The organism is uncultured Metabacillus sp., from assembly GCF_947503125.1.
Classification (GTDB): domain Bacteria; phylum Bacillota; class Bacilli; order Bacillales; family Bacillaceae; genus Metabacillus.
In genome coordinates, this window is record NZ_CANNCR010000005.1 from 114,635 (window position 1) to 198,002 (window position 83,368).

General features: G+C 37.8%; 85 protein-coding genes, 1 other RNA gene and 1 other annotated feature (1 of these 87 only partly in view). Of the genes, 10 read left to right on the plus strand and 76 right to left on the minus strand.

Features of this window, described 5'->3' with window-relative positions; all coding sequences use genetic code 11:
• The 19 genes from yqfC to gpr form a co-directional block, all read right to left on the minus strand.
• Positions 1 to 109 carry the start of a sporulation protein YqfC gene (gene yqfC, locus Q1B07_RS06050; RefSeq protein ID WP_299087793.1) on the minus strand. Its footprint begins 179 nt before the window's first position, so the window shows 109 of its 288 coding nt (coding positions 1-109); the start codon lies at positions 107 to 109; its stop codon lies off the left edge, out of view.
• Between the two features lie 71 nt (positions 110 to 180).
• A complete protein-coding gene (locus Q1B07_RS06055; protein WP_299087790.1) occupies positions 181 to 651 on the minus strand; it encodes a hypothetical protein in 471 nt (156 codons plus the stop codon).
• Positions 652 to 721: 70 nt separating this feature from the next.
• Positions 722 to 1,714 carry a flotillin-like protein FloA gene (gene floA, locus Q1B07_RS06060; RefSeq protein ID WP_299087787.1) on the minus strand — a complete coding sequence of 331 codons (993 nt, stop codon included), beginning with the start codon at positions 1,712 to 1,714 and terminating at the stop codon, positions 722 to 724.
• A gap of 72 nt (positions 1,715 to 1,786) precedes the next feature.
• Positions 1,787 to 3,106, minus strand: coding sequence for a nodulation protein NfeD (locus Q1B07_RS06065; protein WP_299087784.1), 1,320 nt, complete (start codon positions 3,104 to 3,106; stop codon positions 1,787 to 1,789).
• Between the two features lie 249 nt (positions 3,107 to 3,355).
• Entirely contained in the window at positions 3,356 to 3,802 is a 447-nt protein-coding gene (locus Q1B07_RS06070; RefSeq protein ID WP_299087781.1) for a GatB/YqeY domain-containing protein, read from the minus strand.
• 14 nt (positions 3,803 to 3,816) lie between these two features.
• Positions 3,817 to 3,990 (minus strand): 30S ribosomal protein S21, encoded by a 174-nt coding sequence (gene rpsU / locus Q1B07_RS06075; RefSeq protein WP_010678174.1) that lies wholly within the window; start codon positions 3,988 to 3,990, stop codon positions 3,817 to 3,819.
• Positions 3,991 to 4,220: 230 nt separating this feature from the next.
• Positions 4,221 to 4,892, minus strand: a complete 672-nt coding sequence (gene deoC, locus Q1B07_RS06080; RefSeq protein ID WP_299088077.1) for a deoxyribose-phosphate aldolase — start codon at positions 4,890 to 4,892, stop codon at positions 4,221 to 4,223.
• Positions 4,893 to 5,268: 376 nt separating this feature from the next.
• Positions 5,269 to 6,630 (minus strand): tRNA (N(6)-L-threonylcarbamoyladenosine(37)-C(2))-methylthiotransferase MtaB, encoded by a 1,362-nt coding sequence (gene mtaB, locus Q1B07_RS06085; RefSeq protein ID WP_299087771.1) that lies wholly within the window; start codon positions 6,628 to 6,630, stop codon positions 5,269 to 5,271.
• Between the two features lie 6 nt (positions 6,631 to 6,636).
• Positions 6,637 to 7,392 (minus strand): 16S rRNA (uracil(1498)-N(3))-methyltransferase, encoded by a 756-nt coding sequence (locus Q1B07_RS06090; protein WP_299087769.1) that lies wholly within the window; start codon positions 7,390 to 7,392, stop codon positions 6,637 to 6,639.
• 62 nt (positions 7,393 to 7,454) lie between these two features.
• Positions 7,455 to 8,393 (minus strand): 50S ribosomal protein L11 methyltransferase, encoded by a 939-nt coding sequence (gene prmA / locus Q1B07_RS06095; RefSeq protein WP_299087766.1) that lies wholly within the window; start codon positions 8,391 to 8,393, stop codon positions 7,455 to 7,457.
• A 52-nt stretch (positions 8,394 to 8,445) separates the two neighbouring features.
• Positions 8,446 to 9,567 (minus strand): molecular chaperone DnaJ, encoded by a 1,122-nt coding sequence (gene dnaJ, locus Q1B07_RS06100; protein ID WP_299087763.1) that lies wholly within the window; start codon positions 9,565 to 9,567, stop codon positions 8,446 to 8,448.
• A gap of 217 nt (positions 9,568 to 9,784) precedes the next feature.
• Positions 9,785 to 11,617 (minus strand): molecular chaperone DnaK, encoded by a 1,833-nt coding sequence (gene dnaK / locus Q1B07_RS06105; RefSeq protein WP_299087760.1) that lies wholly within the window; start codon positions 11,615 to 11,617, stop codon positions 9,785 to 9,787.
• Between the two features lie 38 nt (positions 11,618 to 11,655).
• Complete coding sequence (gene grpE, locus Q1B07_RS06110; protein WP_299087757.1) at positions 11,656 to 12,243, minus strand: nucleotide exchange factor GrpE; 588 nt, start codon at positions 12,241 to 12,243, stop codon at positions 11,656 to 11,658.
• Positions 12,244 to 12,364: 121 nt separating this feature from the next.
• Positions 12,365 to 13,396 carry a heat-inducible transcriptional repressor HrcA gene (hrcA, locus tag Q1B07_RS06115; RefSeq protein WP_299087754.1) on the minus strand — a complete coding sequence of 344 codons (1,032 nt, stop codon included), beginning with the start codon at positions 13,394 to 13,396 and terminating at the stop codon, positions 12,365 to 12,367.
• Positions 13,397 to 13,530: 134 nt separating this feature from the next.
• Positions 13,531 to 14,667: a radical SAM family heme chaperone HemW gene (gene hemW / locus Q1B07_RS06120; protein ID WP_299088075.1), complete on the minus strand. Its 1,137-nt coding sequence runs from the start codon at positions 14,665 to 14,667 to the stop codon at positions 13,531 to 13,533.
• A gap of 111 nt (positions 14,668 to 14,778) precedes the next feature.
• Positions 14,779 to 16,602, minus strand: coding sequence for a translation elongation factor 4 (gene lepA, locus Q1B07_RS06125; RefSeq protein ID WP_299087751.1), 1,824 nt, complete (start codon positions 16,600 to 16,602; stop codon positions 14,779 to 14,781).
• Between the two features lie 159 nt (positions 16,603 to 16,761).
• Positions 16,762 to 17,112, minus strand: coding sequence for a YqxA family protein (locus Q1B07_RS06130; RefSeq protein WP_299087748.1), 351 nt, complete (start codon positions 17,110 to 17,112; stop codon positions 16,762 to 16,764).
• Positions 17,113 to 17,133: 21 nt separating this feature from the next.
• Positions 17,134 to 18,336, minus strand: coding sequence for a stage II sporulation protein P (locus Q1B07_RS06135; protein WP_299087745.1), 1,203 nt, complete (start codon positions 18,334 to 18,336; stop codon positions 17,134 to 17,136).
• A gap of 99 nt (positions 18,337 to 18,435) precedes the next feature.
• Positions 18,436 to 19,554 (minus strand): GPR endopeptidase, encoded by a 1,119-nt coding sequence (gene gpr / locus Q1B07_RS06140; RefSeq protein WP_299087742.1) that lies wholly within the window; start codon positions 19,552 to 19,554, stop codon positions 18,436 to 18,438.
• A 267-nt stretch (positions 19,555 to 19,821) separates the two neighbouring features.
• Between gpr and rpsT the strand changes: the two genes are divergently transcribed.
• A complete protein-coding gene (rpsT, locus tag Q1B07_RS06145) occupies positions 19,822 to 20,088 on the plus strand; it encodes a 30S ribosomal protein S20 (RefSeq protein WP_299087740.1) in 267 nt (88 codons plus the stop codon).
• A gap of 30 nt (positions 20,089 to 20,118) precedes the next feature.
• Here the strand turns inward: rpsT and holA are convergent, their stop codons facing one another.
• On the minus strand, positions 20,119 to 21,141 hold the full coding sequence (gene holA / locus Q1B07_RS06150) for a DNA polymerase III subunit delta (protein WP_299087737.1): 1,023 nt from the start codon (positions 21,139 to 21,141) through the stop codon (positions 20,119 to 20,121).
• Positions 21,142 to 21,496: 355 nt separating this feature from the next.
• On the opposite strand from holA, the gene Q1B07_RS06155 reads away from it, so the two are divergent.
• On the plus strand, positions 21,497 to 21,631 hold the full coding sequence (locus Q1B07_RS06155) for a YqzM family protein (RefSeq protein ID WP_046590599.1): 135 nt from the start codon (positions 21,497 to 21,499) through the stop codon (positions 21,629 to 21,631).
• A 55-nt stretch (positions 21,632 to 21,686) separates the two neighbouring features.
• Here the strand turns inward: Q1B07_RS06155 and Q1B07_RS06160 are convergent, their stop codons facing one another.
• From Q1B07_RS06160 to Q1B07_RS06170, 3 genes are all read right to left on the minus strand, one after another.
• Entirely contained in the window at positions 21,687 to 24,005 is a 2,319-nt protein-coding gene (locus tag Q1B07_RS06160) for a DNA internalization-related competence protein ComEC/Rec2 (protein WP_299087728.1), read from the minus strand.
• A 229-nt stretch (positions 24,006 to 24,234) separates the two neighbouring features.
• Positions 24,235 to 24,795 (minus strand): ComE operon protein 2, encoded by a 561-nt coding sequence (locus Q1B07_RS06165; protein ID WP_299087725.1) that lies wholly within the window; start codon positions 24,793 to 24,795, stop codon positions 24,235 to 24,237.
• 95 nt (positions 24,796 to 24,890) lie between these two features.
• Positions 24,891 to 25,517, minus strand: a complete 627-nt coding sequence (locus Q1B07_RS06170; protein ID WP_299087722.1) for a helix-hairpin-helix domain-containing protein — start codon at positions 25,515 to 25,517, stop codon at positions 24,891 to 24,893.
• Between the two features lie 87 nt (positions 25,518 to 25,604).
• On the opposite strand from Q1B07_RS06170, the gene comER reads away from it, so the two are divergent.
• Positions 25,605 to 26,438, plus strand: coding sequence for a late competence protein ComER (gene comER / locus Q1B07_RS06175; protein ID WP_299087719.1), 834 nt, complete (start codon positions 25,605 to 25,607; stop codon positions 26,436 to 26,438).
• Between the two features lie 148 nt (positions 26,439 to 26,586).
• Here comER and Q1B07_RS06180 read toward each other — a convergent pair whose 3' ends face one another.
• Genes Q1B07_RS06180 through Q1B07_RS06215 form a run of 8 tightly spaced genes read right to left on the minus strand, consistent with a single transcriptional unit; the run spans position 26,587 to position 31,642 of the window.
• Entirely contained in the window at positions 26,587 to 27,336 is a 750-nt protein-coding gene (locus tag Q1B07_RS06180; RefSeq protein WP_299087716.1) for a class I SAM-dependent methyltransferase, read from the minus strand.
• Complete coding sequence (rsfS, locus tag Q1B07_RS06185) at positions 27,333 to 27,689, minus strand: ribosome silencing factor (protein ID WP_299087713.1); 357 nt, start codon at positions 27,687 to 27,689, stop codon at positions 27,333 to 27,335. Before rsfS ends, Q1B07_RS06180 begins: the two co-directional genes overlap by 4 nt.
• Positions 27,689 to 28,261, minus strand: a complete 573-nt coding sequence (gene yqeK, locus Q1B07_RS06190) for a bis(5'-nucleosyl)-tetraphosphatase (symmetrical) YqeK (protein WP_299087710.1) — start codon at positions 28,259 to 28,261, stop codon at positions 27,689 to 27,691. Before yqeK ends, rsfS begins: the two co-directional genes overlap by 1 nt.
• On the minus strand, positions 28,251 to 28,823 hold the full coding sequence (locus Q1B07_RS06195; RefSeq protein ID WP_299087708.1) for a nicotinate-nucleotide adenylyltransferase: 573 nt from the start codon (positions 28,821 to 28,823) through the stop codon (positions 28,251 to 28,253). Before Q1B07_RS06195 ends, yqeK begins: the two co-directional genes overlap by 11 nt.
• A gap of 20 nt (positions 28,824 to 28,843) precedes the next feature.
• Positions 28,844 to 29,137, minus strand: coding sequence for a ribosome assembly RNA-binding protein YhbY (gene yhbY, locus Q1B07_RS06200; protein ID WP_299087706.1), 294 nt, complete (start codon positions 29,135 to 29,137; stop codon positions 28,844 to 28,846).
• On the minus strand, positions 29,131 to 29,973 hold the full coding sequence (aroE, locus tag Q1B07_RS06205; protein ID WP_299087703.1) for a shikimate dehydrogenase: 843 nt from the start codon (positions 29,971 to 29,973) through the stop codon (positions 29,131 to 29,133). Before aroE ends, yhbY begins: the two co-directional genes overlap by 7 nt.
• A gap of 18 nt (positions 29,974 to 29,991) precedes the next feature.
• Positions 29,992 to 31,098, minus strand: coding sequence for a ribosome biogenesis GTPase YqeH (yqeH, locus tag Q1B07_RS06210; protein ID WP_299087701.1), 1,107 nt, complete (start codon positions 31,096 to 31,098; stop codon positions 29,992 to 29,994).
• Positions 31,099 to 31,102: 4 nt separating this feature from the next.
• Positions 31,103 to 31,642, minus strand: a complete 540-nt coding sequence (locus Q1B07_RS06215; RefSeq protein WP_299087699.1) for a YqeG family HAD IIIA-type phosphatase — start codon at positions 31,640 to 31,642, stop codon at positions 31,103 to 31,105.
• 351 nt (positions 31,643 to 31,993) lie between these two features.
• On the opposite strand from Q1B07_RS06215, the gene Q1B07_RS06220 reads away from it, so the two are divergent.
• Positions 31,994 to 32,134 carry a sporulation histidine kinase inhibitor Sda gene (locus tag Q1B07_RS06220; protein WP_046590574.1) on the plus strand — a complete coding sequence of 47 codons (141 nt, stop codon included), beginning with the start codon at positions 31,994 to 31,996 and terminating at the stop codon, positions 32,132 to 32,134.
• A 203-nt stretch (positions 32,135 to 32,337) separates the two neighbouring features.
• Here Q1B07_RS06220 and Q1B07_RS06225 read toward each other — a convergent pair whose 3' ends face one another.
• Positions 32,338 to 32,493 (minus strand): hypothetical protein, encoded by a 156-nt coding sequence (locus Q1B07_RS06225; protein WP_299087698.1) that lies wholly within the window; start codon positions 32,491 to 32,493, stop codon positions 32,338 to 32,340.
• Between the two features lie 219 nt (positions 32,494 to 32,712).
• Here Q1B07_RS06225 and sigK point away from each other — a divergent pair, with 219 nt between their 5' ends.
• Complete coding sequence (gene sigK, locus Q1B07_RS06230) at positions 32,713 to 33,435, plus strand: RNA polymerase sporulation sigma factor SigK (protein ID WP_046590572.1); 723 nt, start codon at positions 32,713 to 32,715, stop codon at positions 33,433 to 33,435.
• Between the two features lie 182 nt (positions 33,436 to 33,617).
• Here sigK and Q1B07_RS06235 read toward each other — a convergent pair whose 3' ends face one another.
• From Q1B07_RS06235 to mtnN, 3 genes are all read right to left on the minus strand, one after another.
• Positions 33,618 to 33,761, minus strand: a complete 144-nt coding sequence (locus Q1B07_RS06235; protein ID WP_299087693.1) for a YrzI family small protein — start codon at positions 33,759 to 33,761, stop codon at positions 33,618 to 33,620.
• Positions 33,762 to 34,287: 526 nt separating this feature from the next.
• Positions 34,288 to 34,518 carry a YrhC family protein gene (locus Q1B07_RS06240; RefSeq protein ID WP_299087691.1) on the minus strand — a complete coding sequence of 77 codons (231 nt, stop codon included), beginning with the start codon at positions 34,516 to 34,518 and terminating at the stop codon, positions 34,288 to 34,290.
• A gap of 136 nt (positions 34,519 to 34,654) precedes the next feature.
• Entirely contained in the window at positions 34,655 to 35,347 is a 693-nt protein-coding gene (gene mtnN, locus Q1B07_RS06245) for a 5'-methylthioadenosine/S-adenosylhomocysteine nucleosidase (RefSeq protein ID WP_299087688.1), read from the minus strand.
• A gap of 225 nt (positions 35,348 to 35,572) precedes the next feature.
• Here mtnN and Q1B07_RS06250 point away from each other — a divergent pair, with 225 nt between their 5' ends.
• A complete protein-coding gene (locus Q1B07_RS06250; protein ID WP_299087685.1) occupies positions 35,573 to 35,779 on the plus strand; it encodes a YrzA family protein in 207 nt (68 codons plus the stop codon).
• Between the two features lie 55 nt (positions 35,780 to 35,834).
• Here Q1B07_RS06250 and Q1B07_RS06255 read toward each other — a convergent pair whose 3' ends face one another.
• The 21 genes from Q1B07_RS06255 to Q1B07_RS06355 all read right to left on the minus strand — a co-directional run bounded on the left by Q1B07_RS06255 (position 35,835) and on the right by Q1B07_RS06355 (position 57,042).
• Positions 35,835 to 36,521: a DUF1510 family protein gene (locus Q1B07_RS06255; protein WP_299087683.1), complete on the minus strand. Its 687-nt coding sequence runs from the start codon at positions 36,519 to 36,521 to the stop codon at positions 35,835 to 35,837.
• 187 nt (positions 36,522 to 36,708) lie between these two features.
• On the minus strand, positions 36,709 to 38,457 hold the full coding sequence (locus tag Q1B07_RS06260) for a penicillin-binding protein 2 (protein ID WP_299087681.1): 1,749 nt from the start codon (positions 38,455 to 38,457) through the stop codon (positions 36,709 to 36,711).
• A 314-nt stretch (positions 38,458 to 38,771) separates the two neighbouring features.
• Positions 38,772 to 39,245, minus strand: a complete 474-nt coding sequence (gene greA / locus Q1B07_RS06265) for a transcription elongation factor GreA (protein ID WP_046590556.1) — start codon at positions 39,243 to 39,245, stop codon at positions 38,772 to 38,774.
• A 326-nt stretch (positions 39,246 to 39,571) separates the two neighbouring features.
• On the minus strand, positions 39,572 to 40,207 hold the full coding sequence (gene udk / locus Q1B07_RS06270; RefSeq protein ID WP_299087673.1) for a uridine kinase: 636 nt from the start codon (positions 40,205 to 40,207) through the stop codon (positions 39,572 to 39,574).
• A 4-nt stretch (positions 40,208 to 40,211) separates the two neighbouring features.
• On the minus strand, positions 40,212 to 41,480 hold the full coding sequence (locus Q1B07_RS06275) for a U32 family peptidase (protein WP_299087670.1): 1,269 nt from the start codon (positions 41,478 to 41,480) through the stop codon (positions 40,212 to 40,214).
• Positions 41,481 to 41,523: 43 nt separating this feature from the next.
• Positions 41,524 to 42,453 carry a peptidase U32 family protein gene (locus Q1B07_RS06280; RefSeq protein WP_299087668.1) on the minus strand — a complete coding sequence of 310 codons (930 nt, stop codon included), beginning with the start codon at positions 42,451 to 42,453 and terminating at the stop codon, positions 41,524 to 41,526.
• Between the two features lie 10 nt (positions 42,454 to 42,463).
• A complete protein-coding gene (locus Q1B07_RS06285) occupies positions 42,464 to 43,108 on the minus strand; it encodes an O-methyltransferase (RefSeq protein WP_299087666.1) in 645 nt (214 codons plus the stop codon).
• A gap of 207 nt (positions 43,109 to 43,315) precedes the next feature.
• Positions 43,316 to 44,446: an endolytic transglycosylase MltG gene (gene mltG / locus Q1B07_RS06290; protein ID WP_299087664.1), complete on the minus strand. Its 1,131-nt coding sequence runs from the start codon at positions 44,444 to 44,446 to the stop codon at positions 43,316 to 43,318.
• 274 nt (positions 44,447 to 44,720) lie between these two features.
• Entirely contained in the window at positions 44,721 to 45,017 is a 297-nt protein-coding gene (locus tag Q1B07_RS06295) for a DUF1292 domain-containing protein (protein ID WP_299087662.1), read from the minus strand.
• Positions 45,018 to 45,037: 20 nt separating this feature from the next.
• A complete protein-coding gene (gene ruvX / locus Q1B07_RS06300; protein WP_299087660.1) occupies positions 45,038 to 45,454 on the minus strand; it encodes a Holliday junction resolvase RuvX in 417 nt (138 codons plus the stop codon).
• Positions 45,455 to 45,555: 101 nt separating this feature from the next.
• Positions 45,556 to 45,816 (minus strand): IreB family regulatory phosphoprotein, encoded by a 261-nt coding sequence (locus tag Q1B07_RS06305; protein ID WP_299087658.1) that lies wholly within the window; start codon positions 45,814 to 45,816, stop codon positions 45,556 to 45,558.
• A gap of 77 nt (positions 45,817 to 45,893) precedes the next feature.
• Entirely contained in the window at positions 45,894 to 48,533 is a 2,640-nt protein-coding gene (gene alaS / locus Q1B07_RS06310) for an alanine--tRNA ligase (RefSeq protein WP_299087655.1), read from the minus strand.
• A 532-nt stretch (positions 48,534 to 49,065) separates the two neighbouring features.
• Positions 49,066 to 50,127: an AI-2E family transporter gene (locus tag Q1B07_RS06315; RefSeq protein ID WP_299087652.1), complete on the minus strand. Its 1,062-nt coding sequence runs from the start codon at positions 50,125 to 50,127 to the stop codon at positions 49,066 to 49,068.
• A gap of 108 nt (positions 50,128 to 50,235) precedes the next feature.
• Positions 50,236 to 50,367 carry a YrzQ family protein gene (locus Q1B07_RS06320; RefSeq protein ID WP_299087650.1) on the minus strand — a complete coding sequence of 44 codons (132 nt, stop codon included), beginning with the start codon at positions 50,365 to 50,367 and terminating at the stop codon, positions 50,236 to 50,238.
• Between the two features lie 14 nt (positions 50,368 to 50,381).
• Positions 50,382 to 50,573 (minus strand): hypothetical protein, encoded by a 192-nt coding sequence (locus Q1B07_RS06325; RefSeq protein ID WP_299087648.1) that lies wholly within the window; start codon positions 50,571 to 50,573, stop codon positions 50,382 to 50,384.
• A 16-nt stretch (positions 50,574 to 50,589) separates the two neighbouring features.
• Complete coding sequence (locus Q1B07_RS06330; protein ID WP_299087646.1) at positions 50,590 to 51,069, minus strand: PRC-barrel domain-containing protein; 480 nt, start codon at positions 51,067 to 51,069, stop codon at positions 50,590 to 50,592.
• 38 nt (positions 51,070 to 51,107) lie between these two features.
• A complete protein-coding gene (locus Q1B07_RS06335) occupies positions 51,108 to 53,468 on the minus strand; it encodes an ATP-dependent RecD-like DNA helicase (protein WP_299087644.1) in 2,361 nt (786 codons plus the stop codon).
• 33 nt (positions 53,469 to 53,501) lie between these two features.
• Positions 53,502 to 54,158, minus strand: a complete 657-nt coding sequence (locus Q1B07_RS06340) for a tetratricopeptide repeat protein (protein WP_299087642.1) — start codon at positions 54,156 to 54,158, stop codon at positions 53,502 to 53,504.
• A gap of 100 nt (positions 54,159 to 54,258) precedes the next feature.
• Positions 54,259 to 55,371, minus strand: coding sequence for a tRNA 2-thiouridine(34) synthase MnmA (gene mnmA, locus Q1B07_RS06345; protein ID WP_299087640.1), 1,113 nt, complete (start codon positions 55,369 to 55,371; stop codon positions 54,259 to 54,261).
• Between the two features lie 20 nt (positions 55,372 to 55,391).
• Positions 55,392 to 56,531, minus strand: a complete 1,140-nt coding sequence (locus Q1B07_RS06350; protein ID WP_299087638.1) for a cysteine desulfurase family protein — start codon at positions 56,529 to 56,531, stop codon at positions 55,392 to 55,394.
• A gap of 94 nt (positions 56,532 to 56,625) precedes the next feature.
• Entirely contained in the window at positions 56,626 to 57,042 is a 417-nt protein-coding gene (locus tag Q1B07_RS06355; RefSeq protein ID WP_299087636.1) for an Rrf2 family transcriptional regulator, read from the minus strand.
• Between the two features lie 361 nt (positions 57,043 to 57,403).
• Between Q1B07_RS06355 and Q1B07_RS06360 the strand changes: the two genes are divergently transcribed.
• Positions 57,404 to 58,654, plus strand: a complete 1,251-nt coding sequence (locus Q1B07_RS06360) for a replication-associated recombination protein A (RefSeq protein WP_299088073.1) — start codon at positions 57,404 to 57,406, stop codon at positions 58,652 to 58,654.
• A 126-nt stretch (positions 58,655 to 58,780) separates the two neighbouring features.
• Here Q1B07_RS06360 and Q1B07_RS06365 read toward each other — a convergent pair whose 3' ends face one another.
• From Q1B07_RS06365 to Q1B07_RS06385, 5 genes are all read right to left on the minus strand, one after another.
• Positions 58,781 to 59,551, minus strand: coding sequence for a tRNA threonylcarbamoyladenosine dehydratase (locus Q1B07_RS06365; RefSeq protein ID WP_299087634.1), 771 nt, complete (start codon positions 59,549 to 59,551; stop codon positions 58,781 to 58,783).
• A 204-nt stretch (positions 59,552 to 59,755) separates the two neighbouring features.
• Positions 59,756 to 59,945: non-coding RNA, 6S RNA (gene ssrS, locus Q1B07_RS06370), on the minus strand.
• 73 nt (positions 59,946 to 60,018) lie between these two features.
• Positions 60,019 to 61,785 (minus strand): aspartate--tRNA ligase, encoded by a 1,767-nt coding sequence (aspS, locus tag Q1B07_RS06375; protein WP_299832220.1) that lies wholly within the window; start codon positions 61,783 to 61,785, stop codon positions 60,019 to 60,021.
• 23 nt (positions 61,786 to 61,808) lie between these two features.
• On the minus strand, positions 61,809 to 63,074 hold the full coding sequence (gene hisS, locus Q1B07_RS06380) for a histidine--tRNA ligase (protein ID WP_299087630.1): 1,266 nt from the start codon (positions 63,072 to 63,074) through the stop codon (positions 61,809 to 61,811).
• 108 nt (positions 63,075 to 63,182) lie between these two features.
• Positions 63,183 to 63,414: a binding site (T-box leader), on the minus strand.
• A gap of 54 nt (positions 63,415 to 63,468) precedes the next feature.
• Positions 63,469 to 63,645, minus strand: coding sequence for a hypothetical protein (locus Q1B07_RS06385; RefSeq protein WP_299832246.1), 177 nt, complete (start codon positions 63,643 to 63,645; stop codon positions 63,469 to 63,471).
• A 157-nt stretch (positions 63,646 to 63,802) separates the two neighbouring features.
• On the opposite strand from Q1B07_RS06385, the gene Q1B07_RS06390 reads away from it, so the two are divergent.
• Positions 63,803 to 65,104 carry an N-acetylmuramoyl-L-alanine amidase gene (locus tag Q1B07_RS06390; protein WP_299087626.1) on the plus strand — a complete coding sequence of 434 codons (1,302 nt, stop codon included), beginning with the start codon at positions 63,803 to 63,805 and terminating at the stop codon, positions 65,102 to 65,104.
• A gap of 126 nt (positions 65,105 to 65,230) precedes the next feature.
• On the opposite strand, the gene dtd is transcribed toward Q1B07_RS06390, so the two are convergent.
• The 8 genes from dtd to Q1B07_RS06430 all read right to left on the minus strand — a co-directional run bounded on the left by dtd (position 65,231) and on the right by Q1B07_RS06430 (position 75,199).
• Positions 65,231 to 65,671: a D-aminoacyl-tRNA deacylase gene (gene dtd, locus Q1B07_RS06395; protein ID WP_299087625.1), complete on the minus strand. Its 441-nt coding sequence runs from the start codon at positions 65,669 to 65,671 to the stop codon at positions 65,231 to 65,233.
• A 13-nt stretch (positions 65,672 to 65,684) separates the two neighbouring features.
• Entirely contained in the window at positions 65,685 to 67,895 is a 2,211-nt protein-coding gene (locus Q1B07_RS06400) for a bifunctional (p)ppGpp synthetase/guanosine-3',5'-bis(diphosphate) 3'-pyrophosphohydrolase (RefSeq protein ID WP_299087622.1), read from the minus strand.
• A 357-nt stretch (positions 67,896 to 68,252) separates the two neighbouring features.
• A complete protein-coding gene (locus Q1B07_RS06405; protein ID WP_299087618.1) occupies positions 68,253 to 68,765 on the minus strand; it encodes an adenine phosphoribosyltransferase in 513 nt (170 codons plus the stop codon).
• A gap of 16 nt (positions 68,766 to 68,781) precedes the next feature.
• A complete protein-coding gene (gene recJ / locus Q1B07_RS06410) occupies positions 68,782 to 71,139 on the minus strand; it encodes a single-stranded-DNA-specific exonuclease RecJ (protein WP_299087616.1) in 2,358 nt (785 codons plus the stop codon).
• A gap of 100 nt (positions 71,140 to 71,239) precedes the next feature.
• Entirely contained in the window at positions 71,240 to 71,578 is a 339-nt protein-coding gene (locus tag Q1B07_RS06415; RefSeq protein WP_299087615.1) for a lipopolysaccharide assembly LapA domain-containing protein, read from the minus strand.
• 17 nt (positions 71,579 to 71,595) lie between these two features.
• Positions 71,596 to 72,489 carry a cation diffusion facilitator family transporter gene (locus Q1B07_RS06420; protein ID WP_299087613.1) on the minus strand — a complete coding sequence of 298 codons (894 nt, stop codon included), beginning with the start codon at positions 72,487 to 72,489 and terminating at the stop codon, positions 71,596 to 71,598.
• Positions 72,490 to 72,614: 125 nt separating this feature from the next.
• Positions 72,615 to 74,858 carry a protein translocase subunit SecDF gene (gene secDF, locus Q1B07_RS06425; RefSeq protein WP_299087611.1) on the minus strand — a complete coding sequence of 748 codons (2,244 nt, stop codon included), beginning with the start codon at positions 74,856 to 74,858 and terminating at the stop codon, positions 72,615 to 72,617.
• A gap of 47 nt (positions 74,859 to 74,905) precedes the next feature.
• On the minus strand, positions 74,906 to 75,199 hold the full coding sequence (locus Q1B07_RS06430; RefSeq protein ID WP_299087609.1) for a post-transcriptional regulator: 294 nt from the start codon (positions 75,197 to 75,199) through the stop codon (positions 74,906 to 74,908).
• 168 nt (positions 75,200 to 75,367) lie between these two features.
• Between Q1B07_RS06430 and spoVB the strand changes: the two genes are divergently transcribed.
• Positions 75,368 to 76,939 (plus strand): stage V sporulation protein B, encoded by a 1,572-nt coding sequence (gene spoVB, locus Q1B07_RS06435; RefSeq protein ID WP_299087607.1) that lies wholly within the window; start codon positions 75,368 to 75,370, stop codon positions 76,937 to 76,939.
• A gap of 262 nt (positions 76,940 to 77,201) precedes the next feature.
• Here spoVB and Q1B07_RS06440 read toward each other — a convergent pair whose 3' ends face one another.
• The gene (locus Q1B07_RS06440) at positions 77,202 to 77,858 is read right to left on the minus strand and encodes a DUF421 domain-containing protein (RefSeq protein WP_299087605.1); all 657 of its coding nucleotides are present in this window, start codon (positions 77,856 to 77,858) and stop codon (positions 77,202 to 77,204) included.
• A 219-nt stretch (positions 77,859 to 78,077) separates the two neighbouring features.
• On the opposite strand from Q1B07_RS06440, the gene Q1B07_RS06445 reads away from it, so the two are divergent.
• Complete coding sequence (locus Q1B07_RS06445) at positions 78,078 to 78,464, plus strand: TIGR04086 family membrane protein (RefSeq protein WP_299088072.1); 387 nt, start codon at positions 78,078 to 78,080, stop codon at positions 78,462 to 78,464.
• 115 nt (positions 78,465 to 78,579) lie between these two features.
• On the opposite strand, the gene yajC is transcribed toward Q1B07_RS06445, so the two are convergent.
• The 6 genes from yajC to ruvA all read right to left on the minus strand — a co-directional run bounded on the left by yajC (position 78,580) and on the right by ruvA (position 83,097).
• Positions 78,580 to 78,840, minus strand: a complete 261-nt coding sequence (yajC, locus tag Q1B07_RS06450; RefSeq protein WP_299087603.1) for a preprotein translocase subunit YajC — start codon at positions 78,838 to 78,840, stop codon at positions 78,580 to 78,582.
• A 25-nt stretch (positions 78,841 to 78,865) separates the two neighbouring features.
• A complete protein-coding gene (gene tgt, locus Q1B07_RS06455) occupies positions 78,866 to 80,011 on the minus strand; it encodes a tRNA guanosine(34) transglycosylase Tgt (protein ID WP_299832231.1) in 1,146 nt (381 codons plus the stop codon).
• Between the two features lie 209 nt (positions 80,012 to 80,220).
• Complete coding sequence (gene queA, locus Q1B07_RS06460) at positions 80,221 to 81,249, minus strand: tRNA preQ1(34) S-adenosylmethionine ribosyltransferase-isomerase QueA (RefSeq protein ID WP_299087599.1); 1,029 nt, start codon at positions 81,247 to 81,249, stop codon at positions 80,221 to 80,223.
• A gap of 31 nt (positions 81,250 to 81,280) precedes the next feature.
• On the minus strand, positions 81,281 to 81,481 hold the full coding sequence (locus Q1B07_RS06465; protein ID WP_299087597.1) for a DUF2905 domain-containing protein: 201 nt from the start codon (positions 81,479 to 81,481) through the stop codon (positions 81,281 to 81,283).
• The gene (gene ruvB, locus Q1B07_RS06470; RefSeq protein WP_299087595.1) at positions 81,474 to 82,478 is read right to left on the minus strand and encodes a Holliday junction branch migration DNA helicase RuvB; all 1,005 of its coding nucleotides are present in this window, start codon (positions 82,476 to 82,478) and stop codon (positions 81,474 to 81,476) included. The genes Q1B07_RS06465 and ruvB overlap by 8 nt, the downstream gene beginning before the upstream one ends.
• 10 nt (positions 82,479 to 82,488) lie before the next feature.
• Positions 82,489 to 83,097: a Holliday junction branch migration protein RuvA gene (gene ruvA, locus Q1B07_RS06475; RefSeq protein WP_299087593.1), complete on the minus strand. Its 609-nt coding sequence runs from the start codon at positions 83,095 to 83,097 to the stop codon at positions 82,489 to 82,491.
• Between the last annotated feature and the right edge of the window lie 271 nt (positions 83,098 to 83,368).

The window sequence follows — 83,368 nt, forward strand, 5'->3', positions numbered from 1 at the left end:
GAAGCTGTCCAACCATCGTAATTCTAGGAAGATCCATCATGACATCCGGCGGTAGTTCAATTGTATTTGTAATCCATTTTGTTAGCTGCTGACGCCACTTTTTTGCCATAAAAAAAGACCCCCTTTCATCTCATATGTATGAGAGAAAGCGGGTTCTTATAACACGATTATTGCTAGAAGTTATGAATGTCTTCTATTTCGAGTGTAATGTGGGTTTTGAGATCTTGGCGGACCTAAAATTTCGCTCCAAATAATCCCTTGAACCGCCTTTTGTTTATCAATACTAAGGCGGTTTTGGTTAATTGTTCTTTTTCCTTTCGGAAGCGGTACCTGACGATTAACCTTCTTATGTTGTTTTTTTACTTGGTTATCATTTAAAGCGTGTGCAGGTTGCAGATTTTTCATTTTTTCATATGCCTGCTGTACGGTTTCGACAACCTGAGTAGCCTCTTTACGGTGCTTTTGCTCAATCGTCGTTTTTACGGGCTTAGGATATGGTCTTGAGTTTTTTCTTTCGTTTGGTTGATTCACCCGCTTTTTAGGTTGTTCATTAGGTGCTTCGTCTTTCTTGGATGTGAAAATTTTTGTGAACACCCAAGCAAGGATCCCCCAAACGATTGGATTTGTAATGATTTCTGTAAGCAGCTCCATAAGTTGCTCCCTCCTTTACATGAGGAATGGGATATGTGTCAAGTTTAAGAATTAAATAGGTTTAACTTAATTAGTATTGGTCATTATCACTATTGTCTTGATTAATTTTTCCGATTGAATCTCTCATATCTGTGTCTGCGGAGATGTTTTTAATATTCATATAATCCATTACACCGATGTTGCCAGAGCGCAGTGCTTCAGCCATAGCAAGAGGTACCTTTGCCTCTGCTTCCACAACCTTAGCCTTCATCTCCTGGACGCGAGCAAGCATTTCTTGTTCTTGAGCAACAGCCATCGCTCTTCTTTCTTCCGCTTTAGCCTGTGCAATTTTCTTGTCTGCTTCTGCTTGTTCTGTTTGTAATTCGGCACCAATGTTTTTACCGATATCTACATCTGCAATATCAATCGAAAGGATTTCAAAGGCCGTACCTGAATCCAGTCCTTTCCCTAAAACGGTTTGTGATATTAGATCCGGATTTTCCAGCACTTTTTTATGGTTATCAGATGAACCGATCGTACTTACAATCCCTTCCCCAACACGAGCAATAATCGTATCTTCACCGGCACCCCCGACTAAGCGTTCAATATTTGCACGCACAGTAATTCTTGCTTTTGCCTTCACTTCAATCCCATCCATCGCAACACCGGCGATAAACGGCGTTTCAATTACTTTAGGGTTAACGCTCATTTGAACGGCTTCTAACACGTCACGACCTGCGAGGTCAATTGCCGCACATCGTTCAAAGGTTAATTCAATATTCGCTCTTTCTGCTGCAATTAAAGCATTAACAACACGGTCTACATTTCCTCCAGCTAAATAGTGGCTTTCTAGCTGATTTGTCGTGACACTTAGTCCTGCTTTGTGAGCTTTAATTAACGGGTTTACAACCCTGCTTGGAATAACGCGTCGTAATCTCATTCCAATCAAAGTAAAAATGCTTATTCTTACACCTGCTGCTAGTGCAGAAATCCATAAAGCTATTGGTACAAATGTAAAAAAAATGCCTAAAAAGATTAAACCTAAAATGACAAGTCCAATGATCAGTATCGCTGATGCTTCCATTGTTTTTCCTCCTCATATTTCATATTAATGTAATAAGTATCGTCTTATTACATGCTAAGATTAACAATATTCTCAGTTCAGTTCTCTTACAACAATTCTTGACCCTTCCACTTTGACAACTTTTACACGCTGTCCTTTTGCTATATAACTACCCTCTGTTACAACATCTATACGTTCTTCGGCAATCACAGCTGTTCCTGAAGGTCTTAACGTTGTCATAGCAACTCCTTCTAGTCCTAATAAGTCAGTCCGCGATTTATTTGATACATAACCGCTTTCGGTATTTGTTGAGTCACGCAAGATTAATTTTTTAAATAGATTCATACGTTTTCCAAACACCTTTACTAATAAAATGGATGCTGTAATGGAAACAGCAAGAGCAATTCCTAATGAAATCGTCATATTGACAACATTACCTGAAGCAATATATAAGCTTGCGATGATGCTGCCAATACCCAAGACACCAAGTATGGCACCCGGTACAAACAGTTCTGCGATGAGAAATATAATACCTAATAAAAACAAAATAACGGATTCCATTCCTGCTAATCCCGCCACTAAGTGACCATAGAAAAATAGAAATAATGATGTTAGTCCTGCAAACCCAGCAAGACCGAAGCCTGGTGAATAAAGTTCAACAACTAATCCTAAGCTTCCAATTGATAACAGAATAGGGACAACAACCGGATGTGTAATAAATCGTGCAACTTTTTCAGCAAAGCTCTCTTTTGCTTTAATGATCTCAGCATTTGAAAGATTTAGTTGGTTTAATAAGTCTTGGCGGTCTTTTGCAGTCCCTTCTGAATAGCCAACCTCCAAAGCACTCTTTGACTCAAGAGTCAGCAAATCCCCTTTTCCAGCACCATATTCAGAGATATCAACTTCCTTATCTGCCATAGCTAACGCATATTTCGGATCACGTCCGTTTCGTTCTGCTGCTTCCTTTAATTCTGACAGCCAAAGTGATTGTGCCTTATCGTCTGCCGCATTCCCATCGCCGGTTATAATAGCGGCAGATCCCATCTGACTTCCTGGAGCCATATAGATTTTGTCAGCATTCAACGCTATATATGCCCCAGCAGAAATGGCTCTTCTGTTAATGTATGCTGTAATTGGAATTTCACTTGACCGCAGTGTATCCGCAATTTCCATTGCACCGTCAACAGCTCCGCCTAATGTATTAATTTCTAAGATGATATGATCGACTTCTTGAGCATTAGCTTCTGAGATCGTTCGCTTAATATATTGAGCGAGACCCTTCTCAACTGTTTCTTCAAGAGGAATAACATATACCTTTTGATGTGAATCAGCTCGAAGCTCCTGACTAAAACCTGTCAATAAGGCTAAAATAAAAGCAAAAGCGATCATAAGCTGAAAAAAGCGCATTTTCATCGTCTAAACCCTCCTCTCAAGTGAGCCCTACTTTTAATACGATTTCGCTTTCAATTAGTTTCATTGTTTCTTAATAAATTTTATGTACGCTTTAAGTTTTCATTAAAATAAAGACTATTTTTTAAAAGCTTTTTTCTAAAATAGGTGAGCTGAGTAATACAAATTTACTTCAAGCTTAAAGAACAACTGGTTTGCGAAAACATCCAAATATTAAAAGACACCTTGCATAGTAAGGTGTCTTAATATCATTTATGATAGTTGTTGTTGAACAAGCTTGTTTACAAGACTGCCGTCTGCTTTTCCTTTAACCTTGGGCATGAGTGCTCCCATTACTTTCCCCATATCTGCTTTAGATGAAGCATTGACCTCTGAAATGGTTTGTTTCACAATTTCAAAGACCTCTTCTTCAGAAAGCTGTTCAGGCATATAATTGACCAAAACGTCAATTTCAGCTTGTGTTTTTTCAACTAAATCCAAACGATTAGCATTTTTAAATTCCTGGAGGGAGTCTTTACGTTGCTTTAATTCGCGAGAAAGAACCGTCAATTCTTCTTCTTCAGACAATTCGCTATTGCCAAGCTTAATGGCTTCATTTTGCAAAGCAGCCTTCACCATTCGAATGACAGCTAATTTGTCTTTTTCTTTATTTTTCATCGCTTGTTTCATATCTTGATTAAATTGCTCAAGAAGACTCATCAGTACACCCTCTTTTAGTATTTGCGCTTTCTAGCTGCTTCAGACTTTTTCTTACGCTTTACGCTAGGTTTTTCATAGAATTCGCGCTTTCTAGCTTCTTGTATTGTACCACTTTTTGATACAGTACGTTTGAAACGACGAAGAGCATCTTCAAGCGACTCGTTTTTACGAACGACCGTTTTTGACATTCTCTTTCCCTCCCTCCGAATACAACCAATCGACATCTTTAAATAAAACATGTCTATAGTATGACTAAACATGTACTTTGCAATTATAATATAACGAATAATGCAGGTCAACTCATATCATAAAAAGTCCGTTTATAAAATATTCTTTGAATGATTTGATTATTTTATGCTAGCTTTAAATGACTGATTGTATATTCGTTCTATTATAGAAAAAAATGCGCTCACAAAAATTAATAATCAGAATTCGATGTTTCACCTTTTACAATTGCTACTCCTGAGCTTGCTCCAATACGAGTTGCACCGGCATTTATTAATGCTTCTGCACCTTTAGTATCACGGACTCCGCCAGATGCTTTAACACCAATATTAGGACCAACTGTCTTTCTCATTAATTCAATATCTTCTACAGTTGCTCCGCCTGTTGAAAACCCGGTTGAGGTTTTTACAAAGTCTGCTCCAGCTTTTACAGAAAGCTCACATGCTCTTACCTTTTCTTCTTCTGTTAGAAGACTGGTTTCGATAATTACCTTTGTCAATGCTTTCCCTTTTGCAGCTTCAACCACTGCTTTTATATCTCGTTCAACAAGTACATCATTATTATCTTTAAGGGCACCAATATTAATTACCATATCAACCTCAGTTGCTCCCTTTTCAATCGCATCCCTTGTTTCGAACGCTTTTGTTTCAGGTGTGTTAGCACCTAAAGGAAAACCAATTACCGTACATACTTTTACATCTGATCCTGCTAATAGCTGTGCAGCGGTTTCTATCCAGGTTGGATTTACACATACAGATGCAAATTTATATTCTTTGGCCTCATGACAAAGCTTTTCAATTATTTCCTTTGTAGTATCCGCTTTTAAAGCTGTGTGATCGATCATTTTTGCTATATTCGACAAGATCCATCGCTCCTTTATGTATATAGTTGTCCGACCTCTTACATCTTATCATTATTGAGAAATAAAAACGAGTACAAATTTAATTTGTACGAATTAAGACAATTTACACTACAAAGATGTAAGAAAAGCGCATGGCGCTAAGCATTCGACGACAAGCATAAGGCGAATCGGAATAGAAGGAGTTCTTTACCTTCAATTTCGATTTGACTAGACCCTAGAGGCAGTTAAAAACGCGACGTCCTTATCTCTTAACTGCACTTGCACGTCCTGTGCTTCGCCGATGGCGCCAGGAGCTAGACACCAAAACTAAGTACAAAAAAGTTATACTTTCCTAAAGATCAAAAAAAGGATTGACAAATGTCAACCCTTTCTAAGTGTATTAAGAAGAAAGACGAATCTTTTCTTCTGTTTGGATTGGCTCGTCAATTACCCTTACAAATTGTCCTTCGTTGTAAGGATAGCCGGCCTTTATTATTTTTACTTTTACAATCTTACCGACCATTTCTTCCGAAGCAGGGAAAACGACCTTTAAGTAATTATCAGTATAGCCTACATATAAGCCTTCGTTATCCGTTTCTTTAAATGGTTCCTCTGGAATGACTTCCAATACCTCATTTTCAAACTGTGAGGCATATTCTTTTGCTAATTGGTCAGATAATTCAATGAGGCGATGGACACGTTCATTTTTAATGTCCTCATCAACTTGGTTATCCATTCGAGCAGCAGGTGTGCCAGTCCGTTGCGAATACGGGAAAACGTGCAGTTCTGAAAACGAATACTTTTTAATAAAGTTAAAAGTTTCCATAAATTCTTCTTCAGTTTCTCCCGGGAATCCAACAATAACATCTGACGTAATCGCTAAACCAGGTAAAGCTTCTTTTAAACGATCTAGTCTTTCAGCAAAGAATTCCATCGTATATTTTCGACGCATACGTTTTAATACTGTATCTGAACCGGATTGGATCGGAATGTGCAGATGGCGAACAACCTTCTTTGATTTTTTCAAAACCTCAATAACTTCATCAGAAATTTGGCTTGCTTCAATCGATGAGATACGAATGCGTTTTAAGCCTTCTACTTGTTCTTCCAAGTCGCTTAAAAGCATCGCAAGGTTATAATCCTTTAAATCCTCACCGTATCCGCCTGTATGAATACCTGTTAAAACAATTTCCTTATAGCCAGCATTTACAAGCTGCTGTGCTTGGGCAACAACCTCTTTTGGATCACGTGATCGCATTAAGCCTCGCGCCCATGGGATAATACAAAACGTACAGAAATTATTACAGCCTTCTTGAATTTTTAATGAAGCTCGTGTGCGATCGGTAAATGAAGGTACATCAAGCTCTTCATATACGCGGGTTTTCATAATATTTCGCACACCATTAATTGGTTGTCTTTCTTTTTTAAATTGCTCAATATAGTCCAGCATCTTCACTCGATCTTGTGTTCCAACAACAATATCTACACCAGGTATCGCCATAATTTCTGCCGGAGAGGTTTGAGCATAGCAGCCTGTCACACAAATAACAGCATCAGGGTTTTTACGAATTGCACGGCGAATAACCTGACGGCTTTTTTTATCCCCTGTATTCGTTACTGTACATGTATTGATAACATAAACATCTGCGATTTGTTCGTACTCTGTACGTTCATAGCCAGCCTCTTTAAATAATTGCCAAATGGCTTCTGTTTCATAATGATTTACTTTACAACCTAATGTATGAAAGGCAACTGTAGCCATCATTCATCACCTCGATAATTCGAAATAATACGAAACAGCTGATAATACATATAAAGGTGCTGTTTCTGTTCTTAAAATTCTTGGACCAAAGCTGCAAGTAAGAAAACCTTCTCCTTCGAGCTTTGCCACCTCTTGCTCCGTTAATCCACCTTCAGGGCCAAAAACGACAAATAACGACCCGCCCTCTGTTAATTTTGTGAAAGCCTTAGCGAGGTTTTTTTTCTCACCTTGCTTAGCCGATTCCTCATAGGCAACAATCTTAACATCGTAATCTGCAGCATGCTTTAATAAATCTGCGAACTGACAAGGTTCAAATACAGATGGAACTTTATTGCGATATGATTGCTCAGCTGCTTCTTTAGCAATTTTTCTCCAACGATCAAGCTTTTTTCCGACCTTCTTAGGTTCGAGTTTAACGATTGAACGAGCAGCATTAAAAGGGATAAAGGAAGCAGCACCTAATTCGGTTCCCTTTTGAATAATCCATTCGAGTTTATCCCCTTTAGGCAGCCCGCTCGCTATGACGACCTCTATCGGAAGCTCATGGTTTACCGTCATCCATTCTAGTATAAAACAGTTTACTTGGTCATTGGTAATTTCAGCAATTTCACAAAGCACTTCAAACCCATCCTTTGTACAGCAAACAAGCCGACTACCTTCTTGCATGCGCAATACACGGGAAATATGATGGACATCATCACCGGTAATGTAGATAGTTGATTCAAGATTAGCTTTTACTTCTTCGATAAAATACCGTTGCATAGCAGCCACCCCTATTATTGTTTGACACTTTGTAAAAACAGGGGTCTGCTGCCCCTAATACTTCAATGCTTCCTTGCAATAAACGCAATCCAATCTTCCATAGCCATTGTTTCTTCTATTATAAAACCAGCTTTTTGAAGTGCATCCTTCACTTCTTGCTTTTTATTTTGAATGATACCTGATGTAATGAATGTTCCGCCTTGGTTCAAGACATCATAGGCCTTATCAATAAATCGAACAATAATTTCCGCCAATATATTTGATACAATGAGGTCTGTTGGACCTTCAATTCCATCCAATAGATTGTTTTGCGAAACAGAAACAACATTTTGCACTTTGTTTAGCTTACAATTGATTCGCGCACTTTCTACTGCCACATGATCTAAATCAAGGGCATGAATTTCTTTAGCTCCAAGCAAAGCAGCTGCAATTGATAATACCCCTGATCCTGTACCAACATCGACCACGCGATCACCTTCTTGAACCGTCCGTTCTAACGCCTGGATACAAAGGACAGTTGTTGGATGTGTACCAGTCCCAAATGCCATCCCTGGATCAAGCTCAATAATTAATTCATCTGAACTGACAGGCTCATAAATCTCCCATGTTGGAACAATCGTAAACTTTTCAGAGATTTTCACTGGATGATAATATTTTTTCCAAGCTGTTGCCCATTCTTCTTCATTTACTTCACTAATCGTGATCTGGTTTTTCCCGAGATCAATATCATATACAAGCAAATTGTTGATAGCTGCTTTTATCCCGTCAACTGTTTCACCAAGAAAACTATTGATTGGTAAATACGCTTTTACAACAACCCCTTCTTCAGGGTAATCTGTCGGATCTAGTTGGTAGATTTCTCCTAAAGCTGTACTTCTTTCCTTAACAAAATCAGCAATATCCTCAATAACTACTCCGCTTGCTCCAGCCTCATGCAGGATATTTGAAATGGGTTCAACCGCTTCTTGTGTTGTATGAATACTAAATTCTGACCACTTCATATCTACCAACTCCAATCCTTCTAACTATATCTTTACTTAATAAATTTTTTATTTAATCCCCTTTGAACGCTCGCTTTACCTTATCAAAAAAGCTTTCTTCATGTTCATCGGGCTTTGCCCCGCTAATTTCCGCGAATTCACGTAATAATTCCTTTTGTTTTTCAGTTAAGTTTGTTGGGGTTAATACGCGTAAGATGACGTATTGGTCACCTTGGCCATAACCTCTAACATTTGGAACCCCTTTTCCAGTCAAGCGGAATTTTTTACCTGTTTGTGTTCCTGCTGGAACCTTTAGCTTTATTTTGCCATGAAGTGTTGGAATCTCGATCTCGTCTCCAAGCGCTGCCTGAGCAAATGTTAAAGGCATTTCACAATAGATGTCATCGCCATCTCTTTCAAAAAATTCATGTTCTGTTACATGGAAAACGACATATAAATCACCAGGAGGTCCTCCATTAACTCCTGGTTCACCCTGTCCTGAAACACGCAATTGCTGACCATCGTCAACACCTGCAGGAATTTTCACTTGAATCTTTTTGCGTTTCTTTACCTTACCAGTTCCGCGGCATGTTCCACATTTATGCTTAATCATTTTACCTGTTCCTTCACAATGATGGCATACACGACGGTTAACGATTCTGCCAAATGGAGTATTTTGCTCCACATTTAATTGGCCGCTGCCGCCACAATGTGTACAAGTTTCAGGCTTTGTCCCTTTTTGTGCACCAGAACCATTACATGTTTCACATGTTTCATCTCTTGGGATCTCAATCGTTGTTTCTTTCCCGAAAACAGCTTCTTCAAAGTCTAATGTCATTGTGTACTGCAGGTCAGCACCTTGTCTTGGTGCATTCGGATCACGTCTTCTTGTTCCTCCGCCAAAGATTGAACTAAAAATATCCTCAAAGCCAAAGCCATCCCCACCGAAGCCAGCACCACCGCCAAAGCCTTGATTTGGATCTGTATGACCAAACTGATCATAGTGTGCTTTCTTTTGATCATCACTTAAGGTTTCATAGGCTTCTTTGATTTCTTTAAATTTATCTGCTGCGTCTGCTTCTTTATTAATATCAGGATGGTATTGCTTCGAAAGCTTACGATAAGCTTTTTTTATCTCATCTTTGGTCGCGTTCTTACTTAACCCAAGGACTTCATAGTAATCACGCTTGCTCATAATTTCTCACTCCCGATTTTCTCACATAAAGTAAATTGTATCACTCAAAAGAGAGGAAAAGCAACAAATAGTTCTCCAGTTTGTTGCTGTATCATATGCTTTTTACTATCATGATGAATGATTATGTGATTAAAGTAGATGGTTGAAGTTTAGCCTTTTACCCCAAAAAAAGTCAAAGTCAAGACAAGCCTGACTTTGACTTTTCACCAAAGGGGGATTATTTATCGTCGTCTTTCACTTCTTCAAATTCAGCATCTACAACGTCATCTGCAGCTTTGCCACTAGCAGCTTCTCCGCCTTGCTGAGCCTGAGCTTGCTTTGCAGCCTCTTCGTAAAGTTTGACAGAAAGCTCTTGAACGATGTTTTGAAGTGCGTCTTTTTTCGCTTTGATTTCTTCTAAATCGTTTTTCTCAATCGCAGCCTTTAAAGCGTCTTTTGCTTCGTTTGCTTTCGTTACCTCTGCCTCATCAACTTTACCTTCTAGATCTTTTAATGTTTTTTCAGTTGTGAACACTAATTGATCTGCTTCATTGCGAAGCTCAACTTCTTCTTTACGTTTTTTATCAGCATCCGCATTTTCTTCTGCTTCTCTTACCATACGTTCAATTTCTTCATCTGATAAGCCTGTAGAAGATTTAATCGTAATAGCTTGCTCTTTATTTGTACCAAGATCTTTTGCACGAACATTTACGATACCGTTTTTGTCGATATCAAAAGATACTTCAATTTGAGGTACACCTCGTGGTGCTGGCGGAATGTCTGTTAATTGGAAACGACCTAATGTTTTATTATCAGCCGCCATTGGACGTTCACCTTGCAGCACGTGAATATCTACTGCTGTTTGATTATCAGCTGCAGTTGAGAACACTTGTGACTTACTTGTTGGAATCGTTGTATTACGATCAATTAGCTTTGTGAATACACCGCCCATTGTTTCGATACCTAATGAAAGCGGAGTTACGTCAAGTAGTACAACATCTTTAACATCGCCAGTGATAACGCCACCTTGAATGGACGCACCTAGAGCAACAACCTCATCAGGATTAACTCCTTTATGCGGTTCTTTGCCTAGAGCTTTTTTAATCGCTTCTTGCACAGCAGGAATACGAGTTGAACCACCAACAAGAATCACTTTGTCAATCTCACTTGCAGAAAGGCCAGCATCGCTTAATGCTTGGCGAACAGGTCCCATTGTTCTTTCTACTAAATCAGCTGATAGCTCATCAAATTTAGCACGTGTTAAGCTTACTTCTAAGTGAAGCGGACCCGCTTCTCCAGCTGTGATAAATGGAAGTGAAATTTGTGTTGATGTTACACCTGAAAGATCTTTTTTCGCTTTTTCAGCTGCATCTTTTAAGCGTTGTAACGCCATTTTATCTTTAGACAGATCAATGCCGTTATCTTTTTTGAATTCAGCAACTAAATAATCAATGATGACTTGGTCGAAGTCATCTCCACCCAAACGGTTGTCACCGGCAGTTGAGCGAACTTCAAATACACCGTCTCCAAGCTCAAGAACAGATACATCAAATGTACCGCCGCCGAGGTCATAAACTAGGATCGTTTGATCTTCATCCGTTTTGTCTAAACCATATGCTAATGCAGCAGCAGTTGGTTCATTGATGATACGCTCTACTTCAAGACCTGCAATCTTACCAGCATCTTTTGTTGCTTGACGCTCAGCATCATTAAAATAAGCTGGCACAGTAATAACTGCTTTTGTAACGGGCTCGCCTAAATATTCTTCAGCATAAGATTTTAAGTGTTGAAGGATAATCGCTGAAATCTCCTGTGGAGTATAGCTTTTACCTTCAATTTCAACCTTATGGTCAGTACCCATATGACGTTTAATAGAAATGATTGTATTTGGGTTTGTGATCGCTTGACGCTTTGCAACCTCACCAACTTGTCGTTCACCGTTTTTGAAGGCTACTACAGAAGGAGTCGTACGGTTTCCTTCTGGATTTGGGATCACTTTCGGTTCTCCGCCTTCTAAAACTGCTACACATGAGTTTGTTGTACCTAAGTCGATACCGATAATTTTACTCATTAACTATAACCTCCTGTTAATTATGTAAGAATTGAAAGTTATTGATTTACTTTTACCATTGCAGGGCGAATAACTCGATCCTTCAATTTATAGCCCTTTTGTAGCTCTTCAACAACCGTATTGGATTCATACTTTTCATCCTCTACCTGCATAACAGCCTGGTGAATATGAGGATCAAATTGTTCACCAACAGCATTGATCGCTTCAACGCCTTCATTTTTTAACGCTTGAACTAATTGGTTATAGACCATGTTAATACCTTGTAGCAATGATTTTGTTTGATCATTATCTGCTTCTATTTGTAACGCTCTTTCAAAATTATCAAGAGCAGGTATAATTTCAGATACTAAGCTTTGTGCACGATATTTTTGGGCTGCCTCCAAATCTAAGCGGCTTCGTCTTTTGTAGTTTTCAAAGTCTGCTTGAGAGCGAAGCAATTTGTTTTCAGCTTCATCTAGCTTTGCTTGAAGTTCGGCGATTTTTTGCTCATATTCATCACTTGCTTCAGTACGATCTTCAACGATGACATCGTCAGCTTCAACAACCTTAACATCTGCGTCAGCATTTTCACTTTGTACAGTATCTACTGTTTCCTCTTGTTCTGCAACGTTTTTTTCGTTTGACACACTGTTTCACCTCCTTAATAGGAATATTGTAAAGATTAAAGAATGATAGATGTCAGTATTTATAAACATGGGAATCGGATGGAATTAATCTAATTCCATCCCATTTTCAATATAACCAAGCTTAAGAACCATAATACAAATTAGTCAGTGTTTTGGACAAATCACGGGTCATTCTGTTCACTAAACTAACAACACGTGAATATTCCATTCTTGTCGGTCCTAAAACAGCAATTGTTCCTAGCTGTTTTTCACCAAATGAATAGGTAGCCGTAATCAAGCTGCAATTCTCCATTGCTATATTATCATTTTCTTTACCAATTTTAATAGTAATTCCTGAATGATTTGTTTGTAATAACCCATATAATTCTTTTTCTTGCTCAATCATTGTTAGTAATGATTTAATTCTTCCGACATCAGCAAATTCTGGTTGGCTTAGCATATTTGTTTTCCCACCGAAGTAAATCTTTTCATTTTCATTTAGCTTCAACGTTCCTGCCATTACCTTCAACAGCATTTCATAATTTTGAATATGTTTCTTAAGAACGGTCGCAACTTCCTTGAATATTTTATCCTGCAGATCTACCAGCGGAACACCTGCTAGCCTCTCATTAAGGATATTCACCATTTTTTCAATATCGCTCGGGTCAATAGACTCTGGGAACGTGATGGTTCGATTTTCTACATGACCTGTGTTTGTCACGATAATCGCAACAGCTGCTTCATCATTTATCGGTACAATTTGAATTCTCTTCAAGCGATTTTCAGTCACTTTCGGACCAAGAACAATTGAAGTGTAATTTGTTAATTCAGATAAAATTTGTGCAGATTTTTGAACAACCTTTTCTAGTTCAAAGATCTTTTCAGCGTATATTGATTTTATTTGGCCAACTTCTGTCTTTGTCAAACGCTGTGGTGACAGAAGATGGTCTACATAATAACGATATCCCTTTTCAGATGGAACACGCCCTGATGAACTGTGTGTTTTTTCAATAAATCCAAGGTCCTCTAAGTCAGCCATATCATTCCTAATCGTAGCTGAGCTAAACGTAATTTCACTTTTTTTCGCTAATGATCTCGAACCAACTGGCTGAGCAGAATGAATAAAATCATCAATAATTACTTGTAGAATCAACAATTGGCGATCTGTAAGCAACTATTATCACCTCTGTTAGCACTCTAGGAATGCGAGTGCTAAATATATATAAAAAGGTATCAAAACCAAAATAAATTGTCAATTAATAAATCATACTAAAATTTAGGAATCTACGCTTCCTTACTGATGAAAATTTAAGAAAGGCCGATAAATTCCTGAAACACCTCATTGCCAAGAAGTTTCCCTTTATGAGTTAGTCTTATCCCATTTTCATCATTTATGATTAAATCTAGATCTACAAGTTTGTCAATTGGACTGGAAAATATGTGATCAACTTGAACACCAAACTTTTTATAAAACTTCTCCTTGCTTATCCCAGTTGTTTTGCGGAGACCGAGGAACATTTCTTCCTCCATTGCTTCTTCTTTGCTTATAGTGATTTGAATATGGAATGCTTCGCCCTTTTGCTTGATTCGCTCGATATATTTTTTGATCGGACCAATATTTGAGGTCCGTACACCATTCATATACCCATGGGCTCCTGCTCCAAAGCCAAAATAATAATCGTTATTCCAATAAGTAAGATTATGTTGGCTCTCATAGCCTGCTTTCGCATAGTTACTTATCTCATATTGATTGAATCCGTGTTTTTCCATTTGCTCCATTGCCAGCTCATACATTTGCGCTTCTTCATCTTGTTGCGGCAAGGTTAATTTGCCTTTCTGCATTAAATTATAAAACACTGTTTTTGGTTCAACAATTAATGAATATGCTGAAAAATGTTTTACATTTAAAGAAAAAGCTGTTTCTAATGATTCTTTAAAATCATCTATTGTTTGGCCTGGCAATCCGTACATAAGGTCAATACTCATATTATCAAAACCGATTTGCTCGGCCAGCTCGATTGTTCGAAATACATCTTCTTTGCGGTGGACCCGTCCAATCCGATGCAAAAGCTTATCATTGAAGCTTTGCACACCGATACTTAATCGATTCACACCAGCGTTTTTTAATACCTTTAGCTTTTCTGATGTCAGCTCCCCTGGATTTGCTTCAACTGCAAATTCTACAGGTTCATTTACAGAGATTAGATTGAATCTGATTCCCTCCATTAATCGATTAAGCTGACTAGTTGATAAGGCAGTTGGTGTCCCTCCGCCAATAAAGATCGTTTTTAATTGGTGTTCGTTTTTTTGTGCAGCATGATGTATTTCTTTTATAAGCATTTCAATGTATTCGTCAACAGGCTGCTGCTTAAAAAACACTTTATTAAAATCACAGTAATGACAAATATGATGGCAAAACGGGATATGAATATATGCTGATTGAATCATAAGTTCACCCTCTAATTAAGAAGCCGCAGCATAGCTGCGGCAATGTTTAATAATTGTTTAATGAATGGTAAGTTCAGTATATCATTCTATATGGAAAGGAAAAAAATATTAGCTTTCATCCATTCGTAATACAGCCATGAACGCTTCCTGCGGCACCTCTACAGAGCCAACCTGCTTCATTCGTTTCTTGCCTTCTTTTTGTTTTTCTAATAGCTTACGTTTACGGGAAATATCTCCGCCATAACATTTCGCGAGTACGTTTTTACGCATGGCTTTAATGGTTGATCTTGCAACGATTTTTTGACCAATTGCCGCTTGAATCGGCACTTCGAACTGTTGACGAGGGATCAGTTCTTTTAATTTTTCAACAATTACCTTACCACGGTCATAGGCAGAATCGCGATGTACAATAAAGGAAAGAGCATCGATTTTCTCCCCATTTAAAAGGATATCCATTTTCACTAATGTCGATGTTTTATACCCAATTAATTCATAATCAAAGGAGGCATAGCCTTTTGTATTCGACTTAAGCTGATCAAAGAAATCATAAACAATTTCGGATAATGGGATTTCATAATTAATGCTTACCCGAGTTTCGTCCAAATATTGCATATCAATGAAAATACCGCGTTTTTTCTGACAAAGCTCCATGACAGCACCTACATAGTCATTCGGGACCATAATAGCTGCTTTTACATAAGGCTCTTCAATATGATCAATCTTTTGTGGATCAGGCATATTTGAAGGATTATCAACTTTTAGTGACTCCCCATCTGTTAAATACACTTCATAAATTACACTAGGCGCGGTTGTAATGAGATCAATTTTAAATTCACGCTCAATCCGTTCTTGAATGATTTCCATATGCAATAATCCTAAAAACCCGCAACGAAAACCAAAACCAAGAGCTTGTGAGGTTTCAGGCTCAAATTGCAAGGATGAATCATTTAACTCAAGCTTCTCTAATGCTTCTCGTAAATCATTATATTTCGCCGTATCGATCGGATAAAGACCGCAGAAGACCATTGGGTTCAATTTTCTGTAACCAGGAAGAGGTTCTGTTGCACCATTTTTCGCATCAGTAATCGTATCACCAACACGAGTGTCCCCTACGTTTTTGATAGAAGCTGTTAGGAAACCAACATCTCCCACATTTAATTCCTTGAGTTGAACAGGCTTCGGATTGAATATCCCTACCTCTGTTACTTCAAATTCTTTACCTGTCGCCATCATTTTAATCTTTTGACCAACCTTAACCGTTCCTTCCACAACACGGATGTATGCAACAACACCGCGGTAAGCATCATATAAGGAGTCAAATATTAGTGCTTTTAATGGTCCTTCTGGATCACCTTCAGGAGCAGGGACTTTTTCTACTACTTGCTCAAGAATCTCTTCAATCCCGATCCCGGCTTTAGCTGAGGCTAAAACGGCTTCAGAAGCATCAAGGCCGATTACTTCTTCGATTTCATTACGAACCCGCTCTGGATCAGCACTTGGCAGATCAATTTTATTGATAACAGGTAAGATTTCTAAATCATTATCAAGTGCCAAATAAACATTTGCTAGTGTTTGTGCTTCAATTCCTTGGGCGGCATCAACAACTAAAACCGCCCCCTCACAAGCTGCAAGGCTTCGGGAAACTTCATAGGTAAAGTCAACATGTCCTGGAGTATCGATTAAATGAAACGTGTATTCCTCTCCGTCTTTTGCTTTGTATTTTAATTGAACTGCATTAAGCTTAATGGTAATTCCGCGTTCCCTTTCTAAATCCATTGAATCTAATAATTGATCTTTCATTTCTCGCTGTGTTAGGGCAGACGTTTTTTCTAAAATCCGGTCTGCTAACGTTGATTTACCGTGGTCAATATGTGCAATAATCGAGAAGTTCCTAATTCTCGATTGTCTTTTTAACTTTTCTTCTCTATTCATAATATGTTTTCACTCCTACATAGCTTACAAGTACACTATTCTTCATTATATCAATTGATAATTTAACATTCAATAATAGAAAAGCGGATAAAAAAATACTGACAGAATCATTTTATCAACTCTACAAAAGAGTAAGATAATGAATCTGTCAGCATATGATCATTTTAAAAGATTGTTCATCCATTCAGCAAAGCTATCGACAAGAGCAGATACCCCGTTACTTACGACTGCTGCAAATTGTTTTCCGATTTGAGAGAAGAAGTTGAATGCTTCAATTTTTTCCAGCTGTTCCTGTTTTTCCTGCAGGTCCTGACCGGTTACCTTATTTCCAAGAATCGATGCTTCAATATCGCCTTTTTGTTCATTATTGATTTGAAAGGCACTCTGGAGCTCAGGATCATCATAACCTCTCATTTTTATCATTCCTTGGTTTGCTTGCTGCATTCCGATTAGAACTCCGAATAAAAGGACTGAGCATAGAACAAAACATTTAAACATGAATTTTACCATCTTGCTTCCCTCACAATTAGATTACTTTTCTTGTGCTTCTGTCGTTCCATCTACTTTTTCAGCTTGCCAATAATATTCGCTGAATACGTCAGCTATTGCGTTAGCCGTATTTTTTAGTTCTGTTAAATTATTATCGACACCGCCAAATTCAATTAACATCGCGTTATTTGATAAGTCTTGATTATATACGCCGTTGTAGCCTTTTCCGCCTTGTTCAAAAATCCCGCGACTTAAGCCAGGATATTTCTTTTGTAATAACGCATGAAGATCTGTTGCAAGCTTTTCATTTTTTTCAACGGTAGGGTTTTCCCCACCAATGATAAAAGCAACTTTTGCATATGATTTATTATTAATATTAATTGTGGTGACTTCTTTTCTTTGTGTATCACGATGTATATCGATAATGTAATCCAGATTTCGATTGTTTGCCATCGCACTCTCCACAAGCGGACGTGAAGCAGAATAGGATTTCGAATAATTCCAGCCTTTTTGCTTAAGATTTTCTTGGACACTTGCCTGTTCTATTTGGCTGCCAATACCATTATCCTGTAGTGCTTTTCCGAGCAATTCGCTGACAATAGTTATATTTGCTTTCGAATGAAATGCCCGATTCATATCTGTTTCCCCATCTAATAGTGGTAAATATGATTCGGTATTATGGGTGTTATAAATATAAACTACTTTTTTATCACCAGTTGTTAAAGTTGGCGGAGCTTTTGAATCATCATTTTCATCGTTATTCACCACATCATTTTTGTTAATAGATGCTTCCCGCTCCTGCTCTAATACCTCTGTTGGCGGCGGTGATTCGTAAGGCATATTCGTATAGTTTGTCCCATCACCTGCAACAACAATTTCACTATCATAAAGTGAAAAACCAGGTAATTCCCGCCCTAGCAGACTTCTTGGATCATCCGGGTTAATGCTTGTCAATACTTTAAACATAATTGAAGACAGCTTTATAGGTTCCGCTTCCTGAGGTAAGGCAGAAATAAAAAATCGATTCTCCGCTCCTAATAATTGCAAAAACGCCTCACTATCAATATTTTTCGTCAAATCATTGATTGATGACGAAGTCAACCGATATTCCGGTTTAAGTGACGTTAACACACCTGAAAGTAAAAATGTCATCAGTAGAATAATGAAGCTTATGACGATTCCTTTTTTTATGCTTGTCCCATCAAACGTAACGATCATATTACGACTAGTTCGATTTCGCTTCATTTATATGAATCCTCCTTATACTTGTCTATTAATTTGTATGAGCAAGTATAAGGAAGTAGAACTTTTGCAAGAAGGTTAAGAGATAAACATGATTATTTACTAGTGTGTATAAGCACCAGAATTTCCTTGATCCACCTGTTGATGCAGAGCAGTGTTTAAACCGCTCGCAATCACATTTGCCATATCATCTATAAACATATCCACTTCTTTTGGGGTAACCATTAGGTTATGGCCAAGCGGTGCTAAAACCTCGTGAATGAGCTTGCGTTTTTCTTCATCCTCTAGTCCGCCGACAATTCCTAAAAATTGTTTCCGGTGTTCTTCTTCAGGCATGTCTTCATCAGTCAAAACCCGTTTCTCGCCAAAATTCATTCCAGCTGGAATTAAAGACCTTGAAGGTTTGTCCCCTTCTTTTAATTCCCTGCCAAAATGCTTTAAAATAAAATCAATTGTATCGCTCGTAATCGAAACAGCATCAACGACTGTTGGAATGCCTATCGCGATAACAGGAATACCAAACGTTTCTTGGCTCAGAGCCTTTCTTTTATTCCCAACACCAGAGCCTGGATGAATTCCTGTATCAGAAATTTGAATGGTTGTATTTACTCGTTCAATCGATCTGGCAGCTAATGCATCAATTGCAATAACAAAGTCTGGCTTTGATTGTTCGATCACTCCCGAAATAATGTCACTCGTTTCAATACCTGTCAGCCCCATGACACCAGGTGCAATTGCACTAACCGGGCGGAATCCCTCTTCTACATTTTCTGGTTGAAGTTTAAATAGATGTCTCGTAATTAATAGATTTTCAACTGTTAGCGGGCCTAATGCATCTGGTGTTACATTCCAATTGCCCAATCCTACAACTAAACAGCTTGCATCCTTAGGAATGTTCAAGTCAGACAAAAATTGGCTAAAATGCTTTGCGAAAGCTTCGACAACCTTTTCTTGCAGCTCTGAATCTTTTTGACGAATACCTTCCATTTGCATGGTTAAATACTTTCCAGGCTTTTTGCCAACTGCTTTCGACCCTTCTTCTTTAATTTCTAAAAATGAGAGATTAATCCCATCTTCTTCCCATTCTTTAATAATGACGCCTGCAATATTGCTAGAATCAACAGCTGTTTGTCTTCCTGTTTGTTCGAGCGCCATCGCTCTTGCTTCAACTGCTAAATCTGTACGTACGGAATATTGACTTAAGTCTAATGGCTTTTCCATTAAAATACCTCCCAAATCGTTCCTATCCTCTATGTTTGCCATTTATAGATGGAAACATTCTTTAAGATTTATAAAAAGAAGGGAGATGCTTTTTAAGCAAGAATTAGTCCAGACTAAAAAATAATTATAGGATTTTGCAGGTTTCAATGTATTTTCCTTTACATTAGTATTGCAATAATCTCAGCCGTTTGATAGAATATCTTTTGTTCATGTAAAGGATATATCGAGTTAAATAGATCTCGATTTACTTCTTAGGAGGTGAAAGATATGCCAAACATTAAATCTGCAATTAAACGCGTAAAAACAAGCAATGAGCGTAACGCACACAACGCAACGATTAAGTCTGCAATGCGTACTGCTATTAAAAAAGTAGATGCTTTCGTTTTAAACAATGATGTTGAAAATGCAAAAGCTGCACTTACTGAAGCTAACAAACGAATTGATAAAGCTGCACAAAGCGGTTTAGTTCACAAGAACGCTGCTGCACGTTATAAATCTCGTTTAGCGAAAAGTGTTAACGGATTATCTGCGTAATGAAAAAACGATCCCTATTCGGATCGTTTTTTATTTTGTCTTAAATAATTTTAGTAAAAACAACTCTAATACTAGCTGTTTATCCTTTCTCCCTGTTTTCATTTCAAAATCTGCCTCAGCCAGTTCCATTAAAATATGAGCTAATTCCTCTGCCTTAAATAATCGTGCTTGCTGCTGAGCTAATTTCACACGAAATGGATGGACTTTAACAATTGTAGATATTTGCTGCTGTCCGTAACCAGTATTTACCAGCTCCTTCACTTGTAAAATCAGCCTAAATTGATTTACTAGCAAGGATAGTATTTTAAGCGGTTCCTCATTATTTTTCAACAAATCATAAAAAATCTGTAAAGCCTCTTTACTTCTTCGATGAATGACATGATCGATTAAATCAAATATATTTTGTTCCAAAGACCTAGAGACGAGACGCTTAACGATTTCAGGTGTGATTGAACCGGCTTCCCCAACATATGTACTGAGCTTAATTAATTCTTGATGCATGATCATTAAATCTCCAGCCGTTAATATCATAAGCTCATTTAATGCTTCTTGTGATAGATCAACACCTTCTTTTTCAGCTATCCCTAAGGTCCATTTTATTGATTCTTGCTCTGATAAAGGCTTCATTTCAATGAGAAGAGATTGTTTTTTCAACTGCTTCGTTATTTTTTTACGTTCATCAAGTTTTTCATAAGGTGCTTGAATAATGAGTATGGTATATGGTGCTGGTGATTGTAAATATTTTTCAAGGTGATCAATTCGCTGTTCTATTTTTTCCTTTTTCTTTTCACTTGTTAAAAAGCCTGGATTCTTCATGATGACTACCCGCTTTTCCCCCATAAACGGAAGTGTTTCAGCATCTTCAATCGCCAAATCGATTGCCGTTTCCTCCAAATCATAAACAGAGATATTAAAGTCTTTTTCCTCTTCCAATAATGCAGCATTGACGATTAACTGTACAGTTTCTTGCATAAGAAATGCTTCTTTTCCTATTAGTAAGTAAATCGGTTGTAATTTTCCTTTTTTAATATCATTCCACACATCAAAAATCATGTTAATTGTTCTCCATTCGTTCATTTCACTTCATTTAATCGTAAAATGAAAACAGCGGTTTGGCAAGTGAGAATACTTAAATTAAGCAGGGGCCTTTTAAATGGGAAAAGGGAACTAAACGGTATAACCATTCAGCTCCCAGCATCTATATGAACGTTTCGTTTCAGGACCTAGGAACCTGATTCGAAACGATGCAGCGATTTGATTTTTAGTTTAGCCAATGACAGATTGAATATTTGATGTCATTTCTAGCAAAGCTGGTAATAACAGCCTTGATTGTAAAAAACAATAGCATCATGATGTAGATTTTTTTATGGTAATCGCTTATACTAAGTATGATATAGGAGGGGTAACAGTGAACGAATTTGAAAAGAGTGTACAAAGCAAGCGTAATGATGCAGTAGATTCAGGAGTTGGATTCGTTGCTTCATTTGGGTTTTTCGCGGTAATTTTCATTATTGCAACTGTTATTAAATTAGTAAGCGCATAATTAATCGGTAAATACTTACATAGAGACTGCTGCTAAAAGCAGTCTCTTTTTCGTTTTATTCTTTTACTTTATCGTATGGAGGATGTGTGGAAAAGGTTCCAGTCTTTCCTTTAAAATTATATAAAATGGCTCCATCCAAGTCTGTTCGCAACAAAGGAATTCCGCGACTGGATAGTTTATCGACTACTTCTGAATGGGGGTGCTGGTACCTGTTATTATATCCTGCTGAGACTAGAGCAATCGAAGGCAAAATTGAATCCAGAAAAGAATCTGATGTCGAACCTTTACTACCATGATGACCTACTTTTAAGACATCTGCCCGTAATCCCGGGAACTTACTGATCATTTTCTCTTCACTTCCCATTTCTGCATCACCTGTGAAAAGCCAGCTTAATCCTCCCAACTCTGTCCATAACACTAATGAATCATCATTTTTACTAGCAGTTAGAGTAATCGGTGCAACAACATAAAAAGAAAAATCATGAAACAATATCGTATCCCCCGCCTTCACAGCTTTTATTTCCGTCCTTTTGTTTTCCGCTGTCTCAATTACCTTTTGCTCTAATTCTTCTCTTACGAAGCCTTTAGGTATAATTAGTTCTTCTACCTTTATTCCTTCCATTATAGGTATTGCCTCACCGATATGATCAGTATCACCGTGTGTTAAAAACAAGGCATCAACCTTTGTTATTCCGATTGATTTTAAATACGGGATTGTTACATCCTCGGCAATTGTAAATGAATCACTTGTTTCTTCCCATTTTTCTTTAGGAAATGTTATTCTTCCACCAGTGTCGATTAAAAAGGTTCCTTTCTTAAAAGGGAGATGAATAAAAATCGAATCCCCCTGTCCGACATCAATCATGATGACCTTTCCATATGGATTAAGATAGGGCAGGCCAACTTGTATCAAGAGGACAAGCGCTAAAAATAATGCCGGTCTAAGTAACAGCTTTATACGTTTGTATATTTCAAACTGATAAACGAGATAGAAAATCGCAACAACAAGTGCACAGGTAATCGGAAGGGCCGGCCTCCCTGTTACAAAGGTTGAGATTGATAGGGAGGATGCAAATAAAACAATTTTATGAGTAACAAGAAGCATTTCACTAAAAATCTGGATAATATGTACACCAATTAGAGGAAAGATAGCGGCCATGGATGTTGCCAGGATCGAGAGAGGTAAAATAATGAACGAATAAAGCGGAACAAACAACATATTCATCGGTAAGCTAATGAGCGAAATTTCATAAAAATGATGTAGTAAAATTGGCATCGAACATAGCTGGGCAATAGCAGAAACAACTGTTAATTTTGCGAGAACATTATTAAAATGTTCAACAATTCCTAAAGAAAGAAGTAATCCGAAGCTTACAGCATATGATAACTGAAATCCTGCCTGAAACAAATAATATGGATTGATGATAAGGAGAACCAAATATGTGAAGCTTATTACATCTAATGAGGAAATTTGTTTTTTACATAGCTTAATTAGCAGGTAAAGTACCACCATAAACGAAGCTCTTACAACAGAGGGCGATGCACCAGTAAGAATCATATAAACTGGCAGCAGGACAATTAGCACCGCTTTCGCCTTTTCATGTGTCATTCCACAATAAAGTAAGAAGTAATAAATGGCACCTGCCAATAAAGCAATATGTGACCCTGAAATGGCAAGTAAATGGACAATTCCAAGCTCTTGGTAAGCTTTGTCCAAATCTGAATCAATTAACCGTCGATCACCAAATATCAAGGCTTGAACTATTCCGACAGACTCAGATGGAAAATGCGCTTCAATAAAAGCCAAACCATCTTTCCTTAGGTTTAACAAAGTGTAGTACCAATTTGATTTTTCTGCTTTACACTTACCTATTTCCTCCACCTGGTATTGCCAGTGAATATGATGATCATGCAGATATTGATGATAGTTAAAAGCATTTGGCATCGTTGGCAATTTTGGCCTTTTCAATTCCCCAGAAAAAGAGCATATCATTCCTGGATTTATCTGATTAAGAGCTTGTTTTTCCTTAAAAGATTGAATCGTATAGGTAAAAACAAGTTTTTCGCCATGTCTTGTTTTAACATAGCCTCTATACTGATTTCCATCACTGTATGGAATGGAAGAAATAATCCCTTCTCCCGAATATCGACCTTCTGTTAATCCGGTTTTATTATGATGTTCTGTGAAATAAAAAACAAAAATGAAGCAGAGGACTGTTAATAGAGAAAGGAAAAAGAGGAAATGCTGTCTTCTGTAATAGAGATAAAAGAGATAAAAAATGGTAGCAGCGATAGCTGCAGGATGAAATTGAAAACGGCAAATTATTAGAGACAAACTTGCTGATACAGCTAAAAAATACAGCCTGCCTTGCAAAAATTAAACACCTGCCTTGGGTAGTTTACAGGAGACTGTAAGGCAGCCTCCTTAAATATTAAAAAAAGCGCAAGGCGCCTGCCTATCGGCGACAAGCATAAGGCGAACAGGAATAGAAGGTGTACTTTACCTTCAATTCCTGTTTGACTTATGACCTCGAGCCGATGGCGCCTGGAGCTAGATTCAGAAACGCAAGCTATGTTAAGAAAATATATAAATTCTGATATTATTAAGAAAATAGAAAATTGGCTTTCTTGTAGAGAGCTTGCAACTCACTTTCGTCTATTTCCGATTTTGCAAGCTTGTCTAATAAGCTTGTAATAAATTCACGTTTTTCATCATCTTTTTCATTCAATAATGACTTTTCAAGTACGACTTGCTCAACCTTAACATTCGCTTGCTTAAAAAGGTCAATTGCATATGGATGATTTTTATAGTCGACAGCATAATACACCGTCTTGATCCCGGCTTGAATAAGTGCCTTACAGCATTGCAGACATGGAAAGTGTGTCACATAAATTTCTGCTCCATCAGTCGGCACGCCAAATTTTGCACATTGAAGCAAGGCATTCATTTCTGCATGAATCGTTCTTACACAATGATTATCGATCACGTAGCACCCTTCGTCAGAACAATGAACACCACCTGCAATTGAACCATTATATCCCCCGGCAATAATTCGCTTATCACGAACAATTGTTGCCCCAACTGCTAATCTTGTACAAGTACTCCTTAAAGCCAACAGATGGCTTTGTGACATAAAATATTGATCCCACGAAATACGACTCATCAAAAACTCCTCCACTCGACATTTTTCTCCCTTAAGTGTATCTAGAACACTGAATGGTCGTCAATTTATTATTTTTGGATTTTCTGAATTATTCACTACTTGACTGTAATCTCCTCCTTTAGCTTTTCAAAAGACTTCTCGCCGATGCCCGAAACATTAAGGAGATCCTCAGGCGCCGTAAATAGGCCATTTTCTTCACGATAAGTGATAATTGCTTCTGCCTTTGCCGGTCCAATGCCTGTCAGTGTTTGGAGCTCTTCACTTGTTGCCAAATTAATATTGACCTTATCATTGATATCGCTCGAATTGATTGGGGCTGTTAATTGATTTTCCTTCACTTCTCCTTTTTTAGGGACATATAGTACCATTCCATCCTCCAAAGGTGCGGCAAGATTTACCGCTAGCTCATCAGCTTCCTTAATCATTCCCCCAGCTTTATCGATTAGATGATGGACTCTCGTACCAGTCGGTAATTCATAAACTCCTGGATGCTTTATCGCTCCTTTTACATCCACTACAACAACAGTTGGCTCTTTTATCTTTTCGGTTGGATCTGATTTTGTTGTCTCTTCCTCCGCTATTGTAAGAGGGTCTATCTCACCTTGATTATTCGTTTCTATGACTGAAGATGAATCTTGTATAAACAGATAATAAAAAACAGTCATCCCGAATATAATGGAAACCACAATTATCCAATTTTTATATTTCTGAAGATAACGCATAATCTTCACTCCTTTTTACTATTCATAATTACCTGGTTAATAACATATTGTGTATGAGAAATATGCATTCTAAGGAGGGGATATACTTTGAATGTAGGTTTTATTGGAACAGGAAATATGGGTAGAATTTTAATAGAATCTTTTATTGAGTCAGGTGCAACCAGACCCTCATTCATTTATATGACTAATCGAACGAAAGCTAAGGCTGTAGACATAAAAAATGATTATCCTGAAACAACTGTAATGGATTCGGCAGAAGAGGTGGCAAAATGCTCGGAAATCCTTTTTATTTGTGTTAAGCCATTAGATATTCACCCCCTTTTAAAAAGCCTTAATCATGTTTTATCGCCTAATCAATGTATCGTTTCTATTACAAGCCCAATAAGTGTTGAACAGCTGGAGTCACTTGTACAGTGCCAAGTTGTTAGGGCAATACCAAGCATTACCAATCGTGCTTTTGCCGGAGTATCGCTGCTTACCTATGGAAACTCGTGCCATAAAGTCATGAGGAAAAAAATCGAAAAACTGTTTAAACGTATCTCTACTCCTATACAAATTGAGGATGATATAACAAGAGTTTCATCAGATATTGTCAGCTGTGGGCCAGCATTTTTCAGCTATTTACTGCAAAAATTTGTGGATGGAGCGGTTGCTGAAACAGCCATTACAAAGGAGCAAGCTGTACAACTTGCAAGTGAAATGATCATTGGCATGGGGAAATTACTTGAGACAAAGCTATATACATTGCCGACATTACAAGAAAAGGTTTGTGTGAAGGGAGGAGTGACAGGACTAGGGATCAAGGTACTTGAAGAAGAAATAGGCGATATGTTTGAAAAGGTCTACCATGTTACACATGAGAAGTATTACGAAGATATCGAAGAAGTATCTGTTCAATTTAATAAAATCCCGCCTAAATAATTCGACAGCAGTGTATGATCATCCTGCAAAAATAAACATTTTTTTGAATGTATCCCTCCACTTTTTACATCTTTTACTTTTTAACAGACGGTTTCTCGTCTGTTTTTTTATATTTAATTTAAAGAAGGTGATCTATAAAAGTTCACCTTCAATCTTTTTTTCTTGCAATAAAAAAGATCCGTTCACTTGTTGAGGTTGGAGGGTTTTCAAAATCAAAATCGCCGCAAACCTTTACGACTTCAAAAGAGGCATTCTCGAGCCAAGAAATATAGGTTTCAATTGGATAGGTGCGTTGATAATGTAACTCATCAAAGCGCTCGTACCATTCATTGCGCTTTACAAAAAAAGTCATATCATGTTCCACACTGTTTGGTTCTTCTGAAGCATATGAACTCCAAATAAAGCTAATGTCCTCGTCTTGATCTGCAAATGTTGCACCAGCAAAAATATGATGAATTTTATATAGAGAATGAACATCAAATAAAAGTAAACCTCTGCTTCCAAGCAACTGAAAAACAGCTCGAAATGTTGCCTTGATATCATCCTCAGTTTCTAAGTAATTAAGTGAATCACAACAAATAGTAACGACATCAAATTTTTCCTCGAACCCTGCAAGCTCTCTCATATCTTGTTGTAGAAAAAAAACATTTACATTATTTTGAGCGAGTTTTGCCTGAGCTACTGAAAGCATATCCTCGCTTAGATCAACACCTGTTACGTTAAGCTGTTGTTTCGCCAAGCGAATGGCAATTTCACCCGTGCCGCAACCTACATCGATCAACCTTTTAGCATCAGAATTGTATACCGAAATGGCCTTGTTAATAAAAGCTGCCCATTCATCGTAAGGAGCGTCCTTCATTAGCTGATCATATATATAAGCAAAGCCTTGATAGATCATTGATTTAACTCGCTTGTTAAATCTTCTGCAGGCGCGTCTCCCCATAAACGTTCAAGATTATAATAACTTCTTTCATCTTTATGGAATACGTGTACAACAACATCACCGAGGTCAATCAATATCCAACGAGCTTCCTCAAAACCTTCAAGACGTCTTACTTGAATATCCATTTCTAACGCTTTTTCTTTTATTTCCCTTGCAATCGCTTGAACTTGCTTGTCAGAATTACCATGACAAATAAGAAAAAAGTCTGAGATTAAGGAAATGCCTTTCATATTAAGTGCAATAATATCCTCAGCTCGTTTGCTATCTGCAGCTTTTGCCACTATTGTTAAAATGTCTCTTCCGTTCATTAATTAGATCTTCCTCCTTTAAGCACTAATGAATTATAGGTTTGAATTGTGTCAGGATAAATCGCTTGATTTTTCTTTAATAAAAACATGATTGTATTTTGTAGTGATTGTAGTAAAGCTTGATCAAGATTTGATTTTGCCAGAGCTCTTACTTCGTCAACTCCTGGAAAATGCCTTCCAGGTTCAATATAATCTGCCACATAAATGATTTTTTCCAATAACGTCATATCCGGGCGGCCCGATGTATGATATTTTATTGCACTCAACACTTCTTGGTCAGTTATCCCTACTTCTTTCTCTACCAGAAATGCTCCAACAGGTGCATGCCAGAGCTCACTATTATGTACTAATAATTGCTGTGGCATCCTCTGTTCAATGATGATTTGCTTCAATTCTTCTTTCGGACGAAATTTAGCATAATCATGAAAAATCGCTGCTATTTCTGCTTTTTTAACATCTGCACCATATTGATGTGACAATTGAATAGCGGTTTCCATAACTCCTAATGTATGATTGTAGCGATGTTCTGTAATTTGTTCTGCAACAATCTTTAATGCAGCTTCACGTTCCATATAAACGATTCTCCTCTATATATCTTTTCACATCATCAGGTAAAAGATAAGCGGTATTTTCTCCAGTTTTTATCCGTTCACGCAACATTGTTGAGGACACATCAAATTGCGGAATTTCAACCTCTTTCACCGGATAGTCGGTACTCGTTGTATAGCCCGGGCGTTTGACCCCAACAAACGTCACAAGCTTAACAACCTCTTCAATCTTATACCAGTGTGGTAAATACTCGATCATATCTGCACCGATTATAAAATAAAAGGAATAGGCAGGATATTGTTCAGATAAAAGACAAAGCGTATCATATGTATAAGAAGGTCCTTCTCGCTCTAGTTCAATCGTATCAATCTTAAATTGATCATTTGATGTTAGCGCCAATTTCAGCATATTGACTCTGTGCTTGCTATTTGTAAATTGCTCTGTTTGCTTATGGGGAGGTATTTGATTGGGTATAAACCATATTTCAGCTAATTGCAATGCATGTAATACCTCACTCGCAATTAATAAATGGCCAAAATGAGGCGGATCAAATGTACCTCCTAATAGCCCGATTTTTTTTGACATTTCATCCCCCTCCCAACCTATTAATTAGGTAAACGAAGCTGCTTATTTTCCTTAGATTCTTTGTATAAGACAATGGTATTGCCAATAACTTGAACAAGCTCTGCACCTGTTCCTTTTACTAATGAATTGGCAACAGAATCTTTATCCTCTTCACAATTTTGCAATACAGATACCTTCAAAAGTTCACGAGCTTCTAATGCATCTGAAATTTGCTTAATCATATTCTCGTTTACCCCGCCTTTTCCAACTTGAAAAATGGGATTCAAATGATGTGCTTCACTTCGTAAAAAACGTTTTTGTTTGCCTGTTAACATGATGTTCCTCCCAGCTTGTCATATACAATTGCAGTCATTCTTTCAATTGATGGTTCTATACCTGTCCATAGTGTGAAGGCAAGTGCTGCCTGATGAACAAACATACCGACACCATTATGTATTGTTAAACCTTGTTCTTCCGCTTCTTGAAGCAAAGATGTTTTGATTGGATTATACACGATATCACTGACAACGGCTGTCCTTTTGGCATGTTTGACAGATAGCGGTTTTTGTTCAACGTTTGGATGCATTCCAACAGCAGTTGTATGAATAATTACATCATAGTTTTCTAATTGTTGTTCTGCTTGTTCCAAGGATAATGCTTTACTCGTATGTCCAAAAGGGCATTCGTTAATTAATTTTTCTGCCTTTGATACAGTTCGGTTGCAAAGATCAATCTCACTGCATCCTTGATGTACTAAAGTAAAATAAATGCCTCTTGCTGCACCGCCTGCACCAATAATTAAGATTTTTTGCTCCTGAATTGGTTTTTGTAAAATCTTTGTTAGAGATCGTACATACCCATTTCCATCTGTATTGTGACCGATTAGCCGTCCCTCTAGATTGATTACCGTGTTAACGGCACCTGCAATCTTTGCGGTTTCATCAAGCTCATCTAAATACGGAATGATCGAAATTTTATGCGGGATTGTTACATTAAACCCTTTTACCCCCAATATCTTAAGAGCTTGAACGGATTCCTTGAGCCTCTCTGGCTCTACATGAAAGGCATGATAATAGCCATTGAGATGTTTTTCCTTAAAGGCATCATTATGGATGTCAGGTGACATCGAATGTTTAATTGGACATCCAATTACGCCATATAAGTTCCCCATATTTTTTCCTCTCCTTGATTAAATTAACGATTTTCTTAGTGATACATTCACACCTTGAGGAGCATAAGCAATGACCTTTTTCCCTGGATTATTGATCGTTACCCAGCCTAAGCCTGAAAAAACAACATCTGTTTTGCCTTCTTTTATCATAAATTCATGTGGCACAAGCTTAGGAAATGATTCAACCTCTTCCTTTCTTGGCGGTGTTAAAAGCTCCCCGACATGCTTTTCATATAAAGCATCAGCGTTTTCTCTTTTTGTCCGGTGGATCTTTAATTCATTTGGGATATAGCAAACGAAAGATTCTCTTCCGCCTGAAACATAATCCATTCGTGCAAGTCCGCCAAAGTATAATGTTTGCCCCTCATTTAATTGAAATACCTTGGGCTTTATTTCTTTCTTAGGACTTAACAGCTTCAAATCCTGCTTATCGACAAAATGAGCCATTTGATGATGATTTATAATTCCAGGAGTATCATAAAGTGCAGCCCCATTTTCAAGCGGGATTTCAATTAGATCCAAGGTTGTTCCTGGATAATGTGATGTTGTGATCACATCGTTGACACCTGCAACCTCTTTTATTAGGCGATTAATAAATGTTGATTTCCCAACATTTGTTACACCAACGACATACACATCTTGTCCATTACGATATAAATCAATTAGCTCGGCAGCTTCTCTAATACCATGACCTCTCGCAGAGCTAACTAAGCAAACATCTATTGGTTTCAAGCCTAATTCCTTCGCTTCTCGTTTCATCCAATTGATCAGCTTCTGATGCTTAACTGATTTCGGCAGAATATCGCTTTTATTTCCTATAAGCAAGATTGGGTTGCCTCCGACAAATCGTTGAATGCCCTGCAGCCAGCTTCCATTAAAATCAAAAATATCTACGATTTTAACAATTAATCCCTTAGATTCTCCTATACCATGGAGGATTTTTAGAAAATCATCATCTGTTAATGAAACATCCTGTATTTCATTATAATTTTTTAAGCGAAAGCAGCGTTGGCAAATGATATCGTCCTTAGCAAGAGCACTTTCCGGTGCATAGCCCAGTTTGTTAGGATCCTCTGTTTGTATGATTACTCCGCACCCTATACATGAAAATTGCTGTTCTGACACGTTTCTATTCCTCCCATTGAATCATCCCTTTTCGCTTTAAGTTAGCCATAATTTTCCGCTCAATTTTACGATTGAACCTTGTAAAGAAACCATCTGTTGATGCTACCGGAACGACTAATATCGTCTGAAATCCGTTGCGATTGCCACCAAGAACATCTGTTAATAACTGATCACCTATTACAACTACTTCTTCTTTTTTCAAATTCATTATTTTCACTGCTTTTAAAAAAGCTTTCCCCATCGGCTTTCTTGCCTTATGAATAAATTTAATATTAAGAGGCTCTGAAAATGCCTTTACCCGTTTTTCATTATTATTGGAAACAATTGTAATATCAATTCCATGCTCTTTTACTTCTTTAAACCACTCTTGCAATTGGGGAGTTGCATTAGGTCGATCCCATTCGACAAGAGTATTATCTAAATCAGTAATGATCCCTTTAATTCCACTTTCTTTTAATTTTTGCGGTGAAATATGAAATACGCTTTTCACATAGTCACCTGGTAAGAATAATCGTAGCATGAGTTTAAACACCTCATTATTCATTTTTTTGCCAACTTACATCATAACCAATTTAGCGCATACTTTCAAAAGAAACTTATAGTTTATGAGAAAAAGCTTACTAATATTATAAAAACTTTTCGACAAATTCCGATCTTCTACAACACTTGTGGATAATATTATACACAATATACCCTCTGTGATACCTTACTTTTCACCTTTTATAAACAACATACCCACAGTTTATCCACTAACATCTGTGGATAAGAGAACGGTTGTTCTATTTTTTTATTCATGTTAGATTTAAATCAATAACAAAATATAACAGATTATGTAATTCCCTATTAGAAATAAGCAAGGTTAGGAGGTGTAGTGCCAATCAATTGGCCATCATGCATGCGTAAACTTTCTGACGAATTGTTAATTGAATCCTATTTTAAAGCAACTGAAATGAAACTACATGATGATTTTATCGAACTAATTGCAAATGAAATAAAACGCCGTTCCTTAGGACATGTTTTAAAAGCTTCTTCATAAACATTTCACGCCGTTTAACGGCTCTTTTTTTTATCCTTAAAACTCTATAGACAGATTTAGTATTTCCGTAAATGTCCTTATGTATCATGTAATTAGTGAAGTAATTATAACATTTGTTTGCATTTACAACTATTATAAAATATGTAGTGGTCTAATAAGAAGTGAATGGTCTATTCATGTTTGCTTAGACCATTCACTTTGTTCTAACAAAAATGATTATAATAATAGTAGCCTCCGCCAATAACCAGCAATAATATTAACAAGACAACGATAAACGCATACCAGTAGCCATAACCGATACCTGTAAATGTCGGATAATATGGATACGGCCCGGGACCATAACGATCATAACAATACATTAATCTCTCCCCACCTTCCTTTTCAACCTGACTACTATATAACTATGTACATTCCCCCATCCAGGTTTAGGCTATTTTCCTAACGATGTCCATTTTTTTAACCGCAAATATTAAATCGTTTTATATCTTCTTTCAATGTACATGCACGAACTACCTGCCACGAACATAAACATGACTTATAGGCATTTGCCTACATAACGTATTAGTGGAGGTGGAGGTATGACAGGGCTCATAACAGCACTAGGTTTTTTCGTAAAAGAATTAGTGTTCTTAGTATCTTATGTAAAAAATAATGCCTTCCCACAGCCTTTGTCTGCAACAGACGAGAAGAAATATTTGCGACTCATGGCAGAGGGTGATGAGTATGCAAGAAATCTTCTAATCGAACACAACTTACGGCTTGTTGCTCATATCGTAAAAAAATTTGAAAACACTGGGGAAGACTCGGAAGATCTCATCTCAATTGGAACAATCGGATTAATTAAAGCGATTGAAAGCTATTCACAAGGGAAAGGGACAAAATTAGCCACTTATGCGGCTCGTTGTATTGAAAATGAAATACTCATGCATTTACGCGCTTTAAAAAAGACAAAGAAAGATGTTTCCTTACACGATCCAATTGGTCAAGATAAAGAGGGAAATGAAATTAGCTTGATAGACGTATTAAAATCTGAAAACGAAGATGTCATCGACACAATCCAACTGAATATGGAACTTGAAAAAGTTAAGGAATATATTGATATATTAGATGGAAGAGAAAAAGAAGTTATTATCGGAAGGTTTGGCTTGGATTTAAAAAAAGAAAAGACACAGCGTGAAATCGCAAAGGAATTAGGTATATCAAGGAGCTATGTTTCCAGAATTGAAAAACGTGCTCTTATGAAAATGTTCCATGAGTTCTATCGAGCAGAAAAAGAAAAAAGAAACCGCAAAAAAGAATAATGACAAAAGAGAAGAGCAAAATTTACCTCTTCTCTTTTTTATTTACCAATGTGCGTTAAAAACGGCCTTTGAATGATTTCTAGCTTGCTCTAAGCTAGGTGGAATCCTTCTCTACAGTTAAATGTACAAGCAATTTGATTTTCAACATAGTCATCGCCTCCAATTATTATTGTTCCTTTAATTTACATGTGAAACTCGTCGAACACTTTTACTCTTGAATGTTCCATTCTTTGTTTCACTTCTTGATTTGTTTCCATTTCTTCTTTTGAACGTTTTCTTTTTGACACTGAAAAAGTTAGGGTAATAAAAAATAGATTGATTGTCATGTGTATCACCTCCTTTAAAGCAATTCGCACCTCATTGATGTTTATTCAGGCTGCCAAGCTTAAAAGGTTTAACTCCCCTTTTTAATAAAGGATAGTTGTTCATTATACGTACTAAGAGGTGCTTTGCATAAAAAAACGCCACAGGGCAGCCTGTGACGTTAACGTTATACATATAGAACGCCACATGCAGTTCTAATTGACCCATGGCGCAATTTTATTAATCAGTCTTCATTTCCGCATAACGAAAAGGAGGATACACCAATATGGTCGAATAGATGGTTTAATTTTAAGTCTTGCTTTGCAGTTTTTAATGGTGAACATTTCATCATCTTCTTCGACCTCCTTAATTTTAATTTGCTATTCCTTGGTAATTATATCCATGATTTCCAATTCTGTAAATAGTTTTTCTCCTCATTCTTGTATTGTTTTTATTTTCAGATAATTGAATGCGCTTTCTCGGTCTGCTACTAAAAGTATAAGGACAAAAAAAACGCCCTTTAGTAGGCGTTTATCATTGATTCTTATGTTACTCTTCTAGCTTATCCAATTGTTTTTTATATTTTAAGGAAGCTTTGAAGCAAACAAAGGCTCCTAGTATAAATAAAACCGTTGTAATCATTAGCACAATATCATATATTTCTGGTTTGCCTTGATCGGGCAAGACAACGCCGATATAAAGAAAGACACTCACAGCTAACAGAATAAACGCATACTGCTTAAAATCAACCATTAGCGACTGAATTTCTTTTTTATTCATATTATCTCCCACCTATTTGAAGTGTTATAGTAACCACGATAACATAGTCTAACAAACTATTAACCAAGTAAATTTCTCCAAATAGGCGAAACAAAAAAGGAATCGATTCATAACCGACCCCTTCGATTTGATAAGCTTATACTGCTTCAACGATTTTTAATACTAAATCTGCTGAATGTTTTGCAGCTTGTTCTAAAAATTGCTCAAAGGAAATATTGGATTCTTTTCCAGCAATATCAGATAAAGCTCTTATCACAACAAATGGAACATTAAATTGGTGACAAACCTGAGCAATAGCAGCTGCTTCCATTTCCCCTGCATGTAGGTCGTTAAACTTGCTTCGGATAAATTCTACTTTTACAGGATCATTTAAGAACGAATCTCCTGTAACAATTAATCCTTTTGCCACTTGGATGTTTGAGATCTCTTCGGCTTTTTTGACAGCCATTTCAACAAGCTTTTCATCTGGTATGTAAGCTGCAGGCAAACCTGGAACTTGTCCATATTCATAACCGAATGCTGTAACATCCACATCATTATGACGAACTTCTGTAGAAATGACAATATCACCTACATTTAGAGACGGGTGAAATCCACCGGCAGATCCTGTGTTGATAACATAATCAGGCTTATAGCGATCTAAAAGCAACGTTGTACTCATGGCAGCATTCACTTTTCCAATACCTGATTTTAATAATACAACCTCAATCCCTTTATAGGTTCCTTTTGTAAATTCGCTTCCCGCAATATCTGCTTGCTCACGATTTTCCAGTTTCTCTCTTAGGATTGTTACTTCCTCTTCCATTGCACCAATTATTGCAATTTTCATTGTTTCATTCCCTTTCCATTATGGTTCAGCTTTTCGACAACTTAGGGTTTCCTTTTAAATCGTATCTTTCCATTTTTCCCTGCATCGTCATCCTCATTAGAAGTTTACCTATTTCACCGATTATTCGCAAGACCACTATTTTTATTTCGTTTTTTAGATTGTTCTTCACGATCATATTTTGTTACTATTTTATCATGATGATTAAGTAATGAAGAGGTGTAAATAATGAGTTTCCAACTTGATCTTATTAAAGACAAAATTGAATTTTTCGAAGCACCATCCATTAAAGAGCTTGAGAAAAAAATAAACGAGCAAATCACCCATAACAATGCCATCTTATTAACTGTTCATTCTGTTTCCCATCAAATGCATGTTACAGAAGAAGGAAATAGATTTTATAGTGCTGTTGTACATTTTAAAGCGCAAACGTGAGAACAAATAGCGCGGGAACATCTATATCGAAAAAGCAGCGGCAATGCCGCTGCTTTTAGTTCAACTTTTCAATTTTCGTTGGCTTCCATCCTTTGTTTTCAACAAATGTGATATACACTTTATATTTCGCAGACTTATCCTTTGGTGAGATCGTACCGACAGCGTCATTTGGTCCCCCATTGTTTCCAAGGAACCAAATAATCATCTCTGATTCGGGAATCCCTGTTGCATAGCTAAGTGCCTTTGTCATTTCAGCCCAATCTTGTGAATCCTTATCATAATTAGCAGAATGCGGCCCAGATTGAGACGTTCCTACCGGCTCCCATCCCGGGTTTTCAATTGTTTCCACTACACCTGAGCCAGGCTCTCCTTGTGTAATAGTTGCCTGTTCAAATGGATCCTCTGGTGTAGTTTCTTCAGCAGAAGGATCTGATGATTCTTCTGCATTTTCCTCATCTTCGGTTTTTTTATCTTTTTCATCAGCTGATTGTTCGCTTTTTTCCTGTTCTTTCTCTTTATCTGCAGTTGCTTCTTCGTTACTGTTTTCTTGGTTTGCTAATTTAATGTCAGGCGGTTCGTTATATTTTGCAGTTTTTTCAGCACCACTTCCGCCAAAGATGAGCTGAGATCCAATTACAAGAATAAGAACTGCAACGATTCCTATTAATGTATTCAAGACGATGTTCGTTTTTCTACGCTTATCTCTTTTTTCATAACGAGAGTTTACATGATTATAACTCAATGTCCTACACTCCTTTGTCCCTCATACCTTCTGTCTTATTCTAGCACTAGAATGCCATTCTATCTAGTTGTTTTATCGATTTGTTAATCTTTTATAACAGTTTGTTAATAATAAAAAAATATCCCAAACTTTACTTGACTATCGTCTTATTCCTACCCATTTATGTTCTCCTAAGATCACCTGCCATTTAGTCCATCTTTGCTAATTCATTTACTATATCGTAAAATGCAGCATTTGTTCCGGCTTTAGAACTGGTCGTGTCCATCTCTACAACAACGAGAGCATACTTCGGATTACTTGATGGAAAATAGCCTGCAAACCATTTGTTATAAAGTGTTTCACCCTTTTCATTCTTCTTACCTGTCTGAGCCGTTCCTGATTTACCTGATACCTCAAATGGCGAAGTTTGAAACCTTCTTCCTGTTCCTTCCGGGTCAGTTACGACTAAACGGAGCAACTCTTGCAGCTTAGAAGCAGTTAATGGTGATATCTTTTCCCCTTCTAAAGAATTAGACGTAAAAGAATACATATTGGTTCCATTTTTATATAATATATTTTCTACGATTTTCACCTGATCTTTTTGACCGCCTCGTGCTATTGTCGCCATCATATTAGCAACCCCCAGCGGTGTAACTTTTACATCCTTCTGACCTATCGCGGTTTGAGCGATCGCTCGCTCAACATTTTTATCCTTTTCATCGACCCAAACATGTCCTGCCTTTTCATCAGGGAACTGTTTGAAATTTTGATAATGAAACACGGTACCACTCCAACCAACGGGTCCAAGCAATCCTAGTTTCTCAGCCATATTCTCAATAACCATAGGATCTTTTTCCATTAGCTCCTCCGCTAGAGTCGTAAACGTGTAATTGCAGCTTTTGGCAAAGCTCCTTGCAAAGGTCAGCATTCCATCATCCTGTTCACCATCAAGCTCCCCATATAAATTTAGGTTGCAATTAAACTCTCTTGTGGCATCATCTAAACCATATTCAATTGTTGCGGCAGAAATGACAGTTTTGAATACTGAACCAGGAAAAATCGGCTGAAGCATATGATTGATCAGGGTATTGCTCTTTGAGCGGTTAAGATCAGGCTTGCTCACCATTGCTAATACTTCATTTGACTTCACATCAAGTAAAACAAGTCCACCGTTTTCAATCTTTTGTTTGGTTAATACATCTTCAGCCATTGCCTGTATATTCTTATCTAATGTCGTCTTTACCGTAACAGGATAAAAAGGATTCGAGTCTGCAATGTATTTTACATTGATTCCAAAGAGTGGATGTCCATCTCCGTCAACATGATATAAGAGCTTTGTTACTTCATCAGGCAAAAGAAATTCATCATATGCCTCTTCGAGACCTGTTAGCCCAATTTTGGTTTTATAAGATAAATCCTTGCGATCAGGATATTTTTTTCTCAAAGCCTCTGCATTTTCACCTGTAATTCCTAAAATATGTTTTCCAATCGTTTCTTCCATTGGTGATTGCTTGTAAATTCCAAAAACGCCTGGAATCTTTAAATCGTTTATTTTATCTAGCTCTGCGCTTGATAAGGATAATCCATCCTTACTTGAAAGAACAAGCGGTTCTTTTGCATCGCGTAAACGTTTTTCCAGCTCATTGCTTGACATATTCACGACCTCTGCAAGCTTATCTGCAGGCCATGTAATATCGTTTAAAAAAGGAAACAAAACAAGGGAAGGTTCAGCGTGATTACGTAATGAATCCCCATTACGATCTACGAAGCGACCTCGTCCATCATCAATAACTACCTCTTGAGTCCGTTGATTCACACTTTCTTGGATCAGATTTACCCCTTTTTTAGAAAATGATTCTGTATGAATTAATTGAAGATCAGCTAATCGAAAAAGAATGAGAAAGAGGGAAAAGAGGAAAAAAGTTCCAACTAAAAGAAATCTTTTTTTTAAGTTCATGGAAACCTCCTACCGTTAAAAATGGGATAAAGAACAAAAGCACAAGCGCCTTGCTCAGCCTAGGGCAAATAAGACGAATTGGAATAGAAGACGTTCTTTGCCTTCAATTCTAAATTGGCTAGACCCTAGAGGGGCTAGGCGCTGGCAGTCAAAAACGCAGCATCCTGCTGCACTGACTGCACTTGCACATTCTGCGCTTCGGAGCTGGCTGTCAAAGCGCTTATCCACAGTTCAAGAATTTTAAAATTTCCTAAGCAGTAAAAAAAACACCTCGTCATCAGTTTCGACGAGGTGTTTCCTATATAAACCTGTTTTTAGCTAATTTTCACAATTTTCACTAGCATTTCTCCACCAGGAGTTTGCACGGTAACTTCTTCCCCTACTTTACGGCCAAGCAAGCTTTTGGCAATTGGAGAGTCGTTTGAAATCTTCCCTTCAAATGGATCTGCTTCAGCACTTCCTACAATTGTATAGGTTTCTTCATCACCATCTGGAAGTTCTGTAAATGTAACCGTTCTTCCTAATGATACTGAGCTTGTATCTGCTTCACCTTCAATAATTTTTGCATTGCGAATCATATTTTCAATTGTCGTAATACGACCTTCAACAAATGCTTGCTCTTCTTTAGCTGAATCGTACTCAGAGTTCTCTGAGAGATCGCCGAAGCTGCGGGCAATTTTTATTCTTTCAACCACTTCTTTACGTTTAACCGTTTTCAAATATTCAAGCTCCTGCTCGAGCTTTTCTTTTCCTTCCTTTGTCATAGGAAAAACTTTTTCTTGTGCCATGTTTGTTCCACTCCTTCTAGTAGACTGTTCCCCGTCGTTTTTTTCAATTTTGTCGCGTTGTACTTTTTCTTGATAAGAGATTACTTTATAAGTATGTATACATGAAGCTTATTGCCTCATATCGAAAAATGTATGCATAATAAAACATACTCTTATTCTCATTTGTGACCATTGATAAGAAATGCGTTGATTTGCTTAAGGTTCAAGCAGATTGTATGAAAAAAGCAAGGGCAATAGTTTGCCCTTAGCTTTGACTTTAGACATGCCCTAAGAAATTTAATCTTATACATAATATGATCACAGTACTCTTTATCTATGCTATGTTATTACAAAATCGCATTTAGTTCAAGAATTGTTTGAATTTTTGTCACCATTAAATCAATGGCAACGTGATTTTGGCCGCCCTCGGGTATAATGATATCTGCATAACGTTTTGTCGGTTCAATAAATTGATTATGCATTGGTCTAACAACAGAAATGTATTGATCAATAACAGAATCAATGGAACGGCCGCGTTCTTTAATGTCCCTTTGGATACGCCTGATGATCCTGATATCTGCATCAGTATCAACAAATAGTTTAATATCCATTAGATCACGTAGACGCTCATCTTCTAAAATTAAAATACCTTCTAAAATTATAACATCTTTCGGCTCAACAACAATAACATCTTCAGATCTTGTATGCAATTTGTAATCATATACCGGTTTTTCGATTGATTGGTGATTGAGCAATGCTTTTAAATGGTCGATCAACAAATCATTATCAAATGCCAAAGGATGATCATAATTTGTATTTAGTCTTTGCTCAAAGGGTAAATGAATTTGATCTTTATAATAAAAATCTTGCTCAAGCATTAAGATTGAATGCCCTTTAAAGTGTTCGTAAATTGATTTTGTTACACTTGTCTTACCTGAACCAGAGCCTCCGGCCACTCCGATTACAACGGGTCTCTTCCCCATTTACTTAGAACCCCTTTCGCATCATGTTGTTACTAAAAACTGGTTTTCCCACTTTAAATTTAACGATTTGGAGCGGGTGGCGGGCTGCATCGAGCTCATTTCCTTTTTCATCCCATATCTTTTCAATTGTTTGAGTGAAGTTATTAATTTCAGGACCAAAGAATTCAACTGTATCACCAGGCTGAAAATAGTTTCGTTGCTGCAAGGTTACGATTTGTGTTTTCTCGTTATAGTCTAATACAAGGCCTGCAAAATCATAAGGAGTTTTTTTAGAATGGCTGCCGAACATTTGCTGCTTATACCCTGGAACACCTTCAAAAAACGCAGAAGCTGTTTCACGGTTCGCACACTTGTCCAATTCCTTTAACCATTCAGGGTCAATCTTAAAATTGTCAGGATCAGCACAATAAGCATCAATCACTTTACGATACACACTTACAACTGTCGCGATATAATGAATGGATTTCATTCTGCCTTCGATCTTCAAGCTATCGATCCCAAGCTCAATCATTTTTGGGATGGATTCAATTAAATTCAAATCCTTTGGACTCATAGCAAATGGCGCATCTTTTTCGTCAAAAAGGGCAACCTCTTCGTTATTCTCAAGCTTAAATAAATCATAGTCCCAGCGGCATGATTGACAGCAGCCGCCACGATTTGAATCCCGTGCTGTCATATGGTTACTTAATGTACACCGTCCCGAATAAGCAATACACATCGCACCATGAATAAAGGCTTCAATTTCGATATCGACTTTTTCCTTCATTTCCTTTATCTCTTCAGCACTTGTTTCACGTGCTAAAACGACGCGTTCGAGGCCCTCTTCCTTCCAAAATTGCACTGCTTTCCAGTTTGAAAGTGATTGCTGTGTACTTAAATGCACCTCAAGCTTTGGAGCAACACGTCTGCATGTTTCAATGATTAAAGGGTCTGCCACAATGATACCTGTTACTCCAGCATCCTGGATTCCCATTAAATACTCCTCAAGTCCGTCCATATTTTCATTATGTGCGAAAATATTCGTTGTCACATAAATTTTCGCTCCGTATTGATTGGCAAATTTCACCCCTTCTGCCATTTCTTCTAGTGAAAAGTTGTCGGCATTGGAACGGAGGCCATATTCTTGTCCACCAATAAAAACAGCATCTGCTCCATAATGAACGGCTATTTTTAACTTTTCCAAATTCCCAGCCGGAGCTAACAACTCAGGTTTTTTCGTAATAACACGCTTTCCGTCAATAAGCTGTGAGATTTTATCAATTACTGCAGTCATGATTTTCACTCCTTCTTTCAAGACTTATGTTAATCTTTTTTCTTTAATAAACAGTTTCTTTAAAGAAAAAGCCTGTATCTAATGGACGGTTTTTCGCTTGCAGTCCTTCAATTTCTTCTAATAAATTATCTTTGATTTTTTCATATTCTTCACTGTTAGAAGTGTAAAGATCGATTGCTTTACGGTATCTTTTTGTAACCTCAAGGATATATTCTGATGTTTGAAGTACCCCATCAATTTTAAAGGAGTCGATTCCAGCATCAATCATTTCTCCAAGTTCATCAATAATGCACATATCATTTGGACTCATAATATGTGTTCCATTTACATCTTCAAATATTGGGTACTTATTATCCCTTTCAGGGTCATATAAAAACATCATGTCATTTTCATTGCGATTTTCTACTTTTAATGCTTTCCCTTGGTATTCAAAATAGTTTCCAAGTAATTTCCGTTTGGATTGGAACATGCATGTCATACCATGGACCTGAACTTCAATTTCTACTTCAGCATGTTCCTTTATTTCAACAATAGCCTCCATGCTTAACTCACGAGCAAGTACAGCACGCTTTGCACCTTTTCGTCCCCAGTAATTGCACGTATACCAGTTTGTAGCCGTTGTTTCTGTATTCCAATGGAGCTTAAGGTCTGGAGCAATTTCTCTAGCTGACATCAGTACAGCAGGATCCCCAAACACCACTGCATCTGCCTTTGCCTCTTTAAGAAACGTCAGATAGTCCCCTAATTCATCAACCATTTCATTATGAAAGATTGCATTCATTGCCACATACACTTTCTTTTGATGCTGATGCGCAATGGCAATTATCTCCCTTACTTGGTCCCTGGAAAATTCTCCGGCAAGACGGAGACCGAATTTTTGCTCACCAATTATAAAAGCATCAGCACCTGCTTCAATGAGAGGCACTATGTCCTCTATTTTTTTTGGTGTAACTAATAATTCAGGTTTTTGCATCTTCAACACCTCATTTTCGTTTTGTTACTGCAATCCCGTCGCCAACAGGAATAATTGTCGTTTCATAAGAATCTAATGTATACAGCCATTGATTAAACTCATCAAGCTTTCTTACAAGGGTTCTTTGTCTTCTTGTAGTTAACTCTGACCGATCGCGAGCAACTGTACCTTTAAACAGGACATTGTCTGTATAAATAACCCCATTTTCAGAAAGCATCGGTTCATAGATTTGAAAGAATTTTGCATACTTTGCTTTTGTTGCATCAATAAAAAGGGCATCAAATGGTGCAAACTTCTTTATGTTCTCTGATGCATTCAGAGCATCACCATATACGGTGTGAATTCGCTTATCTAAGCCCATCTTTTTAATATGTTGATTTGCTTGGTGAAAACGCTCTTCATCAAGCTCTATTGTGATAATTTCGGTATTTGGCAATTTAAGTGCCATTCGAATTGCGGAATAACCAATTGCTGTACCAATCTCTAAAATTTTTTTTGGCTGCTGCATAGAGAGAAGGAGCAGTAATACTTCAATACCTGTTTTCTCCATGATCGGTACACCATTTTGTTTAGCGAAATTCTCCATTTGCTCAACATATTGAGGCCGATCAGGTATCAAATTTTCAAGATATTCGAGCACTTCCTCGTTTACCATCATTGTCCTCCTGCATTTCGAATACTATAAACTACATATATACCTAAAAATAAGAGCCCCAAAAGGAACTCTTAGTAACTAAATAATAAAAGTAACAAATCTCGTAACAACTCGATATATTTTACCACAATAAGAAAGGGAATGCGAATAATTATTCACGTTCCCTTTTTTAATAGGCACAGTTAAATTTGCCTGTTGATTTCCACTCTAGTTGTTCGCATTGGTAATATGTTTATTTTTTTCTTTATTATGTTCTTCAAGTGTTTTCGTAAAAATGACGTCCCCTTCTTTTGTAGCTAAGAAATAGAGGAAATCAGTCTCTTCAGGAGATAAAGCAGCTGTAAACGATACCTCACCCGCATTGGCAATTGGGCCTGGAGGTAAACCTTTGTTTCGATACGTATTATAAGGAGATTCCACTTCAAGATCCTTATATAATACGCGATCCTTGTGTTCGCCTAAAGCATATAATACAGTTGGATCTGTTTGAAGAGGCATATTCTGTTCAATTCGATTATAAAAGACACTTGATATCTTTTCACGATCCGCCTTTTCCGTTGCTTCTTCCTCAATTAACGATGCCATGGTGACAAAACGATGAACACTCATCTTTTTCTCTTGCAGCTGTGGAATGTATTTAGCGACAACTTGACTCATTTTCTTAATCATCGGCTCCACTATTTCTTCAATTGTCGGTTCCTTATAATAAGGATAGGTTGCCGGATACAAATAGCCTTCAAGGGCGTATTTAACGTTTTTTCCAAAAATATCATCAGTAAGTAAGTCTGGATATTTTGCTCTCATTGACTCAATAAATGTTTTATCTGTTAGTTTTTCTAGTACTTCTTGTTCTGAAAATGCTGTATTATTGGCAATAATGGAAGCAATCTCTGTTAATTGTCTTCCTTCAGGTATGGTAATTTTAAAGGCAACTTCATTCATTAGCTTCCCTTGCTTTAAGCTTTCGATGATTTCTTCAAATGTCATGGCCTTTGTAAATTTATAATTACCAGCTTGGAAGCCTGATTCGTTCTTAAATTTAATATAATATTTAAAAACACGGGCATCTTTAATAATCTCTTTTTCTTCTAAAATGTTCGAAATGGTCGATACTGATGAGCCAATCGGTACAGTGACATTAATTTTGCTTTGATCACTTGGATCAACAGGTTGTAAAGAAGATTTAATATATAGATATCCGCCTCCGATAATACCTGAGAACGCAATAATTAAAATGATAAAAACTGTTAGAACAACTTTTCTAACAACTTTTGCTTCATTTTGTTTTTCTAGAAGCTTTTTTCGGAATAAATCCTTTTTCGAATCTCCTTCTGACATTCATATCCTCCTCTCATCCCAATATTATACTACAATGTTCTATTTGTTTCGGCAATTATTTCAGAAAAGTATGGAATTAGCATGAAAATCGCGGGAATATTAATGGAATCATTTGAAGGTTTATTATTCTCTTTAAGAGGAGGGGAAATACCATAGATATAAAAAACTAAGGGTCTGACCCTCAAACGTAATATATTGAAATAAAATTCAATATATTTATGTTTATTGAAGGGGTCTGACCCTTTTGCTAAATCATTTTTTTAAATCATAAAGCTTATGTTTGTTCTTCTTCATCAAGGAATGTGTTTAACATTTCTTCGATTAAATCCCATTCTTCATCTGTTTCAATTGGCTCAAGTTCTCCGTCTTCCCCATTAGCGTGAGGGTTAAAGCTTGATGCATGAATTTCGATTTCTTCACTGTCGTCTTCATCAGCACCTACTGGGTAATATAGTACATATGATTTATTAAATTCTTCTGATTCAAAAGTAAATAGTACTTCACAAAGTTGTTCGTTTCCATCTTCATCTATAACGGTAATTTGTTTTTCGCCATGTTCCATGTGATTCACCTCATTATTTTATTTAAACCTTAATTTAAACTATCTAAATACCCTTGCAAAATCATGACGGCAGCCATCTTATCAATCACTTGTTTCCGTTTTTTCCGGCTGACATCAGCTGAAATCAGCATTCGTTCTGCAGCCATCGTTGTTAAACGTTCATCCCAGAGAATGACAGGAACATTAAACTTCTTTTTTAAGATCTCTGCAAATCTCTGGCTTGCTTCTGCTCTTGGTCCAATGGTTCCATTCATGTTTTTCGGCATGCCGAGAACTATTTTCTCAACACGATGCTCTTCCATAATTTCAGAAAGCCTGCTCATGTTATAGTCTCGGCTTTCTTCATTTATTTTAATCGTTTCAATTCCTTGGGCCGTCCAGCCCAGCTCATCACTGACAGCTACCCCAAGGGTTTTAGAGCCTAAGTCCAATCCTAATATTTTCATATAGTCCCTCTCAATTTTTTTTGAAGGAAAAGGGATGGGGCAAGCATAATTGTTAGGCTGCCGATTCCATCCCAATCATTTCTTACATTGCTAATGCGATATCATGCTCGTTTTTGTAAGTAAGATTTTACTAACTCCTCAATCAATTCATCACGTTCAAGCTTGCGAATTAAGTTTCTTGCGTCACGATGACGTGGAATATAGGCAGGGTCACCTGAAAGCAAATAACCAACGATTTGATTAATTGGGTTGTAGCCTTTTTCTTGCAATGCATCGTAAACGGTGTAAAGAACTTCATTCACATTTGTTTCAACCGATTCATCAGAGAAATTAAATTTCATTGTTTTATCAAATGAACTCACGATTCGCACCTCTTTCTCAGATCCTTGACAAAATCTGTTTGTCCAATCTTACCTACATTTTACACTACTTTTCTTAATTATAAAACGGATTCAACCCATTCCTCGACATATTTTAGTGCCGATGTCAAGTTTTCAGGGCTTTTAGCACCAGCTTGTGCCATATCTGGACGACCGCCGCCTTTTCCTCCGCAGCGTTCTGCAACTTCCTTAATTAATTTCCCAGCATGATAGCCTTTTTCGACTAAATCCTTTGTTACCCCTGCTACAAGGTTTACTTTTCCTGCTTCTGCAGCTCCGAGAACAACAATAGCTGATCCGAGTTTACTTTTCAAGTCATCCATCATGCCTCGAAGACTATTCATATCTTTCGCATTAACTTGTGCCGCAAGCACCTTCACACCATTTACATTGATTGTCTGATCCACAATACTGCTTGCTTCAAGATTGCCTAGCTTAGCTGTTAAAGATTCGTTTTCACGTTGAAGTGTACGATAATCATGTAATAAACTATCTATTCTTGTCACTAAATCCTTAGGATTTGCTTTTAAAATCGCTGCAGCTTCTTGAAGCTTTTCCAGCTGTTCATTAATTAATTGGTAGGCTGCTTGTCCTGTAACAGCTTCTATACGTCTTGTTCCAGCACCAATACCTGTTTCAGTTACAATTTTAAATAGGCCGATTGATGCGGTATTGTCGACATGACAGCCACCACAAAGCTCCAGGCTGTAATCTCCTACTTGTACGACACGGACAATTTCTCCGTATTTTTCACCGAAAAGTGCCATAGCTCCCATTTCCTTGGCTTCATTTAGGGATTTATAATCGATAGTTACATCAATACTTTTCCAAATTTGTTCATTTACCGCTTGTTCAATGTGCGATAATTCATCCCCGCTTACCTGTCCGAAGTGGGAGAAGTCAAAGCGAAGACGATCTGCTGTTACTAAAGATCCAGCTTGATTTACATGGGATCCTAATACATCTTTTAATGCTTGATGTAATAAATGTGTAGCCGTATGATTTTTCACAACGGCATTGCGATTGTTTTCAGAAACTGTAGCTGTCACAGCATCCCCTGGCTGCAGGCTGCCGCTTTCGATGACAACATGATGAAGATTTTGTCCATTAGGTGCCTTTTGAACGTCCTTTATTTTAACGCGGACTTTTTCACTTGTCAGAAAGCCTTCATCGGCAATTTGTCCGCCGCTCTCTGCATAGAATGGAGTTTTATCCAGAATAAGCTGGACCTCGTCACCTTCATGAGCTTCTTTAATCAATTCTCCATCTTTCACCATCACGATGACAGAAGCTGCTTCTACTGTTAATTGGTTATAACCAACAAACTCACTTTCAGCCTTAATATCTCCTAGCACACCGCCCTGAACTTGCATGGAGTCTACCTTTTGCATAGCAGAACGTGCACGATCACGCTGTCTTTCCATTTCTTGTTCAAACCCATTATGATCGACCTTCATGCCTTCCTCTTCTGCATATTCCTCCGTTAATTCAACCGGGAAGCCATATGTATCATATAAACGGAAGACATCCTCGCCTGGTATAATGTCGCTGCCATTCGTTTTTTGAGCTTTGATAACCTCACTAAGGATCGCTAAGCCCTCATTCAATGTTTCGTGGAAGCGCTCTTCTTCATTTTTAATGACTTTTTGAATAAATTCTGTTTTTGCTTTCACTTCCGGATAAAAATCAACCATGATTTCCGCTACAACAGGAACAAGCTCATACATGAACGGGCGGTGTATGTTAATTTGCTTCGCATAGCGAACCGCTCTTCTTAAAAGGCGGCGCAGCACATAGCCTCTTCCTTCATTTGAAGGAAGTGCTCCGTCACTGATAGCGAAGCTTACCGTCCTAACATGATCAGCGATCACCTTAAAGGCAACATCTTTTTCTTTATTTTGATGATAAGCTTCATTTGAAATTTCTTCCGTTGCCCGGATTATTGGTAAGAATAAATCGGTATCAAAATTCGTTTCAACATTTTGAATGACTGAAACCATTCGTTCAAGCCCCATGCCTGTATCAATGTTTTTCTTAGGAAGCGGTGTATATGTACCATCAGGATTATGATTAAATTGTGAAAACACTAGATTCCAAACCTCTAAATAACGCTCGTTTTCACCGCCTGGATATAGTTCCGGGTCTTTAGGATCGTTGCCATATTCCTCACCACGATCATAAAAAATTTCTGTATTAGGTCCGCTTGGCCCTTCCCCTATATCCCAAAAGTTTCCTTCCAAGCGGATAATACGCTCCTCAGGAATACCAATTTTATTTGTCCAAATTTCAAATGCTTCTTGATCCTCAGGATGAATCGTAACAGACAATCTTTCTGGATCAAAACCAATCCATTTTTCGCTTGTTAAAAATTCCCATGCCCATTTAATTGCTTCAACCTTAAAATAATCGCCAATGGAAAAATTACCAAGCATTTCAAAGAACGTATGATGTCTAGCGGTTTTCCCAACATTTTCAATATCATTGGTACGAATCGATTTTTGTGCATTACAAATTCTTGGATTTGCAGGTATCACACGTCCATCAAAATATTTTTTTAATGTTGCAACACCACTATTGATCCATAAAAGAGTTGGATCCTCATGTGGAACTAATGATGCACTAGGTTCAACAGCATGTCCTTTCTCTTTGAAAAAATCTAAAAACATTTGACGCACTTCAGATGATTTCAGGTTTTTCATTGGAATCCTCCTTAAAATAACTAGTTTTTGGCTTTTGAATAATGCTTTACTGCCATGAAATAAGGCAGATATATTAGTAAAAATCAAAAAACCCTCAGCCTCTGTGTAAAGAATCACTCTTTCCACAGGGACGAGAGTTAACTCGCGGTACCACCCTGATTATGGACATTGAAATGCGTAAGGCGCTAATCTTTCGGCGACAAGCATAAGTCAACCCGTCTGGAAGGTTGTTTTTTAACCTTCTGGACGGATTGGCTTATGACCTCGAGCCGATGGCGCCTGAAGCTGGACACGAAGCTAACTACAAAAAACTTATCCTTCGTATCATAAGCAATAGTCCATCTCTTCATTGAACCGTAACGTGGTTTTAACGGCAGGTTTTTCTGCACTTAGGATTAGCTTCTGTTGTCCTTACTTTAGAATTTCTTACAGCCAAGGAAATTCCTCTCTAAAAAGCGGTTCCAACATACTTCGTTCCATCAATGTTTTAGCAATATTCTATCGTGAATTATAGACAAGGTGCTTGTAAATGTCAATGCTGCCTTCTAAGTTGTACAATATGAACAAGGATGACACGTAAAATAACAACAATTGGTACGGCTAGCATTAAGCCAATAACTCCTGCAATTTCTCCTCCCGCTAGTAATGCAAGCATAATAATAATCGGGTGCATATGAAGAGTTTTCCCCACAATAAATGGCCCTAGAATATTTCCTTCCAAAAACTGAAGTGAAAGAATAATGGCAATAACAAATAACACCGTTTCCGTTGACATGGTCGCAGCAATAATTAAGGCTGGAACCGCGCCAATGACTGGTCCGAAATATGGGATAATATTTGTTATTCCAATTAAAAGTCCTAAGATTAGCGGGTATCTTACCTTAAAAAACCATAATAGCAAAAAAGCTAAGCTGCCAATAATAAAGCAGACAAATAATTGGCCTCTAATATAACTTCCTAATGAATGGTCTATTTCTTTTAGAAATTGGATTGCTTCCTTTCTCCATTTTCGCGGCGTTAAATACCATGCCGCTTTTTTAACCTGCTCATAGTCTTTTAGCATATAAAATACGAGAAATGGAATAATCGCAAGTAAAAGGAGATAGTCAAAAATACCTTTTAGACTATTTATAATGTTTTCAATCATAGATGCCAGCCATTCTTCTGTTTCCTGAAACATTAAATCGATACGATCGTGAATTCCATCGGGCCAGCTATTTGTTTGCACATGAATGGAATCAATCCAATTTTTATAGGTTGTTGAAAACTGCGGGAAATTTTCTGAAAGGTCCCTAAGCTGAGTAACTAAAACTGGAATTCCCCGATAGAAACCATATCCGATTATTCCAAAAAATAAAAAATAAATGACAAGAATGGAAATGGATCTAGGAACACCTGTCTTGTGAAGTTTCTCAATGACGGGATGAAGCAAATATGTAATAAATCCGCTTATTAAAAACGGGATAAAGATTGCTTTAAACATGAGAAAAAAGGGATCCCACAGGTTATGAAGCTGAAAAAACACATAAATTGTAAGGAGCCCCAACAATAAAATAGTAATACGCACTAACCATTTTATTTGACGGTCTCTCATTCCTTCACCTTCCCTCTCTTTCATATTGTGGAAGGATGTTAGAAAATTATTCATGAGAAGGGATTCTCTGTCCAAAATAATAAAGGAGCTGGCAAGCAGCTCCTATCCTTAAAACATTTTCATAACACGCTTACGCATTTTTCTCATCGTACGATTAGATGTCATATTAGTATTTCGTGCAACATAATATGCTGCAGCACCAAGTCCTAATGAAACTAGTGAGGTTACGGTACGATTCAAGACCTATCTCCCCTTTACATGCTTATTGATCGTTCATCCTCAGAAAATAAATCATCAAGTGAGCTTAACGTTCCATCCTCTTCAACTTGATGAGTTAATATTTTTCCCTTTGAAACAGAAAGTTCAATAAAGCAGTTCCGGCAATAATATTGATTTACACCGATCTTCCCAAGGTCTTTACTTTTACAATTCGGACATGAAAACAAATGGGCACACCTCTTCTTACATTAAAAAATCGATGACGATAGCATCTTTACTGATCGTAAGTGGTTCACTTGAAGCCTTGATCACTTTTTTTCCCTCAGTAATGTCAGCAAAAAATCCATCCGTCAATTCGTATGCCTCAATTGTGCCCATTTTTTCGGAAAAATATACGTCCTCTAATAAACCAAGTCGCTCCCCTTCTTTTGTCAGCACTGATTTATAGCGAAGATCGTCATAGGTATTGTATGTGTAATTCGTTTTCATATCTTGAATCGAAAGCAGCTTGTTTTCACTCTCAACCATTACGCCATTTTCTCCAAGCGCATCGATTGACTGAATTGGAACAAAGCGGTCACGATTGAACAACCCTTTTCCTTCCATTATTAGTCCGATAATAAAGCCTTTGGGTGACAAGCATAAATCTGTCACATGACCTAATAGGTTTGCGCTACTATTACTATAAACTGGAAGCCCTTTTAGCTTTGAAAATGTCCGCAAAGAAATCTCCACCTTTCCGAACATTTTTAGATTGTGCCCTATTCCATAAAGTCATACGGTGTAACGTTTTCCATTCCGATATTTGCATCTTCAATTGGAAATGGAAGCTCTTTTTGTAATTCATCTAGTTCATTAGAACCATTTAACTTAAGCTTGAGCGTTGTTTGTCTTTCTGAGCTGTCATTATTAGAAACACTCCACTGTAACGCTTCTCTCTCCCCGCATAACACTAACGAGCGTTTGCTTCTTGTTATCGCTGTATAAATTAAGTTACGTCTAAGCATACGATAATAGCCCTTTACAATCGGCAACACAACAATCGGAAATTCACTTCCCTGAGATTTATGGATTGAGCAGCAAAATGCGTGGGTAAACTGGTTAAAGTCTTGTTTTGTATACGTTACCTCATTGCCATCGAAGGATATGACCACCATGTCTTCTTTTTCGGTATTTTCCTTTGCGTAAAAAATTGCTACGATTTCACCGATATCTCCGTTGAAAACATTGCTTTCCGGTTGGTTGACAAGCTGAAGAACTTTATCGCCCGTCCGATAAACAATATCACCAAATTTCATTTCTCTTTTTCCAGGTGTCTTAGGGTTAAAAAGCTCCTGAAGCAATTTGTTTAATTGATCAATCCCAGCTGGTCCTTTATACATAGGTGCTAATATTTGAATATCCTTTGATGTATATCCTTTTTTAATTGCACTTTTAATAACCTTTTCAACAACCTCTTTCATTTGTGACTGAGAACATTGGATAAAAGAACGGTCTGAAGTTGGCGCTGTAATATTTTGCGGCAATCTCCCCTGTTTGATATCGTGTGCAAGCTCAATGATGGAGGAACCTTCTGCTTGCCGGTAAATATCAGTTAGTCGTACAGTCGGAATTTGCTGGGATGCTAACAAATCCCGAAGCACTTGCCCGGGACCAACAGATGGAAGCTGATCTTCATCCCCTACCATGATCACCTGGATCTGTTTCGGAAGTGCTTTAAATAATTGATTGGCAATCCAGATATCAACCATTGACACCTCGTCGACAATGAGCAGCTTCCCAGCGACCGGATTTTCTTCATCATGTTCAAAGCCATCAGCGCCATTCCACTTTAATAAGCGGTGAATCGTTACAGCGGGCATGCCAGTCGCTTCACTCATCCGCTTTGCAGCACGTCCAGTCGGAGCTACGAGCAAGATTGGAAATGGTTCATCTTTTTTGTAATCGGTTGGATCAAGTGAGCAGCCATGCAAATCCGCATATAACTCGACAATCCCTTTAATAACAGTCGTTTTCCCGGTTCCTGGGCCTCCTGTTAATAGCAGCATTGGCGACATTAATGCCTTTTGTATCGCATCCTTTTGCGTCGGGGCGTATTGAACATTCATTCTTTCCTCAAGCTTTCCTAGTGAGAGCAAAAATTCAGACTCAGGAAAAAGCTCATCATATTCAGTTTGTCCCAGCACTTCTTTAATATTTTTGACCAACCCTTGTTCCGCAAAATAAAGACTTGGCAAGTATACTCTTCCATCTTCTACAATCAGTTTTTTCATCCCAGCTAGTGCCTCAATCTCAGAGACAATATCTAATTCTAAAATCGTTTCTTGCTTTGAATGATTTAGGAGCTCCATTGTTTTTTCCATGAGCTGCTCTACTGTTAGATAAACATGCCCGTCCTGAAGGGATAAGTATTCGACCAGATACAGGCATGCCGCTTTGATTCGTTCAGGGTTTTTTCCTGATATACCCAACTGTTTTCCAAGTTCATCTGCTCGTATAAAACCGATTCCTTCCACATCATGAACCAACTGATATGGATTTTCCTGAATGATGGACAATGTTTCATCTTGATAGGCTTGATAGATTTTCATCGCTAGCTGCGGGCCAAAACCAAATTGATTCAGGGCAATCATAATTTGCTCAAGGCCTTGATGTAAAACTAATGCTTCAACAAGCTGCTTCGCTTTTTCTTTATTAATTTTAGGAATATCATCTAAAATCGAAGGGTTTTGCAGGATTTTAGAGATCGCTGACTCTCCTAATTTTTCAACAATCGCTTCGGCTGTCTTTTTGCCGATCCCTTTAAAGAGATCACTTGATAAATATTGAATGATTCCTTCCTTTGTTTGTGGAATCTCCTTTCGGAAGTGCTCTGTCTGAAATTGCAGGCCGAACTTTGGGTGATTTGTAAAAGAACCAAAAAAAGTATATGTATCATCTTCATGCAGGAGAGGAAAGTAACCTGTTACGGTTATCTCTTTATCTTCGATCTTTTCACTTGTTTCATGAACTCTAACCTTTAACACAGAATATAAGTTTTGCTCATTGTGAAAAATAACAACCTTCACAAGCCCTTTTACATAACGTTCTTTTTCACCGAATAAATCAGCACTTTCCTGCATGAATTTGTTCTCCCTTCTACCTAAAATGCAGCTTTATTCTTTATTTTCAATCATAATTTTTAGTGCATGTCCAGCTAGTAAGTGATCTGGCTGGAGATTTAAAGCTTTTTCCAGCATGTCAATTGCTTTTTCCGTATTCTCTTTAAAGGCATATGCGACTCCTAAATTATAATAAGCGTCGGCATGTTCCTTATCAAGTTCAACAACTTGCTGAAATTGCTCCATTGCTTCTTCTACTAAATCAAGCTGTGCCAGGCATAAGCCGTATTGGAATCTTGCATCGCTATCATTGTCATTCAATTCAACAGCACGCTGAAAAAAAGGAAGCGCTAAGCGGTTTTGACCTATATTTAGCAAGCACATTCCAAGCATGAAATGTACATCGCCTTGATCCAATCCCATTTTCAGTGCCTTTTCATACATATTTTTCGCTTCATGGTAATTTTCTTGATTAAAATAAACATTTCCTGCACCATAATAAGCAGTTGCAGCCTCTTGATCTATTTCAATTGCCTTTTCATAAAATTTCAATGCTTTTTCAAGCTCATTTACGGCTGAAAGCAAATTTCCAAAATTAATGTAGCTTATTGGATCATTTGGATTCGCTTCAATTGCGTCAGAGAAAATTGTCGCAGCTTCCTCGAACTTACCTTGCTGCATGGCTTCGATTCCCCGTTGGTTTGCATCCATTGTCATTCCTTCTTTCTGCAAAAGCCTAAAATATTTTACAATGAAAAGGGGATGACTTAGAGAAATATAGTCAACCCCCATTTTCAATATTAGCGTATCCTTATCCAAGGTACCATAGCTTTTCACCATTTTTAAACACATCGTCGATTGTTCCGCCGCCAAGACATACTTCACCATCATAAAAAACGACAGCTTGACCAGGGGTAACTGCACGTATTGGTTGTTTAAACGTTACCTTTGCAGTCGTTTCATCCAGCATTTTAACTGTCACTTCATTGTCTGCTTGACGATAACGGAATTTTGCGGTACAGCTCAATTCATTAACAGGTTTGTCCGACATCCAATTTACATTTGTTGCGATAATGGAATCGGAATATAAAAGCTCATTATGGAAGCCTTGATCAACGTATAAAACATTTTTTTCTAAATCCTTGCCAATTGCAAACCACGGTTCACCGCTGCCCCCGATTCCCAGGCCATGCCGTTGGCCGATTGTATAATACATCAATCCATCGTGCTTACCTTTTACTTCACCATCTAAAGTTTGCATAATACCAGGTTGTGCTGGTAAATAGCCGCTCAAAAATTCTTTAAAGTTCCGTTCCCCGATAAAGCAAATACCTGTACTATCCTTTTTTGTTGCTGTAGCAAGGTTTGCTTTTTTTGCCATTTCACGAACCATTGGTTTCTCCAAATCTCCAAGTGGAAATAGGACCTTTGAAAGCTGCTCTTGACCCAGTTGGTTGAGGAAATAGGTTTGATCCTTGTTTTCGTCGATTCCACGCAGCATTTTATATTCACCATCACGGTATTCAACACGGGCATAATGTCCTGTAGCTAAATAGTCAGCTCCAAGTGACATTGCATGGTCTAAAAATGCTTTAAATTTAATTTCTTTATTACACATAACATCAGGATTAGGCGTTCTTCCCGCCTTGTATTCATCTAGGAAATACGTAAATACCTTGTCCCAATATTGTTTCTCAAAATTGACTGCATAATAGGGGATGCCAATTTGATTACATACCTCTATGACATCGTTATAATCCTCTGTGGCTGTACACACACCATTTTCATCCGTGTCATCCCAGTTTTTCATAAAAATACCGATAACATCGTAGCCTTGTTCTTTTAGTCGTAGCGCAGCAACAGATGAATCCACCCCGCCAGACATCCCAACGACTACTCTTGTATCTTTTGGATCTTTTTTCATCCTTTTCACCTCCATAAGCTCTATGCTGTTACTCTTTTTACGATATTTGCGATTTTCTCTGCAGCAAGTTGAATATCTTCTATACTTGTCCCATAACCGAAGCTAAATCTAATCGATGATACGATCCGGTCTGAATCCTCTCCAAACATGGCCACTAATACATGGGATGGATCAACAGAGCCTGCCGTACATGCTGATCCGCTTGAAGCAGCAATTCCTGCTAAATCTAAATTAACTAATAGTGATTCAATTTGCGTTTTAGGAAAATATACATTTAAAACATGAGGCAATCCATCTAACGAACCGTTAATATCAAACTGAAGATGATGATCTCTAAAGATCGCCATCATTTCTTGTTTAAACGACTTATATTTTTCTCTTTTTTGATGCTGTGCAGTTAAAGCAAGATCAGCTGCACAGCTAAAGCCAAATATACCTGGGACATTTTCTGTGCCCGCTCTGCGCTTTAGTTCCTGTTCTCCTCCATATAAGGAAGGCTGTAGCTTGACACCTGATTTTACATAAAGAAATCCCACGCCTTTAGGACCATTTATTTTATGGGCTGAAACCGTTAATAGGTCAACACCTAAATTTTTCACATTTATTTCTTCAACCCCAAAAGCTTGTACAGCATCTGTATGAAATAAGGCTTTATGCTCTTTTAGTAGCTGTGAAATTTCTGAGATGGGCTGTATAGATCCAACCTCATTATTCCCAAACATGATCGATACAAGAATTGTTTCATCTGTCAGATGTTTCTTTAAATCTTCCAATGAAATGACACCTTGTTGATTAACAGGCAAATAGGTAATGTTAAACCCTGCCCGTTCAAGATGTTTACATGCATGAAGTACAGCATGATGCTCTATTTGCGTTGTAATGATATGTTTTCCAGCATGTGCATTGGCTAATGCTCCACCTATAATAGCAAGATTATCAGCCTCAGTACCGCCGCTAGTAAAGATAATTTCCGATGGTGCTGCCCCTATATGATTAGCTAAATTTCTTCTTGATTCGTCAAGTATACGCCGCGCATCTCTCCCAAATGAATGAATGCTTGAAGGGTTACCGAAGTTTTCTGTCATTATCGGCAACATTTTTTCAGCGACATCCGGGTGCAATGGAGATGTAGCGGCATGATCTAAGTAGATATGTTTCAAATGGCAACCCTCCCTTTCCTCTGTTTCATAATATAGATATTATAAAGTTAAGCGCCTTGATATCCAAACGTCGCCGGGCAAGGCGCTTCCGCTTTTAAATATAGAACATATACGGCTCTTGATTACCGTCTGTATAGCTTGCCAGATCTTCCAATGTTGTATTATCAAGCACGTCTGCTACAGCATCTCGGATTTTTATCCATAGCTGTCTCTTAGCTGGCTCCTCATCCTCTAGAACTTCGACAGGACTGATGGGACCTTCAAGAACGCGAATAATATCACCTGAAGTAATGTTTGACGGTTCATCTCCTAAAATATATCCACCGTAAGCTCCGCGGATACTTCTTACAAGTCGGGCATTTCTAAGCGGGGCTATCAGCTGCTCTAAATAATGCTCTGATAAATCATGAGTTTGTGCTATGCTTTTCAAAGAAGTAGGTCCTTCCCCATGCTTTCGTGCTAATTCAATCATAATTGTTAAACCATAACGGCCTTTTGTTGATATTTTCATCCTACCACCCCTATATATTAAAATTTATTTAAGCCAATCCCTTGACAAAAAATTTGTTTGTGAATGTGGAGTCATCCTACTAATTATCATTTATTCAATTGCTTAAAATAATATTTTTTATCACAAGCATCAACAAATGTCAAAAAATAAAATTTCAAGTTCGGCAAGAACTAGTTTCATAATTAGCTTCTTACTTTGAACATTAGCCATTATAGCATATTATAATCTTATTAGGCACTATCTCCAACTATACAGGTTGGACATTATGCTATTCAAATAATATGTATTTCAAATAAAGATAACCTAACATTTAACTGATACGTTTGGAGTGTTTAATTTGAAGCAGCCACTTGCATATAGAATGCGCCCAAAAAGATTAGAGGACATTATTGGACAAACACATTTAGTCGCTGAAGGAAAAATTATTTATCGCATGGTAAAAGCGAAGCATTTGTCCTCAATGATCCTTTATGGTCCTCCTGGAATTGGAAAAACCTCGATTGCTACGGCAATTGCAGGCAGCACAGGGACAGCCTTTCGTAAACTTAACGCTGTTGTTAATAATAAAAAGGATATGGAGATTGTCGCTGAAGAAGCAAAAATGTCAGGAAAAGTAATTTTAATTTTAGATGAAGTCCATCGTTTAGATAAAGCAAAGCAAGATTTTTTGCTGCCATACCTTGAAAATGGGAAGATTATTTTGATTGGAGCGACAACAAGTAATCCATACCATGCAATTAATCCAGCAATTCGCAGCCGCTGTCAGATTTTTGAACTGCACTCTCTTGATGAAAAAGAGATTAAACAAGCTCTTATTCGCGCAATTCACGATAAAGAAAACGGATTAGGCAAGCAAAAAATCGACGTAAAGGAAAACGCCTTACACCATTTAGCCGGAAGCTGTGGAGGAGATGTTCGCTCTGCACTTAACGCACTTGAATTAGCCGTACTATCTACCGAACCAAATTCAGAGGGAATCATTGAAATCACAGTTAAGATCGCTGAAGAATGCCTGCAAAAGAAAAGCTTTGTCCATGATAAGGATGGGGATGCTCATTATGACGTTCTCTCAGCCTTTCAGAAATCCATTAGAGGCTCTGATGTAAATGCAGCCTTACATTATTTAGGGAGACTCATTGAAGCAGGTGATCTTGTTAGTATTAATAGGAGACTGCTTGTGATCGCCTATGAAGATATTGGACTTGCTAATCCACAGGCAGGAAGTCGAACCTTGTCAGCCATTGAGGCTTCTGAGCGTTTAGGATTTCCTGAAGCAAGGATTCCTCTTGCAAATGCTGTCATTGAATTATGCTTATCCCCAAAATCAAATAGTGCTTATCAAGCATTGGACAGCGCTATTGCCGATATTAGAGCAGGGAATACCGGTGATGTTCCTCTTCACTTAAAGGATGCACACTATAAAGGTGCAAAGGCATTAGGAAGAGGTGTTGACTATTTATACCCTCACGATTATGAAAACGGCTGGGTAAAACAGCAATACCTGCCAGACAAGCTAAAAAACAACGTTTATTATCATCCGAAAAAAACAGGAAAATTTGAATTAGCATTAAGCCAAATTTACGAAAAGCTCTTAAATCAACAAAGGAAGTAATGGGCTATTATTGATTAAAATAACTAAGTTGCATAATATCATACTCTAGGTATGAACTAAGTACAAAAAGTAATACTTGCTTAAACGTTGAAAAAAGAGGCAGAATTGCCTCTTTTTTCAGTTTTCTCATTTATTTTCGTCTTTTACCCGAACGATTTTTATATCTTTTAATAATTCAGTTACTACATGTCCGCCCATGATTAAACCGGCAACAGATGGCACAAAAGCATTTGATGACGGAGGCATTTTAGCTTTGCGGATTGGTGCAGCATCATTCCCTACCTCTTTGCGCACTTCCTCCCGAATAACGATTGGACTTTCATCAGAGAAAACAACCTTAATCCCCTTATAGATTCCTTCCTTTCGTAGCCGAGTCCTGATTACCTTTGCAATTGGATCTGTATGTGTTTTTGAAATGTCTGCAACTTGAAATCTTGTTGGATCCATTTTATTTGCGGCACCCATACTTGAGATTATCGGAATTTTACGTTTTAAACATTCCTTCATCAAATGAATTTTATACGAAATCGTATCCGAAGCATCAATAACATAATCAATCTTATGCTCAAAAAACTGCTCATACGTTTCTTCTGTATAAAACATCTTAAGAGAAATCACTTCACAATCAGGGTTAATATCTTTTATTCTTGCCTCCATTAAATCGACCTTCGGCTGGCCGACTGTCGAAAGAAGCGCATGAAGTTGCCTGTTTACATTCGTAATATCAACGTCATCCTTATCCACAAGGATTAATTTCCCTACTCCGGATCTTGCGAGAGCCTCTGCTGAAAATGAACCAACGCCGCCAATTCCTAAAACAGCAACCGTACTATTCTTTAATATATCGAGTCCTTCTTTTCCTATCGCTAATTCATTACGTGAAAATTGATGTAGCAACTAACTCACTCCATTTACAATCCAATTATCTTGTCCATCATAATGACAGTATTTTTACCTGAAAAAGAATATACCATACATTGTTGGAAATGCAAGAGAATATTATTAAATAAAGAGGGCCGGACCCCCCAAACTTAATAGACAGTACAATCCGCACTATTTATTAGTTTTCACTGAGGGGTCAGACCCTTACGTTTTTTATGTAGCAGTCCCAATCGTGCCGTTGCCGTTTCCCTTGTTTTGATCCCGCCCTTAGCAGGTGGGTGCTTTATTCCAGAGGTTTGTAAGTCCTCAAGGATCCGAGTTAGAGGCGTTTACGCTGTCCAGAAACACAAGCTCCCGTAGAAAAAATGTTAGGTCAAAACTAGGTGTACAACGTACACATCAGGACTTTTAACTGTTATTTTTAAAAATAATATCATATTGAGAATGCCTTTTCAAGTGCTTGACAAAGGCATTTCATGTTTTTAGTCAAGCACTTCCAGGTTTAATTCTTCAAGTTGTGCTTCACTTACAGCACCAGGTGCATTTGTTAATAAATCACTTGCACTTGCCGTTTTAGGGAATGCAATTGTATCCCTTAAGTTTGAACGACCAGCTAATAGCATCACAAGTCGATCCAACCCTAGTGCAATGCCGCCATGTGGAGGTGTACCGTATTCAAATGCATCTAATAAGAAACCAAACTGCTCTTTTGCCTCTTCTTCTGAGAAGCCTAACAGCTTAAACATTTTTTCCTGAATGTCTTTTTCAAAGATACGAATTGATCCTCCGCCAAGTTCATAACCATTAAGAACGATGTCATAGGCTTGTGCTTTCATACTTCCCGGGTCTGTTTCAAATAAAGGAAGATCTTCCCTGGCCGGCATTGTGAATGGATGATGTGCCGCATAATAACGTTTAGTTGCCTCATCATATTCAAGCAATGGCCAATCAACTACCCAGAGGAAATTGAATTTGCTTTCATCAATTAATTGCAAATCCTTACCAAGTTTCAGACGAAGGGCACCTAAAGAATCTGCTACTACAGATTTTTTATCAGCTACAAATACAAGAATATCACCGACAGAGGCTTCCATGGTTGCGACTAATGCTTTTTGTTCTTCCTCCGTAAAAAATTTAATAATCGGTCCTTTAAGGCCATCTGCTTCAATTTTCAGCCAAGCCAATCCTTTTGCTCCATATGGCGCAACGAATTCGGCTAAAGCATCCATATCTTTTCTTGAGTATTTATCGGCAGCACCTTTTATATTAATTGATTTAACTTGTCCGCCATTTGCGATTACACTGCTAAATACTTTTAAGCCGCAGTCTTTTACAATTTCACCTACATCAACTAGCTCTAACCCAAAGCGTGTATCCGGCTTATCAGATCCAAAACGGCTCATTGCTTCATCATACGTCATTCTTTTCATTGGTAGTTCAATGTCTATTCCTTTTGTTTCTTTCATAATTCTAGCAAGCATTTGTTCTGTCATTGACATAATATCATCTTGACTCATAAATGAAGCTTCAATATCAATTTGCGTAAATTCAGGCTGACGATCTGCCCGTAAATCTTCATCACGGAAGCAGCGTGCAATTTGGTAGTATTTATCAAAGCCTGACACCATCAATAACTGTTTGAAAATTTGCGGTGATTGCGGCAATGCATAAAATTCACCTGGGTGAACACGGCTCGGTACTAAATAATCACGTGCTCCTTCTGGAGTACTCTTTGTTAAAATTGGTGTTTCAATATCCAAGAAGCCATTTTCATCTAAGAAATTGCGCATTGATTTTGTAACATTATGACGCATCTGAATCGTATTTAATAATCCAGGTCTTCTTAAATCCAAATAACGATATTTTAGACGGACATCCTCTGACACCTCATCTGATTTATCATCAATTAAAAATGGTGGGTTTTTTGCTTTATTTAAAATTGTAACCTTCTCAACAATTACTTCAATTTTTCCTGTAGGAATATTCGGATTAATTGTCTCTTCATCACGCTCAACAATTGTTCCGGTAATATCCAGCACATATTCACTTCGCACCTTCTCAGCAATCTCTAATGATTCAGCTGATATTTCAGGATTAAACACAATCTGAACAACACCTGTGCGATCGCGCAAATCGATAAAGATGACTCCCCCTAAATCACGTCTTTTTGCAACCCAACCCTTTAATACGACTTTTTCTCCAATAGCAGACTCCGGTACATCACCACAATAATATGTACGTCCAAACATGGAATCCTCTCCTTTCATTTCAATCAAAATTGTTTTAAATATGTGATAAGCTCATCAATTGCAATCTCTTCCTGTGCACCTGTTTCCATATTTTTGACAGCTACAACATTTCGCTCAAGCTCGTCATCACCTAAAATGGCAACAAATTTAGCTTGATGACGATCTGCAGCCTTTAATTGAGCTTTCATTTTTTTATCTTCATAGTCTTTTTCAGCTTTTAAACCGGCTTTTCTCATGTCAAAAAGCAATGAAACTGCACGGTCCTTTGCTTGATCCCCCATCGTTACGATATAACAATCAATATTACTTGAAATCGGCAATGCAACACCTTCTGCATCAAGCGCAGCTAATAGTCGCTCAATACTTAGGGCAAACCCAATTCCAGGTGTTTCAGGTCCGCCAATTTCCTGTGTCAGGCCATTATAGCGGCCTCCCCCGCAAAGAGTTGTAATGGCTCCAAAACCTTCCGCATTGCTCATAATTTCAAAGGCAGTATGGTTATAATAGTCTAAACCTCTTACAAGACGCGGATCCACTTCAAAAGGAATTCCATTTGACGTCAAGTATTGTTGCACCTTATTAAAATATTGTTTTGACTCTTCGTTTAAAAACTCAAGAATGGATGGAGCAGTCTCCATTAATTCATGGTCACGATCCTTCTTGCAATCTAAAATCCGTAACGGATTTTGTTCTAAACGCTTTTGACAATCTGAACAAAACTCTCCGATTCTTGGCTGAAAATGTGCAATTAATGCTTCGCGATGAGCTTTACGGCTCTCACCATCACCTAAGCTATTTATGACAAGCTTGATGCTTTTTAAGCCAAGTGATTGATACAATGACATAGCAAGTGAGATCACTTCAGCATCAATGGCTGGATCATGGCTCCCTAATGCCTCTATGCCAAATTGGACAAATTGACGAAAACGGCCTGTTTGCGGACGCTCATATCGGAACATTGGCCCAATATAATAGAGCTTTGTTGGTTGAGACGGGTTCGCATAAAGCTTTTTTTCCACGAATGCACGTACGGTCGATGCTGTGCCTTCAGGTCTTAATGTTATGCTCCTTCCCTTCCGATCTTCAAAAGTATACATTTCCTTTTGAACAATATCCGTACTCTCACCAACGCCGCGTGCAAATAATTCTGTATGCTCAAAAATGGGGGTGCGGATTTCCTTGTACTGATATCTGCTGCATAGTTCACGCGCAGTATTTTCAATAAACTGCCACTTTTCTACTTCTCCAGGTAATATATCCTGAGTACCTCTAGGTATCTGAAATGACATTGTTCTCCTCCTTCTAAAAGCGGAAACGCCTTGGTCAGCTCCAGACAAATAAGACGCTTTAGCTTCAATCGTTCTTAAACCAAAACAAAAAACTCCCATCCCTACAAATGTAGGGACGAGAGTTATACCCGTGGTTCCACCCTAGTTGAAATAGCGAAGACTATTCCCACTCAATCAGTTAACGCCTGCAACGTTCTTCCCCTACTAGACAAGCTGTTTTTCAGAGAGAAACCTAAGGAGTGTTTTTCAATAAGGCATCATGTAGAAATGCTTTCAGCCTAGGGCATTTCCTCTCTTTTCATGTGTAATCTTATTTACTGTTCTCCCTCAATGGTTCAAGGACTATGTATGATTTCAAATTATATCTTATTCTACGAATGTTTAATACTCAATGTCAAGATCGATTTAAATGTTTTTTTAGATTTCTAACTTCCTGTAAGGAAATTCCGAATTCTGAGGCTAACTCAATTGAGGAATTGTTTTGTTCCTTTACCATAAAATCATGAAAATCAACACCAAAAACATCACGCTGTGCATGGCTTACATTTCCTTTTTCACTATTTCTCACCATTCTACATCCTTTCTAAAAAAATCTCCGATAAGGGATTTTACCCTTAGAACGTATTATTATCTTTTCCTTTTTTACAGAATTTATTTCAACTTTAAAAAGGATTGCCGATATTAGTAGAGAAGTGATTAATAGCAGCTAGAAAAAGGAGGTTTCATTTTTGTTTCGCAAATACTGCACCATGTACATTTGTTTTACACTTCTATTTATTGCCTCATTTGCAAACACCGTTACATTAACTGCTGCCAATGAACAAGTCACCATAAATGTCGATCACGTAAATGTTCGGAACGGAGCAGGGCTAACGTCATCCATTATTGCTAAGGTGAAAAAAGGACAAACATTTGATGTCGTGGAAAAAAAGAATGATTGGATAAAAATCGAATTATCAAGGAATGAAACAGGCTGGGTTGCTTCATGGCTGGTGAAGGAGAAAAGCAGCAGCAAGTCTTCAAATTCGTCTGTTTCAAATGGAAATGTTATATCAAAAGCAACAAGCTTACGAATCCGATCTGGCCCCGGTACTTCGTTTAGCGTGATTGGGGTGTTTGATAAGGGAAAAACAGCTCAATACCTTGAGAAAAGTGGTCGTTGGATAAAAATTTCCTACTCTGGCAAGTCAGGATGGGTTGCTGGATGGTATATCTCAAAAACAACAAATACATCGGCCGCAACAGTTAATCCATCTACTAATAATAAGCATGTTAAAATTATCTATAACGGCACTAATATACGTTCTGGCGCATCCACTGGCCATTCCATTGTAAAGAGAGCAAATGCTGGGGAAACTTATACCCTTTTGGATACCGTTGGCAACTGGTATAAAATCAACCTTGAAAATGATAAAATCGGCTATATTGCTGGCTGGGTAGTTGAAACAAGCGGAATTAACTCCCCTGTTACAAAACCTGGCTCAGGAAAGTATGTAAAAAATAAAACAATTGTAATCGACCCTGGACACGGCGGGCAAGACAGCGGAGCAGTTGGAACAAGGGGCACCTTAGAAAAAAACATGACATTAGTAACAGCTAAATTAGTTTATAACAAGCTAAGATCCGCCGGGGCAAATGTATTTTTAACTCGTACGAATGATACATATATTAGTTTACAATCACGAGTCAGCACTTCTCATTATCGCAATGCCGATGCATTTATAAGTCTTCATTATGATAGCACCTCTGACAGGAGTGCAAGTGGAACCACAACCTATTATTACAATTCATTAAAAGATTCTCCACTTGCAGCCCGTTTGAATAGTAGTATCGCACAACAATCAAATTTAAAGGATCGCGGACTTAAATTCGGAAATTTTCATGTCCTAAGAGAAAATAAAGCCGCTGCAGCATTAGTAGAGCTAGGCTTCTTAAGTAACCGTACTGAGGAATTAACGATCAATACATCAAATTATCAGGAACGCATATCACAGGGGATTTTTAATGGTCTCGCTTTGTACTTCAAATAATTCAACAAAAAAAGGCTTGTCTTAAAACAAAAGAATCAGCCCTCTTCAACACTTAAACCGGATTCTTATAACAAGAAAATTCCGTATTGTTTATTGGAGGGGCAGTCCCTTTAAGACAGCCCTTTTTTATTTACTCTCCAAGATCAAAGTCACAGGTCCAACATTGGTAAATTGAACATCCATCATGGCACCGAATGTTCCTGTCTCCACTTGCAGCCCTTTTTCTCTTAATTTAGAATTGAACATTTCATACATGTAATTTGCAAAATCTGGTTTTGCCGCATTCATATAATTTGGACGTCTTCCCTTTCGGCAATCACCATACAAGGTAAATTGAGATACAGATAAGACCTGTCCATTTAGATCCAATAAAGAATGATTCATCTTTCCATCAGCATCTTCAAAAATTCTTAAATTCGCGACTTTCTCTGCAAGGTACTCAGCATCTTTTTCGGTATCATCATGTGTTATACCAACTAACACCATTACACCTTCATCAATTTGGCCAACTACGTTATCTTCCACTGTTACTTTTGCATCTTTTGCTCGTTGAATAACTACTTTCACAATTAAACCTGCCTTAATTCATCATTCTTCGTACTGAATAAATATCAGAAATTTGCTTAATACGTTCGACCACTTTTTGTAAATGATTAATGTTTGAAATCGAAATTGCCATATTAATGGTTGCAACCTTGTTTCGGTCAGATTTTCCAGACACTGATGAGATATCTGTTTTCGTCTCATTCACTGCCTGTAGTACTTCATTAAGGAGACCACGACGGTCATAGCCTAATATTTCAATTTCAACATTATATTCTTTTCTGCTTGAGGATGGTTGGTTTTCCCATTCAACATCAATGAGGCGCTCTTTCGCATCCTCAGTATGAACATTTGTACAATCAGCGCGGTGAACAGAAACTCCTCGACCTTTTGTAATAAAGCCGACAATGTCATCACCAGGTACTGGATTACAGCATTTTGATAACCTGATGAGCAAATTATCAATTCCTTTAACTTGCACACCAGCATCTCGTTTTTTCCTTGAGGCTGATGATCTTACTTGTTTTGCTTCATTTATAACCTCTTGAATATTTTTTTCCTGTTCCTCCTGATCGCGTTTTTTTCGCCATTTTTCTGTTAAGCGATTTGCGACCTGTAAAGCTGTAACCCCATTATATCCAACAGCTGCATACATATCCTCTTCATTTGCAAAATTGAATTTTTCAGCCACTCTTTGTAAATTATCATCAGTCATGACTTCTTTCACATCGAAATCAAGATTTTTAATTTCCTTCTCAACCATTTCCCGGCCTTTTTCAACATTTTCTTCACGACGCTGCTTCTTGAAAAACTGGCGGATTTTATTTTTCGCTTGAGAAGTTTGAGCCAGCTTCAACCAATCCTGACTTGGACCATAGGAATGCTTTGAGGTTAAAATCTCAATAATGTCCCCTGTTTTTAGCTTATAATCCAATGTCACCATTTTTCCATTAATTTTTGCACCGATCGTTTTATTTCCTATTTCGGAATGGATACGATATGCAAAGTCAATTGGAACAGAGCCGGAAGGTAATTCAATCACATCTCCTTTAGGTGTGAAAACAAAAACCATATCAGAAAAGAGATCGATTTTTAGAGATTCCATAAACTCCTCAGCATTTGTTACTTCATTTTGGAATTCTAAAATCTCTCTAAACCAGGAAAGCTTTTTATCTAATGTTGTTTTTTCATCAACCTCTTTGCCTTCCTTATATGCCCAGTGTGCGGCAATCCCGTATTCTGCAATTTGATGCATTTCAAATGTACGAATTTGTACCTCTAACGGATCACCTTTTGGGCCAATAACCGTTGTATGAAGCGATTGATACATATTAGGCTTAGGCATTGCAATATAATCTTTAAAACGGCCCGGCATCGGCTTCCAGCATGTATGGATAATCCCTAATACAGCATAGCAATCTTTAATACTATTAACGACAATCCGTACCGCTAACAGGTCGTAAATTTCATTAAACTGTTTATTTTGGAGTACCATTTTCCGGTAAATACTGTAGATGTGCTTCGGTCTGCCGGAAAATTCCGCCTCAATATTAACCTCATCGACACGATGGCGAACCTCGTCAATTACTTGATCTAAGTATTCCAGACGTTCCTGGCGCTTCTTTTTCATCAAATTTACGATTCGATAATATTGTTGCGGATTTAAATAGCGTAATGACGTATCCTCTAATTCCCACTTGATTTTCGAGATCCCCAACCGATGTGCGAGCGGTGCAAAAATTTCTAATGTTTCATTGGAAATACGTCTTTGCTTCTCTTGTGGTAAGTGCTTTAAGGTTCTCATATTATGAAGACGGTCTGCGAGCTTAATTAAAATTACCCGGATATCTTGAGCCATTGCAACAAACATTTTTCGATGGTTTTCAGCCTGCTGCTCTTCCTTGGATTTATATTTAATTTTTCCGAGCTTTGTTACGCCATCAACAAGCATGGCTACTTCATCATTAAATGCTTCACGAAGGTCATCAAGGGTTACATCGGTATCCTCCACAACATCATGTAAGAAGCCACCCGCAATGGTAGATGGGTCCATCTCCAAATCTACCAAGATTCCCGCTACTTGAATTGGGTGGATAATATAGGGTTCACCTGATTTTCTAAATTGTTCTCGATGGGCTTCTTCCGCAAAGTTATAGGCACGTTGGATAAAAGCGGTATCGTCTGCTGACAAATATCGCCGTGCCTTTTCAATTACTTGCTCTGAAGATAGTACTTGTTCATTTGCCATGGAATCACCTTTTTATAATGAAAACTTTGATAGGACCCAGAAAAAACGAATACTATTCGTCTTTTGCATTGGATCAAAATACTACGATCTATATAAACAATCATTCTTTCCATCATTAGAAGTTTTACTATATTGTAACTATTATCAATAAAAAACGAAAAGATGTAAAGAAGATTCACTCTTTTTAAGCTGTCAATTACTGGTTTGTTTTAAATTAAGATCATCATATCCTGTGTTTGGAAATTCTAGAAGCGAAAGTATCATGTTGAGTAATTGAATTTATAAGTGGAATAAAGACATTCATCTGTACACGATAAAAAAATTTTGTAAAAAAAGCACCCAATCGAGTGCTTCTTTTTAAAATTGCATTAATGTTAACACATCATAGCCATCAAGCAATTTACGACCATCTAAGTAAGTTAATTCAATTAAGAAAGCAATCCCTGCGACAACACCGCCAAGCTCTTCAACAAGCTTGATTGTAGCTTCGATTGTACCTCCAGTTGCAAGCAGGTCATCTGTTATTAATACACGTTGGCCTGGTTTAATTGCATCCTTATGGATCGTTAATACATCTTTCCCATATTCAAGGCCATATTCTACGCGAACAACCTCTCGTGGTAATTTCCCTTCCTTACGAACCGGAGCAAACCCGCAGCCTAATGAGTAGGCAACAGGACAGCCAATAATGAAACCGCGCGCTTCAGGGCCTACTACAATATCAATTTGTTTTTCACGAGCATATTGAACGATTTGGTCTGTCGCATATTTATACGCCTCACCGTTATCCATTAGTGTTGTAATATCCTTAAATTGGATACCTGGTTTTGGATAATCAGGTACGACTGTTACAAATTGCTTTAAATCCATTTTTTCTTTGTCCTCCTTATACATTTACAAGAACTTCTGATGATTGAAATCGATCTTCAAACCATTGTTTCAGTTGACTGTAAGATGTATATAATAACGTTTTTTCTAATTCAATTTGCCTTTGTTTTTTTGCATATGTTTCCGACTCAGCTAAATCTCTTTTTCGAGATGCAGGATTTGTCGAAATAACACCATTTTCTATTGTAACAAATTCTAGCTCAAAAAACACCTGTGACATAAACTCAATTGTTTCTTTTGACCAGCCTTTATGCTGAGCAAGCTTTTCACCCAATTCCTTAACATTAAATGTACCTCTTTTCATTAAAAAGGCATAGTACCATTTAAAATGCTCTCTAGTTGGTATGGTGGCAAAGAAGTGGTCTGCTTCCTGTTGGAATACAGTATAGATACGGTCTGGTTTTCCTTGTGTAAAGAGGAAATCAAGATGATCTAATGACGACGGTATATCCAATATTACAAGATGCTTATTATTAACATTTAGTTCCTGTGCATGTGCTGCCGATTCCACATAGGCTATATTCTTTTCATAACCTTTTTGCTTTAATATCTCATATTGTGATGCTTGATAGGTTATAATTATGGTGTTTTCTACTGTACATACTGTCTTTAATAGTTTATCAACATTACGAGTTCCTCGAAAATCAAAAAGCTGCCAACAATTTACTTTTACATCGTGGAGCATTAATTGAGGCTTTCTTATATTGTTCCACTCATTTATCGAAAGTTCACCAATTGCTGATAATGTTACAGTTGGGGATAGTTCATCATAAATATATCCGAGTCCAAAGCCAACACTATCAAGTTGATGTTCCTCTTGCTCAAAAACAAGCTTCAAATGGTTTTGCTCTGCCCCAATTTTTCGACTATTTGCTAATATGACATTTTCTACTTGAATAACCGGCTTAGGATTATCCATACCAAATGGAGCAAGAAGCTGCATTTCTTCGATAGACTTAACTGAAATATCTTCTAATTTGCAACACACATCTACTTTTTTAATTGGTGTGAAATCCTCTTCGGTTAATTGAGTTTTAGCGATATTTATTAGTCTTGTTCTTAACACATCGACATTTTCAAGCTCAAGCGTCATCCCCGCAGCCATCGGATGTCCTCCGAAATGGGGCAAAATATCTCGGCATGTTGAGAGACTTTCAAATAAATCAAACCCAACAATGCTTCTTGCCGAGCCTTTTGCTATTCCTTTTTCTTGATCAACACTCAAGACAATTGTCGGACGATAATAGTGCTCAACAAGCCTTGATGCTACAATTCCTACAACACCCGGATTCCAGCCTTCCTTTGCAATGACAAGAACAGGGTTTTCCGCAATTGGGAACCTTGTTTCAACTTCATCAATTGCCTCTTCAGTCATTAAATTTACAAGCTTTTGCCGTTCTTTATTTAATAAATCAATTTCTTTAGCAATTTCAAATGCTTCTTCAGCATCTTCTGTCATTAATAAGTGAACGGCTGGGTCGGCATCCTGTAAACGGCCTACTGCATTAATTCTAGGCGCTAAGGCAAAACCTATCGTCTCTTCATTAATCTCAGCGCAATTCACATTTGCAACTTTTAACAAAGCTTTTAATCCTGTACGACTCGTTGTTTTCAGTTGCTTAATACCTGTTTTGGCTATTAATCGATTTTCACCATGAAGTGTTACTAAGTCAGCAATTGTACCAATTGCTGCAATCTCTAATAAATCAGAAGGGACTTCACCTAGGAGGGCATGACTCAGTTTAAACGCCACTCCAACACCTGCCAATTCCTTAAATGGGTAAGGGCATTCTGGCTGTTTAGGATGGATGATAGCCAGTGCATCCGGCAAAACAGGACCTGGTTCATGATGATCTGTAATAATCAGATCCACCCCAAGCTCTTTGGCAACCTCTGCTTCATGGACAGCAGCTATCCCGGTATCTACTGTAATAATAAGTGAAAAGCCATTGATATGGGCTTGTCTGAAAGCGGCTTCATTCGGTCCGTATCCTTCAGTAAAGCGATTAGGAATATAAAATTCGACTTGTGCACCTAATTTTCGTAAAGTAGTTAATAAGACTGTCGTGCTGCTAACACCATCCGCGTCATAATCACCATAGATTAATATGTGTTCATTGTTTTCAATTGCTGTCTTGATTCGAATAACAGCTTTTTCCATATCTTTTAATAAAAAAGGATCATGAAAAGCCTGTTGCTCTATTTTTAGAAATTCACGTGCTTGTTCAATTGAAGTGATCCCGCGGTTAACAAGAAGTGATGCAACAAGTGGTGTGATTGATAAGCTTTCTGTTAATAATTTGATCAAGGATTCATCAGATGGCTGTACAACCCATCTCGTTTTTGCCTTTAACATAGTTTCACCCCTCAACCATCCCATTATACTAGAGTGGTCAAGGGGTTTCAATTTATGGATTATCCCGTATTCCAGTTCATTCTTATTAATGAACTATATATTATTGTTCTGCCAGTCCTTTTTCATGCCGCCCTTCCTCATCTTCGATTCCAGGTAAACCTTGCACCTTTTCTTTTAATGCCTCAAGCTCATTCATTAATATGGTCTTTTCTTTTTCAGCTAGCTTTAATTTCCGCTGAAGTGTTAAGATACGAATTATGCCGGTAGAGGCAATGATAAATCCTCCCATTAATACAGAACCAAGAATGATCAGAACAAGCGGCCATTCAGCCGTTCCAAACAAATAATCAACTTTAACTGGGTCAACGTTTATGACAGCAAAAAGCGCAACAATTAACGCAAAAATAATAGCCAATAAGATGCTCCATTGACGCTTCATCAACTCACCCCCTTCATTTATGGCGAATATGGGTTTACATGAACGAACACATTTTGAACATTGTCATGCTCACGCATTAATGTTTGTTTCACTAATTTACCGATCTTATGTCCCTCTTCGACCGTGATGTGGGGATCAACTGAAATTTTTATGTCAACAATGACATAGTGACCATGCTCCCTCGCATGGAGTTGATCAATTTTTTTAATTTGGGTGATGTTGGTGACTGTTTCTTTTAACCCCACTATATCTTCTTCATGCAATACATGGTCAAGCGTTGTATGAATTGACTCTGCACCGAGCTTCCAAGCCAGTTTTAAAACAAGAATCGAGACAAATAACCCGGCAACAGGATCTGCATATACCAGCCAATCAAGTCCAAATCTAGGTCCGAAAATCGCAGCACCGATACCTGCCAATGCAGCTATAGAAGAATAAACATCTGATCGATGGTCATGCGCATTTGCAATAATCGCATCACTTTTTATTCTTTTACCCAGCTTAAAGGTATAGCGAAACATCCATTCTTTTACAATGATCGCTATTAACATTGCAAAAATAGCAAAAAGCTTTGGTGGTACAATCTCTGCAAAAAATGCCTCAAAAGAGGATTTCCCAATTTCAAATCCAACTAAAAATAATAGAACAGCGACAATGATTGCCGCAATTGATTCCGCTTTCCCGTGCCCATAAGGATGGTCTTCATCAGGAGGCTGTTTAGCTGCCCGAACACCGACAAACACAGCTAAAGACCCTGCAACATCTGAAGCTGAGTGAACAGCATCTGCAATTAAAGCACGACTATCCGATAGGATACCAATCACTCCTTTTATGATGGCTAATATAATATTCCCAGCCATCCCTACCATTGCAGCAAATTCCGCCTGCTTAAAGCGATCTTTTTCCGTCATGTTTTCACCTCGTTTTCAGATAAACTTAGTGTATCCAACTATTCACAATAAATAAGGGTCAGCCCCTCTCTCTGTAACGAATAAAGCAATTACAAAGAGGGACTGACCCTTATTATGTTTCTATTTTATAGTTGCAGTTCTTCACTTACATTTGCTGCAACTTCTTTTTTCTTATTAAGCTGCTTGCCTTTCCATATCAGCCAGAGCTGTGCAGCAATGAATAGGGATGAATACGTTCCACAAATAAGTCCGACTAAAAGCGCAATCGAGAAGTTTGTAATGGAGGAGCTTCCATAAATCAACAGGGCGACTACGGCAATTACAACGGTCAGCACTGTATTAATCGATCGGGTAAAGGTTTGTTGAAGACTTCGATTTACTATAAACTCCAAGTCCTTAATCGTTTTTACCTTTACTTTTTTCTGCAGTTCACGTATACGGTCAAACGTTACAATTGTATCGTTTATTGAATAACCGACGATGGTTAATACCGCAGCAATAAATGTGATATCAACTTCTAAACGAGTAATGCTAAAGAATGCAATGATAAAGAAAGCATCATGGAGCAAGGCTACAATCGAAGCAAGACCCATATAAAACTCGAATCGGAAAGCAACATAAACGATAATCCCTAATGATGAGATTAGAACACCGAGCAAGGCATTTTGTGCAAGCTCTTTCCCGACTGTCGGAGAGACAGTACTCACATTCGGTTCTGAACCATATTTTTCTTTAAAGTGGCCTTTAACCTCAGCGATCTGCTCTGCATCTAAAACCCCAATTAATCGGGCAACACCAATCTCATTTTCCACACCTGATAGTACGACATCATTGACTTCAAGATCAAGCTTTTCCAGTTCAGTTGTCATTTCTTCTGATGTTAAGGTTTTACCAGCAAGCACTTCAATCCGTGTTCCACTCGCAAAATCAATCCCTAGGTTAAGTCTAAAAATTAATATAAAGAAGATTCCTACTATGACTGCAAGGGTTGAAAACACGAAAAATAATTTACGATGTTTTAAGAAATTGACGTTATCGAAATTAGTCGGAGCAGTTGGATGATCATCCGTTTTCTCGATACTTAGGATATCCGCTTTCTTAACGCCAAAATAGCTTTTTTTCTTATCAAGCCATCGGCTTTCCACTAGGAGACCAAGCAGTATTCTTGATAAAAAAACAGCTGTTATAAAACTTACCACAATACTAAGAATTAACATTGTGGCAAATCCTTTTACAGAACTAGTGCCGAAGAAAAATAGAACTCCACCTGCAAGAATGGTTGTAATATTCGCATCAAAAATGGTGGCAAATGACCGTCTTGAGCCTGCTTTAAACGCTGAGCGAACTGTTCGTCCAAGCTTCAGTTCTTCTTTAATTCGTTCATAAGTAATGATATTGGCATCTACAGCCATACCTACTCCTAAAATAAGAGCTGCAATTCCAGGCAGTGTTAACACCCCATTCATCCAGTCATACACCTGAAGAATGATATATATATAAGCTGATAAGGTTATAACGGCAATGAGTCCAGGCAAACGATAAAAAACTAGCATAAATAAGAAGATGACGGATATTCCAACTATTCCCGCAAGCACTGTTTGATCTAACGCCTGTTCACCAAATTGAGCACCAACTGATGTGGAATAAAGCTCATCTAATTTTACTGGAAGCGACCCGGCATTTAATAAATTAGCCAGATCCTTCGCTTCTTGTATCGTAAAATCTCCGGTAATCGTTACGTCAGTTTGGTTGAATACTTGCTCGACATTCGGCGCAGAGATAAATTTAGGATCAGCCTTTGTCACTTCCTCCTGAAAAGAATTGCCTTCTTCATAATCAAGCCATATGACTAATTGATTATATGGTTTATTTTGAACGATTTCTTCTGTTACCTCTTTAAATTTTGAAGCGTCCTTTAGCTTAATTGCAACGTTAGGCTTACCATTTTCATCGAAGGACTGACTTGCCCCGCCCTCTACTAGATCTGAACCATTTAACATTTCCTTGTCTTGGTAATCACGAAAGGTTAATTCCGCTTGAGTAGAGAGAATTTCTCGTGCTTTATTCTGGTCATTTACACCGGCAAGCTGCACACGAATCCGGTCATTGCCCTCAATTTGGATATTCGGTTCACTAACTCCCAAAACATTCGCACGTTTTTGAAGTGCATTCACCGTACTGACAAGGACATCTCTTGTGATTTTATCCCCTTCATTTGCCGGCTTCACCTCATATAATACTTCGAAGCCGCCTTGTAAATCCAAACCTAAAATCATATTGTTTGTAACCCTGTTTGTATTTAGACCAATTAAACTTCCCACAACAAGGACAAGTAGAAAAAAAGCAATTATGCGCCCGCGCTTGGCCATTAAGTATCCTCCTTAAGATCTAATAAAAATTATGTATGGAAATTATACTAAATAAGATTTTTTAATAGATCTTTGCCTTCTTCACTTTCAAACCAGCTCCCTGATTTATACGATTCTATTGTTGCATAATTCATGAAATCTCCAATTTTTAATGCTAATACATCTCTGACAATCTCGTGCACTGAAAGCTCAGGGGATTTTTTCCATTTTTTATTTTTTAAGAATGCCCAAAGCTTTTCTTCTGAAACATCTTCATAGCCTAGTAGAGTAAATTCTTCGAGCTTGCTTACAATCGCAGGTTTAACATGGTCTCTTAACTGATCGATAGGCTGCTTGTCCATTTAATCCTCTCCCTTATCTTTTAAAAGTTTTCCTTATTTATAATTTGTTAAAAATTGTAAATCATCATAATTAGGAACAATCTAACGAGAACTTGTCATGCTTGGCCCAATGCTGAGCATATAGTAATTGTATATGATATCACGTTATTTGAGAAGGCAGGGAGAGACATGTCAAAGCAAACGTTTCTTCGCGGAACGCTAATTTTAATTTTAGCAGGGTTCATTACACGAGTTCTAGGATTTATTAATCGAATTGTCGTAGCACGTTTTATCGGTGAAGAAGGAGTCGGCTTGTATATGATGGCTGTTCCGACACTTGTTCTAGTCATTACAATTACACAACTTGGCTTACCTGTTGCCATTTCAAAGCTTGTTGCTGAAGCTGAGGCCCAGGGCGATCAAAAAAGAATTAAGAAAATTCTCGTTGTGTCCTTGGCAATTACAGGGACGTTAAGTATTCTCTTTACCCCGGCAATGGTTTTCCTTGCGCCCTTTTTAGCTGAAGAATTACTAACCGATGACCGCACAAAATGGCCGCTTTTTGCCATTGCTCCTGTTGTACCGATTGTGGCAATCTCATCGGTCATTCGGGGCTATTTTCAAGGCAAACAAAACATGCGTCCAGCTGCAGCCTCTCAAGTATTAGAGCAAGTTGTAAGAATCTCCTTAGTCGCTCTGTTCACAAGTGCATTTTTACCATATGGGATTGAATATGCAGCTGCTGGAGCCATGATCTCCGCTGTAATTGGAGAACTTGTTTCTTTAATCTATTTAGCAGCAATGTTCAAGGTAAAAAAGAAAATGAAAATACGCCGAAATTTTTTCAAATCTGTTCAAAATGGGAAGGAAACCTTCCAACAATTAATGGGAATTGCTTTACCTACTACAGGAAGCAGATTAATTGGTAATGTTTCATGGTTTTTTGAACCAATTGTTGTTGCAAATAGCTTAGCCATTGCAGGTGTTGCTACAGTAGTCGCAACAAAACAATATGGGGGTCTGACAGGGTATGCCCTCCCATTGTTGACACTGCCTTCTTTTATCACATATTCCCTGTCCACCTCATTAGTTCCTGCTATAAGCGAAGCAATGGCACAAAATAAACCAAAGCTTGTTGAACACCGGCTTCAGCAGGCAATCCGGTTATCAATTGTAAGCGGTGGATTGGCTAGTGTGGTTTTATATGTTTTTGCTGAACCATTAATGGTTGTCATGTACGGCAATAGTCGATCGGCCATCTTTGTACAAGTGATGGCACCGTTTTTCATTTTCCAATATTTCCAAGGTCCGCTGCAGGCTGTGTTGCAAGCATTGGATTTAGCCAAAGCCGCTATGATAAATAGTTTAATAGGTGCTGCAATTAAAACAGCATTAATTTTTCTATTAGCAACTAGACCATCCCTTGGAATTATGGGAGTTGCTTTGGCGATTGTAATTGGGATGGTGCTCGTCACTTTATTACATTTTGCTACCGTATTAAAGGTCGTCCCATTTACAATTTATATTAGAGATTATGTAAAGAGTGGGTTAACGATGGTCATTTCGGGAATTGTCGGTTATTTCTTCTATGAAAATCTAGTCGCTGACAGCGCTATGGTCATACGCTTAATTACTGCAATAGGTCTAACCAGCATGATTTACTGTTTCTTACTCTTGATGTTTAATCTCGTTAAAAAAGAGGAACTGAATCGAATCCCTTATATCGGAGGGTATTTGTCGAACATTATTCCAATAAAGTGAGACATCTATCAATGGGATTTTACTTACCATTCCAATGAAATAACATATGCGACTTATTAAGTGTGAAGGGACTGTATCAAAGTGCAGTCCTTTTTTAGTTGATAAAGAAACTAGCTGACTAGCGAGCCTAAAAAGGTGAAGACAAAGGCCTACCCTCACTTTACATTTAAAGTTGGCCACTACGTCCAATTATCTTCCTCAGTGAAAGAAAAAAGAGGAGATTCAGTTCATAGCGCCACATCTCTTCCTTCTTCCAACATATTTATCTTTGTTCATCCTTCAAATCAATAAAAAAGATTCCTTTTCCAAAAGAGCAAAAAGAAATTTTCTTTATGTCATCATATCCTAATTGACGAAGCTGTTGTCTAAGCCATAAATTATTTTTGTTAATGGCTGCTAAATTCTCTTCTTGAATTCGGCCATCAATGATAAGGGGGACTTGCAGCCCTGGTTGTTCTTTTTTATTGCTTTCTTTTTCTATCACTGACAGTTTTCCAGAGGATTCTAAAATGGCAAATTCCACATCTGCCAAATTATTAATGTCTTTTTGACGAAGATGTGTCATTAAATCATCAAAGTTATACCGTTGAGATCTCATTGCTTGTTCATCGACCTTGCCGCGATCAATGATTATAGTCGGTTTTCCATCCAGAAGATGGCGAATTTTCCTGCTTTTTAGTGAAAGAAAGGCCAAGAAAATTTGAATTATCATTAAAAGTAGCATAGGCATAATTGTATGTATTAATGAATCTTGATGATTTTCAATCGCTGTCACTGCCATTTCCGCTATCATAAGGAAGACAACTAAATCAAAGATGCTTAATTCTCCAATTTCTCGCTTACCCATTACACGAAAAATGAACACCATCAAAAAGTAAAGAAGAATGGTTCGTGCCACAATGGTTACATATACTTCCATTTGATGGCCTCCTTTTACCTGCATTGCTTTCTACTAGTTTGGACGTCAGCATTAGATTTATGTAGGAAAAAACAGTTATTTTGAAAAAAATAAACAAACTTCATATATGATAAAAAGCCAATAAAATATTTATATTCTATTTTTTTCTCTAGTGAATATTCTGTAATAAGACGAGCAGAAACAAGCTTGAACTTGTTTATAGGAGGAAAGGGGGAATTTATATTGGAAACAAAAAAATGGGGAAAAGCAGTCCTTTATGGCCTTGTCACCATTTTTATCATGGCATTAGCAACGAGCTTAGTTTTTTCTTTGTTATTAAAATTTACAAGCCTTAAGGAATCTTCTATCACCTGGCTGCTAGTAGGTCTTTCCGTTTTAGCATTGTTTATTGGCGGCTTTGTAGCTGGGGGAAATGGAAAGGAGAAAGGCTGGCTGGTTGGCGGCATAACAGCCCTATTATACTCCCTTATTATTTTTCTTTTTAAATTTTTGGGATACGGCCAAATTTTCAATATGGAAGACTTCATGTACCATGGCGGTTTCTTACTAGCTGCAATGATCGGTGGGGTGTTTGGCGTTAATATGACTTCCTCGAGAGCGAAATAATAAGCTTTTAGTGTTTCTTATTTGAACACCCTTTTTTATTATTAGAAATGAAAAAGGCTGTCCTAAAACCAGGGTAAATACCCTTTTTGAACAGCCTTTTTTGATTATGTACCTATTAACCTTTTACAACTTCACGTACTGAGCGACGATCGAAGGTCATACGAGTCCCATCACCAACTTTTAAAACAATCTTATCTTCGTCAATTGAATCTAAGATCCCGTGAAGTCCGCCAATTGTAATGATTTTATCACCTTTTTGCAGACTGCTTTGCATTTCACGAACCGCTTTTTGCTGTTTTTGCTGCGGTCGGATAAGCAAGAAATAAAAAATCGCAAACATTAGAACCAATGGTAAAATCGTTCCTAGCATTTCCATTATATATCACCCCTTTCAAGTTAGCTTAAAAGTTTTTCGCATTCGGTTTATTAAAACCGTATTGTTCAAAAAATTCATCGTGGAAATCGCCTAAACGATCTTCACGGATTGCTTGCCTTACTTTCTCCATTAAGTTTACCAGAAAATACAGATTATGATAAGATGTTAATCTTAATCCTAGCGTTTCTTCACTCTTGATTAAATGACGTATGTAGGCACGTGAATAATTTTGACATGTATAACAATCACAATGTTCATCAAGTGGTCTGAAATCTCTAGCAAATTTGGCATTTTTCACTACCAATCGCCCTTCGCCCGTCATTAATGTTCCATTACGGGCAATTCGGGTCGGGAGCACACAGTCAAACATATCAATGCCTCGAATTGCTCCATCAATGAGCGAGTCTGGTGAACCTACTCCCATTAAATAACGCGGCTTGTTTGCCGGCATAAGCGGTGTGGTAAACTCAAGCACACGGTTCATGACATCCTTCGGTTCTCCAACAGATAAACCGCCAACAGCATATCCTGGAAAATCCAGTGAAACCAAATCATTAGCACTTTGCTTGCGTAATTCCTCATATTCTCCACCTTGGATAATACCAAATAATCCTTGTTCTTCTGGTCTACTATGAGCTTTTAAACAACGTTCAGCCCATCGGCTTGTTCTTTCCACAGACTTTTTCATATAGTCATATTCAGCAGGATATGGCGGACATTCATCAAAAGCCATCATAATGTCAGAGCCTAGATCATTCTGTATCTGCATGGCTTTTTCTGGAGAAAGAAACAACTTATCCCCATTTAAATGATTGCGGAAATGGACTCCCTCTTCTTCTATTCTACGAAAGTCACTTAAACTAAAAACTTGGAATCCGCCTGAGTCAGTTAAAATAGCCCGATCCCAGTTCATAAACTTATGCAGCCCCCCGGCTTCCTTTACAATCTCATTACCGGGACGCAGCCATAAATGATAGGTGTTGCTTAAAATAATTCCCGCCCCCATTTGCTTTAACTCTTCAGGAGACATTGTTTTTACAGTTGCTAGTGTGCCGACTGGCATAAACACAGGTGTTTCAAAGCTTCCATGTGGTGTATGCACCATCCCAAGCCTTGCTCCTGTCTGTTTACATGTTTTAATTAATTCGTAACGAATCGGTGAATTTGACACCACATTTCCTCCTTATTCGAAAAGCACTAGCGCCTTAATTAGCCCTTAAAAAGCATAATACGGTCATGAATTGAATGAGTTCTTTGCCTTCAATTCAAGAGTGGCTAGACGCTGGAGCTAACACTAAAACTAAGTACAATTATGCAATATACACTCTTTTCTTATGAAATCTTCCTAGTAACGATACTAAAGCTAAATTTCAGCCAACGTTAAATAATAAGCATTGCATCGCCAAAGCTAAAGAAGCGATATTTTTCTTTTACTGCTGTTTCATAAGCATTCATGACATATTCTCTTGATGCTAAAGCACTGACAAGCATAATTAAAGAAGATTTAGGAAGGTGGAAATTTGTGATCATTCCATCAATACCTTTAAATTCATAGCCTGGATAAATAAAAATATTTGTCCAGCCACTTTCTGGAGCAAACTTTCCATCATGCTTGGACGCAATTGTCTCAAGTGTTCTTGTCGATGTTGTCCCAACAGAAATGATTCTGCCGCCATTAGATCGGACCTCATTTAACAGAGTTGCAGTGCCGTCTGTTACTTGATAGAACTCGGCATGCATTTCATGCTCTTCAACTGAGTCCGCACTTACCGGACGGAACGTACCTAAGCCGACATGAAGTGTAATAAATGCAATATGAACGCCTTTATCCTTAAGCTGCTCAAGAATTTCTTCCGTAAAGTGCAGACCTGCAGTTGGGGCTGCAGCAGATCCAATTTCACGAGAAAACACCGTTTGGTATCTTTCACGATCATCTAATTGTTCTTTTATGTATGGAGGCAGCGGCATCTCCCCTAAAGAATCAAGAATCTCATAAAAGATCCCCTCATAGTCGAATTGCAGCAAGCGGCCGCCTTGGTCACTTGTTCCCACACAAGTAGCTTTTAAGTTACCTGAACCAAATGTGATCACCGTGCCTTCCTTTACCCTTTTCGCCGGCTTAACCAGCGTTTCCCAAACATCGTCCTCTTGCTGCTTTAACAATAAGATTTCAATGCTTGCGCCCGTATCCTCTTTGACACCAAAAAGTCTTGCCGGCATGACTCTTGTATTATTCAATACTAAGCAATCACCAGGATGAAAATAATCAATGATGGACTTAAACGTTTGATGCTCAATTTCACCTGTTTCCTTTTGCAGAACCATTAACCTTGATGCATCCCTTTCCTTTAAAGGAACTTGTGCAATCAACTCTTCTGGCAGATAAAAATCAAATAAATCTACTTTCAACACATTCACCTAATTTCTATAATCACTTACATTATTTGAATCGACCTAAAAACGAAAATATCAATGATAAAACAATACTAATGACAATACATGTAACAATCGGGAAAAAGAAGGTTGTATTCCCCTTCTTAAACACGATATCTCCTGGAAGCTTTCCAATAAATTGCATAAAAAAACCTACAACTAATAGAATACCACCAATTATCATCATTAATTTAGGAAAATCAGTCATTTTTCGGAACCTCCATTTGAAAATGACGGTAGACCAGATCTGTTACAATTCTTCCTCGCGGAGTTCGTTGGAGAAATCCGATTTGCAGCAAATATGGCTCATAAACATCTTCAATTGTATGTGACTCTTCTCCTATTGTTGCCGAAATTGTATCAATTCCAACCGGACCGCCTCTGAATTTTTCAATGATCCCTAAAAGCAGCTTATGATCGATATGATCCAATCCCAATTTATCTACTTGAAGCTTTTCCAAAGCCCCTACTGCTAATTCGTTTGTGATCGTCTCGTTACCTATTACTTGAGCAAAATCCCTTACTCTCCTTAACAAACGATTCGCGATCCGCGGGGTGCCCCGAGATCTTCTTGCCATTTCTATCGCACCATCATATTCAATACCAATTCCTAAGATATCTGCTGTCCGTTCAATAATATGTGCAAGTTGTTTTTCATTATAATATTCCAATCTGCTTAATACGCCAAAGCGGTCTCTAAGCGGAGCGGTTAATAAGCCCACCCTTGTCGTTGCCCCGATAAGTGTGAAAGGCGGAAGATCTAAACGAACAGACCTAGCTGATGAACCTTTCCCAATGACAATATCAAGACAAAAATCCTCCATTGCTGGATACAGCACTTCTTCGATCGAACGATGTAAACGATGAATTTCATCAATAAACAATACATCTCCTGGCTCTAGCGCTGTTAGAACTGCGGCTAAATCACCAGGTCTTTCAATTGCCGGCCCTGATGTTGTTCGAATATTAACTCCCATTTCATTGGCAATTATCGTTGCTAATGTGGTTTTTCCCAATCCAGGGGGACCATATAAAAGAACATGATCCAATGTTTCACCGCGCATTTTAGCTGCTTCAATAAACACCTTTAAGTTTTCTTTTACCTTGTCTTGTCCAATGTATTGCGCTAAATTCTGCGGCCTTAAGCTTTGTTCTATAAAAGTTTCTCCAGAATCTGCTTCACTGGAAACTAGGCGTTCTTCCATGTTTATCACCTTACTTCAATAGCTTTTGCAATGCTTTTTTTACATATTGATCTGTTGTCAAATTCTCTTCCTGTAAGGACGGAACAACTTTTTTAATTTCACGTTCAGCATAGCCTAAAACCTTTAATGCTTCAATCGCTTCATTTATTGCATGGTTGGCTGCATGTTTTACTTCCATTACTTCATGTGTAAATAAATCTGGTGCATATAGTGCAGCAACATCTCCCAGCTTTCCTTTTAAATCTAAAATAATTTGCCGAGCAGTTTTCTTCCCTACACCAGGGAACTTTACTAGAAATGTATCATTTTCATTTTCTATTGCTTCAATAACCTGGGAAGGATTACCAGAGGCAAGGATTGCCAATGCACCCTTTGGACCTATTCCTGTTACATTAAGCAGCTTCATAAACAGAGCTTTTTCTTCTCTTGTTTGAAAACCATATAAAGCCAATACATCTTCACGTACATGCTGATATGTATAAATAATTATTTCTTCTTGTCTGCTTTTTCGATAACTAAACGGATTTGGAGTATGGATTTGATATCCTAAACCATGATGATCAATGACAATATACTCAGGGGTTATATGATCAACATACCCTTTAATAAATTCAATCAACATATTCACCTCTTCTGCGACTGTACCCCATTGTATCAAAAAAATCCGCTAATCAGAAGAATTTTTGATGACACTGAAACAGATTCCGTACAATTGTTCTATATCTATCTTACCACTAATAGCCTCTAGATGGTAATTTTCAGATAACTGAAAAAAGCTAACTTAAAAGATATTCATCTTTAAGCTAGCTTTCCCCTGAATTATTCACAGATTTTATGAAATAGGCAAATATCGCCTATCTAATAGGCTTTCTTGTAAATCGTTCGTGCAT

What these genes read in the sequence shown, in the direction of transcription:
- dnaK (WP_299087760.1), bottom strand. Translation starts at nt 11,617, where the DNA reads ATGAGTAAAATTATCGGTATCGACTTAGGTACAACAAACTCATGTGTA.
- Q1B07_RS06430 (WP_299087609.1), bottom strand. Translation starts at nt 75,199, where the DNA reads ATGGACAAGCAGCCTATCGATCAGTTAAGAGACCATGTTAAACCTGCG.
- Q1B07_RS06250 (WP_299087685.1), top strand. Translation starts at nt 35,573, where the DNA reads ATGAGTTTCCAACTTGATCTTATTAAAGACAAAATTGAATTTTTCGAA.
- prmA (WP_299087766.1), bottom strand. Translation starts at nt 8,393, where the DNA reads ATGAAGTGGTCAGAATTTAGTATTCATACAACACAAGAAGCGGTTGAA.
- Q1B07_RS06195 (WP_299087708.1), bottom strand. Translation starts at nt 28,823, where the DNA reads ATGTCAAAAAAAATCGGGCTATTAGGAGGTACATTTGATCCGCCTCAT.
- Q1B07_RS06135 (WP_299087745.1), bottom strand. Translation starts at nt 18,336, where the DNA reads ATGAAGCGAAATCGAACTAGTCGTAATATGATCGTTACGTTTGATGGG.
- holA (WP_299087737.1), bottom strand. Translation starts at nt 21,141, where the DNA reads ATGATTTTTGATGTGTGGAATGATATTAAAAAAGGAAAATTACAACCG.
- Q1B07_RS06170 (WP_299087722.1), bottom strand. Translation starts at nt 25,517, where the DNA reads ATGCGTTATCTTCAGAAATATAAAAATTGGATAATTGTGGTTTCCATT.
- Q1B07_RS06355 (WP_299087636.1), bottom strand. Translation starts at nt 57,042, where the DNA reads ATGAAAATATCAACAAAAGGCCGTTATGGTTTAACAATTATGATTGAA.
- Q1B07_RS06315 (WP_299087652.1), bottom strand. Translation starts at nt 50,127, where the DNA reads ATGAGAGACCGTCAAATAAAATGGTTAGTGCGTATTACTATTTTATTG.
- mnmA (WP_299087640.1), bottom strand. Translation starts at nt 55,371, where the DNA reads ATGAAAAAAGATCCAAAAGATACAAGAGTAGTCGTTGGGATGTCTGGC.
- Q1B07_RS06340 (WP_299087642.1), bottom strand. Translation starts at nt 54,158, where the DNA reads ATGGATGCAAACCAACGGGGAATCGAAGCCATGCAGCAAGGTAAGTTC.
- Q1B07_RS06165 (WP_299087725.1), bottom strand. Translation starts at nt 24,795, where the DNA reads ATGAGTCGTATTTCGTGGGATCAATATTTTATGTCACAAAGCCATCTG.
- Q1B07_RS06420 (WP_299087613.1), bottom strand. Translation starts at nt 72,489, where the DNA reads ATGACGGAAAAAGATCGCTTTAAGCAGGCGGAATTTGCTGCAATGGTA.
- ruvX (WP_299087660.1), bottom strand. Translation starts at nt 45,454, where the DNA reads ATGAAAATATTAGGATTGGACTTAGGCTCTAAAACCCTTGGGGTAGCT.
- Q1B07_RS06240 (WP_299087691.1), bottom strand. Translation starts at nt 34,518, where the DNA reads ATGAATAAAAAAGAAATTCAGTCGCTAATGGTTGATTTTAAGCAGTAT.
- Q1B07_RS06235 (WP_299087693.1), bottom strand. Translation starts at nt 33,761, where the DNA reads ATGACAATCAATCTATTTTTTATTACCCTAACTTTTTCAGTGTCAAAA.
- Q1B07_RS06065 (WP_299087784.1), bottom strand. Translation starts at nt 3,106, where the DNA reads ATGAAAATGCGCTTTTTTCAGCTTATGATCGCTTTTGCTTTTATTTTA.
- spoVB (WP_299087607.1), top strand. Translation starts at nt 75,368, where the DNA reads ATGTCAAAGCAAACGTTTCTTCGCGGAACGCTAATTTTAATTTTAGCA.
- Q1B07_RS06360 (WP_299088073.1), top strand. Translation starts at nt 57,404, where the DNA reads ATGCGCCCAAAAAGATTAGAGGACATTATTGGACAAACACATTTAGTC.
- yhbY (WP_299087706.1), bottom strand. Translation starts at nt 29,137, where the DNA reads ATGTTAACAGGCAAACAAAAACGTTTTTTACGAAGTGAAGCACATCAT.
- rpsT (WP_299087740.1), top strand. Translation starts at nt 19,822, where the DNA reads ATGCCAAACATTAAATCTGCAATTAAACGCGTAAAAACAAGCAATGAG.
- Q1B07_RS06215 (WP_299087699.1), bottom strand. Translation starts at nt 31,642, where the DNA reads ATGAATAATGAGGTGTTTAAACTCATGCTACGATTATTCTTACCAGGT.
- Q1B07_RS06275 (WP_299087670.1), bottom strand. Translation starts at nt 41,480, where the DNA reads ATGACTGCAGTAATTGATAAAATCTCACAGCTTATTGACGGAAAGCGT.
- sigK (WP_046590572.1), top strand. Translation starts at nt 32,713, where the DNA reads ATGACAGGGCTCATAACAGCACTAGGTTTTTTCGTAAAAGAATTAGTG.
- hisS (WP_299087630.1), bottom strand. Translation starts at nt 63,074, where the DNA reads ATGTCATTTCAGATACCTAGAGGTACTCAGGATATATTACCTGGAGAA.
- mltG (WP_299087664.1), bottom strand. Translation starts at nt 44,446, where the DNA reads ATGTCAGAAGGAGATTCGAAAAAGGATTTATTCCGAAAAAAGCTTCTA.
- ruvB (WP_299087595.1), bottom strand. Translation starts at nt 82,478, where the DNA reads ATGGAAGAACGCCTAGTTTCCAGTGAAGCAGATTCTGGAGAAACTTTT.
- alaS (WP_299087655.1), bottom strand. Translation starts at nt 48,533, where the DNA reads ATGAAAAACCTGAAATCATCTGAAGTGCGTCAAATGTTTTTAGATTTT.
- mtnN (WP_299087688.1), bottom strand. Translation starts at nt 35,347, where the DNA reads ATGAAAATTGCAATAATTGGTGCAATGGAAGAGGAAGTAACAATCCTA.
- Q1B07_RS06415 (WP_299087615.1), bottom strand. Translation starts at nt 71,578, where the DNA reads ATGAAGCGTCAATGGAGCATCTTATTGGCTATTATTTTTGCGTTAATT.
- rsfS (WP_299087713.1), bottom strand. Translation starts at nt 27,689, where the DNA reads ATGAACGGAAGAGACATTTTAACAATAGTGGCAAAAGCTGCAGATAGC.
- Q1B07_RS06070 (WP_299087781.1), bottom strand. Translation starts at nt 3,802, where the DNA reads ATGAGTCTTCTTGAGCAATTTAATCAAGATATGAAACAAGCGATGAAA.
- Q1B07_RS06440 (WP_299087605.1), bottom strand. Translation starts at nt 77,858, where the DNA reads ATGGAAGTATATGTAACCATTGTGGCACGAACCATTCTTCTTTACTTT.
- Q1B07_RS06220 (WP_046590574.1), top strand. Translation starts at nt 31,994, where the DNA reads ATGCGTAAACTTTCTGACGAATTGTTAATTGAATCCTATTTTAAAGCA.
- Q1B07_RS06090 (WP_299087769.1), bottom strand. Translation starts at nt 7,392, where the DNA reads ATGCAACGGTATTTTATCGAAGAAGTAAAAGCTAATCTTGAATCAACT.
- mtaB (WP_299087771.1), bottom strand. Translation starts at nt 6,630, where the DNA reads ATGGCTACAGTTGCCTTTCATACATTAGGTTGTAAAGTAAATCATTAT.
- lepA (WP_299087751.1), bottom strand. Translation starts at nt 16,602, where the DNA reads ATGAATAGAGAAGAAAAGTTAAAAAGACAATCGAGAATTAGGAACTTC.
- Q1B07_RS06385 (WP_299832246.1), bottom strand. Translation starts at nt 63,645, where the DNA reads ATGGTGAGAAATAGTGAAAAAGGAAATGTAAGCCATGCACAGCGTGAT.
- Q1B07_RS06335 (WP_299087644.1), bottom strand. Translation starts at nt 53,468, where the DNA reads ATGCAGGAAAGTGCTGATTTATTCGGTGAAAAAGAACGTTATGTAAAA.
- rpsU (WP_010678174.1), bottom strand. Translation starts at nt 3,990, where the DNA reads ATGTCAAAAACGGTCGTTCGTAAAAACGAGTCGCTTGAAGATGCTCTT.
- Q1B07_RS06180 (WP_299087716.1), bottom strand. Translation starts at nt 27,336, where the DNA reads ATGATCTATCAAGGCTTTGCTTATATATATGATCAGCTAATGAAGGAC.
- Q1B07_RS06405 (WP_299087618.1), bottom strand. Translation starts at nt 68,765, where the DNA reads ATGGATTTAAAGCAATTTGTAACAGTCGTACCTGATTATCCAAAACCA.
- Q1B07_RS06055 (WP_299087790.1), bottom strand. Translation starts at nt 651, where the DNA reads ATGGAGCTGCTTACAGAAATCATTACAAATCCAATCGTTTGGGGGATC.
- floA (WP_299087787.1), bottom strand. Translation starts at nt 1,714, where the DNA reads ATGGAAGCATCAGCGATACTGATCATTGGACTTGTCATTTTAGGTTTA.
- Q1B07_RS06280 (WP_299087668.1), bottom strand. Translation starts at nt 42,453, where the DNA reads ATGCAAAAACCTGAATTATTAGTTACACCAAAAAAAATAGAGGACATA.
- Q1B07_RS06285 (WP_299087666.1), bottom strand. Translation starts at nt 43,108, where the DNA reads ATGGTAAACGAGGAAGTGCTCGAATATCTTGAAAATTTGATACCTGAT.
- secDF (WP_299087611.1), bottom strand. Translation starts at nt 74,858, where the DNA reads ATGGCCAAGCGCGGGCGCATAATTGCTTTTTTTCTACTTGTCCTTGTT.
- aroE (WP_299087703.1), bottom strand. Translation starts at nt 29,973, where the DNA reads ATGGGGAACTTATATGGCGTAATTGGATGTCCAATTAAACATTCGATG.
- Q1B07_RS06400 (WP_299087622.1), bottom strand. Translation starts at nt 67,895, where the DNA reads ATGGCAAATGAACAAGTACTATCTTCAGAGCAAGTAATTGAAAAGGCA.
- yqeK (WP_299087710.1), bottom strand. Translation starts at nt 28,261, where the DNA reads ATGGAACGTGAAGCTGCATTAAAGATTGTTGCAGAACAAATTACAGAA.
- gpr (WP_299087742.1), bottom strand. Translation starts at nt 19,554, where the DNA reads ATGGAAAAGCCATTAGACTTAAGTCAATATTCCGTACGTACAGATTTA.
- Q1B07_RS06260 (WP_299087681.1), bottom strand. Translation starts at nt 38,457, where the DNA reads ATGAACTTAAAAAAAAGATTTCTTTTAGTTGGAACTTTTTTCCTCTTT.
- greA (WP_046590556.1), bottom strand. Translation starts at nt 39,245, where the DNA reads ATGGCACAAGAAAAAGTTTTTCCTATGACAAAGGAAGGAAAAGAAAAG.
- dnaJ (WP_299087763.1), bottom strand. Translation starts at nt 9,567, where the DNA reads ATGAGCAAGCGTGATTACTATGAAGTCCTTGGGTTAAGTAAGAACGCG.
- udk (WP_299087673.1), bottom strand. Translation starts at nt 40,207, where the DNA reads ATGGGGAAGAGACCCGTTGTAATCGGAGTGGCCGGAGGCTCTGGTTCA.
- Q1B07_RS06465 (WP_299087597.1), bottom strand. Translation starts at nt 81,481, where the DNA reads ATGACTGATTTTCCTAAATTAATGATGATAATTGGTGGTATTCTATTA.
- Q1B07_RS06225 (WP_299087698.1), bottom strand. Translation starts at nt 32,493, where the DNA reads ATGTATTGTTATGATCGTTATGGTCCCGGGCCGTATCCATATTATCCG.
- aspS (WP_299832220.1), bottom strand. Translation starts at nt 61,785, where the DNA reads ATGTTTGGACGTACATATTATTGTGGTGATGTACCGGAGTCTGCTATT.
- Q1B07_RS06130 (WP_299087748.1), bottom strand. Translation starts at nt 17,112, where the DNA reads ATGGTAAAATTCATGTTTAAATGTTTTGTTCTATGCTCAGTCCTTTTA.
- recJ (WP_299087616.1), bottom strand. Translation starts at nt 71,139, where the DNA reads ATGTTAAAGGCAAAAACGAGATGGGTTGTACAGCCATCTGATGAATCC.
- yajC (WP_299087603.1), bottom strand. Translation starts at nt 78,840, where the DNA reads ATGGAAATGCTAGGAACGATTTTACCATTGGTTCTAATGTTTGCGATT.